Origin of the sequence: Actinacidiphila polyblastidii (genome assembly GCF_036353415.1) — a bacterium.
In the GTDB taxonomy this organism is placed as follows: Bacteria; Actinomycetota; Actinomycetes; order Streptomycetales; family Streptomycetaceae; genus Actinacidiphila; species Actinacidiphila polyblastidii.
Genome location: NZ_JAZEWV010000002.1, coordinates 51,031 through 166,373, shown reverse-complemented (window position 1 = coordinate 166,373; position 115,343 = coordinate 51,031). Strand labels below are relative to the sequence as shown.

Annotated in this window: 97 protein-coding genes, 2 tRNA genes and 1 pseudogene (1 of these 100 running past the window's edge); 55 read left to right on the top strand and 45 right to left on the bottom strand. The window is 71.9% G+C overall.

Annotation, left to right across the window (positions count from 1 at the left end):
• The 7 genes from V2S66_RS03965 to V2S66_RS03935 all read left to right on the top strand — a co-directional run.
• Window positions 1-305, top strand: partial view of an SCO family protein gene (locus V2S66_RS03965; protein ID WP_330793011.1) — the 3' portion only. The gene continues 397 nt to the left of window position 1, outside the view; the window shows 305 of its 702 coding nt (coding positions 398-702); its start codon lies off the left edge, out of view; it ends in the stop codon at window positions 303-305.
• A complete protein-coding gene (locus tag V2S66_RS03960; RefSeq protein ID WP_330793010.1) occupies window positions 302-826 on the top strand; it encodes a copper chaperone PCu(A)C in 525 nt (174 codons plus the stop codon). The genes V2S66_RS03965 and V2S66_RS03960 overlap by 4 nt, the downstream gene beginning before the upstream one ends.
• Before the next feature lie 101 nt (window positions 827-927).
• Window positions 928-3,054: a copper resistance protein CopC gene (locus V2S66_RS03955; protein ID WP_330793009.1), complete on the top strand. Its 2,127-nt coding sequence runs from the start codon at window positions 928-930 to the stop codon at window positions 3,052-3,054.
• Window positions 3,051-4,373, top strand: a complete 1,323-nt coding sequence (gene efeB, locus V2S66_RS03950) for an iron uptake transporter deferrochelatase/peroxidase subunit (protein ID WP_413966278.1) — start codon at window positions 3,051-3,053, stop codon at window positions 4,371-4,373. The genes V2S66_RS03955 and efeB overlap by 4 nt, the downstream gene beginning before the upstream one ends.
• A gap of 66 nt (window positions 4,374-4,439) precedes the next feature.
• Window positions 4,440-5,369: a prephenate dehydratase gene (pheA, locus tag V2S66_RS03945; protein ID WP_330793008.1), complete on the top strand. Its 930-nt coding sequence runs from the start codon at window positions 4,440-4,442 to the stop codon at window positions 5,367-5,369.
• A 547-nt stretch (window positions 5,370-5,916) separates the two neighbouring features.
• Window positions 5,917-7,215, top strand: a complete 1,299-nt coding sequence (serS, locus tag V2S66_RS03940) for a serine--tRNA ligase (RefSeq protein WP_330793007.1) — start codon at window positions 5,917-5,919, stop codon at window positions 7,213-7,215.
• A 26-nt stretch (window positions 7,216-7,241) separates the two neighbouring features.
• Entirely contained in the window at window positions 7,242-8,081 is an 840-nt protein-coding gene (locus V2S66_RS03935; RefSeq protein ID WP_330793006.1) for an HAD family hydrolase, read from the top strand.
• On the opposite strand, the gene V2S66_RS03930 is transcribed toward V2S66_RS03935, so the two are convergent.
• From V2S66_RS03930 to V2S66_RS03910, 5 genes are all read right to left on the bottom strand, one after another.
• The gene (locus V2S66_RS03930; protein ID WP_330793005.1) at window positions 7,966-8,748 is read right to left on the bottom strand and encodes a rhomboid-like protein; all 783 of its coding nucleotides are present in this window, start codon (window positions 8,746-8,748) and stop codon (window positions 7,966-7,968) included. The two genes, V2S66_RS03935 and V2S66_RS03930, sit on opposite strands and share 116 nt — an antisense overlap.
• An 85-nt stretch (window positions 8,749-8,833) precedes the next feature.
• Complete coding sequence (locus tag V2S66_RS03925) at window positions 8,834-9,613, bottom strand: ABC transporter permease subunit (protein ID WP_330793004.1); 780 nt, start codon at window positions 9,611-9,613, stop codon at window positions 8,834-8,836.
• A gap of 15 nt (window positions 9,614-9,628) precedes the next feature.
• Window positions 9,629-10,546 carry an ABC transporter ATP-binding protein gene (locus V2S66_RS03920; protein WP_330793003.1) on the bottom strand — a complete coding sequence of 306 codons (918 nt, stop codon included), beginning with the start codon at window positions 10,544-10,546 and terminating at the stop codon, window positions 9,629-9,631.
• On the bottom strand, window positions 10,543-11,463 hold the full coding sequence (locus tag V2S66_RS03915) for an ABC transporter permease subunit (protein WP_413966291.1): 921 nt from the start codon (window positions 11,461-11,463) through the stop codon (window positions 10,543-10,545). Before V2S66_RS03915 ends, V2S66_RS03920 begins: the two co-directional genes overlap by 4 nt.
• A 1-nt stretch (window position 11,464) precedes the next feature.
• Window positions 11,465-12,439, bottom strand: coding sequence for an ABC transporter ATP-binding protein (locus V2S66_RS03910; RefSeq protein WP_413966277.1), 975 nt, complete (start codon window positions 12,437-12,439; stop codon window positions 11,465-11,467).
• Between the two features lie 245 nt (window positions 12,440-12,684).
• On the opposite strand from V2S66_RS03910, the gene V2S66_RS03905 reads away from it, so the two are divergent.
• Genes V2S66_RS03905 through V2S66_RS03895 form a run of 3 tightly spaced genes read left to right on the top strand, consistent with a single transcriptional unit; the run spans window position 12,685 to window position 16,573 of the window.
• Window positions 12,685-14,568 (top strand): SDR family oxidoreductase, encoded by a 1,884-nt coding sequence (locus tag V2S66_RS03905; RefSeq protein ID WP_330793001.1) that lies wholly within the window; start codon window positions 12,685-12,687, stop codon window positions 14,566-14,568.
• Window positions 14,569-14,616: 48 nt separating this feature from the next.
• Window positions 14,617-15,519, top strand: coding sequence for a metal-dependent hydrolase (locus tag V2S66_RS03900; RefSeq protein WP_330793000.1), 903 nt, complete (start codon window positions 14,617-14,619; stop codon window positions 15,517-15,519).
• A gap of 52 nt (window positions 15,520-15,571) precedes the next feature.
• A complete protein-coding gene (locus V2S66_RS03895; protein ID WP_330792999.1) occupies window positions 15,572-16,573 on the top strand; it encodes a MerR family transcriptional regulator in 1,002 nt (333 codons plus the stop codon).
• Window positions 16,574-16,591: 18 nt separating this feature from the next.
• Here the strand turns inward: V2S66_RS03895 and V2S66_RS03890 are convergent, their stop codons facing one another.
• Window positions 16,592-17,491, bottom strand: coding sequence for an LLM class flavin-dependent oxidoreductase (locus V2S66_RS03890; RefSeq protein ID WP_330792998.1), 900 nt, complete (start codon window positions 17,489-17,491; stop codon window positions 16,592-16,594).
• 72 nt (window positions 17,492-17,563) lie between these two features.
• Here V2S66_RS03890 and darT point away from each other — a divergent pair, with 72 nt between their 5' ends.
• Window positions 17,564-18,190 carry a type II toxin-antitoxin system toxin DNA ADP-ribosyl transferase DarT gene (darT, locus tag V2S66_RS03885; protein ID WP_330793227.1) on the top strand — a complete coding sequence of 209 codons (627 nt, stop codon included), beginning with the start codon at window positions 17,564-17,566 and terminating at the stop codon, window positions 18,188-18,190.
• Window positions 18,191-18,255: 65 nt separating this feature from the next.
• Entirely contained in the window at window positions 18,256-19,317 is a 1,062-nt protein-coding gene (gene darG / locus V2S66_RS03880) for a type II toxin-antitoxin system antitoxin DNA ADP-ribosyl glycohydrolase DarG (protein WP_330792997.1), read from the top strand.
• 68 nt (window positions 19,318-19,385) lie between these two features.
• Here darG and V2S66_RS03875 read toward each other — a convergent pair.
• The 7 genes and pseudogenes from V2S66_RS03875 to V2S66_RS03845 form a co-directional block, all read right to left on the bottom strand.
• A pseudogene (locus V2S66_RS03875) lies at window positions 19,386-19,619 on the bottom strand (LLM class flavin-dependent oxidoreductase); the annotation flags it as partial.
• A gap of 790 nt (window positions 19,620-20,409) precedes the next feature.
• Window positions 20,410-20,682: a hypothetical protein gene (locus V2S66_RS03870; protein ID WP_330792996.1), complete on the bottom strand. Its 273-nt coding sequence runs from the start codon at window positions 20,680-20,682 to the stop codon at window positions 20,410-20,412.
• 363 nt (window positions 20,683-21,045) lie between these two features.
• On the bottom strand, window positions 21,046-21,927 hold the full coding sequence (locus V2S66_RS03865; RefSeq protein ID WP_330792995.1) for a DUF72 domain-containing protein: 882 nt from the start codon (window positions 21,925-21,927) through the stop codon (window positions 21,046-21,048).
• Between the two features lie 46 nt (window positions 21,928-21,973).
• Window positions 21,974-22,633 (bottom strand): hypothetical protein, encoded by a 660-nt coding sequence (locus V2S66_RS03860; protein ID WP_330792994.1) that lies wholly within the window; start codon window positions 22,631-22,633, stop codon window positions 21,974-21,976.
• Entirely contained in the window at window positions 22,630-22,947 is a 318-nt protein-coding gene (locus V2S66_RS03855; protein ID WP_330792993.1) for a hypothetical protein, read from the bottom strand. The genes V2S66_RS03860 and V2S66_RS03855 overlap by 4 nt, the downstream gene beginning before the upstream one ends.
• Window positions 22,947-23,384 carry a hypothetical protein gene (locus V2S66_RS03850; protein ID WP_330792992.1) on the bottom strand — a complete coding sequence of 146 codons (438 nt, stop codon included), beginning with the start codon at window positions 23,382-23,384 and terminating at the stop codon, window positions 22,947-22,949. The genes V2S66_RS03855 and V2S66_RS03850 overlap by 1 nt, the downstream gene beginning before the upstream one ends.
• 4 nt (window positions 23,385-23,388) lie before the next feature.
• The gene (locus V2S66_RS03845; protein WP_330792991.1) at window positions 23,389-24,948 is read right to left on the bottom strand and encodes a putative T7SS-secreted protein; all 1,560 of its coding nucleotides are present in this window, start codon (window positions 24,946-24,948) and stop codon (window positions 23,389-23,391) included.
• A 418-nt stretch (window positions 24,949-25,366) separates the two neighbouring features.
• On the opposite strand from V2S66_RS03845, the gene V2S66_RS03840 reads away from it, so the two are divergent.
• Window positions 25,367-25,954, top strand: a complete 588-nt coding sequence (locus V2S66_RS03840; RefSeq protein ID WP_330792990.1) for a DUF6344 domain-containing protein — start codon at window positions 25,367-25,369, stop codon at window positions 25,952-25,954.
• A 913-nt stretch (window positions 25,955-26,867) separates the two neighbouring features.
• Window positions 26,868-27,746: an HAD family hydrolase gene (locus V2S66_RS03835; RefSeq protein ID WP_413966276.1), complete on the top strand. Its 879-nt coding sequence runs from the start codon at window positions 26,868-26,870 to the stop codon at window positions 27,744-27,746.
• Between the two features lie 11 nt (window positions 27,747-27,757).
• Here V2S66_RS03835 and cydD read toward each other — a convergent pair whose 3' ends face one another.
• The 4 genes from cydD to hisC form a co-directional block, all read right to left on the bottom strand.
• Window positions 27,758-31,564 carry a thiol reductant ABC exporter subunit CydD gene (cydD, locus tag V2S66_RS03830; RefSeq protein ID WP_330792989.1) on the bottom strand — a complete coding sequence of 1,269 codons (3,807 nt, stop codon included), beginning with the start codon at window positions 31,562-31,564 and terminating at the stop codon, window positions 27,758-27,760.
• A 46-nt stretch (window positions 31,565-31,610) separates the two neighbouring features.
• A complete protein-coding gene (gene cydB / locus V2S66_RS03825) occupies window positions 31,611-32,615 on the bottom strand; it encodes a cytochrome d ubiquinol oxidase subunit II (RefSeq protein WP_330792988.1) in 1,005 nt (334 codons plus the stop codon).
• A gap of 18 nt (window positions 32,616-32,633) precedes the next feature.
• Window positions 32,634-34,145 carry a cytochrome ubiquinol oxidase subunit I gene (locus tag V2S66_RS03820; protein WP_330792987.1) on the bottom strand — a complete coding sequence of 504 codons (1,512 nt, stop codon included), beginning with the start codon at window positions 34,143-34,145 and terminating at the stop codon, window positions 32,634-32,636.
• A 195-nt stretch (window positions 34,146-34,340) separates the two neighbouring features.
• On the bottom strand, window positions 34,341-35,432 hold the full coding sequence (gene hisC / locus V2S66_RS03815) for a histidinol-phosphate transaminase (RefSeq protein WP_330792986.1): 1,092 nt from the start codon (window positions 35,430-35,432) through the stop codon (window positions 34,341-34,343).
• A 331-nt stretch (window positions 35,433-35,763) separates the two neighbouring features.
• On the opposite strand from hisC, the gene V2S66_RS03810 reads away from it, so the two are divergent.
• The 4 genes from V2S66_RS03810 (at window position 35,764) to V2S66_RS03795 (ending at window position 39,601) form a co-directional block, all read left to right on the top strand.
• A complete protein-coding gene (locus V2S66_RS03810) occupies window positions 35,764-36,864 on the top strand; it encodes a LacI family DNA-binding transcriptional regulator (protein ID WP_330792985.1) in 1,101 nt (366 codons plus the stop codon).
• 106 nt (window positions 36,865-36,970) lie between these two features.
• Window positions 36,971-38,068, top strand: a complete 1,098-nt coding sequence (locus V2S66_RS03805) for a metallophosphoesterase (protein WP_330792984.1) — start codon at window positions 36,971-36,973, stop codon at window positions 38,066-38,068.
• A 245-nt stretch (window positions 38,069-38,313) separates the two neighbouring features.
• On the top strand, window positions 38,314-39,153 hold the full coding sequence (locus tag V2S66_RS03800; RefSeq protein ID WP_330792983.1) for a hypothetical protein: 840 nt from the start codon (window positions 38,314-38,316) through the stop codon (window positions 39,151-39,153).
• Between the two features lie 88 nt (window positions 39,154-39,241).
• Window positions 39,242-39,601: a hypothetical protein gene (locus tag V2S66_RS03795; RefSeq protein ID WP_330792982.1), complete on the top strand. Its 360-nt coding sequence runs from the start codon at window positions 39,242-39,244 to the stop codon at window positions 39,599-39,601.
• Window positions 39,602-39,659: 58 nt separating this feature from the next.
• Here the strand turns inward: V2S66_RS03795 and thiC are convergent, their stop codons facing one another.
• Window positions 39,660-41,432 carry a phosphomethylpyrimidine synthase ThiC gene (gene thiC, locus V2S66_RS03790; protein ID WP_330792981.1) on the bottom strand — a complete coding sequence of 591 codons (1,773 nt, stop codon included), beginning with the start codon at window positions 41,430-41,432 and terminating at the stop codon, window positions 39,660-39,662.
• Window positions 41,433-41,634: 202 nt separating this feature from the next.
• Here thiC and V2S66_RS03785 point away from each other — a divergent pair, with 202 nt between their 5' ends.
• Window positions 41,635-43,017: a YibE/F family protein gene (locus tag V2S66_RS03785; RefSeq protein WP_330792980.1), complete on the top strand. Its 1,383-nt coding sequence runs from the start codon at window positions 41,635-41,637 to the stop codon at window positions 43,015-43,017.
• Window positions 43,018-43,077: 60 nt separating this feature from the next.
• Here V2S66_RS03785 and V2S66_RS03780 read toward each other — a convergent pair whose 3' ends face one another.
• Window positions 43,078-43,293, bottom strand: coding sequence for a DUF5326 family protein (locus tag V2S66_RS03780; protein WP_330792979.1), 216 nt, complete (start codon window positions 43,291-43,293; stop codon window positions 43,078-43,080).
• Window positions 43,294-43,416: 123 nt separating this feature from the next.
• Entirely contained in the window at window positions 43,417-43,734 is a 318-nt protein-coding gene (locus V2S66_RS03775; protein ID WP_330792978.1) for a cupin domain-containing protein, read from the bottom strand.
• A 78-nt stretch (window positions 43,735-43,812) separates the two neighbouring features.
• Between V2S66_RS03775 and V2S66_RS03770 the strand changes: the two genes are divergently transcribed.
• From V2S66_RS03770 to V2S66_RS03760, 3 genes are all read left to right on the top strand, one after another.
• Window positions 43,813-44,190 (top strand): phage holin family protein, encoded by a 378-nt coding sequence (locus tag V2S66_RS03770; protein WP_330792977.1) that lies wholly within the window; start codon window positions 43,813-43,815, stop codon window positions 44,188-44,190.
• A 95-nt stretch (window positions 44,191-44,285) separates the two neighbouring features.
• Window positions 44,286-45,404, top strand: a complete 1,119-nt coding sequence (locus V2S66_RS03765) for a cystathionine gamma-lyase (protein WP_330792976.1) — start codon at window positions 44,286-44,288, stop codon at window positions 45,402-45,404.
• 100 nt (window positions 45,405-45,504) lie between these two features.
• Window positions 45,505-46,011 carry an NUDIX hydrolase gene (locus V2S66_RS03760; RefSeq protein ID WP_330792975.1) on the top strand — a complete coding sequence of 169 codons (507 nt, stop codon included), beginning with the start codon at window positions 45,505-45,507 and terminating at the stop codon, window positions 46,009-46,011.
• Here V2S66_RS03760 and V2S66_RS03755 read toward each other — a convergent pair.
• Window positions 45,954-47,168, bottom strand: coding sequence for a globin domain-containing protein (locus V2S66_RS03755; RefSeq protein WP_413966275.1), 1,215 nt, complete (start codon window positions 47,166-47,168; stop codon window positions 45,954-45,956). The two genes, V2S66_RS03760 and V2S66_RS03755, sit on opposite strands and share 58 nt — an antisense overlap.
• A 207-nt stretch (window positions 47,169-47,375) precedes the next feature.
• Here V2S66_RS03755 and V2S66_RS03750 point away from each other — a divergent pair, with 207 nt between their 5' ends.
• Together V2S66_RS03750 and V2S66_RS03745 are read left to right on the top strand one after the other, a co-directional pair.
• Entirely contained in the window at window positions 47,376-47,942 is a 567-nt protein-coding gene (locus tag V2S66_RS03750; protein ID WP_330792974.1) for a MarR family winged helix-turn-helix transcriptional regulator, read from the top strand.
• A gap of 115 nt (window positions 47,943-48,057) precedes the next feature.
• A complete protein-coding gene (locus tag V2S66_RS03745) occupies window positions 48,058-49,710 on the top strand; it encodes an MFS transporter (RefSeq protein WP_330792973.1) in 1,653 nt (550 codons plus the stop codon).
• A gap of 62 nt (window positions 49,711-49,772) precedes the next feature.
• On the opposite strand, the gene V2S66_RS03740 is transcribed toward V2S66_RS03745, so the two are convergent.
• Together V2S66_RS03740 and V2S66_RS03735 are read right to left on the bottom strand one after the other, a co-directional pair.
• Complete coding sequence (locus V2S66_RS03740; protein ID WP_330793224.1) at window positions 49,773-51,125, bottom strand: serine hydrolase domain-containing protein; 1,353 nt, start codon at window positions 51,123-51,125, stop codon at window positions 49,773-49,775.
• Window positions 51,126-51,264: 139 nt separating this feature from the next.
• A complete protein-coding gene (locus tag V2S66_RS03735; protein ID WP_330792972.1) occupies window positions 51,265-52,155 on the bottom strand; it encodes a class I SAM-dependent methyltransferase in 891 nt (296 codons plus the stop codon).
• Window positions 52,156-52,373: 218 nt separating this feature from the next.
• Here V2S66_RS03735 and V2S66_RS03730 point away from each other — a divergent pair, with 218 nt between their 5' ends.
• The 4 genes from V2S66_RS03730 (at window position 52,374) to V2S66_RS03715 (ending at window position 57,707) form a co-directional block, all read left to right on the top strand.
• Window positions 52,374-55,604, top strand: a complete 3,231-nt coding sequence (locus V2S66_RS03730) for a discoidin domain-containing protein (RefSeq protein ID WP_330792971.1) — start codon at window positions 52,374-52,376, stop codon at window positions 55,602-55,604.
• Between the two features lie 158 nt (window positions 55,605-55,762).
• The gene (locus V2S66_RS03725) at window positions 55,763-56,521 is read left to right on the top strand and encodes a nucleotidyltransferase (protein ID WP_330792970.1); all 759 of its coding nucleotides are present in this window, start codon (window positions 55,763-55,765) and stop codon (window positions 56,519-56,521) included.
• A 77-nt stretch (window positions 56,522-56,598) separates the two neighbouring features.
• Window positions 56,599-57,117, top strand: a complete 519-nt coding sequence (locus tag V2S66_RS03720; protein WP_330792969.1) for a pyridoxamine 5'-phosphate oxidase family protein — start codon at window positions 56,599-56,601, stop codon at window positions 57,115-57,117.
• Between the two features lie 68 nt (window positions 57,118-57,185).
• Window positions 57,186-57,707 (top strand): AAA family ATPase, encoded by a 522-nt coding sequence (locus V2S66_RS03715; RefSeq protein ID WP_330792968.1) that lies wholly within the window; start codon window positions 57,186-57,188, stop codon window positions 57,705-57,707.
• A gap of 37 nt (window positions 57,708-57,744) precedes the next feature.
• Here V2S66_RS03715 and V2S66_RS03710 read toward each other — a convergent pair whose 3' ends face one another.
• The 4 genes from V2S66_RS03710 to dnaB form a co-directional block, all read right to left on the bottom strand.
• Window positions 57,745-58,179: a VOC family protein gene (locus tag V2S66_RS03710; protein ID WP_330792967.1), complete on the bottom strand. Its 435-nt coding sequence runs from the start codon at window positions 58,177-58,179 to the stop codon at window positions 57,745-57,747.
• A 50-nt stretch (window positions 58,180-58,229) separates the two neighbouring features.
• Window positions 58,230-59,402: an RNA polymerase sigma factor gene (locus V2S66_RS03705; RefSeq protein WP_330792966.1), complete on the bottom strand. Its 1,173-nt coding sequence runs from the start codon at window positions 59,400-59,402 to the stop codon at window positions 58,230-58,232.
• Window positions 59,403-59,409: 7 nt separating this feature from the next.
• Window positions 59,410-59,817, bottom strand: coding sequence for a YciI family protein (locus V2S66_RS03700; protein WP_330792965.1), 408 nt, complete (start codon window positions 59,815-59,817; stop codon window positions 59,410-59,412).
• Window positions 59,818-59,958: 141 nt separating this feature from the next.
• Complete coding sequence (dnaB, locus tag V2S66_RS03695; RefSeq protein ID WP_413966290.1) at window positions 59,959-62,031, bottom strand: replicative DNA helicase; 2,073 nt, start codon at window positions 62,029-62,031, stop codon at window positions 59,959-59,961.
• Window positions 62,032-62,707: 676 nt separating this feature from the next.
• On the opposite strand from dnaB, the gene V2S66_RS03690 reads away from it, so the two are divergent.
• Complete coding sequence (locus V2S66_RS03690) at window positions 62,708-64,066, top strand: MATE family efflux transporter (RefSeq protein WP_330793223.1); 1,359 nt, start codon at window positions 62,708-62,710, stop codon at window positions 64,064-64,066.
• Between the two features lie 123 nt (window positions 64,067-64,189).
• Here V2S66_RS03690 and rplI read toward each other — a convergent pair whose 3' ends face one another.
• Genes rplI through rpsF form a run of 4 tightly spaced genes read right to left on the bottom strand, consistent with a single transcriptional unit; the run spans window position 64,190 to window position 65,882 of the window.
• Window positions 64,190-64,639 carry a 50S ribosomal protein L9 gene (rplI, locus tag V2S66_RS03685; protein ID WP_330792963.1) on the bottom strand — a complete coding sequence of 150 codons (450 nt, stop codon included), beginning with the start codon at window positions 64,637-64,639 and terminating at the stop codon, window positions 64,190-64,192.
• A gap of 17 nt (window positions 64,640-64,656) precedes the next feature.
• Window positions 64,657-64,893 (bottom strand): 30S ribosomal protein S18, encoded by a 237-nt coding sequence (gene rpsR / locus V2S66_RS03680; protein WP_031512678.1) that lies wholly within the window; start codon window positions 64,891-64,893, stop codon window positions 64,657-64,659.
• 43 nt (window positions 64,894-64,936) lie between these two features.
• Window positions 64,937-65,533: a single-stranded DNA-binding protein gene (locus V2S66_RS03675; protein WP_330792962.1), complete on the bottom strand. Its 597-nt coding sequence runs from the start codon at window positions 65,531-65,533 to the stop codon at window positions 64,937-64,939.
• Between the two features lie 58 nt (window positions 65,534-65,591).
• Window positions 65,592-65,882 carry a 30S ribosomal protein S6 gene (gene rpsF / locus V2S66_RS03670; RefSeq protein ID WP_205045254.1) on the bottom strand — a complete coding sequence of 97 codons (291 nt, stop codon included), beginning with the start codon at window positions 65,880-65,882 and terminating at the stop codon, window positions 65,592-65,594.
• A gap of 293 nt (window positions 65,883-66,175) precedes the next feature.
• Here rpsF and V2S66_RS03665 point away from each other — a divergent pair, with 293 nt between their 5' ends.
• From V2S66_RS03665 to V2S66_RS03655, 3 genes are all read left to right on the top strand, one after another.
• Window positions 66,176-66,475, top strand: a complete 300-nt coding sequence (locus V2S66_RS03665; protein ID WP_330792961.1) for a hypothetical protein — start codon at window positions 66,176-66,178, stop codon at window positions 66,473-66,475.
• Between the two features lie 96 nt (window positions 66,476-66,571).
• Window positions 66,572-67,693 (top strand): lipid II:glycine glycyltransferase FemX, encoded by a 1,122-nt coding sequence (locus V2S66_RS03660; RefSeq protein ID WP_330792960.1) that lies wholly within the window; start codon window positions 66,572-66,574, stop codon window positions 67,691-67,693.
• 61 nt (window positions 67,694-67,754) lie between these two features.
• Window positions 67,755-68,795, top strand: coding sequence for an alanine racemase (locus V2S66_RS03655; protein ID WP_330792959.1), 1,041 nt, complete (start codon window positions 67,755-67,757; stop codon window positions 68,793-68,795).
• Window positions 68,796-68,846: 51 nt separating this feature from the next.
• Here V2S66_RS03655 and V2S66_RS03650 read toward each other — a convergent pair whose 3' ends face one another.
• Window positions 68,847-70,310 carry a glycosyltransferase family 87 protein gene (locus tag V2S66_RS03650; protein ID WP_330792958.1) on the bottom strand — a complete coding sequence of 488 codons (1,464 nt, stop codon included), beginning with the start codon at window positions 70,308-70,310 and terminating at the stop codon, window positions 68,847-68,849.
• A 124-nt stretch (window positions 70,311-70,434) separates the two neighbouring features.
• Window positions 70,435-73,041 (bottom strand): transglycosylase domain-containing protein, encoded by a 2,607-nt coding sequence (locus V2S66_RS03645; RefSeq protein ID WP_330792957.1) that lies wholly within the window; start codon window positions 73,039-73,041, stop codon window positions 70,435-70,437.
• 561 nt (window positions 73,042-73,602) lie between these two features.
• On the opposite strand from V2S66_RS03645, the gene V2S66_RS03640 reads away from it, so the two are divergent.
• From V2S66_RS03640 to V2S66_RS03630, 3 genes are all read left to right on the top strand, one after another.
• Window positions 73,603-74,244, top strand: coding sequence for a PadR family transcriptional regulator (locus tag V2S66_RS03640; RefSeq protein ID WP_330792956.1), 642 nt, complete (start codon window positions 73,603-73,605; stop codon window positions 74,242-74,244).
• Between the two features lie 23 nt (window positions 74,245-74,267).
• Window positions 74,268-75,350, top strand: coding sequence for an inositol-3-phosphate synthase (locus V2S66_RS03635; RefSeq protein ID WP_330792955.1), 1,083 nt, complete (start codon window positions 74,268-74,270; stop codon window positions 75,348-75,350).
• A 136-nt stretch (window positions 75,351-75,486) separates the two neighbouring features.
• On the top strand, window positions 75,487-76,782 hold the full coding sequence (locus V2S66_RS03630; protein ID WP_330792954.1) for an MFS transporter: 1,296 nt from the start codon (window positions 75,487-75,489) through the stop codon (window positions 76,780-76,782).
• A gap of 146 nt (window positions 76,783-76,928) precedes the next feature.
• Here V2S66_RS03630 and V2S66_RS03625 read toward each other — a convergent pair whose 3' ends face one another.
• The gene (locus V2S66_RS03625; protein WP_330792953.1) at window positions 76,929-78,344 is read right to left on the bottom strand and encodes a CCA tRNA nucleotidyltransferase; all 1,416 of its coding nucleotides are present in this window, start codon (window positions 78,342-78,344) and stop codon (window positions 76,929-76,931) included.
• A gap of 174 nt (window positions 78,345-78,518) precedes the next feature.
• On the opposite strand from V2S66_RS03625, the gene V2S66_RS03620 reads away from it, so the two are divergent.
• The 7 genes from V2S66_RS03620 (at window position 78,519) to trxA (ending at window position 88,733) form a co-directional block, all read left to right on the top strand.
• A complete protein-coding gene (locus tag V2S66_RS03620) occupies window positions 78,519-80,930 on the top strand; it encodes a DUF6049 family protein (protein ID WP_330792952.1) in 2,412 nt (803 codons plus the stop codon).
• A gap of 26 nt (window positions 80,931-80,956) precedes the next feature.
• Complete coding sequence (gene murJ / locus V2S66_RS03615; RefSeq protein WP_330792951.1) at window positions 80,957-83,452, top strand: murein biosynthesis integral membrane protein MurJ; 2,496 nt, start codon at window positions 80,957-80,959, stop codon at window positions 83,450-83,452.
• A 561-nt stretch (window positions 83,453-84,013) separates the two neighbouring features.
• Entirely contained in the window at window positions 84,014-85,675 is a 1,662-nt protein-coding gene (locus tag V2S66_RS03610; RefSeq protein ID WP_413966289.1) for a protein kinase family protein, read from the top strand.
• Between the two features lie 23 nt (window positions 85,676-85,698).
• The gene (gene sigM, locus V2S66_RS03605; protein ID WP_330792949.1) at window positions 85,699-86,370 is read left to right on the top strand and encodes an RNA polymerase sigma factor SigM; all 672 of its coding nucleotides are present in this window, start codon (window positions 85,699-85,701) and stop codon (window positions 86,368-86,370) included.
• Window positions 86,367-87,275, top strand: coding sequence for an anti-sigma factor family protein (locus tag V2S66_RS03600; protein ID WP_330792948.1), 909 nt, complete (start codon window positions 86,367-86,369; stop codon window positions 87,273-87,275). The genes sigM and V2S66_RS03600 overlap by 4 nt, the downstream gene beginning before the upstream one ends.
• A gap of 128 nt (window positions 87,276-87,403) precedes the next feature.
• Entirely contained in the window at window positions 87,404-88,354 is a 951-nt protein-coding gene (gene trxB, locus V2S66_RS03595) for a thioredoxin-disulfide reductase (RefSeq protein WP_330792947.1), read from the top strand.
• Between the two features lie 49 nt (window positions 88,355-88,403).
• A complete protein-coding gene (gene trxA, locus V2S66_RS03590; RefSeq protein WP_330792946.1) occupies window positions 88,404-88,733 on the top strand; it encodes a thioredoxin in 330 nt (109 codons plus the stop codon).
• 109 nt (window positions 88,734-88,842) lie between these two features.
• Here trxA and V2S66_RS03585 read toward each other — a convergent pair whose 3' ends face one another.
• The 9 genes from V2S66_RS03585 to rpmH all read right to left on the bottom strand — a co-directional run bounded on the left by V2S66_RS03585 (window position 88,843) and on the right by rpmH (window position 95,582).
• Complete coding sequence (locus V2S66_RS03585) at window positions 88,843-89,460, bottom strand: GNAT family N-acetyltransferase (RefSeq protein ID WP_330792945.1); 618 nt, start codon at window positions 89,458-89,460, stop codon at window positions 88,843-88,845.
• 77 nt (window positions 89,461-89,537) lie between these two features.
• On the bottom strand, window positions 89,538-90,641 hold the full coding sequence (locus V2S66_RS03580) for a ParB/RepB/Spo0J family partition protein (RefSeq protein WP_330792944.1): 1,104 nt from the start codon (window positions 90,639-90,641) through the stop codon (window positions 89,538-89,540).
• The gene (locus V2S66_RS03575) at window positions 90,638-91,756 is read right to left on the bottom strand and encodes a ParA family protein (RefSeq protein ID WP_330792943.1); all 1,119 of its coding nucleotides are present in this window, start codon (window positions 91,754-91,756) and stop codon (window positions 90,638-90,640) included. The genes V2S66_RS03580 and V2S66_RS03575 overlap by 4 nt, the downstream gene beginning before the upstream one ends.
• Before the next feature lie 279 nt (window positions 91,757-92,035).
• On the bottom strand, window positions 92,036-92,773 hold the full coding sequence (gene rsmG, locus V2S66_RS03570) for a 16S rRNA (guanine(527)-N(7))-methyltransferase RsmG (RefSeq protein ID WP_330792942.1): 738 nt from the start codon (window positions 92,771-92,773) through the stop codon (window positions 92,036-92,038).
• A 191-nt stretch (window positions 92,774-92,964) separates the two neighbouring features.
• Window positions 92,965-93,483, bottom strand: a complete 519-nt coding sequence (locus tag V2S66_RS03565) for a Jag family protein (RefSeq protein ID WP_330792941.1) — start codon at window positions 93,481-93,483, stop codon at window positions 92,965-92,967.
• A 15-nt stretch (window positions 93,484-93,498) separates the two neighbouring features.
• On the bottom strand, window positions 93,499-94,701 hold the full coding sequence (yidC, locus tag V2S66_RS03560; protein WP_330792940.1) for a membrane protein insertase YidC: 1,203 nt from the start codon (window positions 94,699-94,701) through the stop codon (window positions 93,499-93,501).
• 2 nt (window positions 94,702-94,703) lie between these two features.
• Window positions 94,704-95,021, bottom strand: a complete 318-nt coding sequence (gene yidD, locus V2S66_RS03555; protein WP_075016398.1) for a membrane protein insertion efficiency factor YidD — start codon at window positions 95,019-95,021, stop codon at window positions 94,704-94,706.
• Window positions 95,018-95,416, bottom strand: a complete 399-nt coding sequence (rnpA, locus tag V2S66_RS03550; RefSeq protein ID WP_330792938.1) for a ribonuclease P protein component — start codon at window positions 95,414-95,416, stop codon at window positions 95,018-95,020. The genes yidD and rnpA overlap by 4 nt, the downstream gene beginning before the upstream one ends.
• 28 nt (window positions 95,417-95,444) lie before the next feature.
• A complete protein-coding gene (gene rpmH, locus V2S66_RS03545; protein WP_030354375.1) occupies window positions 95,445-95,582 on the bottom strand; it encodes a 50S ribosomal protein L34 in 138 nt (45 codons plus the stop codon).
• 384 nt (window positions 95,583-95,966) lie between these two features.
• Here rpmH and dnaA point away from each other — a divergent pair, with 384 nt between their 5' ends.
• The 12 genes from dnaA to V2S66_RS03485 all read left to right on the top strand — a co-directional run bounded on the left by dnaA (window position 95,967) and on the right by V2S66_RS03485 (window position 112,811).
• Window positions 95,967-97,958: a chromosomal replication initiator protein DnaA gene (gene dnaA / locus V2S66_RS03540; protein ID WP_330792934.1), complete on the top strand. Its 1,992-nt coding sequence runs from the start codon at window positions 95,967-95,969 to the stop codon at window positions 97,956-97,958.
• Window positions 97,959-98,933: 975 nt separating this feature from the next.
• Entirely contained in the window at window positions 98,934-100,064 is a 1,131-nt protein-coding gene (dnaN, locus tag V2S66_RS03535; protein ID WP_330792933.1) for a DNA polymerase III subunit beta, read from the top strand.
• A 79-nt stretch (window positions 100,065-100,143) separates the two neighbouring features.
• Entirely contained in the window at window positions 100,144-101,022 is an 879-nt protein-coding gene (gene gnd / locus V2S66_RS03530) for a phosphogluconate dehydrogenase (NAD(+)-dependent, decarboxylating) (protein WP_330792932.1), read from the top strand.
• A gap of 81 nt (window positions 101,023-101,103) precedes the next feature.
• The gene (gene recF / locus V2S66_RS03525; RefSeq protein ID WP_330792931.1) at window positions 101,104-102,237 is read left to right on the top strand and encodes a DNA replication/repair protein RecF; all 1,134 of its coding nucleotides are present in this window, start codon (window positions 101,104-101,106) and stop codon (window positions 102,235-102,237) included.
• 176 nt (window positions 102,238-102,413) lie between these two features.
• Window positions 102,414-102,899 carry a DciA family protein gene (locus V2S66_RS03520; protein WP_330793222.1) on the top strand — a complete coding sequence of 162 codons (486 nt, stop codon included), beginning with the start codon at window positions 102,414-102,416 and terminating at the stop codon, window positions 102,897-102,899.
• A 464-nt stretch (window positions 102,900-103,363) separates the two neighbouring features.
• Window positions 103,364-105,364 (top strand): DNA topoisomerase (ATP-hydrolyzing) subunit B, encoded by a 2,001-nt coding sequence (gene gyrB / locus V2S66_RS03515; protein WP_330792930.1) that lies wholly within the window; start codon window positions 103,364-103,366, stop codon window positions 105,362-105,364.
• Window positions 105,365-105,408: 44 nt separating this feature from the next.
• Window positions 105,409-108,066, top strand: a complete 2,658-nt coding sequence (gene gyrA / locus V2S66_RS03510; protein ID WP_330792929.1) for a DNA gyrase subunit A — start codon at window positions 105,409-105,411, stop codon at window positions 108,064-108,066.
• Window positions 108,067-108,069: 3 nt separating this feature from the next.
• On the top strand, window positions 108,070-108,711 hold the full coding sequence (locus tag V2S66_RS03505; protein ID WP_330792928.1) for a DUF3566 domain-containing protein: 642 nt from the start codon (window positions 108,070-108,072) through the stop codon (window positions 108,709-108,711).
• A gap of 61 nt (window positions 108,712-108,772) precedes the next feature.
• Window positions 108,773-108,846, top strand: a tRNA-Ile gene (locus tag V2S66_RS03500).
• 173 nt (window positions 108,847-109,019) lie between these two features.
• Window positions 109,020-109,160 carry a DLW-39 family protein gene (locus V2S66_RS03495; RefSeq protein WP_330792927.1) on the top strand — a complete coding sequence of 47 codons (141 nt, stop codon included), beginning with the start codon at window positions 109,020-109,022 and terminating at the stop codon, window positions 109,158-109,160.
• 190 nt (window positions 109,161-109,350) lie between these two features.
• Window positions 109,351-111,330, top strand: a complete 1,980-nt coding sequence (locus V2S66_RS03490) for a vWA domain-containing protein (RefSeq protein ID WP_330792926.1) — start codon at window positions 109,351-109,353, stop codon at window positions 111,328-111,330.
• 128 nt (window positions 111,331-111,458) lie between these two features.
• Window positions 111,459-112,811, top strand: a complete 1,353-nt coding sequence (locus V2S66_RS03485) for a hypothetical protein (protein ID WP_330792925.1) — start codon at window positions 111,459-111,461, stop codon at window positions 112,809-112,811.
• A 15-nt stretch (window positions 112,812-112,826) separates the two neighbouring features.
• Here V2S66_RS03485 and V2S66_RS03480 read toward each other — a convergent pair whose 3' ends face one another.
• Both V2S66_RS03480 and V2S66_RS03475 read right to left on the bottom strand, forming a co-directional pair.
• Window positions 112,827-114,326, bottom strand: coding sequence for a serine/threonine-protein kinase (locus V2S66_RS03480; protein WP_330792924.1), 1,500 nt, complete (start codon window positions 114,324-114,326; stop codon window positions 112,827-112,829).
• A gap of 41 nt (window positions 114,327-114,367) precedes the next feature.
• On the bottom strand, window positions 114,368-114,937 hold the full coding sequence (locus tag V2S66_RS03475; RefSeq protein ID WP_330792923.1) for a DNA-binding protein: 570 nt from the start codon (window positions 114,935-114,937) through the stop codon (window positions 114,368-114,370).
• Window positions 114,938-115,035: 98 nt separating this feature from the next.
• Between V2S66_RS03475 and V2S66_RS03470 the strand changes: the two genes are divergently transcribed.
• Window positions 115,036-115,108: transfer RNA gene (locus V2S66_RS03470), tRNA-Ala, on the top strand.
• The last annotated feature ends 235 nt before the right edge of the window (window positions 115,109-115,343 follow it).

The following is a 115,343-nucleotide window of genomic DNA, read 5'->3' as shown; positions in this document are numbered from 1 at the left end:
TCGTCAGCTCCGACCCCACCCGCGACACCCCGGCCCGGCTCACCGCGTGGCTCGGCGCGATGGACAAGAGCTTCATCGGCCTGACCGGGAAGTTCAGCGCCATCCAGGCCGCCGCGCGGTCGGTCGGCGTCGGCATCTCCCCGCCGGTCGAGGAGAAGGACGGCAGCGTCACCGTCGAGCACGGCGCCGAGGTGCTGGCCTTCTGGCCGAAGGACGACAAGGCGCACGTGCTGTACATGTCCGGCACCACCGCCGAGCAGTACCAGCACGACCTGCCGCGGATCATCAGGAGTGAGGCCCCGTGAGGCGGCCGAGCGCGGCGGTCGCGCTGACCGGCGGCGCGCTCGGGGCGGTCGCGGTGGCCGCGACCTGCGCCGTCCTGCTGGCAGGCTGCGGCGCCGGGACGTCCGGAGCCTCCGGAGCCTCCGACGCGGCGGCCACCCTGCGCGGTCCTGCCCGGCTGGCGGTCAGCGGCGCGTACATACCCCGGCCGCTGCTCACCGACATGGCCGCCGGGTACTTCACGGTGACCAACTCCGGCGGCACCGCGGCCCGGCTGACCTCGGTGACCACGCCGCTGGCGGCCCACGTCACGCTGCACACCACGGTCGGCACGACGATGCGGCAGGTCGAGTCGTTCACCGTCCCCGCGGGCGGCAGCCTGACACTGGGCAGCGGCGGCGACCACCTCATGCTGGAGAACCTGGTCCGCAGGCCCGCCGTCGGCGACAAGGTCACGCTGACCCTGCACTTCGACCATGCCACGCCCGCCACGATGTCGGTCACCGTCCCGGTGCGCCCGACGACGTACACACCGAAGGGCTGAATCGAGCGATGAACCCACGGCCGTACGTACCCGCGTCCCCACCCCGGTCCGCGCCCGCGCGCGTGTCGCCGGCACCTTCGCCGTCCGCGCCGACGGGGTCGGTGGTCCGGCGGGGCGTCGCGCTCGCGGTGCTGCTGCTGGCGCTGGTGCTGGGGACGGCGGTGCCGGCGTCGGCGCACGCGGCGCTGATCCACACCGACCCGGCCGACGGTTCGGTCGTGGCGACGGCGCCGCAGCGGGTGGTGCTCACCTTCTCCGAAGGGGTGCTGCTCTCCGACGACTCGCTGCGGGTCCTCGACCCGCACGGCACCGACGTCGCCGCGGGCGCACCGGGCCACGCGGACGGCCCCGACTCCGGGTCCACCGCGACCGTCCCGCTGCGGGCCGGGCTGGGCAACGGCACGTACACCGTGGCCTGGCGGGCCATCTCGCAGGACAGCCACCCGGTCGCGGGTGCGTTCACCTTCTCGATCGGCGCGCCCTCCAAGACCAGCGTCGACCCGTCGTCGGTGGCCTCCGGCGGCGGTCCCGCCGCCACCCTCTACGGGGTCGGCCGCTACGTCGCCTACGGCGGGTTCGCGCTGCTGGTGGGCGCTTCGGTCTTCCTCGGCGTGTGCTGGCCGCGCGGCGCGCTGCTGCGGCCGATGCAGCGGATCGCGGCCACCGGCTGGGTCGCGCTGGTGCTGGCCACCATCGCGCTGCTGATGCTCCGCGGGCCCTACGTCACCGGCGGCGGCCCCGGCCAGATCGTCGATCTGAACGTGATCCGCGACCAGCTGGAGACCCGGCCGGGGGCGGCGCTGCTCTCCCGGCTGCTGCTGCTCGCCGCGGCGGCGGTCTTCCTCGCGGTGCTCTTCGGCAGCTACGCCAAGCGCGAGGACCCGGCCGAACGCGCCGATCTCGCCTGGGGCCTGGGCATCGGCGGCACGGTCGTCGCGGTGGGCATCGCCGCCACCTGGGCGATGGCCGAGCACGCCTCGGTGGGGATCCAGCACCAGATCGCGATGCCGATCGACATCGTCCACCTGCTGTCCATGGCGGTCTGGCTGGGCGGCCTGATCGCCCTGCTCACCGCCCTGTGGGCGCCGTCGATGGCGGCCCGCCCGGTGCCGGCCTTCGCGGTACGCCGCTTCTCCGCGATGGCGCTGACCGCGATCACCCTGCTGATCAGCACCGGCATCTACCAGGCGTGGCGCCAGATGGGCAGCTGGCGCGCCTTCACCGGCACCTCGTACGGGCGGCTGCTGCTGATCAAGATCGGCCTGGTGTGCGCGCTGGTGGCGGTGGCGTGGTTCTCGCGCCGCTGGACCGCGTCGCTGGGGCGGGCACGGGCGGCGTCGGCACCGGCGGCGGCGTCAGCGCCGCTGGCCGGCCCGCGCACGGCGAAGGCGGTGCGCACGCCGGCGACGCCGGCCACGTCGGCGGTGGGCGTGACCGCGGGCGCGGCCGCCGAGGCGTCGGCCGCGGTGGACGCCCAGGACACCGACGGCGCGGGCCCGCAGGCCGCGGCGGACGGCGCCGGCACGGACACCGCGCGGCCGGCCCCCGGCGGCGAACCGGCTGACCCCCCGTCACCCGCGGCCTCGGGGCCCTCGGTGCCCGACCCCGCGCGGGCCGCCCAACTGCGCCGCCAGCAGGCCGCCCGGAGCGCCGCGCAGGTCCGCAGGAGCCGCGACGGGGACCCGTCGCGCGGCGCGCTGCGCCGCTCGGTGCTCGCCGAGGCCGCGATCGCCGCGGTGCTGCTCGGGGTGACCACGATCCTGTCCGGCTCGCAGCCGGGCCGCGCCGCCGAGGAGCAGAAGGGCCTCGCGGACGCGCCGCCGTCCTCCTCCACCTCGCCCGGCTCGGCTCCGTCGTCCTCCTCCGGCACCGGAGCGCCCGCGCGGATCGCGCTGGACATCCCGTACGACACCGGCGGTCCCCGGGGCAAGGGCACGGCCGCCTTCACGCTCTCCCCGGCCGCCGCGTCGGCGCCGAACGCGATCCGCCTGCTGCTGACCGGCCCTGACGGCAAGCCGGTGGACGTGCCCGAGGTGCGGATGGCGTTCACGCTGACCGCGCAGCACCTCGGGCCGATCCCGGTCACCGTGCACCGCACCGGCGCCGGCGCCTGGACGGCGAGCGCCGTCCGGCTGCCGCTGGCGGGCACCTGGCAGCTGTCCGTAACCGTCCGCACCTCGGACATCGACGAGGTGACGGAGATCAGGAACGTGAAGGTCACTCCGTGAGCACCAGCAACGACACCACCGACAGCACCGCTTCGGCCGGCACCGCCGCTTCCGCGGGCTCCGCCGCCCCCGCCGCGGCGGGCGTCACCCGGCGGCGGCTGCTCGGCACGGCGGGCGCGGCCGGCGCCGCGGGGCTGGTCGCCGGCGGCGCCGCGGGCAGCGGCATCGCCGTCGCCGCGCAGGACCGGCCGGCGCCGCTGACCGGCATCGGCACCGGGCACATCCCGTTCGAGGGCGCGCACCAGGCCGGCATCGTGGAGCCCACGCAGGCCCGCGGCCACCTGGTCGCCTTCGACCTGGCGGCCGGCGCCGACCGCGCCGCCGCCGCCGCCCTGCTGCGGCGCTGGTCGGACGCGGTACGGGCGATGACCGCGGCCGGACACCCCTCGACCCCGGCCGGCTACGACGACCAGGTGGCCGGCGACGCGGGGCCGTCCTCGCTGACGGTCACCTTCGGCTTCGGCCGCGGCTTCTTCACCCGTACCGGGCTGACCGCGCAGCTGCCGGCGGCGCTCGCGCCGCTGCCGGACTTCCCGTCCGACGCGCTCGATCCGCGGCGCAGCGACGGCGACCTGTGGGTGCAGATCGGCGCCGACGACGCGCTGGTCGCCTTCCACGCGCTGCGGGTGATCCAGAAGGCGGCCCGCGACGCGGCCGGCGTGCGCTGGCAGATGAACGGCTTCAACCGGACGCCGGGCGCCACCCCCGCGCCGATGACCGGCCGCAATCTGATGGGCCAGATCGACGGCACCAACAACCCCCGGCCGTCCCAGCCGGACTTCGCCCGCAAGGTCTTCGTGCCCGCCTCGGGTGCGCCGTCGTCCGGCTCGCCGGCCTGGATGGCGGGCGGGTCGTACGCGGTGGTCCGGCGGATCCGGATGCTGCTGGACTCGTGGGACCACCTGTCGGTGACCGCGCAGGAGAGGGTGATCGGCCGGCGCAAGTCCGACGGGGCGCCGCTGTCCGGCGGGACCGAGACGACCGCGGTGGACCTGGACGCCTTCGTGCACGGCTCCCTCGCGATCGCCGGCGACGCGCACATCCGGGTCGCCGCGCCCGCGTCCAACAGCGGCGCGACCATGCTGCGGCGGGCGTTCTCGTACCACGACGGCATCGGCGAGGACGGCGCGCCGGACGCGGGGCTGCTCTTCGTGGCCTGGCAGGCCGATCCGATGCGCGGCTTCGTGCCGGTGCAGCGCAAGCTCGACGGCGGCGACGGGCTGTCGCGGTTCCTGCGGCACGAGGCGAGCGGGCTGTTCGCGGTGCCGGGCGGCGCGGGGCCGGGGGAGTACGTGGGGCAGCGGCTGCTGGAGGGCTGAGCCCGCGCGGCGGCGGGCTCACGGAACGCGTACGGGCGGGCGCACCGGGGCCGTTAGGCTGACCGTATGTCTCCGGCGAGTCGCTACACGTATCTGGGACCTGAGGGCACCTTCACCGAGGCGGCGCTGCGTTCGCTGCCGGAGGCCGCCACCCGCGAACTGGTCCCGATGGTGTCGGTGCCGGCGGCGCTCGACGCGGTGCGGAGCGGCGAGGCGGGCGGCGCGCTGGTGCCGATCGAGAACTCGGTGGAGGGCGGCATCACCGCCACCCTCGACCAGCTGGCCTTCGGCGGGCCGCTGATGATCTACCGCGAGGTGCTGCTGCCGATCGCCTTCGCGCTGCTGGTCAGGCCCGGTACGGAGCTGTCCGGCGTGAAGACGGTGACGGGTCACCCGGCCGCGCAGGTGCAGGTGCGCAACTGGATGGCCGGCCACCTGCCGGACGCGCAGTGGGAGTCGGCGGCGTCGAACGCGGACGGCGCGCGGCTGGTCCAGGAGGGCCGTTTCGACGGCGCCTTCGCGGGCGAGTTCGCGGCGCCGACGTACGGTCTCGAGGCGCTGGCCACCGATATCCGCGACGCCCAGAACGCCACCACGCGCTTCGTCCTGGCCGGCAAGCCGGCCCGGCTGGCCGCGCCGACCGGCGCGGACAAGACGTCCGCGGTGTTCTGGCTGCGCGACGACCATCCGGGCGCGCTGCTCGACCTGCTCCAGGAGTTCGCGATCCGCGGGGTCAACCTGATGCGGATCGAGTCGCGCCCGACCGGCCAGGGCCTCGGGCAGTACTGCTTCTCGGTCGACTGCGAGGGTCATCTCAGTGAGCGGCGGGTCGGCGAGACGCTGATGGGTCTGCGGCGCCGCTGTCTGAATGTACGATTTCTCGGGTCGTATCCCCGGGCCGACGAGGTGGCGCCGGCGGTGGCCCGCGGCGCGGCGGACGACGAGTTCAGCGAGGCAGTGGACTGGCTGAACCGGACGCTCGACGGGCGCGGCTGACAGGTTATCCACCGGGTTATCCACAGGGTCGCGGCGTGGGCTGTGGGTAACTTGCGGACATGTCGACAAGCGAACCGGACCTAGTCGACAAATGGGCACAGAGGGAGCAGGCAGGACCAGAGCAGCCCAGGCCACCGCGCGTCACCCCAATTCCCCCGATGAATCCTTGCGGGGGAAGACTTCTCACTCCAAAGAGAGTGTGGGGTGGGTTTGGCTGGGGAATCCATAGCCGAACACCGGCCCGGGGAAATGATCACCGCCCTTCTCCACAGATCTTCCCCACACCCTGTGGACAAGGTGCGGAAATCTTTCGCCCGCCTGTGGATAACTCGCGGGGGAACCGCCTCCCAGCGGCGCCGGGAGCGTGATCAACTCCGGTTCTCCACAGGCCGGAAGGGTTCCGGGGAGGGATCGGGCGAATAGCGCCGACGAGTGCTTTTAGGCGGACCTTACGGACGTTTCTCGCCTTTCCAGCGAAGGGGACATAGCCCTTCATTACGCCCTTAAGTTGTCGCGGCGGCCACCCTCACCCCGGTAGCCTGGTCCCGTGATTGACCTTCGCCTGCTCCGTGAGGACCCCGACCGTGTGCGCGCGTCGCAGCGCGCCCGAGGAGAGGACGTCGCCCTCGTCGACTCCCTCCTCTCCGCCGACGAGCGGCGCAGGTCCTCCAGTACCCGCTTCGACGAGCTGCGCGCCGAGCAGAAGCAGCTGGGCAAGCTGATCCCCAAGGCGCAGGGCGACGAGAAGGCGAAGCTCCTCACCCGCACCAAGGAGCTGGCCGAGGCGGTCAAGGCCGCGGACGCCGAGCAGCACGAGGCCGCCGAGCAGGCCCAGCAGCTGCTGCTCCGGCTGGGCAACGTGATCCACCCCGACGTCCCGGTCGGCGGCGAGGAGGACTTCGTCGTCCTCGAACAGCACGGCGACCCGCGCGACTTCGCGGCCGAGGGGTTCACCCCCCGGGACCACCTGGAGCTCGGCGAGCTGCTCGGCGCCATCGACACCGAGCGCGGCGCCAAGGTGTCCGGCTCCCGCTTCTACTTCCTGACCGGCGTCGGCGCCCTGCTGGAGCTGGCCCTGGTCAACGCCGCCATCGCGCAGGCCACCGAGGCCGGCTTCACCCCGGTCCTCACCCCGAACCTGGTCAAGCCCGCCGCCATGGCCGGCACCGGCTACCTCGGCCAGGTCGCCGACGACGTCTACCACCTCGCCGACGACGACCTGTACCTGGTCGGCACCTCCGAGGTGCCGCTCGCCGCCTACCACATGGACGAGATCATCGACGCGGGCAAGCTGCCGCTGCGCTACGCCGGCTACTCGTCCTGCTACCGGCGCGAGGCGGGCTCGTACGGCAAGGACACCCGCGGCATCTTCCGGGTCCACCAGTTCGAGAAGGTGGAGATGTTCGTCTACACCACCCCGGAGGAGTCCGAGGCCGAGCACCAGCGGCTGCTGGCCTGGGAGAAGCAGTGGCTCGGCTCGCTGGGCCTGCCGTTCCAGGTGATCGAGCTGGCCTCCGGCGACCTCGGCTCCTCGGCCTCGCGCAAGTTCGACTGCGAGGCGTGGATCCCGACGCAGGGCAAGTACCGCGAGCTGACGTCGACCTCCAACACCACCGGCTTCCAGGCCCGCCGCCTCAACATCCGGATGCGCGACACCGCCGGCACCCGCCCGCTGCACACCCTCAACGGCACGCTGTGCGCGGTGCCCAGGACCATCGTCGCGATCCTGGAGAACCACCAGCAGGCCGACGGCTCCGTCCGCGTCCCCGAAGTGCTCCGCCCCTACCTCGGCGGCCGCGAGGTGCTGGAGCCGGTCGCCACCCCGACCCGGGCCGCCGCCAAGTGACGGGCGCGGCGCCGCTGCCGTACCGGATGGTCGCGACCGACCTGGACGGCACGCTGCTGCGCAGCGACAACACCGTCTCGCCTGCGTCGCGTGACACGCTCGCCGCCGTGGAGGCGGCGGGCGCCGCGCACATCGTGGTCACCGGACGCTCGGTGCCGTGGACCCGGCACGTCCTGGACGACCTCGGCTACCGCGGGCTCGCCGTCTGCGGGCAGGGCGCGCAGCTGTACGACGCCGGCGCGCACCGGCTGCTCACCTCCGTGACCCTCGACCGGCGGCTCGCCGGGCTGGCGCTGGCGAAGATCGAGGCCGAGGTCGGCCGGGTCGCGGTGGCCGCCAGCCGTGACGGCCTCAGCGGCGAGGTGCTGATCGGCGAGGGGTACGTCTACCACCCCGAGCTGCCGGTGATCCACATGAAGGACACCACCGAGCTGTGGGCCCAGCCGATCAACAAGCTCTACATCCAGCACCCCGGCGGCCTCGGCGACGACGGCCTGGCCGCCGCGGCGCAGGCGGCGGCCGGCGACCTGGTGGGCGTGGTCATGGCGGGCGCGGGCATCGTGGAGCTACTGCCGCTCGGGCTGACCAAGGCGACCGGGCTCGCGCTCGCCGCGCGGCGGCTCGGCGTCACCCCGCAGCAGACCGTCGCCTTCGGCGACATGCCCAACGACGTGCCGATGTTCGCCTGGGCCGGGCACGGCGTGGCGATGGCCAACGCCCACCCGGACCTGAAGGCGGTCGCCGACGAGATCACCGCCTCCAACGACGAGGACGGCATCGCGCTGGTCCTCCGCCGGCTCTTCGCGCTGCCGCCGAACGCGTCGACGCCGAGGCCGGCGCCGCCCGCGTCGGCGTCGGCGGAGTGACCGCGTAGCAGCACAGGCCGATCAGCACCGCGGAGAGGTGGCCGAGGTCGGTGAAGGTGCCGCCGTCGAACACCGGAGAGGCGAAGAAGGCCAGCACCACCGCGAGATAGCCCCAGCGCCAGGGCCGCGGCACCCGGTAGGCCAGGACGCCGACCACGCCGGCCAGACCGTAGCTGACGCCTATGTCGATGGTGTGGGCGAGCGAGCGGGGCAGCCGGTCGTCCCGGATGCCGAAGAACACCGCCTTCTGGCTGACCAGCGTCGCCCCGACGTGCGCGGTGGCCGCGACCAGCAGCCAGCGGGCGGTGCCCAGCCAGCGTTCGGCGGTGGCGTGCACCAGCTCGAACAGCAGCGCGTAGAAGAAGAAGCCGGACGGCGGCTCCGTCCAGAAGGCACTGGCCACCAGTACGCGGATCGGGTGACGGTGCAGCTCGACCAGGTTGGTGCTGATGCTGTGCAGCACGCCGATGCGCAGCCCCGGCGACATGCCCTCCGCTATCACGCTGGTGACCGCGAGTATCAGCAGCCATATGTGGGTGCCCGGCGACAAGCGCACCCGCTCGGCGGCGAGCCGCCCCACGTCCGCCGGCGTGGGACGGCGGCGCACGGCCGGGAAGAGCGCACTGCCCGGCGCGGGCTGGGAGGTCTCCTGGGCGTCTTGGGCCACGGTCCAGTTTTAACCGCGCGCCTGTGAGACCGCTGGGCGAGACCGCCGCGCCGGCCGGGCGGTCCCGTTGGGGCCGTTCGGGTGGCTACTCCTCCCCGGCGAGCTTGAGGGTGCTCAGCTTGCGCACCGCGAACCAGGTGGCGGCGCACGTCGCCACGACCAGCAGCACGACGGAGGTGGGCAGCGAGACGTCCGAGGTGACCGTGGAGTTCTCGCTGACCTTCTGCGCCACCGCCAGCGCCCACTGCTGCACGCTGAGGGTCCGCGCGCCCGGCACCAGATTGCCGACGACGCCCTCCCACACCAGGGCATAGACCAGTCCGACGACGACCGCGTGCCGGGTGATCACCCCGAGCATCAGGAAGATCGCCGCGTAGGCGACGGACGCGACGGCCGCCGCCACCGCGAAGGCGACCGCGAGCCGCTGGCCGTTGCCGTTCAGGATCAGGCCGGCGATCAGCGTCGGGACCGCGCAGAACGCGGCGGTCACCGCTATCGCGACCACCAGCTTGGTCAGGATGATGGTGGAGCGCCTGATCGGCTTGGCGAGCAGATAGACGATCGCGCCGTCGTCGATCTCCGGGCCGATCGCCCCGGTGCCGGCGATGACACCGACCAGCGGCACCATCGCGGCGAGCGCGAAGCTGCGCAGCAGGTCGGCGGTGGTGCCGTCGTCCTGCCCGGCAAGCGCGCGGACCGCGACGACGATGATCAGCAGCAGCATCGGCAGGGCGAGCAGCAGCAGCGCGCGGCGGCGGCCCAGCAGGCCGCGGTAGGTGAGCCGGGCGACGGTCGGGTGGAAGAGCGCAGGGCCCGAGGAGGGCCCGGCGGCCTGCGGGCGTGGCCCGGCGGCGGTGGTGGTCATGGTGGGTGCGCTCCTTTACGCCGTGACCAGGTAGGAGAAGACGCTCTCCAGGGACTCGTCGGACGGCGAGACCGCGTACAGCCGGATGTCATGGTCGCGGGCGATCCGCGGCAGGAACTCGGTGAACCCCGCGAAGTCGATCGCCTGGATCCGCAACGCCTTCTCCGTCCAGTCCAGCTCGATGCCGGCGGTGGAGGCGTGCGCGATGAGCACCGACGCCAGCCTGCGGTCGTCGCTGGACCGCACCAGGTAGCGGTGCGGGCGGTCGGTCATCAGGCGGCGGATCTTGCGGAAGTCGCCGGACGCCGCGTGCCGACCGGCCACCACCACCTCGATGTGGTGGGCGAGCTGCTCCACCTCCTCCAGGATGTGCGAGGAGAACAGCACGGTGCGGCCCTCCGCGCCCATCCGCCGCAGCAGCGCCATCAACTGCAGCCGCTGCCGCGGGTCCATCCCGTTGAACGGCTCGTCGAGCAACAGCACCGACGGCTCGTGGACGAGCGCCGACGCCATCTTGGCGCGCTGCCGCATGCCCTTGCTGTACGTCTCGATCCGCCGGTCCTGCGCGTACTGCATCTCCACGGTGGCCAGCGCGCGCTGGGCGGCGGCGCCCGGCTCGGGCAGGCCGTGCAGCTCGGCGTTGGCCTCGACGAACTCGCGCGCGGTCAGGAAGTCGTACATCGCCTCCCGCTCGGGGACGATGCCGATCTGCCGGTACGCCTGCTCGTTGCGCCAGATGGGGGTGGCGTCGAGGGTGACGGCGCCGCTGGAGGGGGCGAGGAAGCCGGCCATCATGTTGATGAGGGTCGACTTGCCGGCGCCGTTCGGGCCCAGCAGGCCGGTCACGCCCGGTCCGATGGTCATGGTGATGTCGTTGACCGCCACCACGTTCCCGAACCAGCGGGAGACCTTGTCGATGCCGATCGTCGTCACGACAGGCCCACCTTCCGGTAACGGCGCATCAGCAGACCGAAGCTGCCGGCCACGAGCACGAGGATGACGAGCAGGTACGCGAAGCCCGCGGCGGCGTCCGGCGGACCGGCCGCGTCCGGGAAGGCCGAGGTGGCGCCGAGGAACCAGGTCTGGAAGCCGTCGATCAGCGTGATCGGGGAGAAGAGCCCGAGCCAGCCGATGACGTGGTACTTCTCCTGGGCCGACGCCACGCCCTGCACGCTGGAGACCGCGCCGTAGGTGATGACGAACAGCGCGATGACCGCCGCGACGCCGAAGCCCCGGCGGGGTGTGACCGCCGAGATGACCAGGCCGATCCCGGCGAAGAGCAGTGACAGCAGCAGCACGGACAGCAGGCCCTTCGCGAAGCCGGCCGTCTGGTCGGTGAAGTCGAGCTTCGCCAGCAGCGCCCCGACGTAGAGGATCAGCAGCGGGAGCGCGGTCAGCATGAACAGCGCCGTGGCCAGTGCGGCGTACTTCGCGGCCACGTAGTCGACGCGCTCTATCGGCCGGGAGAAGTACAGCGGCGTCGTCTTGAAGCGCAGGTCGCGCGAGACGGACTGCGGCGCCTGCGAGGCCACGAAGAGCGTGATGACCGCCTGCAGCACCACCGGATAGCGGGTGTAGGCGACCGGCAGCTTGTCCATGTGCGTGAAGACCGCGACCGCCACCATGATCAGGGCGGGCGCGCAGATCACGCCCAGCAGGATCATCGGCAGCACCTTGGACTTGGCGCTGCGGCCGAGACCGTACGCACCGCGCAGGCTCTGGCTGAACAGCGAGACCCGGGCGTACCCCCGGCCGAGTCGCGGGCCCTCGTACTTGCGGTAGCCGATGTTGTGGATGACGTCGGTGGGCGCCGGCCGGTCGCCGGGCGGCGGCGGCGCCAGGGGTGCCACGTCAGGCTGCGTCACGGCCTTCTCCTTCCTCGCTCGGGGCGGTCGTGGTGGGGTCGTCGTCCGTGAACAGCTCGGCGATCCGGTGCCTGCGCTGCTCCATCCGGACCAGGCCGACACCGAGCTGGGCCACCGCGTTGCGCACCAGGTCGTACGTCTCGTCCTCCGCTATGTCGACCAGCAGCAAGTGGCCGCTGGGCTGCACGGTCAGGCCGGCGGCGGTCAGGATCGCCAGCAGCTCCTCCTCGCTGTCGGTGACCTCGACCGCGAGGGACGCGGTCGCCGCCGTGAACTCGCTGGTGGTGGAGGCGCGCAGCAGCCGGCCGCCGTCGATGACGACGATGTTGTCGCTGGTCCGCTCCAGCTCGCCGAGCAGGTGCGAGGTGACCAGCACGGAGATGCCGAAGTCGGTGTGGACGCGCCGGATCAGGCCGAGCATCTCGTCCCGTCCGGCCGGGTCGAGCCCGTTGGTCGGCTCGTCGAGGAGCACCAGCTTCGGGTCGTGGACCAGCGCCTGGGCGAGCTTCACCCGCTGCTTCATGCCGGTGGAGTAGCCGCCCATCGGGCGGTACCGCTCCTCGTACAGACCGACATGGCGCAGTGTGTCGGCGGTCCGCTCGCGTGCGGCGGTCGGCGGCAGGCCGGACATCCGGGCCATGTGCACCACGAACTCGGTGGCCGACACGTCCGGCGGCAGGCAGTCGTGCTCGGGCATGTAGCCGACGAGGCCGCGGATCTCGGCGCCGTCGGTGGCCACGTCGAGTCCGAGCACGGCGGCACGGCCCTCGGACGCCGGAGCCAATCCCAGAAGGATCTTGATCAGCGTCGACTTGCCGGCGCCGTTGGCCCCCACCAGCCCGGTCACTCCGGGCGTGATGTCCACGGTCAGCCGGTCCAGAGCGGTCACCCTCGGGTACCGCTTGCTCAGACTCTCGGTAGCGATCACAGTCACGAGCCCGACGGTAGTGGTGCACGCCACATCCCCGCGTCAGCCCCCAGGCGCGTATTCGCGTAATCCTGCGGGCTGACATCCCGTAGGGGTCGGTCACCCGTTCGAGCGAGGGATCTCAGGGTCGGGGGTTTTCCACAGGCCGGACGGGGGTCTTGACCCTCCCATCGGCCAATGTCACATTGATTGGTGTCATCGTTGCTGTCGGGGTCGTCGGTGCGTCGGTGGGTCGGCGGTCGCCGTGGCGGAGAGCGAGTGAGGGGCGGGTGGAAGGTATGGAAGGGACGGGCGTCGAGCCGCCGGACCCGGACCGGGCGGAAGCGGGCCAGGCGGAAGCGGGGGCGCGGGAGCGCTTCGTGGTGGGCGGCGACGGGGTGCGGCTGTGCGTCGCCGAGTACGGGGACGCCACGCTGCCCACGGTGGTGCTGCTGCACGGCTACCCGGACAGCAAGGAGGTGTGGTCCGAGGTCGCCGCGCGGCTGGCCGGCCGCTTCCACGTGGTCCTCTACGACGTGCGCGGCCACGGCAGATCCGGCGTGCCCGCCCCGCTCAGGGGCGGCTTCACCCTGGAGAAGCTCACCGCGGACTTCCTCGCGGTGGCCGAGGCGGTCAGTCCGGACCGCCCGGTGCACCTGGTCGGGCACGACTGGGGCTCGGTGCAGGGGTGGGAGTTCGCCACCGTGCCCGCCACCGAGGGCAGGCTCGCCTCCTTCACCTCGATCTCGGGACCGTGCCTCGACCACTTCGGCCACTGGATCCGCCGCCGCGCACGCCGCCCCACCCCGCGCCGCGCCGCCCAGTTGATCGGCCAGGGCGCCAAGTCCTGGTACGTGTACGCGCTGCACACGCCCGTGCTGCCCGAACTGGCATGGCGCGGCCCGCTGGGCAGGGCCTGGCCCGGGTTGCTGGCCAGGGCCGAGAGGCTCCCCGCGGACGGCTACCCCACCGCGTCCCTGGGCGACGACGCCGCCCACGGCGCCTGGCTCTACCGCGACAACGTGCGCCGCCGACTCGGCCACCCACGTGACGACGCCTACGCCCATGTCCCGGTGCAGCTCGTCACCCCGACCGGCGACGCCTTCCTCTCCGAGCGGCTCTACGACGACCTCGACCGGTGGGCGCCACGGCTCATCCGCCGTACGCTGCCCGCCAAGCACTGGGTGCCGCGCTCACGGCCCGACCAACTCGCCACCTGGATCGCGGACTTCGTGCTCGGCACGGAGGCAGGGGAGACGGGCGGAGGCACCGGCGGGAGCGAGGGCGCCGGTGGGAACGGGGGTGCCACCGCGGCGGGCTCCGCGTCGGGGGTACTCGGCAAGGGGCTCGGCGCCGCCCGCGAGCGGTTCGCCGGGCAGTTGGTCCTGGTCACCGGCGCGGCCAGCGGCATCGGGCAGGCCACGGCTCTCGCCTTCGCCGAGGCCGGCGCCCGGATCGTCGCCGTGGACCGCGACGGCGAAGGAGCTGCCCGCACCGCGGCGTCGGCGCGCGCGCTCGGCGCCCCTGGCGCGTGGCCCGAGACCGTCGACGTGTCCGACGCCGAGGCGATGGAGAAGCTCGCCGCCCGGACCCTCGACGCCCACGGCGTGCCCGACGTCGTGGTGAACAACGCGGGGATCGGCCTGGCCGGCCGTTTCCTCGACACCACGCCCCAGGACTGGAAGCAGGTCCTGGACGTCAATCTGTGGGGCGTCATCCACGGCTGCCGGCTCTTCGGGCAGCAGATGGTCGAGCGCGGTGAGGGCGGCCACCTCGTCAACATCGCCTCCGCCGCCGCCTTCCTGCCCTCTCGCGCCCTGCCCGCCTACAGCACCTCCAAGGCCGCGGTGCTGATGCTCAGCGAGTGCCTGCGCGCCGAGCTGGCCCCGCACTCCATCGGCGTCAGCGCGATATGCCCCGGCCTGGTCAACACCGCGATCACCGGCAGCGCCCGGCACACCGGCGTCGACGAGGACGAGCAGGAGCGCCGCAGGAACAGGAGCGCCAAGCTCTACGCGCGGCGCGACTACCCGCCGGAGAAGGTCGCTCGCGCCATCGTGCGCGCGGTGCGGCAGGACACCGCGGTCGTCCCGGTCACCCCCGAGGCGCGCGGCGCCCGGCTGCTGTCCCGGCTGTCCCCCGGCGCGCTGCGGGCGCTCGCCCGCGTCGACCCGCCCCTCTGACCCGTCCCTCTGACCCGTTCCCAGGACCCTCGGCAAGGAGACCATCCGATGAGTCACGCGATCAGGCCGCGCCGCGTCTCGTTCGACTGGAAGCAGACGCCCCTGCACTGGATTCCGGACGAGCCGACCGCGACCCACGTCATCAACGTGCTGCACCTGCTGCTGCCCGCGGGGGAGCGCTGGTTCGTCAAGGTGTTCAAGGAGGCGCTGCCGCTGGTCAGCGACGAGCGGCTGCTCAAGGACGTCAAGGGGTTCATGGGCCAGGAGGCCACCCACAGCGTCCAGCACGCCTACGTGCTGGAGCACCTCGCCGAGCAGGATCTCGACACCACCGGCTACACCCGGCACGTGGAGTGGATGTTCGACGTCCTGCTCGGCGAGAAGCCGCCGGCCGGCCTGCCGGTGCCGGCCCGCGAGTGGCTGCGCTTCCGGCTGTCGCTGATCGCCGCGATCGAGCACTTCACCGCGGTCCTCGGGGACTGGATCCTGGACGCGGACGCGCTGGACGGCGCGGGCACCGACGAGGTCATGCTCGACCTGCTGCGCTGGCACGGCGCCGAGGAGGTGGAGCACCGGGCGGTCGCCTTCGACATGTACCAGCACGCCGGCGGCAAGGGCGTCCTCCGCTATCTGAGGCGCGTCGAGGGCATGGCGCTGGCCTGGCCCATGCTGGTCTACCTGTGGGTCGCCGGCGCCCGGTTCATGATGCGGCACGACCCGCAGCTCACCGGGGCCCGGTACCGCTTCAAGGACCACGGTGCCGCCGCCCGCCGCGGTCTGCTGCCCAGCTGGTCCTCGCTGAACGCCGCCATGCCGCGATACCTGCGCCGGTCGTACCATCCGTCCCAGGAGGGGTCGATGCGCAAGGCCGTGGAGTACCTGGCGATATCCCCGGCGGCGCGGGCCGTCGCGGACACCGGCAGCGCGGCAGGGCACGCCGCGGCCTCCTGACCGGCCGGCGCCCCGCGGACGCCACAGCACCAACAGCACCGAGGAGTGAGGCGTGACCACCGCCGACGCGCAGCCCGCGTACCGGATCGAGGACCTGTCCCGGCTGAGCGGGACCACCGTCCGCACCATCCGTGCGTACACCGACCGCGGGCTGCTGCCGAAGCCGGACCGCAGCGGCCGGGCCAACGTGTACGACGACACGCACCTGGCCCGGCTGCGGCAGATCGCGGAGCTGCTGGAGCGCGGCTACACCCTGGCCAGCATCAAGGAGCTGCTGGCCGCCTGGGACGCGGGCACCGGTCTCGGCGGCGTCCTCGGACTGGTCGGCGAGGTCGACCGGCCGTGGTCCGACGAGCGACCGGCGCGGATCAGCCTGGACGAGCTGACGCAGGCGTTCGGCGGTGTGACGGACCTGTCGGCGGTCCAGGAGGCGTTGCAGCTCGGCGTGCTGGAGCCGGTGCCCGGCAGCGCCGAGGAGTTCTTGGTGCCCAGTCCGCAGGAGCTGGCGGTCGCCGTCGAACTCCACACCGCCGGGGTGCCGCTGGCGGCGATCACCGGTCACCTGCGGGAGCTGCGCACCCAGGTGGAGCACATCTCCGAGCGGTTCCTGGAGTTCACCACGGAGTACGTCTTCCAGCGGTTCCTCCAGCACCCGCCGACCGACGCGGAGGCCGAGGAGGCCGCCGGGCTGGTCCGCCGGCTGCGCCCGCTGGCCCAGCAGACGGTGGACGCGGAGCTGGCGCGGGCGATGCGCACCCGGGCGACCGCCCACATCCGCAGGCACCTGGCCGAGGCGGCGCTGACCTCCCCGCTCCCCTCGGACGAGGCCGTTCATCCCACCAGCGGCGCACACGAGAACGGTGGCGCGCAGAATGCCGCGCAGGACAGCGTCGCGGCTGTCGCGCTGCCGTCCGCCACGTTCGAGGTGGTGCGCGCGCTGGTGGGCGAGGCGCAGGTGGCGGCATTCGTGGCGGCGGCCGCCGAGCGCGAGGTGGCGGCCCGCCGGATGAACGCGCTGGCCGCCACCGCCCCCGCGGCGCCGGACGGCGACTGAGCCGGGCGCGGTGCGGTCTCAGGCGAGCCGGGCCGCGCCCTCGGTGGCGATCCGCTCGAAGACGTCCTGGTCGTAGGCGAAGTCGGAGTCCGGGATGGGCCAGTGCACCACGATCTCGTCGATGCCGGCCTCGGCGTGCCGTCCGGCGAACTCGGTGAAGGCGTCCACCGAGGCGAACGGCGCCAGCCGGTCCGGTGTGAAGCCGGTGAGCAGGATCTTCGGCACGTCCGCCGGGTCCCGGCCCTCCGCCTCCAGGGCCGCGGAGATCCGCTCCACCTGCCCCCGCACCGCGGCGAGCGACTGCTCCGGCGTACCGGTCTCGTACAGCGCCGGGTCACCGGTGGTCACCCACGCCTGCCCGTGCCGCGCGGCCAGCCGCATGCCGCGCGGCCCGGTCGCGGCGACCGCGAAGGGCAGCCGCGGCCGCTGCACGCACCCCGGGATCGTCCGCGCTTCGACCGCGGAGTAGAAGGTGCCCTTGGCGGTGACGTCCGGCTCGGTCAGCAGCCGGTCGAGCAGCGCGGTGAACTCGGCGAACCGGTCAGCCCGTTCCCGCGGCGACCACTCCTCGCCGCCCAGCACCACCGCGTCGAACCCCGTCCCGCCGGCCCCGATCCCCAGCGTGATCCGCCCGCCGCTCACGTCGTCGAGCGTCATCAGCTCCTTCGCGAGCGTCACCGGATGCCGGAAGTTCGGCGACGTCACGAGCGTCCCCAGCCGCATCCGCTCCGTCACCCCGGCCGCCGCGGTGAGCGTGGGAACCGCCCCGAACCACGTCCCCGCCCGAAACGGCTCCCGCCACGACAGGTGGTCATACGTGTACGCGGTCCCGAACCCCAACTCCTCAGCCCGCCGCCACACCTCCCGCCCCTGCTCGTGCCAGCGGTAGATCGGCAGGATCACAGTGCTCAGTCGCATGGGTCGAGCCTACGAGAGACCGAGGGCCACGGGGCTCCGGCGAGTCTGGGGGCCCTAGAATCACGACCCGTGATGGACACCGCCGACCCTCGCCTCCTGCACTTCACCCATGTGAAGAACTTGGCGGGGATCGCAGCGTCCGGGCTTGTCGCCGACCAGCAGAAACCTGCCGGAACAGTCGAGTGCGCCGACCTTAGTATCAAGGAGCGCCGACGTACTCAGGTTGTGTCGGCGGGGCCGGGTGGTGTCGTTGCCGACTACGCGCCTTTCTACTTCGCACCGCGGTCGCCGATGCTGTACCGCATCCACAAGGGCGGCGTGCAGACGTATTCGGGACGGCAGGATGAGCTGGTTTACCTGGTATCCCGCGTGTCACAGGTGCAGCGGCACGCCCTTGCATGGGCTGCGACCGACCGTAACGCCGCTCTCGCCACGGCCAAATACACGGACCGGGCAGTTGAACTCGCCTCGCACGTCGACTGGGCGGTCATGGAGGCCGTCGTCTGGACGAACACGGAAAGCGACGGTTCACGGCGCGAGCGTCGGATGGCGGAGTTCCTGGTCCACCACGCCCTGCCATGGACCGCTGTCGTCGGCATCGTGGTGCAGACACCGCCGATGGCGGCGGAGGTCAGGTCGATCATCGCCACCGCAGGCCATGTGCCACAGGTCGCTGTCGTACCTCAGTGGTACTTCTAGACATGCCCTGACAGCACCGATCGGCTACCTGCGATCCTGGAAGACAGATGGAGGGAGGTCAAGCAATGATCACTGAGACTCACGGGAACCTGCTCCGTGACGACGCGCAGGCTCTGGTGAACACCGTCAACACCGTGGGGGTCATGGGCAAGGGCATCGCCTTGCAGTTCAAGCGTGCCTTCCCCCAAGTCTTCGACATCTACGTTGCCGCCTGCAAGGCGGGTCAAGTACGGCCAGGCGTGGTTCAGGCGGTCCCCCTACCCGGAGATCGGTGGGTGCTGAACTTCCCCACGAAGAGACATTGGCGTGAGCCGTCACGCATGGAGGACATCCGTGCCGGCTTGGACGACCTGGTTCGTGTCGTCAGTGAGCTGAAGATCACAAGCATCGCCGTGCCTCCGCTCGGCTGCGGCAACGGCGGTCTGCCGTGGCCCGAGGTGCGGGCCCTGATCATCGACAGGCTCCAGTGTCTCGACGCTGATATCCGGCTTTACGGGCTCGGCACTCCGCCTCCTGAGGACATGCCTACCGCGACTCCCGCCCCGGAGCTGAACCAACAGCGGGCCAGGTTTCTCGCAGCGGTACAGCGGTACATCGCCAGCGCCTGGGCCGCGGGCATCACCGAGGTACCCAAAGCGTCACTGCTGGAGTTCCACAAGGTCGCCTATCTTCTGCAGAGTGCCGGGATCAACCTTGGTCTGCAATTCGAAGCCGGGCACTACGGTCCCTACTCACTCGGCCTTGACCGGGCGATGGCAGCGTTGGAAGGTCATCAGGTGATCGGTTTCGGCGATGGCACGGGCGGCGCACGTGCTGACATCGGCTTGCGACCGGACGCCGCCGCGAAGGTCGAAGAGGCCGTGGATGGAGACAGTGAGTTCGAGCGGGCCTGGGCTCAGCTCAGCCAGGCGTTCGCCGGCTATGAGTATCCCGAGGGAATGGAGTTGCTGGCCAGCGTACATTTCCTGGCCACTCGCGATGGCGGTCGCCCCCGCAATGCGGCTGACGTGGCGCATGACCTTGCCGCGTGGAGTGCGCGGAAGCAACGGCTCTTCCCGACCGATGACGCTTTGAGCGCCTGGGCCAGGCTGAACGAGACGCGATTCTTCGCAACAGCAGTTCAGTAATCCACAGCCACACACGTCAGCCGTGATGATGGATCCAGCAAAGCCGCAGGTCAGCCCGCGATGCATGAACGAGGATCGGCCGACGTCGCGAGCCTCCCCAACCGCATCCGCTCCGTCACCCCGGCCGCCGCGGTGAGCGTGGGAACCGCCCCGAACCACGTCCCCGCCCGAAACGGCTCCCGCCACGACAGGTGGTCATACGTGTACGCGGTCCCGAACCCCAACTCCTCAGCCCGCCGCCACACCTCCCGCCCCTGCTCGTGCCAGCGGTAGATCGGCAGGAATACAGTGCTCAGACGCATGAGGACGACGATACGGCCCGGCCCTCCCGCCTCCTCGCGCACCAGAGCCGTGACCGCAACGGTTCGCCGGCTCGCGACGCGCGGCACGGCGCATCCACCCGCGAGCCGTCCCCCTGTGGGATGGGCCGGCCGGCCATCCGCTACGAGTTCCCACTCTTTCTCGCAGTTCGATCATCCGGGCCAGTGGTCACGAGAAGAACTTGACCACCTCGGCAGGGGCCGAACCATTCCTGCGCCACCGACTGAGCAGATGGGCGGCAGCATGGTGAAATTCCCCGACTGCACCGGATTCGCGACCGGATTCTCCACATCCCCAATCCCAGCGCGCAACACCATGTCGCTCACCGGAACACCCCTCGCGTCGCAAACACGCACCTCTCCAGCCGTTTCGTCGAGGCGCAAAAAGGACCGCATGTCCTCGCCGCACCTGGCCTGGTAGACGTGTATCCGCTCGGTGCTCTTCACGAGGAGCAGCTGAAACGAATATGGCATGCGTCATTCCTCCGCGCTGAGGCGTCGTCCGAAACCGTCGCGAGCGGCAGCCGCAGGGGCCCATGTGTGTCCGGCGTCGAGTGTAGCCTGGTGCGGCGCCTTGTAGCTCTGGCTGCCCGTCTCTCTCATGTGCCTGGATTCGTACAGTTCGTGACGGGGCAAATCGATATCGGCAGGATGCGGAGTTCCGTTCCTGAGTCGAACCCACGCCTCGGCTATTCGTGGATTGGCATCGAAACGCGCGACCGCCGCATGCCCGTAACTGTCCAGCAGTGCTCCTCGTTGAACCGATAGTCCTTTACCTGTTGAATTTCGGCGTGCGAAAACCCGTGCTCCGCCTCCCCCGGACACGTCGCAATTCTCCGCCGGTTTGCAGGAGACGATCGACTTCCGTCATCCCCTGGAGGCCGGCACGCAGCGCGGACGGCAATCTCCCGAGGGCTCGGATGGCGGCGGCACTGTTCCTCAGACCCGTGACCGCGCCTCGCACACCTTCGACGCCGATCTTCAGCAGGCCGCCGGCCTTGTACAGCTCCGCGAGCTTGCCCAGCGAGGTCAGGCCCTTGGTCATCGGGAGTCGGACGTCGCAGTCGCCGTATGCACCCAGTCCTGCGCGCCACTCAAACCAGCCTGCGCCGTACCCAGCCGGCTCTGCGCCGCACGCCCGTCCGCCAGCGCCCGGTCCGCCTGGTACTGCGCGTGCTCCAGATCCGGCCCGTACGACTCCAACGCCTCCGCGGCTATCCGATAAGACGGTGCCAATCCGACGGCCGCCCCATCCCACACTCCCCCCCGAAGTGCCCATGGCTTCCCCGCAACGACGCGCCGTACATCGTGGCAGTTCCCCCACGCGGCCCGCCAGGGCAGGCCGTCCCGTACCGGCGCTCGGCGGTGCGGGGTCTGCGACGCGGTGCACCGTGCGTCGCGGGCCCCCTCACGGTTCGAGCAGGACCCGCATCGACTCCGCCGCGCGGACGGCTGCGTCGGCGCAGCAGTTGTTGAAGAGGACGTGGACCTCGCGTGCCTGCGATGCCATCGCGCGGATGCGGGGGGTCCACTCGGAGAGCTCGGCGGGCGTGTAGGTGTGGCGGAACCGTTCCTCCTTGGAGCCGGTGCCCCAGGCGGTGCTGCGGCCGTGGAAGCGCACCACGGCCAGGTGGGGGGAGGTGACGGGGGCGACGGGGGGCACCGAGGCGGGGAGGCCCTGCGCCATGTCGACGGCCACGGCGGCCGCGTCCAGCTCCGTGAGCAGCGCTGATGTCGCGGCGACGCGGTCTGGGTGCCACCAGCCGGGATGCCGGAACTCCATGGCCACCGGCCAGCCCGCGGTGCGCTCGCGGCAGCGGCGCAGGAACTCCGCCGCCGGCCTCCCCGGCGCGAGCCGGCTCGGGAACTGGAAGAGGAGGGTGCCCAGGCGTTCCGCCCGGCGCAGCGGTTCGAGGGCCGCGCTGAACCGTTCCCACACCTCGTCGAGCAGACCGGGGTCGGTGCCGGCGCGTTCCTGTTGCCGGTCCCGCTGCCGGGCGAGCGCCGGACGCAGGTCGACCGGCAGGGCGTCCGGCCGGGTCGGATGGCCGGTCAGCAGGGAGAACGCCTTCACGTTGAAGCGGAAGCCGTCGGGGGTGCGCTCCGCCCACAGCCGGCTGTTGCGGGCGCTGGGCAGGCCGTAGTAGGTGGCGTCCACCTCCACGACCGGGAACTGCGCGGCGTAGTGCCGCAGCCTGCCCTCCGGGTCACGGTGGCCGGACGGGTACCAGCCACTGGACACCAGCGCCTTGTCCGTCCACGAGCACGTCCCGACCCGGATCTCTCCCATGCCGCCCGTCTGCCCCGGCCGCGACCGGATCAGGCCGCCGGGCGCGCTACGGCGTCGCGGCGGGGACGAAGCGGAAGGTGGAGGTCACCGCGTCGAAGATGTCGTGGAACGCGTCGGCCAGGTCCAGCACCGGCGAAGCTCCGGAGATGAGCACGATCTCCTCGGGCCGCCCCGGGATCGGCACGTACGTCTGGGTCAGCGCCATGCGGACGGTCCGCGGATCGCCCTGCTCGACCGGCACGTCCTCGACGCCGTGGGTCCGGGCGCACAGGCCGACCTCGGCGATCTCGACGGTGGTCACCTTGCGCCAGGCGTCGCCGTCCCGGCGCGGGGTGATCGTCCTCAGGCTCTCGGCGACGGCCTGCGGGTCGGTGGACAGCGCCACCCCCTGCGCGTTGGCGGCGCTCAGCACGGTGACCGTCACGGTCGCGGTCAGCGGCACCCCGCCGAGGTTCTCGGCCATGCAGCCCAGGTAGAGAGCGCCCGAGTCGTGGGCGTCCCGCGCCATCCGCCGCAGCAGGGTGCTGAGGTCGTTGCGGTAGGGGGCCAGCTCCGGCACCGCCCGTACCCGTTCGTCGACGATCCGCCGTACGGTCGCCTCGCGCCCCTCGGGCCGGATGTCGAACTCCCACCAGGACGCGGGCACCGCGAGCGACACCCCGACGGGCGCCGCGACCGGCACCGCTTCGCGCTCCGCGGCCGTCACTGCTTCCCGCCCTGCGGTTCCGTGGACTTCGCCAGCTGCTGCGCGAGGTCGGTGTCGACCTTGCGCATCTCCCGGACCACGGTGTTCGCCATCTTCTCCAGACCGTCCAGCTGCTTGTGGATGTCGCCGCGCCCGTCCTTCCAGTTGTGCTCGAAGTGGTCGAGCGCGTCCACGACCGAGCCGTCGCCCATGTCCTCCTCGAACGCCCGGAGCGTCGCCTTCGTGTCGTCCAGCCGCGACACGATCGACCCGAGGCGCTGCGCGAAGTCCTCCAGGAGGTCGATCGGGATGGCCAGCCTGTCGTCGCCCGCCATCACGCGTCCTCTTCCTCTTCGGGGACGTACGGACCGTCGATGACGTAGGCGTCCTCGCTGTCCAGCGCTTCGACGTTCAGCCGTACGAGTTCGCGTGAACCGTCGGGCTTCACCAGCGTCATCCGGTAAGGGTCGGGAGAATCGTCGCTCACCAGCAGGTGTGCCTGAAAACGGCGGGCGAAATCGGCTACCAGCACGTCCCGTTCCGCTGCCTCCGTGCGTGCGCTTCGCGCGAAGAAGGAAAGGTGCGCGGGGAAGTCCCCCGCCAGCTCGCCCGTTTCGACCAGGAGCTCGATGTCGTCGCCGAGCGCCCCGCCGCGGTCGTCCTCCGACTCGACCACGACCGCCGAGTCGGGAATGCCGAATCCGCGGGCCGCCCAGGACGCGAGCTCCTGCGAGGAGGTCGGCTTGTCCGCGAGGATCTCTTCAAGAAACACTGCGCTACCTCTGCGATCGGTGGGAAGAGAAGACCTGTTCGGCGAGGCTGACCTGAGCCGGATCGATCTTCTCACGCTGCAGTTGCAAGGCCACCTCGGGCGTATTGCCGCCGGCTTGGATGAGAAGCTGCAGCGCCCGATAGGAGCCCCGGTCCATCTCCACGATTCCGTCGCCGGAAACGGGATAGGCGTGGCCGCCTTCCACCCGGTAGGTACGGCCGTTGATCTCGTAGTCATTGCCCTTGCGGACGGCCTGGCCGGCATTGATGCCGTCGATGTCCGCTGCCACGTCGACGTGCGGGAGGACGACGGAGTTGGCGTCCTTGCGGGGCATCTTCGGCCGAATGCGATCCAGCATGTGCCGGTCGTTGGGCTGTCCGGCCGGAATCTTCGGGATGTTGCGCGCACCGCCGCCGCCGTCGCCGACCGCGTTCATCAGCGCCTTGAGCGAACCGGCGTCGACGACCGGGAAGCGCATCCCCTCGGGGGTCTCCGCGATCCTGACGATGTCGCGCAGGGCGTCCGGCAGGCCCTTGGCGATGATCCTCGCGCCCTCGCCGAGGGCACGCACCGCCGCGGCCATGTTCCTGAGGCCGGTGACGGCGCCGCGGACGCCTTCGACGCCGATCTTCAGCAGGCCGCCGGCCTTGTACAGCTCCGCGAGCTTGCCCAGCGAGGTCAGGCCCTTGGTCATCGGGATGCAGTCCAGCGCCGCGAAGAACACGTCCCACAGGCTGGCCTTGCCCTGGATGTACTTCATGACGGTGTCCGCCAGGACGACCAGCGCCGCGGCGACCACGAGCCAGGCCAGCGGCCCGCCGATGATCAGCACGACGATGCCGAGGATCGCCACGATCCACTTGCACACCGTCACGATCTCGTCCCAGTGGTCCGCGACCCAGTGCACCGCCTTCTGCCACCAGTGCCGGTTGTGGATGCCCGCGTCCGACGCCTCATGCAGCCGGGCAACCGTCCGCTTGGCCGCGTCCTCCCGCATCCCCCGCGCCTGCTCCGCCAGCCGCTTCGCCGCGTCCAGCGCCGACTGCGCACTGGAAACCGCCTGCTGGGCATGCACCTGCTGCGCCTTGGCCGCCGCCAGATCGCGCGTGGCCCGCCGCACCTGCTCCGAATCCGGCGCCGGCACCGTCGCACCAGGGTGCTTCACCGGATCGTAGGAGTCGGACGTCGCAGTCGCCGTATGCACCCAGTCCTGCGCGCCACTCAAACCAGCCTGCGCCGTACCCAGCCGGCTCTGCGCCGCACGCCCGTCCGCAAGCGCCCGGTCCGCCTGGTACTGCGCGTGCTCCAGATCCGGCCCGTACGACTCCAACGCCTCCGCGGCTATCCGATAAGACGTGTGCAACTTCTCCAGGTTCTTCGGCGTCGACCCGAACTCATCGCGGAACGCATCCGCCGACAACCCCGCCCACGACAGGACCGCCTCCTCCGACTGCATCCCCCTCACCAGCCGAAGCGCCGACTCCACATCATCGGCGAACTCATGCAGCTGCAACGAAAGCGCCTTCACCCGCGACGGATCACCCGGCGTCGGGTCACCATCCATGTCGAGTACGTGCCAATCCGACGGCCGCCCCATCCCACACTCCCCCCGGAGTCATCCCGCCTCATCGGCGACGACATAGACATCAGCCTAGGCACACCTCCCGCCGGGCCGACAGACCATCCCGGCCCCGCGGAGCTACACGGCGCGCTCACGTGCGGGAGTGGAGCACGCGGCCTTTCGGGCCGTCGGGTGGGGTCGCGGGCGGCGTCGCCGGTCCCCGTACTGCTGAGCCGCCGTCATGCCGGGCCGACCGAATTGCGCCGTACGGGTGGCGTTGATGTGTATATCGGCGGACCCGAGGTGCGGCTCCCCGGAATCTGTGCTCGCTTCCGCATGATCGGACTAGTCAGTTCACCGGATCACGGAACAACCGTATCCGCGTCCGTCCGACCAGCAGGAAATGAGAGGTCGAGAAGTCATGGCTGTTGCCGCAGACGTCAAGACGTTCTGGAGCGCGCTGCTCAGCGTGCTGCTCAAGTGCATCGCCGCCCTGGGCTTCGGCCGTACGGCGAACGCCGCCGCCGTCCGCCCGCAGGCTGTTCCCGCCGGGTTCGTCCCGGCGGCCGCGGCGGACCGCGACGAGGCGGCCGGCCGGGCCGGTTCCCGCACCAGGCGCGGCAAGCGCGCGAAGGCGGCTCCCCCCGCGCGCACCGCGCGCCGTACGGCGAAGGGTTCCGGGGCCGGTTCCGGGACGGCTACCGGTACGGGCGCGTGCCGCGTGCCGGCGCCCCGGGGGTGCGAACCCCAACTGGGCGGCCGCGACCGCAAGCGCACCCTGCCGCCCACGATGAAGCAGCGGATCAGCGCCGAGGCCCACGGTTCCTCGCCCAGCGCCCGCAGCCTGCGCGTCGACGACATGCTCGGTGAGGAGTTCGCCGGCGCGGTGAGCGTCCCCACCAGCGCTCCCACCAGCGCCCATGCCGGCGCCGGCGTGGATGCGGGCACGGGCACAGGTACGGGCGCAGGTCATGACGTGGCGCGCGAGCCCGCGCCGCTCGCCGGCTGACCGCAGGTCATGAGACCCGATGATCCGACCCGTTCCTTGGCCGCGGTCATCAGCACGATCAGCAGCCCGATCAGCAGGCAGAGAGCCACCATGGAGCCCAGCGCGGCGAAGAGCGCGGTAGCACCAGCGCGGTCGTCAGGAAGCGCCGGACTCCACCCGCCGGCCAGTTGCCCGGTTCGCGCCGCCCGAGGGTGAGCGACCTGCGCAAGGCAGCGAATGGGCCGGAGCGTTCGGCCATCACCCCAGGAAGTACGAAGAAGGTCAGCAGCGACCAGGAGAAACCGGCCGCGTCGAGCAGGATCGACGGACCGGCGGTGGTTTCCAGGCCGCGGAGCAGCACCCGACGGTGCTGCTGAGCAGGCTCCACCCGACAAACGCCGACAAGCGCCGGCAGACCTCGGCAGACCTCGGCAACCGCCGACCCGCCGACCCGCCACACCCAGAGAGACCCGGAGCACCGCCCGCTCGCCCGCCTCCAGCGCGTGCACAGAGTGCAGCGGAGCACCAGAGCAGCGGTGCAGTACGTGCCCACGCACGACAGCAGCGCCACCATGACGACGGACGCCGCGCCCCTGCGCGCCGGCCGGTGCGTGTCCCGCCCGCACCCGTTGCCATGCGCCGTTCAGCGGCAGCGCCCACGCGGCCGCCGCGACCAGCGCCATCGTGCCCGCGTCAGCGCTCGCGCCCGCGCCCGCGCCCGCGCCCGCGCCCGCGCCGGGAAGACCAGCAGCCGCGCGTCCGGCCCGCACTCGGTCCGACGCCCATGCACCCGCGCCACCGTGCGGACGATTCCCGCCTCATCCCCCGTGCGCCCACGCCCCTCCGCGCTCGCCCCTCGCGCCGCGGAGCAGCCGCGTGCGCCGCCGCCGCGCCGTCCCCACCTCGGTCCGGGGCACGGATGCAGTACGGAAGGATGGGCCACGTGACCCCACCCTCCGCGCCCTCCGGATCGTCCACGCCCTCCAGTCCCCGCCTGCCCGTACCCGCGACGCGGCTGATCGCCACCGACCTGGACGGCACGCTGCTGCGTGACGACAAGACGGTCTCGCAGCGCACCGTCGACGCGCTCGCCGCCGCCGAGGCGGCCGGGATCGACGTGTTCTTCGTCACCGGCCGGCCGGCGCGCTGGATGGGAGTGGTCGCGGCCCACCTGGCCGGGCACGGCCTGGCGATCGTGGCGAACGGCGCGGCGGTGTACGACCTGCGGTCCGGCGTGCTGGTGGAGTCGTTCCCGCTGCCCGAGGCCGACGCCCTCGCGGTGGCCGTGGCGCTGCGCGAGGCCGTCCCGGGCACGAGCTTCGCGGTGGAGCGTCCGGACGGCTTCCGGCACGAGGAGGGCTACCTGCCGGCCGAGCCGGACGGCCGCGGGGACCGCGCGCCGGTGGAGCGGCTGCTGGCCGAGGACCGCGAGCAGCCGGTGCTGAAGCTGCTCGCCAAGCACCCGTCCCTCGACCCCGACGAGTTCCTCGCCGCGGCGCTCGAAGCCGCCGGCCGGCACGGCGAGATCACCCGCTCCAGCGAGTCGGCGCTGCTGGAGGTCAGCGGCGCCGGGGTGAGCAAGGCGACGACGCTCGCCAAGTGCTGCGCCGAGCGCGGCGTGACGGCCGCCGAGGTCGTCGCCTTCGGCGACATGCCGAACGACCTCGCGATGCTCGGCTGGGCGGGCACCTCCTACGCCGTGGCGAACGCCCACCCCGACGTCCTCGCCGCGACCCCGCACCACGCGCGGTCCAACGAGGAGGACGGCGTGGCCCGGGTCATCGAGAGCATCGTCGCCGCCCGGCTGACCTGACGGGCCCCGCGTCAGCCGGCCGCCGGCACCCGCGCCCTGGCCTCCGCACCCTCCCGACGGCGCGCCGCCGGTACCGCGTCCCGCGCCGCGGGCCCGCCGAGCGCCCGGTCCGCGAGCCGCTCGCGCTCCAGGGTCCGGCGGAAGGGGCCGTCCGCGGCGGCCAGTTCGCGGTAGGAGCCGCGCTGCACCACGCGCCCGGCCTCCAGGACCACGATCTCGTCCACCGCTCCGTCCGCGGCGAGTCCGGCGAGCCGGTGCGTGATGAGGAGCGTGGTCACGCCGCGCGTCGCGGCGAGCAGGTCGGCGGTGAGCGCGTCGGCGGTCGCGATGTCCAGGTGCTCGGCGGGCTCGTCCAGGACGAGTACGGGGAAGCGCGCGAGCAGCGCGCGGGCCAGCGCGAGCCGCTGACGCATACCGCCGGACAGCCGCGCCCCGTGCTCGCCGACGGCCATGTCGAGATCGACGTCCAGCCGTGCGGCGGCGAGCGCCTCGCGCAGCTCCGCGTCCGTGGCATCGGTCCTGGCCAGCCGCAGGTTCTCCCGGACCGTGCTGTCGAAGACGTGCGCGTCCTGCGCGCACAGGCCGACCATGCGGCGCACCGCGTCCCCGTCGAGCCCGGCGGCCGGACGGCCCGCCAGCGTGTACGTGCCCGCCTCGGCGTCCAGGAACCGCAGCAGCACCTGCGCGAGCGTGGTCTTGCCCGCACCCGAGGGGCCGACGACGGCGACCCGGCGCCCGGGGGTGAGCGTGAGGTCGACGCCGCGGAGGGCGGGCGCGGCCTGACCGGGATGGCGGGCCGTCAGCCCGTGGAGGACCAGCGGGTACGGCGTCGCGGGCGGCTCCTGCGGCTGCTCGGGCTCGCGCACCGGCAGCGGCGCGTCGAGGACCTCCCGCACCCGGTCGGCGGCCCGGCGGCTGCGGCTGCGCTGCTGAGCGGCGGGCGGCATCCCGGTGACCGCCTCGAACGCGGCGAGCGGGGTCAGCACGACCACGGCGAGCAGCACGCCGTGCATCCGGTGCGCGGCCACCGCCTGCAGGCCCGCCCAGGTGCAGGCGGCCACGGTCAGGCCGCTGATCAGGGCGGTGAGCCCGGCGCCGAGCGCGGTGGCGGCGGCCGAGCGCGCGCCGACCTGCCGGAGGGCGCGGTCCGCTCCGGCGGCCTCCTCCTTGCGGGCCGCGAGGGCTCCGGAGACGGTGAGTTCGGCGGTGCCGGTGAACAGGCCGAGCACGCGGGCGGACAGCTCGCCCCGCGCGGGGGCCAGCCGGCTCTCGGTCCTGCGGGCCAGAGCCGCGGACAGCGCGGGCACGCCCGCGCCCGCCGCGAGGAGCCCGGCGAGCAGGATCAGCCCGGCGGCGGGCAGCAGCCAGCCGGTGAACGCGGCGGCCGCGACGACCGTGGCCCCGGCGGTCACCGCGGGCAGCAGCCAGCGCAGGAAGTGGTCCTGTACGGAGTCGACGTCCGCCACGAGGCGGGAGAGCAGGTCGCCGCGGCCGGTCACGCCGAGTCCGGCCGGCGCGAGCCGCTCCAGCCGGCTGAAGACGCGGACCCGTACCTCGGCGAGCGCACGGAACACGGCGTCATGACCGAGCAGGCGTTCTCCGTAGCGGAAGGCCGCCCGCCCGATGCCGAAGGCGCGCGTCGCGGTGACCGCGACCATCAGGTACAGCACCGGCGGCTGCTGCGACGCGCGGCTGATCAGCCAGCCGGACGTCCCCATCAGCCCGACCGCGCACACCAGCGCGAGCACGCCGAGCAGGCACGCCGTCCCGAACCGCCCCCAGAACCGCGGCATCCCTCCCAGCCGCAGCGGATCTCCACGCCGACGGCCACGCCGCCGGTCCGCCGCCCCCTCGGAGCCCGCGGACCCGACGGCCACGCCGCCCGACACGGCGGCCACCGCCGCCGGCACGACCGGCTCCGGCATGAGGGCTGCTTCCGCCGGAACCGGCCCGGTCGGCCCTGACGCGACCGACTCCGCGGCCGCGACCCGCACGGGCGGCTCGACGGGCACCGACTGCGGCGCTTCAGCCGGCACGGACACCGAGGGGCCGACCAGTTCCGTCGCGGCCGCCGCGACCGCTCGGGCCGGCACGGCCCGTACAGCCGACCCCGGACCCGTGGGCGCGGGCGCGTCCGGCGCGCCCACCCCCACCGGCGCCTGCGAGGCCGAAGGCGCCAAGGGAGCCGGGGGCGCCACGGGCACCAGCGCGTGCACGCGGTCGGCGAGCGGCAGCAGGGCCGGGCGGTGCACCGCCATCACCACCGTGCGGTCCCGCACAAGCTCCCGCAGGGCAGCGATGACCGCGGCCTCGGTGTCGCCGTCGAGGTTGGCGGTGGGCTCGTCCAGCAGGACCAGCGGGCGGTCGGCCAGGAAGGCGCGGGCGAGCGCGATCCGCTGGCGCTGGCCGGCGGACAGCCCCGCGCCGTCCTCGCCGACCGGGTCGTCGGGATGGGCGAAGTCCGCGGCGCCTGCGGCGGTGAGCGCCGCGGCGACCTGCGCGTCGGTCGCGTCCGGCCGGGCCAGCCGGACGTTGTCCGCGATGGTGCCGGCGAAGAGGTGGGGGCGCTGCGGGACCCATGCGATCTGGCGGTGCCAGGACGCCGGGTCGATGGCGGCCAGGTCGATCCCGCCGACCAGGACCCGGCCCTCGGCGGGCGGGGCGAACCCCAGCAGCGCGCTCAGCAGCGTGGACTTGCCGACGCCGCTGGGCCCGGTCACGGCGACGGTCTCCCCTGGCGCGAGCGCCAGCGTCGTCGGGCCGAGCCGGCCGCCCTCGTGGACCTCGACGCCCTCCACCCAGACCACCGCGGTGCGCAGGTCGGGGGCCGGCAGCGTGCCGGGCGCGGCGGCGGGCGCGGTCTCCAGCACCTCGAAGACCTCCTCGGCGGCGGCGAGTCCCTCGGCGGCGGCGTGGTACTGGGCGCCGACCTGCCGCAGCGGCAGATACGCCTCGGGGGCGAGCACCAGGACCAGCAGTCCGGTGCGCAGGCTCAGTTCGCCGTGCACGAGCCGCATGCCGATGCCGACCGCGACGAGCGCGACCGAGATCGTCGCGAGGAGTTCCAGCACGAAGGAGGAGAGGAACGCGATCCGCAGGGTGCGCAGGGTGGCCTTGCGGTAGTCGCCGGTGATCGCGCGGATGTTCTCCGCCTGCGCCTTGGCCCGCCCGAAGACCTTGAGGGTGGGCAGTCCCGCGACGACGTCGAGGAAATGGCCGGAGAGCCGGCCGAGCAGCCGCCACTGGCGGTCCATCCGCTCCCGGGTGGCCCAGCCGACCAGCACCATGAACACGGGGATCAGCGGCAGGGTGAGGACGATGGTCAGCGCCGACACCCAGTCCACCGAGACGATCCTGGCGAGCACGACCGCGGGCACCACGGCGGCCAGCGCGAGTTGCGGCAGGTAGCGGGCGAAGTAGTCGTCGAGGGCGTCGATCCCCCGGGTGGCCAGGGTGGTGAGGCGGCCGCTGCGCTGGCCGGTGAGCCAGCCGGGGCCGAGCGCCGTGGCGTGCTCCAGCAGGCGGGCGCGCAACTGCGACTTGACCGCCGCGCCGGCGCGGTGCGCGCACAGCTCGGTCAGCCAGCCGACGAGCGCGCGGCCGAGCGCCACCGCGGCGAGCCCGAGCAGGTCGCCGCGCAGCGCGCCGGGCCCCTGGCCGTGCTGGAAGCCGCCGACCACCACGTCGGCGATCAGTGCCGCCTGGGCGATGATCAGTCCGGCGCCGAGCAGCCCGAGCAGGACCGAGCCGGCGAGGAAGATCCGGGTGGTGCGGGCGTATCGGAGCAGCCGGGGGTCGACCGGTTTCACGTGGAACATCCCCTTCCGTGTTTCACGTGGAACATTCCTGCCGTCGGCGCGCGCATCAGTGCGCGGCTTCCGCGATGTGCTGGGTGCCGATCCGCTTGCGGAAGACCCAGTAGGTCCAGCCCTGGTAGAGCAGCACCAGCGGGGTTGCGACGCCCGCGCACCAGGTCATGATCCGCAGCGTGTAGGGGGTCGCCGAGGCGTTGCTGACGGTCAGCGACCAGGTGCTGTTCAGGGTGGACGGCATGACGTCGGGGAAGAGCGTGAGGAAGAGCATCGCGACGGCGGCGGCGATGGTGACGCCGGAGAAGGCGAACGACCAGCCCTCGCGGCCGGCGAGGTTCGCGCCGATCGCCGCCGCGAGCGCGGCGACCGCCACGATCAGCGCGGGAAGGCTGCGCTCGTTGCCGCTGTGCGCCTGCGTCCAGATCAGGAAGCAGGAGGCGGCGACGGCCGCGACCAGTCCGGCGCCGGTGGCGAAGGCGCGCGCCCGCTCCCGGATCGGCCCGACCGTCTTCAGCGAGGCGAACACCGCGCCGTGGAAGGTGAAGAGGGTCAGCGTGACCAGGCCGCCGAGCAGCGCGTAGGGGTGCAGCAGGTCCCAGAAGCCGCCGACGTACTCCTTGTTCGCGTCGATCTTCACGCCGCGGGTGATGTTGGCGAAGGCCACGCCCCACAGGAAGGCGGGCAGCAGCGAGGTCCAGAAGATCGCGTGCTCCCAGTTGCGCTGCCAGCGGTCCTCGCCGCGCTTGGCGCGGTACTCGAAGGCGACGCCGCGCACGATCAGGCAGACCAGGATCATCAGCAGCGGCAGGTAGAAGCCGGAGAAGAGGGTGGCGTACCAGTCGGGGAAGGCGGCGAAGGTGGCGCCGCCCGCGGTGAGCAGCCAGACCTCGTTGCCGTCCCAGACCGGGCCGATGGTGTTGATCAGCACGCGCCGCTCGGTGCGGTCGCGGGCGAGCAGTTTGGTCAGGACGCCGATCCCGAAGTCGAACCCTTCGAGGAAGAAGTAGCCGGTCCACAGGACGGCGATGAGGACGAACCAGACGTCGTGCAGGTGCATGTCGTTCTCCTCAGCGGCTCAGTACGAGAAGGCCATCGGCCGGTCGTCGGCGCTGTCGTGGTCGCCGCCGATCCGGGTGGGGGAGCGGCGGTCGTCGTCGGTGAGTTCCGGCGGCCCCGCCGTGACGTACTTCGCCAGCAGCCGCACCTCGATGACCGCGAGCAGCGCGTACAGCAGGGTGAAGACGGTGAGGGAGGTGACCGCCTCGCCGGCCGAGACGCCGGGGGAGACCGCGTCCTTGGTGCGCAGCACGCCGTAGACCACCCAGGGCTGGCGGCCGGTCTCGGTGAAGATCCAGCCCCAGGAGTTGGCGAGCAGCGGGAAGACCATGGTGAGCAGGGCGATCCGCCAGTACCAGCGGGAGAGGCCGTCGTGCAGGGCGACGCCCCTGGTGAGCATCAGCCGCGGCACCTCGTCCTCGCCGGTGCGGTGCTCCGGCGCCACCCAGAACCTGCGCCGGGTCAGCCAGAGCCCGGCCGCGCCGACGCCGATGGACACCACGCCGAAGCCGATCATCCAGCGGAAGCCCCAGTAGGCGACCGGGATGTTGGGGCGGTAGTCGCCGGGTCCGTACTTCTGCTGCTCGGCCTTATTCACGTCGTTGATGCCGCCGACGTAGGAGGTGAAGTCGTCGGTGGCCAGGAAGGACAGCAGGTTGGGGACGTCGATCGCGACCTCGTTGTGGCCCTTGTTGACGTTGCCGACCGCGAAGATCGAGAAGGGCGCGCCCTTCTGGCCGTCCCACAGCGCTTCTGCGGCGGCCATCTTCATCGGCTGCTGCTTGAACATGACCTTGCCGAGGGTGTCGCCGCTGATCGCGGTGAGCGCGCCGGCCACCACGGCGACGACCAGGGCCATCCGCAGCGAGGAGCGCATCACGGCGATGTGCTGCTTGCGGGCCAGGTGGTAGGCGCAGATGCCGATCATGAACGCGGCGCCGGTGAGGAAGGCGGCCGACATGGTGTGGAAGAACTGCGCGAGCGCGGTGTTCTGGGTCAGCACCGCCCAGAAGTCGTCGAGTTCCGCCCGCTTGGTGCGCGGGTTGTAGTGGTAGCCGACCGGGTGCTGCATCCAGGAGTTGGCCGCCAGGATGAAGTACGCGGAGAGGATGGTGCCGATCGAGACCATCCAGATGCAGCCGAGGTGGATCCTCCTGGGCAGCTTGTCCCAGCCGAAGATCCACAGCCCGATGAAGGTGGACTCGAAGAAGAAGGCGATCAGCGCCTCGAACGCCAGTGGGGCGCCGAAGACGTCGCCGACGAAGCGCGAGTAGTCCGACCAGTTCATGCCGAACTGGAACTCCTGCACGATCCCCGTCACCACGCCCATGGCGATGTTGATCAGGAACAGCTTGCCCCAGAACTTGGTGGCCCTGAGGTACTTGTCGTGTCCGGTGCGCACCCAGGCGGTCTGGAGGCCGGCGGTCAGCGCCGACAGCGAGATCGTCAGGGGGACGAAGAGGAAGTGGTAGACGGTCGTGATGCCGAACTGCCACCTGGCGACGTTCAGTGGCTCCAGTGCGAGCTGCACGGTACGTCTCCTTTGCTGCCGGTACGGGCGGTTGCCCGAGGTTCGCCGGACATGCCCTGCCTTATGGGCACGACACGTTCCGCTTGTGAACGTGAATACATTCACAAAGTAGTATCGCGCATACGCGAAAGGCCCCTGACACCGGGGTGGGTCAGAGGGCTTCTCCGCAGGTCAGCCGACCTGTGGGCGGTCCGGTCACAGCTCCTTGCGGAAGGCCTCCGCGGTGCGCAGCATGATGTCGTTCGCCTCGGTCTCGCCGACCGAGATCCGCACGCCTTCGCCGGCGAACGGCCGCACCGAGGCGCCGGCCCGCTCGCAGGCCGCGGCGAAGTCCAGAGTGCGCTCCCCCAGCCGCAGCCACACGAAGTTGGCCTGCGTCTCGGGCACCGTCCAGCCCTGCCCGGCGAGCGCCGCGGCCACCCGGGTGCGCTCGGCGACCAGCCCGGCCACCCGCTCCAGCAGGGCCGGTTCCGCGCGCAGGCTGGCGACCGCCGCGTCCTGCGCGAGCTGCGTCACGCCGAAGGGCACCGCGGTCTTGCGCAGCGCGGCGGCCACCGGCTCGTGGGCGATCGCGAAGCCGATCCGCAGCCCGGCCAGGCCGTACGCCTTGGAGAAGGTGCGCAGCACCGCGACGTTCGGCCGGTCGCGGTAGACGTCGACGCCGTCCGGCACCTCGGGGTCGGTGATGAACTCGCGGTACGCCTCGTCCAGCACGACCAGCACGTCGGAGGGCACGCGGTCGAGGAAGCGCTCCAGCGCGGCCCGGCGGATCACCGTGCCGGTGGGGTTGTTGGGGTTGCAGACGAAGATCAGCCGGGTCCGCTCGGTGACAGCGTCGGCCATCGCGTCCAGGTCGTGCGTCTCGTCCGCCGCCAGCGGCACCTGCACGGGCTCGGCGCCGCTGATCCGGGTGATGATCGGATACGCCTCGAAGGACCGCCAGGCGTAGATCACCTCGTCCCCCGGCCCCGACGTCGACTGCAGCAGCTGCTGGGCGACGCCGACCGAGCCGGTGCCGGTCGCGATGTGCGCGGCGGGCACGCCGAACCGCTGCGCCAGCTCGCCGGTCAGCGCCGAGCAGGCCAGGTCCGGGTAGCGGTTGAACGCGGCCGCGGCGGCGGTGGCCGCCTCCAGCACACCGGGCAGCGGAGGGTACGGGTTCTCGTTCGAGGACAGCTTGTAGGCCGGCCCCGAGGCGCCGTCCTCCGCCGCGGCCGGGGGTCGCCCGGGCTTGTACGTCGGGATGCCGTCCAGTTCCGCGCGCAGCTTGGGGGTGGTCATGGCCACACCCTATGAGGGCGCGCTCCGGCTGGGGAGGTGCCGTACGTCACCCCCCGTACGCACGTCCGGACGGATGGCGGATGGCGTCACTCCGTGGCGTGCGCGGGTGGCGTGCGCGGTGGCGCGCGTCCCCCGTAGGAGTGAGTTGCCGGGATCGCCGCCCGCGTACCAATGGCCGGGCGAGGGGCACTGCCGGGCCGGTATCCCCACCGTGGCGGGGGCTGCCGCCTGCATATTCCACCTTGCATACGGTTTTCGATCTTGCAGAAACCGTTCTTCTGAGGCGCTCCGCTGGTGGAGGCCGGATGGACCAGCCCCGCCCTACTATCGGCACGCCATGACAGCAGCAGGGAAACACCAGGCGAGCCGGCCCCTCGGACGCCGGATGGAGCGGGCGGGGATCAGGGACGTCGCCGCTGCCGCCGGAGTCTCGATCACGACTGTCTCCGACGCGCTCAACGGCAAGGGCCGACTGCCCGACGCCACCCGCCGCCATGTCCGCGAGGTCGCCGACCGGCTGGGCTACCGCCCCTCCGCCGCCGCCCGCACGCTGCGCACCGGCAGATCGGGCCTGATCGGCCTGACGGTGACGACATACGGCGAAGAACCGTTCACCTTCACCGAGTTCGCGTACTTCGCGGAGATGGCCAGAGCCGCCACCTCCGCCGCGCTCGCCCGCGGCTACGCGCTGGTCATCCTGCCCGCGTCCTCCCGCCACGACGTGTGGGGGAACGTCGCGCTCGACGGCACCGTCGTCGTCGACCCCTCCGACCAGGACCCGGTGGTCACCGAACTGGTCCGGCAGGGCGTGCCGGTGGTCAGCGACGGCCGCCCGGCCGGCAGCCTCCCGGTGCACGCCTGGGTCGACAACGACCACGAGGAGGCCGTCCTCGGCATCCTCGACCACCTCGCGGAAGCCGGCGCCCGCCGGATCGGGCTGCTCACCGGCACCACCACCGACACGTACACCCGGCTCTCCACCACCGCCTACCTGGAATGGTGCGAACGCGTCGGCCAGGAGCCGGTCTACGAGGCGTACCCGGCGCACGACCCCTGCGCCGGCGCGGTCGCCGCGGACCGCTTACTCGCCCGGCCGGACCGACCCGACGCGGTCTACGGCCTCTTCGACCCCAACGGGACCGACCTGCTCGCCGCCGCCCGCCGCTACGGCTTACGGGTGCCGGACGACCTGCTGCTGGTCTGCTGCAGCGAGAGCGCCGGGTACGCGGGCACCGACCCGCCGATCACCACCCTGTCCCTGCAGCCGCGGCGGATCGGCACCGCCGTGGTGCAGTTGCTGATCGACGCCATCGAGGGCATCGGACCCGCCCACCCCGTGCAGCAGGTGATGCCCACCGAGCTGATCGTGCGCGCCTCCTCCCAGCGCCGCACGCACCGCACCACGGTGAGCCCGCCACGCGGACCGTCCCACGGATAAGGGGTGGTTTGTCTGGACCTTCGGAAAACCAGGTGCCTGGGTATGTCACAACGCGTCGGCGTCATTCCTATGATGGGCGGATGGCGGCGCGATCGTGGAGGGGTCGATGACTCAGGGGGCATCTCAGGGGTACGAACCCGGTGCCGGATACGAGCCCGCGCCCGGGTACGGGACGGCGCCCGACTTCGAGCCGGCGTACGACCGCGGTTATCCGTCCGCGCCCGCCTACGACGGGGGCCCGGCCGCACCGGTGGCGGTGCCCGCACCGCCCGCGGGCTACGAGGCGAACCGGCCCGACGCCCTGCCGGCGCCGGACGGGTACACGCCCACCGCCCACGACCTGCCGGTCATCACGCCCACCCACGACGGCGGCGACCGGCCGGGGCCGCTCTACGTGGTCGGCGACGTGCACGGATTCCTCGACGAACTGCTGGCCGCCCTGCACGAGAACGGCCTCGTCGACACCGGGGGCCACTGGTCCGCCGGCAGCGCGCGGCTGTGGTTCCTGGGCGACTTCACCGACCGCGGCCCCGACGGCATCGGCGTCATCGAGCTGGTCATGCAGCTGTCCGCGGAGGCCGCGGCCGCCGGCGGCTACTGCAAGGCCCTGATGGGCAACCACGAACTGCTGCTGCTCGGCGCCCACCGCTTCGGCGACACCCCCGTCAACTCCACCGGCGGCACCGCCTCCTTCCTGGCCGCCTGGCGGCTCAACGGCGGCCAGCCCTCCGACATGGAGCGCCTGGAGGACCGCCACCTGACCTGGATCTCCCGGCTGGACGCCGCCCACGTCACCGACGGCCACCTGCTGCTGCACTCCGACACCACCGCCTACCTCGACTACGGCAGCAGCATCGAGGAGATGAACGACGCGGTCACCGGCGTGCTCCAGCGCGGCGACGCCGACGAGTGCTGGGACCTGTTCCGCAAGTTCACCAAGCGCTTCGCCTTCCGCGGTGACGACGGCCCCGAGGCCGCCCGCGAACTCCTCGGCACCTACGGCGGCCGCCGCGTGGTCCACGGGCACAGCCCGATCCCGTACCTGCTCGGCGAGGTCGGCGGCGACGCCGCTCCGGACGCCGAGCAGCGCCCGCACGTCGTGCACGGCCCGATGGTGTACGCGGAGAACCTCGCGGTCGCCATGGACGGCGGCGTCACCATGGAGGGGCGTCTGCTGGTCGCCCAACTCCCCCTGGTGGGATAGAAGCTGACGGCCCGTCGGGCGCGGGTCCGGGCCCCGGGCGCCGCCCGGCGCACGGAACGGCCCGTCCCCCGCGCGATCCGGCAGGCAGCGCCGCCCCCACATTTCCTGGTTGCACCCTGTCACGGCCTGCCGTACCGCCCTACCATCGGCAGTATCCGTAGGCACACCGCTCTCCGGCATCCGGCCGGCCGCTCCGGTTCCATCGGGGACAACCGGTCGCGCACGGAGGGTCGGAGCATCGGGGGATGCACATGAACAGCGCTCCACACCTGCTCAGCGAGGACCGCCCGGACTTCGACCGCGTGCTGGACGAGGCACTGCACATCGTGCTCGGCGACACGCCCGCGGAGTCCGCAAGCCCTCTGAACGCCGAGCAGCTGCGCACCCTGGCGCTCGCCGCGTCCGACGCGATCGGAGCGACGGCCGCCGACGAGTACGACGCGTACCTCAAGATCCGGGCCGACACCCGGGAGGCGGCGCGCGAGTCGGCGCGCCTGCGCGACGGCCGGTCGTTCGGCTACGCCGCCATGGGCGTCGCCGACGGCGCGGGCTCCGGCGCGGGCCTGATCGCGGTCATGGCGGTGCTCACCCCGCTGCTCGCCGGCGCCGCCGCGGTCATCTTCCTGCTCATCGGCTACGCGCTGCGGGCCGTCTCGCCCGAACCCGGCATCGCCTCGCCGCTGCGCACCGCCGGCTGGTTCTTCGCCGCCGTCACCGCCGCCTCGATCCTGCTCGGCGCGATCGGACTGCTGCTCACCGCGCTGCGCGACGGCTCCTCGGCGATCCACGACGCGCCCGACGCGATGCCGCCGGACGTCGCCCAGGCACGCGACGCCTGGCACCGGGCGCTGCTCGACCGCGGCATGCTGCCGTTCCTCGACGACGCCGTGGCCGGCACGCACCCCCTGCCCCCCGCCCCCGTGCCGCCGCCCGCCGCGCCGCCGTCCTCGCGGATGCCGCACCTCGGCTACTCCCGACCCGACTTCTCCTCACCGCAGGACCCGCACGCCACCACCCCGCACTACTCCTCGCCCGACTTCACCAGCCCGGACTTCACCACCGGCTCCGACCGGCTGCCCGACTGACCCGGTTGGCCCGGTTGGAGGCGCACCGGTCGCGGGCCGCGGCCGCCGTTGGTTCACTGCTCGATAGGCGGTCGCAACGGGAGGAATCATGCGCGTAGGTCGTTCGCTCACCGCCCTGGCCGCGGTCGTCCCGCTCGTCTGGGCCGCAGCCGGGTGCTCCAGCAATCCCGGCGGTACGGTGGCGGCGAGCCGCAGGGCCCAGGTCGTCCAGCAGATCGTCAACCCGCAGCCCGGCAAGTGCCACACCTTCGTGCCGCTCGGCGTCGACCGGGTCAACAACGAGACCGGCATGGACATCCGGCTGCACGTCGGCCGCGACTGCAAGGACCCGGCCGGCCGGTCCAGCTTCTACCTGCCCGCCACCCTCTCCACCACCTCGGTCCCCGGCCAGGCGCTCTGGCACAGCTTCTCCACCGTCGGCTGGCTCGCCCCCGTCCCGGCGGCCTGACCGAAGGGGCGGACCCGCGCCGCGCGCGGGCCCGCCCCCGAGAGCGGCGCGTCCGTGCTCAGTCGGCCAGCGGCAGGTACACCCGGTTGCCCGCGGCGGCGAACTCGCGGGACTTCTCGGCCATACCGGCCTCGATCTCCGCGGCGGACCCGTCGGCGCCGGCGTCGGGGTCGCCTCCGCCGTGAGTGCGGCGGATGTCGTGGGAGATCTTCATCGAGCAGAACTTCGGCCCGCACATCGAGCAGAAGTGCGCGGTCTTGGCGGGCTCGGCCGGCAGCGTCTCGTCGTGGAAGGCGCGTGCGGTGTCGGGGTCGAGGGCCAGGTTGAACTGGTCCTCCCAGCGGAACTCGAAGCGCGCGTCGGACAGCGCGTCGTCCCATTCCTGGGCGCCGGGGTGGCCCTTGGCGAGGTCGGCGGCGTGGGCGGCGATCTTGTAGGTGATCACACCGGTCTTGACGTCGTCGCGGTCCGGCAGCCCGAGGTGCTCCTTGGGGGTGACGTAGCAGAGCATCGCGGTCCCCCACCAGGCGATCATCGCGGCGCCGATGCCCGAGGTGATGTGGTCGTAGGCGGGCGCGACGTCGGTGGTGAGCGGGCCGAGGGTGTAGAACGGCGCCTCCTCGCAGATCTCCTGCTGGAGGTCGATGTTCTCCTTGATCTTGTGCATGGGCACGTGGCCCGGGCCCTCGATCATGGTCTGCACGTGGTGCCGCTTGGCGATCGTGTTGAGTTCGCCGAGGGTGCGCAGCTCCGCGAACTGCGCCTCGTCGTTGGCGTCGGCGATCGAGCCGGGCCGCAGTCCGTCGCCGAGCGAGTAGGTGACGTCGTAGGCGGCGAGGATGTCGCAGAGTTCCTCGAAGTTCTCGTGGAGGAAGTTCTCGCGGTGGTGGGCCAGGCACCAGGCGGCCATGATCGAGCCGCCGCGCGAGACGATGCCGGTCCTGCGGCGGGCGGTGAGCGGCACGTACCGCAGCAGCACGCCGGCGTGCACCGTCATGTAGTCGACGCCCTGCTCGGCCTGTTCGACGACGGTGTCCCGGTAGATCTCCCAGCTCAGCTCCTCGGCGCGGCCGTCGACCTTCTCCAGCGCCTGGTAGAGGGGCACCGTGCCGATCGGCACGGGGGAGTTGCGCAGCACCCACTCGCGGGTGGTGTGGATGTTGCGGCCGGTGGACAGGTCCATCACCGTGTCGGCGCCCCAGCGGGTCGCCCAGGTCATCTTCTCCACCTCCTCCTTGATGGAGGAGGTGACCGCGGAGTTGCCGATGTTGGCGTTGACCTTCACCAGGAACCGCTTGCCGATGATCATCGGCTCGATCTCGGGGTGGTTGACGTTGGCCGGCAGCACGGCGCGGCCGGCCGCGATCTCGTCCCGCACGACCCGCGGGTCGACGTTCTCGCGCAGCGCGACGTACTCCATCTCCGGGGTGATCTCGCCGCGCCGGGCGTAGCCCAGCTGGGTGACCGGCGCTCCCTCACGGCCACGTCGCGGCAGCCGCGGCCGGCCGGGGAAGACGGCGTCGAGGTTGCGCAGCCCGCCGCGCGGCGAGGTGTCCTTGAGGCCGTCGTCCTCGGGCCGGACCGGGCGGCCGGGGTACTCCTCGGTGTCGCCCCGCCCGATGATCCAGCTCTCCCGCAGCGGCGCGAGTCCGCGCCGGACGTCGGTGTCCACGGTGGGGTCGGTGTACGGGCCCGACGTGTCGTACAGCGCCACGTCGCGGCCGTTGGTCAGGTGCACTTGACGGACCGGCACCCGCAGGTCCGGTCGGGATCCGGTGAGATACGACTTGTGCCAGCCGATGTCACGCGTGCGCGCGTCCTGCATGGTCATGAGACCTACTCCCTACGCCGGCATTACCCGGTAACAGGTTCGGCGGTCGGCGCAGCCGTTCGTCCCGCGGCCGTGGCACGGCCGTCCTGCGAGTCAGCGCCCTCTCAGCCCGGTGCTCCGAGCTCCCGCGTTGTGCAAAGGTGTCGCCAACGGTAGCGGCCCGACGCGGACAGGCACCAGGGGCCCTTGCGATGATCGGCCGGTGGACAGCACCCCCCGCACTCCCCACCCGGCCGGGAACACGTCAGGACGTGTTCCCGGTCAGACGCACGAACCCGGCCACGGTCACGGCCACGGCCACGAACCCGCCCACGGGCAGGCGCACGGGCACGGGCACGCGCACGGCCCGGTGGAGCCCGCGTCCAACCGGCTGCGGAAGGTGATCGCCGCGGTCCTGGTGCCGTTCGCCGCCGCGGTGGTGGTCGGCCTGGTCGTGCTGTGGCCCGGCGGCGCCCCCGACCACGCGCGCTCCGGGGTCGGCTTCGACCAGCAGACCCGGCAGGGCACGGTGGTGCGGCTGCTGGACGTGTCGTGCAAGGCGGTGGGGGCGCCGCCCGCGGCGAGCGGCGTGGGCGACGCGTGCCAGAAGGCGACGATCGAGGTGGCGTCCGGGCCGGACAAGGGCGCCACCTTCACCGAGATCGTGCAGCCCGACCAGACCCGCCGCTACACCGAGGGCCAGGGCCTGGTGCTCGCCTACGCGCCGAACGCCCCGCAGGGCCAGCGGTACTCGGTGTCGGACGTGGACCGCGGCTTCCCGCTGGCGCTGCTCGCGGGCATCTTCGCGGTGGCGGTGATCGTCGTCGGCCGGATGCGCGGGCTGATGGCGCTGGTCGCGCTCGCGGTGTCGTTCGCGGTGCTGACGCTGTTCATCCTCCCGGCGATCCTGCGCGGCGACGATCCACTGCTGGTCGCGGTGATCGGCGGCAGTGCGATCATGCTCGCCGCCCTGTACATGTGCCACGGCGTCAACGCCCGCACCTCGGTGGCGGTGCTGGGCACGCTCTGCTCGCTGTTCCTGATCGGCGTGCTCGGCTCGGTCTTCGTCGGCCGGGCGTACCTGACCGGCAACACCTCGGACGAGACCGGGGTGATCCACTCGCTCTACCCGCACATCGAGATCAGGGGCGTGCTGCTCGCCGGGATCATCATCGGCTCGCTCGGCGTGCTCGACGACGTGACGGTCACGCAGGTCGCCGCGGTGTGGGAGCTGAAGGACGCCGATCCGGGGGCGAGCCGGCGCAAGCTGTACGCGGCGGGGATGCGGATCGGCCGCGACCACATCGCCTCGGTGGTCAACACGCTGGTGATGGCGTACGCGGGCGCCGCGCTGCCGCTGCTGCTGCTCTTCTCGATCGCGCGCAGCGGGGTGCTGAGGGTCGCGAGCAGCGAGCTGGTGGCCGAGGAGATCGTCCGCACGCTGGTGGGGAGCATCGGCCTGGTGGCGTCGGTGCCGCTGACGACCGCGCTCGCGGCGCTGGTGGTCAGCGCGGACCGGCGGCCTGCGGCGGCTCTCGCCGCGGCGGCGAGCGGCGGCGCTAGGTCCACGCGGTCGGCCGGCGGCGGCCACCGCCGCCGGAAATGACGGCGGCGGGGGTCCGGGCGGCCGGGGGGCGGCCGGCCGGAGGTTCCGGGGGCGCGCCCGTCAGCGGTCCCGCTTGGACCCGGAACCGCCGGACGTGACGCGCTTCACGATGAAGACCAGCGCGCCGACCAGGATCACGAAGACGAGCACCTTGAAGAGCAGACCCACGACGAAGCTGATCAGGCTGGCCACGAGGCCGCCGAAGACGACCAGCGCGATGACGGGGATGCCGATCCACTTGACCCACCAGGGCAGGCTCTTCAGCAGTTTCTCCATGACGCTCGTACGCTCCTATGTCGCTGCGCGGACTGGCGCTCCCAGTGCCCGTACTCACGACTGTAGAGCCATCGGGCACGCCGGCGGAGAGCCCGCGGACCGGATACGACCCTGATCCCGCCCCTAGGGTTCCGGGGGCGAGAAGACCACCATCACCCTGAGGTCCTCGGTGATGTGGTGGAAGCGGTGCGGGGTGCCGGCCGAGACGTGGATCACACTGCCGCGCGCCACGGTCGTGGTCTCCTCACCCACCGTGATCGCCGCCCGGCCGCTGACCACCAGGTAGATCTCGTCCTGGGCGTGCGGCTGCTGCGGGTCGCTCTCGCCCGCCTTGAGCGCGTACAGGCCCGCTGACATGGTGCGTTCCTTCAGGAAGCGGAGATAAGCGCCCTGGTTCGCGGCCCGCTCCGCGTCCAGGTCGTCCAGCCGGAACACCTTCATCGCCCCTCCTCGGTACCGGATCTGCTACGTCTTGGTCCGGCATCTTGCCCTGGTACTCGGTTCTGCGACGATCACACCATGAAGAATTTCCTCGTCAAGACCCTGGCGAACGCCGGGGCACTCGCGGTGGCGATATGGCTGCTCAAGAACATCACGCTGACCGGTGACTCCTTCGCCCGCGAGGCCCTCGCGCTGATCCTCGTCGCCCTGGTCTTCGGCGTGGTCAACTGGCTCGTCAAGCCGGTCGTCAAAGTGCTCTCCTTCCCGCTGTTCATCCTCACCCTGGGCCTGATCACCCTGGTGGTGAACGCGCTGATGCTGCTGCTGACGTCGTGGCTCGCGGGCAAGCTCAGCATCGAGTTCCACGTGCACGGCTTCTGGACCGCGGTGCTCGGCGGCCTGATCATCAGCATCGTCTCGTGGGTGCTGCACGTCGTGCTCCCGGACGACGAGTGACCGGCGGGGTCGGGGGGACACAGCACGGCGCCACGGGTTCGGCCGAGGCGGCCGGCGCGGGGGACGCGGTGAGGGCAGGGGACGCGGGGGACACGGTGGGCGACAGCACGAGGAGCGTGCACGCGGGGCGGCCGCCGGCCACCGCGTACGAGCCGTCGCTGCCAGGCCCGGTCTTCGTCTCGCACTACCACCTGCCGGGCGAGCCCACCGGCCCGTACACCTACGGCCGGGACGAGAACCCGACCTGGGAGCGGCTCGAAGCGGCGATCGCGGGGCTGGAGGCGCCGGGCGACCCGGCGGCCACCACGCTGGCCTTCGCCTCCGGGATGGCCGCGGTCAGCGCGGTGCTGCTCTCCCAGGTGCGCTCGGGCCAGACGGTCGTGCTCCCCTCGGACAGCTACCAGACCACCCGCGCGCTCCAGGACCGCCTGGAGTCCTACGGCGTCGAGGTCCGGCTCGCGCCGACCGCGGGCGACGGGCAGCTCGCCGCGCTGGACGGCGCGGCGCTGCTGTGGGTGGAGACGCCCTCCAACCCGGAGCTGGACGTCTGCGACATCCGGCGGCTGGCCGACGCCGCGCACGCGGCGGGCGCGCTGGTCGCCGTGGACAACACCCTGGCCACACCGCTCGGCCAGCGCCCGCTCGCGCTCGGCGCCGACTTCTCCGTGTCCAGCGGCACCAAGGCGCTCAGCGGCCACGGCGACCTGCTGCTCGGCTACGTCACCACGCGCGACCCGGCGCTGACCGCGGGCGTCCGCACGTGGCGCAAGACGGTCGGCGCGATCCCCGGCCCGATGGAGGCGTGGCTGGCCCACCGCTCGCTGGCGACGCTCGCCCTGCGGGTGGACCGGCAGGCGTCCAACGCGCTGGCGCTCGCGCAGGCGCTGCTGGAGCGCCCGGAGGTCTCCGGGGTACGGCACCCGGGCCTGCCGTCCGACCCCTCGCACGCGGTGGCGTCGGCGCAGATGCGCCGGTTCGGCAGCGTGGTGTCCTTCACACTGCCCGACCAGGCGCACGCCGAGCGCTTCCTGGGCGCGCTGCGGCTGACCGCGGAGGCGACGAGCTTCGGCAGCGTGCAGTCGACGGCCGAGCGCCGGGCCCGCTGGGGCGGCGACGCGGTGGCGCCGGGATTCGTACGGTTCTCGGTCGGCGTGGAGGACCCGGACGACATCGTGGCCGACGTGCTGCAGGCGCTGGCCGCGGCGGCGGGCTGACCTGCGGCGGGGGCACGTCGCCGGGGCGACCGGAAGAGGGGGCTCCGATTCGCCGCCGCAGGCACGTTTGCCCCCGCTCCCGGCGCGGCAGATCTCAGGCATGCCTCCGGACCCGCACCCCAGTCCCACCACCCGCCCGGTGGTCAAACGGACGGCCCGCGCCATCATCCTCGACGGTGCGGACCGGCTCGTCCTGATCAAGCGCACCAAGCCCGGCATCGCCCCCTACTGGCTGACCCCCGGCGGCGGGGTCGAGGCGGACGACGCGAACATCCTGGCCGCGCTGCACCGGGAGATCGACGAGGAGCTGGGCGGCAAGATCACCGACCCGGTGCCCGCCTTCGTCGACACCACCGAGCACATCGCGGAGGACGGCTCGCACGGCGTCAAGGTGCAGTACTTCTTCGTCTGCCGGCTCGGGTCGATGGACCTGGCGCGACGCCACGGCCCGGAGATCGACGAACCCTGCGGGGAGTACGAGGTGGTCCGGGTGCCCTTCACCCGGATCGGCCTCGCGTCGGTGGACATCGTCCCGTTGACGCTGCGGCACTACCTGGACGGGAACATCGAAGGGGTGCTCGGGCTGCTCGGCTCCGACCTGCTCTGAGCGGCGGGTCCGGGGCCGGTGGCGGCCTCCTCGTGGGCCGCCGCCAGGTCGTGGCGTATGCGGTGCGCGGGCATCCCGCCGCGCACCAGCGTGTCCACGCTGCTGCGGACGAGCCCCGGCGGCCCGGACAGGTAGGCGTCGTAGGAGTCCCACGGCCCGGCCGCCAGGACCGCGTCCGGGAGCGGGCCGGTCAGTGCGTCCGGCGGCGTGTCGGCGACGACCGCGCGCACCGAGAGCCACGGGTGTGCGCGCTGCAAGTCCAGCATGGTGTCCAGGTCGTAGAGGTGCTCGGTGTGCCGGGCGCCGTAGAAGACCTGGACGGTGCGCCGTCCGCCGTGCTCCACGACGTCCTCGACCAGGGCTTTGATCGGCGCGATGCCGGTGCCGCCGCCGAGGCAGAGCAGGTTGCTGTCGGTGCTGTGGTCGACGGTCATCGTCCCGGCGGGCGGTCCGAGCCGGATCACGTCGCCCGGGGCGGCCCGGTGGACCAGTGCGCGGCTGACCCAGCCGGCCGGCACCGCCTTGACGTGGAAGACGAGCAGCCCGTCGGGGCGCGGCGCGCAGGCGAAGGAGTACGGCCGCCAGACCCGCGGCCACCAGGGCGTCTGCACCGCGGCGTACTGCCCGGCCAGGAAGGGGTACGCCGTCGCCGGACGTACGGTCAGCACCGCCACGTCGTCGGCGCGGTGCTCGTGGCCGACGATCTCGGCGTCCCACCAGGCCGGGGCGGTGCGCTCGTCGGCGGCCGCGGCGTCGATCATGATCTGCGAGACCGCGGTGTACGCCCTGACCCACGCCGCCTCGGTCTGCGGGGTCCACACCGCGGCGGCATAGCGAGCGAGCGCGCCGATCAGCGCCTCGCCCACCGCCGGATAGTGCTCGGGCCGGGTGCCGTACCTGCGGTGGCCACGGCCGAGCGAGGTCAGATACGAGCTGAGCGTCGCGCTGTCGTCGAAGTGCTCGGCCGCGGTGAGCAGCGCCGTGAAGAGCCGCTCGCGCTGGACGTCCATCGCCACCGGGAACATGTCCCGCAGCTCAGGATGGCGCACGAACAACAACGCGTAGAAGTACGAGACCGCCCGGTCCGCGACCGGGGTGATCTCGTCCATCGTGCGCCGGATCAGGAAGACGTCCGGCGACGGCGGCTTGGCGTCCATGATGCAGCGAGCGTGGCAGCGCGCCCGGTCCGGCGGACGAATTGCCGAAAGGACCCGGATCGGGGCAGGGCGGACGCGTAGGATCGACGGCTTGGCTCCACGCGATGTTCCACGTGGAACACTCAGCGTGAGCGGTTGGGACGCCGCGGAGAATAGGTCCGCTACCGAACAATCCCGTAGCCGACCTATCTTGTTACCCTCGTCGGCATGACCGCGCCGACATCGCCCCCGCCTTCGACCGCTTCGCCTTCCACCACCCCGCCCTCCGCCGCCTCGCCGGCCGCTCCCACGCCCGCCGGGCCTGTCGCGGACGTCTCCTTCCTGCTCCAGCACACCGCGCATGTGCTCGCCACGCAGATGACGGCCGCCCTCGCGGAGATCGGGATGTCGCCACGGGCGCACTGCGTGCTCGCCCACGCGCAGGAGGCCGAGCGGACGCAGGCACAGCTCGCCGAGCTGTCCGACCTGGACAAGACGACCATGGTCGTCACCGTGGACATGCTGGAGCGGGCCGGCCTCGCCGAGCGGGTGCCGTCCGCGACCGACCGCAGGGCGCGGATCATCCGGCCGACCGCGAAGGGCGAGGAGGTCGCCGCGGCAGGCCAGCGGATCGTGGACCGGGTGCACGGCGACGTGCTCGGCGCCCTGCCGCAGGAGGAGCGCAGCACGTTCGTGGCCGCCCTGAACCGCCTGGCCACCGGCCATCTCGGCATCCCGGCAGACTCCCCCGACGGCGCTCAGGGCGTCCGCCGACCGCGCCAGGCCCGCACCTGAGCAGGCCCAGACCCGAGAGTGCGGCGACCGAAAGTCCACCCGTAAGAGATAGTCTCTAACGAAACCATCTGCTACGGTCGTTCCTGGCATTCCCTTCGCCAGGAGGCGACCTCCCATGTCAGCGGTTTCGCCGGCGTCATCCGCCGCTCCCCTCCGCGCCCGCTCCCGCGGCGCCGCCCTCGCCGTCCTCAGCGCGGGCACTCTGATGATCATCCTGGACGGCACCATCGTGAACGTGGCGCTGCCGTCCATCCAGCACGACCTCGGCTTCTCCCAGGCCGGCCTGGCCTGGGTGATCAACGCCTACCTCATCGCCTTCGGCGGTCTGCTGCTTCTCACCGGACGCCTCGGCGATCTGCTCGGCCGGCGGCGCGTCCTGGTCGCGGGGCTCGCGGCGTTCACCGCCGCCTCGCTGCTGTGCGGCCTCGCCGACTCCGCGGGACTGCTGGTCGCGGCCCGTTTCGTCCAGGGCGCGGCAGGCGCGATGGTCTCCGCCGTCGCCCTCGGCATGGTGATCACCCTCTACCCCGACGCCCGCGGCCGGGCCCGCGCGATGGGCGTCTACAGCTTCACCCAGTCCGCGGGCGGCGTCCTCGGCCTGCTGGCCGGCGGAGTGCTCACCCAAGCCGTCAACTGGCACTGGATCTTCTTCGTCAACCTGCCGATCGGTGCCGCCGCCGCCCTGCTCAGTCTGCGGCTGCTGCCCGACGACCGCCCGGGCGAGCGCTCCGGCGCGACCCTCGCCGCGCCGCCGCACGGCCTGCGCGCGCTGCGCGGCGCCGACGTCCCCGGCGCCCTGCTGGCCACCGGCGCGCTGATGCTCGGCGTCTTCACCATCGTCAGGACCGGCGACCACGGCTGGACCTCCGCGGGCACCGCCTGGTCCGGCGCGCTGTCGGTGCTGCTGCTCGCCGCGTTCCTGCGGCGGGAGTCCGGGGCGGCACGACCGCTGATGCCGCTGCGGATCTTCCGCTCCCGCATCGTCAGCGGCGCCAACCTGGTGCAGATGCTCATGGTCGCGGGCGGCTTCGGCTTCCAGTTCCTCACCGCGCTCTACCTCCAGCGGGTGCTCGGCTACGACCCGTTGCGGATCGGCCTGGCCATCGCGCCCACCGGCGTGGTCATCGGGGTGATGTCGCTCGGCCTGTCCGCGCGGCTCGGCGGACGCTTCGGGCAGCGCGCGGTCCTGCTGCCCAGCCTCGCGCTCTTCGGCGCCGGCTTCCTGCTGCTCGCCAGGGCGCCGTCCGCGCACGCCTCGTACGCCGTGGACATCCTGCCGCCGATCCTGCTGTTCGGCGTGGGCTTCGGGCTGGCGATGCCCTCGCTGATGACGCTCGGCATGTCGGACGCGACCCCGGCCGACTCCGGGCTGATCTCCGGTGTCTTCAACACCGCCCAGCAGATCGGCGGCGCACTGGGCCTGGCCGTGCTCGCGTCCCTCGCCGCCGCGCGCACCGACCGCCGTGTCAGCGCGGGCGACGCGCTGCCGCAGGCGCTGACCAGCGGCTACCACCTCGCCTTCACGACCGCCGCCGGGCTGCTGGCCGCCGCCACCGTGCTGGCCGCGGCGCTGCTCCGCACCCCCGCGCCCACCCGGAGCGGACACGACGACGACGCGACTGACGGCGACGCGGCCAGCGGCGACGCAGCCGGCAGCGCCCTGCCCATCGCGGAGGCGGAGGCGGACTCGGGCGCTCCCACGCGAGCCGCCGGCTCCGGGCACGCCGGCGCCGCCACGCCCGCACGCGCCGAGAGCGTCACGCGTTGAACCGCACGCTGCGGGCGGCCCGGTGGGCGCCCGCAGCGTCGGCGGTGCGGCGCACGGACGCGCTACGCGTTCCAGCCGGGGAAGCCGCCCGGGATCGGCGCCGCCGAATCGTAGGGCTCGCGCGTGAAGACGAAGGAGCCCAGGTCGAGATGGCTGACCGAGCCGTCCTCGCGGCGCACCGCGCGCAGCGTCTCGCCCGCGTAGTAGCCCTCGCGGCCGGTCCAGGTGCCGTCATGTTCCACGTGGAACCTTGATCCGCGGCCAGGACCGGTCAGCGGCCCGAGGTGCAGCTCGCGGCCGGAGCGCACCCGGAGCGCGAACCCGGCCGTACCCCAGTACCAGGGGCCCGCGAGGTCCAGCAGGTCCTGGTCGATGTCCTCGGCGGGCCGCCACGCGGTGGGGAAGCGGGGCTCGGCCTCCGCGGTGATCGCCAGCAGGTCCGCGGCGAGCGCGCTGACGGCGGGGCCCGCGGTGCAGTTCGTCAGCGCCAGCGCGCCCAGGCCGTCCGCCGGGCTCACCCACACCGCGGCGAGGAAGCCGGGCATCGAACCGGTGTGCCCGGCCAGGTCGCGGTCGTCGCGGCGCAGCAGTTGCAGGCCGAGGCCGTAGCCGCCCTCGGGGTCGGTGGCCTCGGGTGGCGCGGCGGGCAACCGCATCTGCTCGACCACCGCGGCCTTCAGCACCGCGTCGTGCCCCGACGCGAGGAACGCCGCCCAGCGGGCCAGATCGGCCGCGGTCGACCAGAGTTGGCCGGCCGGCGCCATCCGCCCGGTCTCCTCGACGGTCTCCGGCACCATCACGTCCGCCCACGGATGGACGGCGAAGCCTCCGGCGGCCGGAGCCTGCGGCAGCAGCGTGGTGCGGTGCATGCCCAGCGGGTCGAGGACCTCGGCGCGCAGCGCGTCACCCCACGGCGCGCCGCGCAGCCGCTCCACCAGCGCGCCCAGCAGGGCATACCCGGGGTTGGAGTAGTGGTGGCGGCGGCCAGGGCCGTGCTTGGCCGGCGCCGCACCCAGCACGTCGGCCAGCTCGGGCCGCAGCGCGCCGGGCGTGCGCTCCCACCACGGCGACGGCGTCTCGGAGGCCAGCCCCGAGGTGTGCGCGAGCAGTTGACCGACGGTCACCTCGCCCACCAGCTCGGCTGTCTCCGGCAGGTGCCGTGTCACCGGGTCGGCCAGGTCGAGCCGTCCTTCCTCGCGCAGCCGCATCACCAGCACCGCCACGAAGGTCTTCGTGATCGAACCGATCCGGTACTGCGTGTCCGCGTCCGGCGCGTGCCCCTCGATCATGCTCGCCGAACCGGTCCACACCGTCTGCCCGTCCCGCACCACCGCTGCCACCAGGGACGGTGTCCGCCCCTGCGCCTGTGCCGCGGCGACGCGGTGCGTCAGCCGCCTGCGGGTGGCCGGCAGCAGTTCGCCGGTGTCGTACGCCTGCGCGGAATCGGGACGGGGGAAGCCGGACTGCTGGTCTGTCACTCGTCGTTCGCCTCTCTGCCTGCACGGGTGGTTCGGTCTGCACGGGTGGTTCGGTCTGCTGGTTCCTGCCGGCCGTTCACGCGCCGCCCGCGTGGTCCTGCGCCTCGCGGAAGCGGACCGAGACGATCGGCATCCTCAGGGACCGTACTCCGGGAAGCAGGTGCGACACGGGGGCGAGCGCGTACAGCCCCCGGCCGCGCCGGTAGCGCAGGCTGTGCACGGACGCGATGCGCGACGAGGCGGCGGCCACCTTGCGGTACTCCGCGGTGTTCATGCCCCACTGCCAGCGCGGCGCGCGATACCGCCCGTCCGGCGCGTCGAGGGCGCCGGCCTGGTTCCGCGCGACCAAGGCCCGCGGCATGGCGTCGAAGAGGAAGCGGCCGCCCGGGAAGCGCTCGGCGCACGCGGCGATCAGGTCCTTGACGTCCTGCTCCGGCAGGTACATCAACAGGCCCTGGGCGGTGACCAGGACGTCCCGCCCCGGCAGTCCCGCCAGCTCGTCGGTCCAGCGCAGGTCGAGCGCCGAGCAGGCGAGGCTGCGGCGGCGCGGCGGATCGTCTGGCAGCAGCGCGCGGCGCACCTCGACCGTCTCCGGCAGGTCCACCGTCAGCCAGCGGACCCGTCCGTCGTCCACCCGCCAGAACTGCGTCTCCAGCCCCTCGCCGAGCGCGACGACCGTGCCGCCGGGACGCTCGGCGAGGAACCGGCGCACCTCGTCGTCCAGGCAGCGCACCCGCAGCGCGTGCCACTGCGCCATGGGGGTGCCGCCGAACCGCTCGAAGGGGTAGTCGATCCGGTCGACCAGCTCCACCGCGCGCGGGTCGTCGAGCAGCCGGGAGCCCTCCCGCCGGGCCTCGCCGGCCCGGTTGTACAGATTCCACAGCAGCGTCTCGGGGACGCCCTCCAGCTCGACCTTGATCCGGTCGTCCCCGCCGTCCCCGCCGTCCATGCCGTCCATGTCGTCCATGCCTCCAGGCTGTCAGAAGTGTTGACACCCTCCGAGGGCCGGGCGTAGACATCTCGTCGGTCAGAGAGCGCTCTCATGCAGTCGAGCGCATCGGTTCATCCCCCACGCACGAGCCGTCATCCGACACGTAGGAGCAACATATGAGGGTCACCCCACGCGGGCTCTCCAGTGTCCGTAAACGTTTCCGACGATCACCGCAGGGCATTCTGCTGCTGGCCATGGGGCTCCTCGCCGCAGCCTTCCTGTCGCTGGTGCCCACCGCCTCCCACGCCGCGACGCCCACCCTGCTCTCGCAGGGCAAGCCCGCGACGGCCTCGTCCGTCCAGGACCCCTTCACCGCGAGCGCGGCGGTGGACGGCGATCCGGGCACCCGCTGGTCCAGCGCCGCGTCCGATCCGCAGTGGCTCCAGGTCGACCTCGGCTCCTCGCAGCCGATCACCCAGGTCGTCCTCACCTGGGAGACCGCCTACGGCAAGGCGTTCCAGATCCAGGTCTCGGACAACGGTTCCACGTGGAACACGATCTACTCCACGACCACCGGCACCGGCGGCACCCAGACGCTCGCCGTCACCGGCACCGGCCGCTACGTGCGGATGTACGGCACCGCACGCGGAAGCCAGTGGGGCTACTCGCTCTGGGAGTTCCAGGTCTACGGCGGTTCCGGCGGCACCACGCCGCCCGCCACCTGCGCCACCACCACCGCGGCCCTCGGCAAGCCGGCCACCGCGTCCTCCACGGAGAACGCCGGCACCCCGGCCTCCGCGGCCTTCGACGGCAACGCCGGCACCCGCTGGTCCAGCGCGGCGTCCGACCCGCAGTGGCTCCAGGTCGACCTCGGCTCCTCGCAGGCCGTCTGCGGCGCCCAGCTGACCTGGGAGACGGCGTACGCGAAGGCGTACCAGATCCAGGTCTCGGACAACGGTTCCACGTGGAACACCGTCTACTCGACCGCCACCGGCCCCGGCGGCGTGGAGAACCTCTCCTTCAACGCCACCGGCCGCTACGTGCGGATGTACGGCACCGTCCGCGCCACCCAGTACGGCTACTCCCTCTGGGAGTTCACCCTGCTGACGCCCGGCGGCACCGGCACCACCACCCCGCCGCCCGGCGGTGGCAACGGCGACTGCCCCTGGGTGGGGTCCACCGCACCGGTGGCCACCCGCGTGCAGCAGGTCATGGCGCAGATGACCACCGCCCAGAAGGTGTCCATCCTGCACGGAAACAACAACGCGACCCCGTACATCGGCAACATCACCGGCATCCCGTCGCTGTGCATCCCGAACATCGGGCTGCAGGACGGTCCGCACGGCGTCGGCGACGGACTCGGCGGCGTCACCCAGATGCCGTCCGCCAACGCGTCCGCGGCGACCTGGGACAACGCCCTGGAGCAGCAGTACGGCGCCGCGATCGGCGCGGAGTTCGCCGGCAAGGGGGTGCAGGTCGCACTCGGCCCGACGCTGAACATCGTGCGCGACCCGCGCTGGGGACGCGCCTTCGAGACCTTCGGCGAGGACCCGTACCTGAACGGGCAGATGGCCTCCGCGGACATCCGCGGCATCCAGAGCCAGGGCGTGATGGCCGAGATGAAGCACGTGGCCGTCTACAACATCGAGAACCCGGCGGGCTCCGTCGTCGTGGACAAGCGCACCATGCAGGAGCTGTACCTGCCGGCCTTCCAGGCAGCCGTCCAGCAGGGCTCGCCGGCCGCGGCGATGTGCGCGTACAGCGTCGTCAACAGCGTGCCGGCCTGCCAGAACCCGGATCTGATGAACACCGGGCTCTACCAGCAGGCGAACTTCGGCGGCTTCATCACCAGCGACTGGGGCGGCACCCACTCGACGGTGGAGTCCGCGAACGCGGGCCTGACCGTGGAGATGCCCAACGGGTACTTCTTCGCGGACTTCCTCGCCCAGGCGGTGGCCAACGGCACCGTCAGCCAGACCACGCTCAACACCATGGTCAGCAGGCTGCTCACCCAGTTCTTCGCCTTCGGCCTCTTCGACAAGGCGCCGAGCGGCTCGCGCGACGCGACCGTCACCACCCCGGCGCACGTGCAGGTCGCCCTCCAGGGCGCCGAGGAGGGCGCGGTGCTGCTGAAGAACAACGGCGTGCTGCCGCTGTCCACCTCCACCACCCACTCGATCGCGGTGATCGGCTGGGACGGCGGCGCGGGCGTGCAGTCCATCGGCGGCGGCAGCGCCACCACGACCAGCTCCGGCACCGTCTGGCCGATCACCGGCATCCAGAACCGGGTCGCGGGCACCGGCACCACCGTCCAGTACAACGACGCGAACAACCTCGCCTCGGCGGTCACCCTGGCCCGCTCCTCCGACGTGGCGATCGTCTACGCGTCGGACAACTACGGCAACGAGGAGCACGACAGCACCACCCTCGACCTGCCGAACAACGGCGGCGGCAGCGTCAGCCAGAACGACATGATCGCCCAGGTGGCGGCGGCCAACCCGCACACCATCGTGGTGCTGAACAACAACTCGGCGATCAACATGCCGTGGCTGAACTCGGTCGCCGGCGTCTTCGAGGCGTTCTACCCCGGCCAGCAGATCGGCACCGCGATGGCTGCGCTGATCTTCGGCGACGTCAACCCGTCGGGCAAGCTGCCCGTGACCTTCCCCAAGTCACTGGCGGACGTGCCCGCGAACACCCCGGCGCAGTGGCCGGGCACCAACGGGCAGGTCCAGTACAGCGAAGGGCTGAACGTCGGCTACCGCTGGTACGACGCGAAGAACATCGCACCGCTCTTCCCGTTCGGCTTCGGCCTGTCGTACACCACCTTCGGGTTCAGCAACCTCCAGGTGGGGGCGCTGTCCGGAGGGAACGCGACCGTCCATGTGACCGTCACCAACACCGGCACGCGGGCCGGCACCGACGTGGCGCAGCTCTACGTCGGCGATCCGGCGTCCACCGGTGAGCCCGTGCACCAGCTGCGCGGCTACCAGCGGGTGACGCTCAACCCCGGCCAGTCGCAGACGCTGACCTTCACCGTCAGCACCCACGACCTGGCTTACTGGAACACCGGCAGCAACAACTGGACCACCGCCGCCGGCACCTACCAGGTCCTGCTCGGCGACTCCTCGCGGAACCTGCCGGTCAGCGGCACCCTCTCGGTGCCGACCACCGTCAACGGGGCGGTGGCCGCCGCCCTCAGCAAGGCGGAGACGGCGCCCGCCGCCACCGCCGCACCGCTCGCCCTGCCCAACCCGCACGGCATGAGCAGCCCGGTCGGCAAGCGGGTCGGCTGGACCTACGACCCGAACGCGGCCGCCGGCACCGCCTGGACGGCGACCGGCCTCCCGCCGGGCGTCTCCCTGGACGCCGCCGGCCGCTTCACCGGCGCGGCCGCCGCACGCGGCACGTATACCGTGACGGTCACCGCGAAGAACACCGCCGGAGCCACCGGCGCGGCCACCTTCGTCTGGACCGCCACCTGATCCCGGCGTGATCCCCGACCCGATCCCCACCTGATCCCCTCCTGACCAGCGGGTGAACCGCACCGGCGCGACCCCGGCCACCCCCGTGCCCGCCAGGCACGGGGGCGGCCCCTTTCCGCACCTGGCACCAGGGCTCCCCGCCGTGGAACAGTCGTGCCATGAGCGATGCGGTACACGCACTTCTGAACCGTTTCCTCGGCGGCCTGCGCGAGGCGGTGCCGCTGACCGCCCTGTGGGCGCACGGCTCGCTCGCCCTGGGCGACTTCCAGCCCGGCCGCAGCGACCTCGACATGATCGCCGTCGTCGCCGCCCCCGTCACCGGCCCGCAGCGCACCGCGCTCGGCGCGCTGCACGCCCGGCTGGACGCCGAGGAGCCGCTGGCCGCGAAGCTGCACTGCTCGTACGTCGTGGTTGAGGCGATCGGCGATCCAGCCGTCAGCCATCTCACCTGGGCGCACCGGGAGCTGACGGCGCGTCCGGTCACCGAGGTGAGCCGGCGTGAGCTGCACACCGGCGACCACACGCTCTTCGGCCCGCCGCCCCGCGCGCTCCTCCCGGAGGTCTCCGACGCCGAGCTGGCCGCGTTCGTCCGCACCGACCTGCGCACCTTCTGGCTGCCCGCCACCGCCATGCCCGTCCGCTGGCTCCAGGACGTGTGGGTCGACCTCGGCCTGCTGACGGTGGCGCGCGCCACCGTCACCCTCGACGACGGCCGGCTGATCACCAAGGGCGAGGCCCTCGACGTCCTCGCCCGGCTCGGCGCACCGCCCGCGGTGGTCGCCGACATCCGCGCCCGCCGCTACGGCCGGCCGCTCCCGCTGCCCGCCCACCGGCGGCTGCGCCGGGCGCAGGCGGCCCGCGCGTTCGCCCGCGCGCGCATCAAGGCGACGCTGACCGGCGCGTCCGGAGCGTCCTGACGCCGCTGTCAGTGGCGTCCGGCAGGCTGGAACCGCCGGCCCGGACGGAGCCGGCACCTGCGACGGAGGTGCACGCCATGAGCGAACCGGCCATGCCCGAGGGCACGCTCGACGCCCGCTACAGCGATCCCAGGGCGGAGCCCAGCCGGTGGGAGGAGGTCCGCGAGGCGCTCGACACCGCGCAGACGTACTGGCTGACGACCGTGCGGGCCGACGGCCGCCCGCACGTCACCCCGCTGATCGCGATCTGGGACGCGTCCGCCCTGCACTTCTCCACCGGCGAGCGGGAGCAGAAGTCCCGCAACCTCGCCGCGCACCGCCACGTCGCCCTGACCACCGGCGCCAACGCTCTCGACGAGGGCCTGGACGTCGTCCTCGAAGGTGAGGCGACCCGCGTCACCGACACCGCCCGCCTGGAGCACCTCGCCGCGGCCTGGCTGCGCAAATACGGCGAGGTCTGGCGGTACGAGGTCCGCGACGACTCCTTCTGGCACCCCGGCGGCGGCCTCGCCACCGTCTACGCCGTCCGACCCGCCGCCGTCCACGCCTTCCGCAAGGGCCCCACCTACGCCCAGACCCGCTGGACCCTCGACTGACGCGGCGGCTTCCCGCCACTCCGGACGCCGCCGGACGCCCGCCTGACGCATCGCACTAACCTCGGGCCATGATTGTGTGGCTCAACGGGACCCACGGCGCGGGCAAGACGACGACCAGCGCGCTCGTACAGCAACTGATCCCGGACTCACGGGTGCTCGACGCCGAGAAGGTCGGCGAGACGCTCATGGACATCAGCCCGGGACTGCCCGGCACCGACAACTTCCAGCACTGGCCGCCGTGGCGGCAGCTCGTCGTCGAGACCGCCCACCGGGTACTCGCCTACACCGGCGGTGTTCTGGTGATGCCCATGACCGTCCTGGTCGAGCCGTACTGGCGCGAGATCAGCGCGGGCCTCGCCCAGTACGCCATCCCGGTGCGGCACTTCGTCCTGCACGCCGACCAGGCGACGCTGCGCGGGCGCATCGAGGGGGACGCCCTCCTGGGGCCCTCCACCTTCCGCCTCAAGTACCTCGAGCCCTACGCCGAGGCGGCGCGCACCTGGCTGCACAGCGAGGCGGAGGTCGTCGACACCACCCACCTCACCCCTGCGCAGGCCGCGCGGCGGGTGGCGGAGGCCGTCACGGGGTGAGGGGGCGTGGGCGGGCTCGGCGGGTGGTCGCGGGGCGTCAGTCGAGGCAGAACTCGTTGCCCTCGATGTCCTGCATCGCGATGCACGACTCGTTGAAGCCGTCGGCACGCAGCACCTGCACGAGGCTCGCGCCGAGCGCCAGCAGCCGGTCGCATTCGGCCTGCAGCGCGGCGAGCCGCTCGTCCCCCGCCAGCCCGGTGCCGACGCGCACGTCGAGGTGCACCCGGTTCTTGACGACCCTGCCCTCGGGAACCCGCTGGAAGAACAGCCGCGGCCCCTCACCCGAGGGGTCGACGCAGGCGAACGCGGAGCCCTGGCGCTCCGCGGGCAGCGAGCGATCGAACGCGTCCCATGAGGCGAACCCCTCCGGCGGGGGCGGCACCACGTACCCCAGCACCTCGCACCAGAAACGAGCGACGCGCTCCGGCTCCGCGCAGTCGAAGGTGACCTGGAACTTCTTGATCGACGCCATCGGGCCACCATAGTGGCGCCGGCGGCTCTCCGCGCGATCCGTCAGCGGGATCAGCGGTCGCCGCGGCGGTCTTCGGCACGGTCTTCGAGGCGGGCGTTGAGGCGGGCGGCCTGGCGGGTCAGGTGGTCGCGCTCGGCGAGGTTCGGCGCCAGGTGGGCCGCCTCGGCGTACAGCCGTGCCGCCGCCGCCAGGTCGCCGTCGCGCTCGTGGAGGTACGCCGCCACCGCGGTGCGGCGGGGCAGGGAGGCGTCCAGTGCGGCGAGCGCCGCCAGGCCGGCGCGCGGTCCGTCGGCCTCCCCGACGGCGACCGCGCGGTTGAGCCGGACGACCGGACTGGCGGTCAGGCGGGTCAGTTCGTCGTACCACTCGACGATCTGCACCCAGTCGGTCTCCTCGGCGGTGGGCGCGTCGGCGTGGAGGGCCGCGATGGCCGCCTGGGCCTGGAACTCGCCCAGCCGGTCGCGGGCGAGGGCCGCCTGCAGGATCTCGACGCCCTCGGCGATCGACGCGGTGTCCCACCGGCCGCGGTCCTGCGCGGCGAGCGGCACCAGGCTGCCGTCCTGCGCCGTCCGGCCCGCGCGCCGGGCGTGGTGGAGCAGCATCAGGGCGAGCAGCCCCGCCACCTCGGGGTGGTCGATCACCGCCGCGAGCTGCCGGGTGAGCCGGATCGCCTCGGCCGCGAGGTCGACGTCGCCGGAGTAGCCCTCGTTGAAGACCAGGTAGAGGACGCGCAGCACGGTGGCGACGTCGCCGGGCTGGTCGAGCCGCACCTCGGAGACGGTGCGTTTGGCCCGGCTGATGCGCTGCGCCATCGTCGCCTCGGGCACCAGGTAGGCGCGGGCGATCTGCCGGGTGGTCAGGCCGCCCACCGCGCGCAGCGTGAGCGCGACGGCCGAAGCCGGCGTCAGCGAGGGGTGCGCGCACAGAAAGTAGAGCTGGAGCGTGTCGTCCACCGCGGTCGCGGACCCCGGCGCCGGCTCCTCACCGACGCGGGTCTCCCGCCGGCGGCGGGCCGCGTCCGCGCGGGTGGCGTCGAGGAACTTGCGCCAGGCCACCGTGACCAGCCAGCCCTTCGGGTCCCGCGGCGGGTCGGCGGGCCAGCCGCGGACCGCTTCGACCAGGGCGTCCTGGACGGCGTCCTCGGCCGCCGCGAAGTCGGCTCCGCGGCGGACGAGGACGGCGAGCACGCCCGGCGTGAGGCTCCGGACCAGCGCCTCGTTCATCGACGCGTCACTCCGTGATGGTGGGGTGCTCGCCCAGGAACGGCCGGAGCTCCAGCCACTCGTGGATCGGCCGCCCGCCCGCCCCGGGAGCGGCCGACAGCTCCCCGGCCAGCTCGACGGCGCGCGCGTAGCTGTCGACGTCGATCACCATCCAGCCGGCGATGAGGTCCTTGGTCTCGGCGAACGGGCCGTCGGTGACCGGCGGCCGCCCCTCGCCGTCGTACCGGACGAAGGTCCCCTCCGGGGAGAGCGCCTGGCTGTCGACGAACTCCCCGGTCCCCTCGAGCCGCGCCGCGAAGTCGTTCATGTACCCCACGTGGGCCGAGATCTCCTCCGGCGTCCACTTCGCCATCGGCACATCGTTGACCGAAGCCGGGGCGCCGCGGTAGTGCTTGAGCAGCAGGTACTTGGCCATCGTCGCTCTCCTCGCTCGTGCGACCCTCGTGGTCGCGTTCACCGCGGGGACGGAGCCGGCCACGGGTTCTCGACACCGCCGCCGAGTCTTCCCCATGCTCCCCGGCCCCGGCCGGCGCCGCGCGAGCCACACACCGCGACCTCAGGTCTGGGCCATGTCCACGAAGCGGGAGTAGTGGCCCTGGAAGGCGACCGTGATGGTCGCGGTGGGGCCGTTGCGGTGCTTGGCGACGATGAGGTCGGCCTCGCCGGCGCGGGGGGACTCCTTCTCGTAGGCGTCCTCGCGGTGCAGCAGGATCACCATGTCGGCGTCCTGCTCGATGGAACCGGACTCGCGCAGGTCGGAGACCATCGGGCGTTTGTCGGTGCGCTGTTCGGGGCCACGGTTGAGCTGGGAGAGCGCGATGACCGGCACTTCGAGCTCCTTGGCCAGGAGCTTGAGGTTCCGGGACATGTCGGAGACCTCCTGCTGGCGGCTCTCCGCGCGGCGCGAGCCGCCCGACTGCATCAGCTGGAGGTAGTCGATGACGACGAGCCGCAGGTCGTTGCGCTGCTTGAGGCGGCGGCACTTGGCCCGGATCTCCATCATCGACAGGTTCGGCGAGTCGTCGATGTACAGCGGTGCCTCGGTGACGTCCGACATCCGGCGCGCGACCTTCGTCCAGTCGTCGTCGGTCATCGTGCCGGAGCGCATGTGGTGCAGCGCCACCCGCGCCTCGGCGGACAGCAGGCGCATCGCGATCTCGTTGCGGCCCATCTCCAGGGAGAAGATGACGCTCGGCATCTTGTGGGCGATGGAGCAGGTGCGCGCGAAGTCCAGCGCGAGGGTGCTGTTGTGGGTGGGCACCATCGAGCGTGTCGCCAGGTAGAGGTGGCGCGGGTTGTCCACCTCGACGCAGCGCACCGGGACGCTCTCGATCTCGCGCACCTCGGTGATGAACCGGCGGGTGCGCCCGGCCGTGGTGAAGGCGACGGTGTGGACGGTGGCGGGCTCGCCGGTACGGCCCCGCACCCGCCTGGCCGTGGTCCGGCACCGGTGGCCGAGGCTCGTGAGCAGTTCACTGACGCTCTCGGCCAGCGCGCGGCCGCTCACCGCGAGCCGCGCCGAGCCGGTCGCGGTGACCGTGCCGGCGGAGTCGAGCAGGCCGCGCAGCAGTTCCGTGCGCTGGGCGGCCGACGCCCGCAGGTATGCCGCGGGGATCGCCCCCTCCCCGTCCGCCGCGCCCGCCTCGGCCCCCAGCCGGACGCCGAGGGTGTGCGGGGAGACGGGCAGCTCCCGATCGGGGAGCTCCAGGGGGGTGGCGTTGACGACCGAGTGGTTGAGCCGCCGGTCCGCCGGACCGGTGCACCGCAGGGTCGCGGCGATCTCCTTGGTGGTCCTGACGGCGCCGCCGTCCTGCCGGGCCGACCGCCGCGAGGCGCGTGTCTCGGTGAGCCACTGGTGATCCGCGTCCGCGACGACCTTGGTGCCGTCGTCGAAGGTGACCTCGTAGCAGGGGCGGCCGGTCATCACCTCGGTGGTGGCGACGATCCGGGTCGGCTGTCCCTCGGCCGACAGCAGCAGGTCGCCGACCTGGACCTCGCCCATGGTGGTCCAGCCGCCGGGGGTGGGGAGCGGGGTGTCCAGGGCCAGCGCCTTGCCCATCGCGGGGCGGGCGGCGATGACGATCATCTGGCCGGGGTGCAGGCCGTTGGTGAGGGAGTCGAGGTCGGTGAAGCCGGTGGGGACGCCGGACATCTGGCCGCTGCGGGAGCCGATCGCCTCGATCTCGTCGAGCGCGCCCTCCATGATGTCGCCGAGCGGGAGGTAGTCCTCCGAGGTGCGCTGCTCGGTGACCGCGTAGATCTCGGCCTGCGCGTTGTTGACGATCTCGTCGACGTCGCCGTCGGCGGCGTACCCCATCTGCGTGATCCGGGTGCCGGCCTCGACGAGGCGGCGCAGCACCGCCCGTTCGTGGACGATCTCGGCGTAGTACTCGGCGTTGGCCGCGGTGGGCACGGCGTTGACGAGCGTGTGCAGGTACGGGGTGCCGCCGACGCGGGCGATCTCGCCGCGCTTGGTCAGCTCGGCCGCGGTGGTGATGGGGTCGGCGGGCTCGCCGCGGGCGTAGAGGTCGAGGATCGCGCTGTAGATGGTCTCGTGGGCGGGGCGGTAGAAGTCCGCGCCCTTGAGCACCTCGACGACGTCGGCGATGGCGTCCTTGGACAGCAGCATGCCGCCGAGCACGGACTGCTCCGCGTCGAGGTCCTGCGGGGGGACGCGCTCGAAGCCGCCGCCGTCGGAGAAACGGCCTGCCGAATCGTCCTGGTTGTTCTTCTTGCGGAAGGGACTGACGGCGGGGCGGCCGTCGGACGCCATCTCCGCCCAGTGGTCGTCCGCGGGTTCGGGTTGGGTCATGCCGCCACCTCCCTCCCGTCCGACCGGTCCGGCCGGACCCCGCGTGCGGGTGCCACTCTTTCACGTCCCAGCCGGAGACTTATTGCCCCACCCGAGCTTCGCGCGCGGCGGGTCGGGGAGCGTCCACGGTAGGCCCCCGGAGCACCTGCACCAACCCGGTTATCCACAGGGCATGTGGACAGCCACCGCATACCTGTGGAGAACTGCCCCCAACCTGTGTACAGCCCTTGGGACAGCGCTGTGGACAAGCAGTTGATCGCCCCGGCCGACCGCCTCCGACCTGCATGTTCTTCATCCATAGGCTGTGCAGGAGAAAAACTTTTTGCCTCGGATCAAGATCGCCACAAACGACGCGGAGGAGATCACTCTACGCAGTCATCTGTAATGACCAGACTCACACTTCACCTCTTACTTGTGGACGACTACGCTGTCTCCCGTGAACCCGGTCACGCAACCCCCCGCACCCTCGCGGCAACAGGGCCCCACCGGCCCCCTGCGCACCGTCCGGCGACGGCACGACCGCGAGATCCTGGCACTGGCCGTGCCCGCGTTCGGCGCTCTCGTCGCCGAGCCGCTCTTCGTCATGGCGGACAGTGCCGTCGTCGGCCACCTCGGCACCGCGCAGCTGGCCGGCCTGGGCGTCGCCGCCGCGCTGCTGACCACCGCCGTCAACATCTTCGTCTTCCTCGCCTACGCCACCACCGCCGCGGTCGCCCGCCGGGTCGGCGCAGGCGACCTGCCGGCCGCGCTGCGCCAGGGCATCGACGGCATCTGGCTGGCGCTGCTGCTCGGCGCCCTCACGATCGCCGTGGTGCTGCCCGCCGCACCCGCCGTCGTCGACCTCTGTGGCGCCTCGCCCACCGCGGCCCCGTACGCCGTCACCTACCTGCGGATCAGCACGCTCGGCATCCCCGCGATGCTGGTGGTCCTCGCCTCCACCGGCGTCCTGCGCGGCCTCCAGGACACCAGGACGCCGCTCTACGTGGCCGTCGCCGGCTTCACCGCCAACGCCGGGCTCAACGCCGTCCTGGTCTACGGCGCCGGCCTCGGCATCGCGGGCTCGGCCTGGGGCACGGTCATCGCCCAGAACGGCATGGCCGCGGTCTACCTGTGGGTGGTCGTCCGCGGCGCCGCCCGCCAGGCCCGGGACACACCGGGCGAGGGCGCCGGCCGCGCGGAGGTGTGGGCGCTGCTGCGCCCCGACGCGGCCGGGATCAGGGCCTGCGCCCGCGCGGGCGTGCCCCTGCTGGTCCGCACCGTCAGCCTGCGGGCGGTCCTGGTGATCGCCACCGCGGTGGCCGCGGGGCTCGGCGACACCGAGATCGCCGCCCACCAGATCACCCTCACCGTCTGGTCGCTGCTGGCCTTCGCCCTGGACGCGATCGCCATCGCCGGCCAGGCGATCATCGGCCGCTACCTCGGCGCGCAGGACGCCGAGGGCGCGCGGGCCGTCTGCCGCCGCATGATCCAGTGGGGGGTGGCGTGCGGAGTCGTGCTGGGCCTGCTGGTCGCACTCGCCCGCCCGCTGATCGGGCCGATGTTCAGCTCCGATCCGGCGGTGCGGGACGCGCTGTCGGCCGCGCTGCTCGTGGTCGCCCTGGCGCAGCCCGTCTGCGGGGTGGTGTTCATCCTCGACGGCGTGCTGATGGGCGCGGGCGACGGTCCGTACCTGGCCTGGTCGATGCTGCTGACGCTGGCGGTCTTCGTGCCCGCCGCGCTGGCGGTGCCGGCGCTCGGCGCGGGACTCACGGCGCTCTGGTGGGCGATGGCGCTGATGATGCTGACCCGGCTGGTGGCGCTGTCGCTGCGCGCCCGCTCCGGCCGCTGGCTGGTCACCGGCGCCGCTCGCTAGGCCGCCCCGCGGACACGGCCCGGACACGGCGGAGGGCCGGCCACCCCGTGCGGGGTGACCGGCCCTCGATGTTCCACGTGGAACAAACAGACCAAGCGGAACGAGCCGAACAAACGGCGTGCCTTACGCGGCGACGACCTCGATGTCGAGGACGGCCTCGACCTCGGCGTGCAGTCGCACCGACACCTTGTGGGCGCCGAGCGTCTTGATCGGCGCGGCGACCTCGACCCGGCGCTTGTCCACTGCCGGGCCGCCCGCGGACTTGATCGCCGAGGCGATGTCGGCCGGGGTGATGGACCCGAAGAGACGGCCGGTGTCACCGGCGCGGGTGCTCAGCTTGACCTTGACGGACTGCAGCTGCGCCTTGACGGCGTTCGCGTCGTCGAGCGAGTGGATCTCGCGGATACGACGCGCACGGCGGATCTGCTCGACGTCCTTCTCGCCACCCTTGGTCCACGCGATGGCGAAGCCACGCGGGATCAGGTAGTTGCGGGCGTAGCCCGGCTTGACGTCGACGATGTCGCCTGCGGCGCCCAGGCCGCTGACCTCGTTGGTAAGGATGATCTTCGACATGCTTCGGTCACCCTTCCTTATCGAGCGGTCGAGGTGTACGGCAGCAGTGCCATCTCACGGCTGTTCTTCACTGCCGTGGCGACGTCACGCTGGTGCTGGGTGCAGTTGCCGGTCACGCGGCGGGCACGGATCTTGCCGCGGTCGGAAATGAACTTCCGCAGCATGTTGGTGTCCTTGTAGTCCACGTACACGGTCTTGTCCTTGCAGAAGGCGCAGACCTTCTTCTTCGGCTTGCGCGGGGGCGGCTTCGCCATGGTGACTTTCTCCTATGCGATCAAGAAGTGGGGTGGATCCGCCCTAGAAGGGCGGCTCGTCCGAGTAGCCGCCGCCTGAGGAGGAGGAACCGGAGCCGCCGCCCCAGTTGCCTCCGCCGCCCTGCCCGCCGGCCGGCGCGCTGGTGGCCCAGGGGTCGTCGGCGGGAGCACCGCCGCCGCCCTGCTGACCGGAGCCGCCGCTCCAGCCGCCGCCACCCTGGCCCTGGCCGCCGCCACCGCCGTAGCCACCCGGCTGACCGCCGCGGCTCGCGCCGCCGCTGGTCTTGGTGACCTTGGCCGTGGCGCTCCGGAGGCTGGCGCCGACCTCGTCGACATCCAGCTCGTAGACCGTCCGCTTGACGCCGTCGCGGTCGTCGTAGGACCGCTGCTTCAGGCGGCCCTGGACGATGACGCGCATACCGCGCTGAAGCGACTCAGCGACGTTCTCCGCCGCCTGCCGCCAGACCGAGCAGGTGAGGAAGAGGCTCTCGCCGTCCTTCCACTCGTTGGTCTGACGGTCGAAGGTGCGGGGAGTGGACGCGACGCGGAACTTCGCGACCGCCGCACCGGACGGGGTGAATCGCAGCTCGGGGTCGTCGACGAGATTGCCGACGACCGTGATGACGGTCTCGCCTGCCATTGGGATGACCTCTCGACTGGCTGTGGGCTGTGCTGGTGACTGCTACTCGGAGTCCGGACTAGTGCAGTTCCGGACGGAGGACCTTGGTCCGCAGCACCGACTCGTTCAGGTTGAGCTGACGGTCCAGCTCCTTGACGACCTCAGGCGTGGCCTTCAGGTCGACGACCGAGTAGATGCCCTCGGGCTTCTTGTTGATCTCATAGGCGAGACGACGACGGCCCCAGGTGTCGACCTTCTCCACACTGCCGCCGCCGTTGCGGACGACGGACAGGAAGGACTCGATCAGGGGGGAGACAGCGCGCTCCTCAAGATCGGGGTCGAGAATGAGCATGAGCTCGTAGTGACGCATAGGGAACCCACCTCCTTTGGACTCAGGCGGCCACGGCATTTCCGTGGCAGGAGGGTTTGTGCTTTGCGTCGCAACGGTAGCGCGGGGCACTGACAACGCCGCCCGGCTTCCCCACCCGAAAGAAGAGGAGGTGACCGGACCACGGCGACACGCCCGGCAGACACCGGTGCAGACCGTACAGGCTACCCGCAACCGCCCCCCGGGTTGAAATCCGCCCCCGGATGCCCGCAATCTGTACACATCGGGTGTGTAAGGCGCTACCGGGCGCCACGACTCCGTCACGGAGGTGCCCCATGGCACAGCAGCACGCTGCACGGACTCACCACTTCACCTTCAACACCGACGGCCGGCCGCATCCCCTGGAGAACACCCTGGTCGCCGTGACCGCGGTGCTCGGGATCATCGCGGTCAGCACGGCGGCCTTCCACAGCCTGCACGTCCTCACCTCGTGGACGGGCCTCGTGGGCATCCTGACCGGCGCCTACGGCCAGTTCATCTCGGCGACCACCGCGGAACGATTCGTGCTGATCATCAGCCTGGGGATGTCCGGATTCGGCTTCTATCTCGCGATGGCCCACGGCGGCCTCTGGTAGCGGTGACACCCGCTCGGGCAGTAGCGGCCAGGCTCCCCGTGCACAGTAGGCTTCGGGCCAGTAAGCCCGCAGTCGTGAGCATGGGGAGCGCCCCGCATGAGCCTGACCCTGAGGACCATCAGCCGCGAGCAGCATCTGGCGTACATCCAGAGCCTGCCCGCAGCGAGCCACTGCCAGGTCCCGGCATGGGCTGATGTCAAGAACGAGTGGCGCTCGGAGAGCCTCGGCTGGTTCGACAAGAAGAGCGGCCACATGGTCGGTGCGGGGCTGGTCCTGTACCGCCAGCTCCCCAAGGTCAAGCGCTACCTCGCGTACCTGCCCGAGGGCCCGGTCATCAACTGGTACGCGCCGAACCTCGACGAGTGGCTGCAGCCGATGCTCGCCCACCTGAAGTCGCAGGGCGCGTTCACCGTCAAGATGGGCCCGCCGGTCATCATCCGCCGCTGGGACGCCACCGCCGTCAAGGCCGGCATCGCCGACCCGGACGTGAAGCGGCTGCGCGACGTCGAGGCCACCTTCATCGAGCCGCGCGCCTTCGAGGTCGCCGACCGGCTGCGCCGGATGGGCTGGCAGCAGGGCGAGGACGGCGGCGCCGGCTTCGGCGACGTCCAGCCGCGCTACGTCTACCAGGTCCCGCTGGAGAACCGGTCGCTGGACGACATCCAGAAGAACTTCAACCAGCTGTGGCGCCGCAACATCAAGAAGGCCGAGAAGGCCGGCGTCCAGGTGGTGCAGGGCGGCTACGACGACCTGCCCGAGTGGCAGCGGCTGTACGAGATCACCGCGGAGCGCGACCACTTCCGGCCGCGGCCGCTGGCGTACTTCCAGCGTATGTGGAAGGCGCTGAACACCGAGGACCCCAACCGGATGCGGCTGTACCTGGCGGTGCACGACGGCGAGGCGGTGGCCGCGGCCACCATGCTGACCGTCGGCCGGCACGTCTGGTACTCGTACGGCGCCTCGGCCAACCACAAGCGCGAGGTGCGCCCGTCCAACGCGATGCAGTGGCGGATGCTCCGCGACGCGTACGCCATGGGCGCGAGCGTCTACGACCTGCGCGGCATCAGCGACTCCCTGGACGAGACCGACCACCTCTTCGGTCTGATCCAGTTCAAGGTGGGCACCGGCGGCCAGGCTGCCGAATACTTGGGCGAGTGGGACTTCCCGCTGAACAAGCTGCTGCACAAGGCACTCGACATCTACATGTCGCGCCGCTGACCGGCCGACTCTCCTGGACTGAAGTCCGGTGGCACCCCGAAAGGAAGGGTCTGACCAGGCCATGGCGCTCACCCTGTACGTCGACACCGCGCGCTGGCGCGCCCACCAGCAGTCCGTGGTGGACCAGTTCCCGGGCATCGTGCCCGTGTGCAAGGGGAACGGCTACGGCTTCGGCCACGAGCGGCTCACCGGCGAGGCGACACGGCTGCGCGCCGACATGCTCGCCGTCGGCACGACGTACGAGGCCGCCAGGATCAAGGACTTCTTCAGCGGCGACCTGCTGGTGCTGACGCCGTACCGGCTCGGCGAGGAGCCGGTGCCGCTGCCCGACCGGGCGATCCGCTCGGTCTCCTCGGTGGAGGGCGTGCGCGGCCTGGTCGGCGCCCGGGTGGTCATCGAGGTGATGAGCAGCATGCGGCGCCACGGCGTCGCCGAGGACGACCTGGTGAAGCTGCACACCGCGATCGACGACGTCCGCCTTGAGGGCTTCGCCATCCACCTGCCGCTGGACCGCACCGACGGCAGCGACGCGGTGGAGGAGGTCTTCGCGTGGATGGAGCGGCTGCGGGCGGCCCGGCTGCCGCTGCACACCATGTTCGTCAGCCACCTGAAGGCCGCCGAGCAGGCCACGCTCCAGCAGCAGTTCCCGCAGACGCGCTTCCGGGCGCGGATAGGGACACGGCTGTGGCTGGGCGACCACGACGCGACGGAGTACCGCGGCGCGGTGCTGGACGTCACCCGGATCGCCAAGGGGGAGCGGTACGGCTACCGGCAGGAGAAGGCCGCGGCGGACGGCCACCTGGTGGTGGTGGCAGGCGGCACCTCGCACGGCGTCGGGCTGGAGGCGCCCAAGGCGCTGCACGGGCTGATGCCGCGGGCCAAGGGCGTCGCGCGGGCCGGCCTCGCCACCGTCAACCGCAACCTGTCCCCGTTCGTGTGGGCGGGCAAGCAGCGCTGGTTCGCCGAGCCGCCGCACATGCAGGTGTCGATCCTCTTCCTGCCGGGCGACGTGGCGCCGCCCGCGGTCGGGGACGAGCTGGTGGCGCATCTGCGGCACACCACCACGCAGTTCGACCGCGTGGTGGACCGCCACCCCGCCTAGGGTCCGCCACCCCCGGCACGGTCACCGGCCGCGTAGCCGCCTGAAGAGGCGCTACGCGGCCGCCGCGTGCTTGGGCTCGTGCGGCTCGGGGCCGAGGACGAAGACGTCGTCCGCGCCGTCCAGCGGGCCGCCGGCCGGGTCGTCCTCGCCGCCCTGCCGCAGCACGTCGTACTCGGGCAGCAGGATGTCGCGCACCACGATCGCGCTCAGGTAGAGCACGCCCAGCAGGTGCACGCCGATGGCCAGGTGGTAGGCGTCTGCGGTGAGGCCGTGGTGCTTGGCGCCGGTGACGTACGCGAGCCGGTACCAGATGCCCAGGAAGTAGATCACCTCGGCGCCCTGCCAGATGAGCAGGTCCCGCCAGCGCGGCCGGGCCATCACGGCCAGCGGCAGCAGCCACAGCACGTACTGCGGCGAGTAGACCTTGTTGCTCAGCACCAGCGCGGCCACCGCCAGGAAGGCCAGCTGCCCGAGCCGCGGCCGGCGCGGGGCGCACAGGGCGAGCCCGGCGACCGCCGCGCAGAGCAGCAGCATCAGCGCGGTGCCGAAGGCGTTGACGGAGTCGATGGTGAAGACGTGGCCGGAGCGCTCGCTGATGATCAGCCAGAGCGAGCCGTAGTCGGTCGGCCGGGACCGGCTGAAGGAGTAGAACTGCGCCCAGCCGGACCTGGCCCAGACGATCACCGGCAGGTTCACCACCAGCCAGGCGCCGACGGCGCCGCCCAGCGCGACGGCGAACTGCCGCAGCCGTCCGGCCCGCAGGCACAGGAAGAACAGCACGCCGATCAGCAGCACGGGGTAGAGCTTGGCCGCGGTGGCCAGGCCGATCAGCACACCGGCCCAGCCGGGCCGGCCGCGCGACCAGAGCATCAGCCCGGCCGCGGCGAGCGCCACCGCGAACAGGTCCCAGTTGACGGTCGCGGTCAGCGCGAGCGCGGGGGACAGCGCCACGAAGAGCCCGTCCCACGGCCGGCGCCGGGTGGTGCGCGCCACGCACACCACCAGCACGACCGCGCAGACCATCAGCATCCCGGCGTTGACCGCCCAGTACGTCTGCGCGCTGTGCTGCGCGGAGCCGTGCGGGGTGAGCCAGGACGCGACCTCCATGAAGAGCCCGGTGAGCACCGGGTACTCCAGGTAGTGCAGGTCGGCGGAGCCGCTCATGCCCGTCGGGATCCTGTCGAAGTACGGCACCAGGTCGGTGGAGAAGCCGCGCTGGGCGTACAGGTGCGGGATGTCGGAGTAGCACGCGTGGATGTACTGCGGGTCGCCGGGCTGGAACCAGGCGCCGGAGTAGCAGGACGCCTTCTGGACCATGCCGAGCGCGAACATCCCGATCACGACCAGGACCATCACCCGCAGCGGGTTCCACCAGTGGTGGCCGGCCGCCCTGGCCCACCGCCCGGCGGGGCCGCCGATCAGTTCGCTGCCGGACACGGCCAGCGGGTCCTCGTCCGTGGGGCGGACGGAGAGCTCTCGCTGGTCGTCCTCTTCGCGGTCGCGCACGCTCGTCATGGCGCCATCCTGCCGTACGCGACTGTGCGCGCGAGAGCCCCTGTGGCCTCGATTCGTCACAGGGGCTCTGAACGGCGCTGTCCGGTCCGCGGCCGGACTGCGGGCCCCGTGCGGGGCCCGCGGATCAGCCTCCGCCGCCGTTGGGGTGGTTCGGGTTGTTGGGGTTCCTGCCCGTCGGCTGGCCGGTGGGTGTCGTCGTGTCGGTGGGCGTCGGCGTGGTGCCGCAGTTCTTGTCCCACGGGAAGCACGGCGTGGTCGGCGTGTCCGTCGGGGTGGTCGGCGGCGTGTCCGTCGGGGTGGTCGGCGGCGTGGTGGGCGGCGTGGTCATCGTCGGCGGCGGCGTGGTCGGCGTCGGCGTCGTCTCGGTCGGGGAGGGCGTCGGGCTCGGCACGTTGCCGTAGATGAGCTTGCCGACCGTGGTGGAGGGCTTCTGGAACGGCGTCTTCGGCACGTTTCTGGTGAGGACGGAGTTCATGTAGTCCTTCCAGATCTGCGCCGGGAAGGAGTTACCGTGAATCGTCGGCGCGCCACCGGTCCCGTACATCTTCAGGAACGGGTTGTTGAGCGCCTTGCCGGTCTTCGGGTCGACGTGCGTCTGGTCGTCGCGCCGGAACATCACCACGGTGGTGGACAGCTGCGGAGTGAAGCCGTCGAACCAGGCCGACTTGTTGTCGTCGGTGGTACCGGTCTTGCCGGCCGCGGGACGGCCGCCGTCGAGCTGCGCGGTGGTACCGGTGCCCTTCTTGATCACGTCGGCGAGCATCCCGGTGATGGTGTCGGCGACGTTGGCGTCGAACGCGACCTTGGGCTTGGCCCTCTTGTCGGTGTCGTGCTGCCAGATCGGTTCGCCCCCGTGCTTCACGAGCTGCACCGAGAAGGGCTCGTTCTGCTCACCGTGGTTGTCGATCGTGGCGTAGGCGTCGGCCATCCGGATCGCGCTGGGCGAGGAGGTGCCGATCGAGTACGTGACACTGTTCTTGTAGTCGTCCAGCGCGTTGTGGCTGGTCGGCACGAGGCCGGCGGCGAGCGCCGCGTTGTGCACGAGGTCGGTGCCGACGTCCTCGCCGAGCTGGACGAACGGCGCGTTCAGCGAGCGGTCGAGCGCGTCGCGCAGGGTGACCCGCGGGAAGTTGTCGCCGTCGTCGTTGGGCTGGTACCAGGGCTGGCCGTCGTTATTGTACCAGGGTTTGCCCTGGTACGTCATGATCTGCTGCTTGTTCTTGCCGCTGAACACGCTGTCCGGCGAGACCGGGGTGCGCTGGTCGTCGGTCTGGCTCTCCCCCAGGTCGGGGTTGCGCACGCCGTGGGTCATCGCGGCCGCGAGCACGAACGGCTTGAAGGTCGATCCGACCTGGGCGCCGGTCTCGTCGGCGTTGTTGGTGAAGTGCTTGGTGTAGTCGGTGCCGCCGTACAGCGCCAGGATCGCGCCGCTCTGCGGGTTCAGTGACGCCCCGCCGAACTGCACGAACTTGTCCTTGTCCGGGTCCGCCTTGTCGCTCTTGTCGACATGGGTGCCACCGGGCTTGATGTGCGCCGCCTGGACCTTCTTCACCGCGGCCTCGAGCGCGTTCACCTTCGGCTTCTCGAAGGTGGTGTGGATCTCGTAGCCGCCCTGGGTGAGCTGGTCCGGGGTGAGGATCTTGTTGTTGATCAGGTAGTTCTTGGCGGTCTCGACGAGGTAGCCGACCTGGCCTGCCAGCTGCGCGTTCTTGGTCGGCGTCTTCGGCATCGGGTATGCGGCGTACTTCGCGCGGTCGGCGGCCGACAGCCTGCCGTCCTGGACCTCCTGGTCCAGGATCCAGCCCCAGCGCTCCTTGGAGTTCTTCAGGTTGTTCGCCGCGGTGGCGTCCGGGTCGATGTCGGTGTTGCCGGCCGGGTCGTAGTACGTCGGGCCCTTGAGCAGCGCGGCCAGGAACGCGGACTGGCTCGGGTTCAGCTTGGAGGCGTCGATGCCGTAGTACGTGCGGGCCGCGGCCTGGATGCCGTAGGCGTTGCGGCCGAAGTAGGAGGTGTTGAGGTAGCCCGCCATGATGTCGGTCTTCTTCAAGGTCGCGCCGACCTTTATGGAGATGAAGAGTTCCTTGAACTTCCGGCTGAAGGTCTGCTGCTGGGTGAGCCGGGTGTTCTTCACGTACTGCTGGGTGATGGTCGAGCCGCCCTGGGTCTCGCCGCCGCGCGCCATGTTGTAGACGGCGCGGGTGATGCCCATCGGGTCGACGCCCTTGTCGGTCCAGAACGTCTTGTTCTCCGCGGAGACCACGGCGTTCTGCATGCTCTTCGGGATGGCGTCGATGTCGAGGATCTGGCGGTTGACCTCACCGCCGGTGGCGACCATCTGCGTGTTGTCGGCCCAGTAGTAGACGTTGTTCTGCGCGGTCGCGGCGAGGTTCTCGTCCGGCACGCTGACCATCGCGTAGGCGATGCCGACCAGGCCAACGAGGGCGCCGAAGAAGCCGATGCACACCGCGGTCACCTGGCGCCAGGACGGCATCCAGTGGCGCCAGCCGTCCTTGCCGAAGCGCGGGTAGTCGATGAACCGCTTCTTGGCCGGGCGTCGTCCCGCGCCCCGGCCGGCCCGCCCTGGGCCGGTGGCCCCGGGACCGGCGGGTCCCGCGGCGCGGCGCCTGCCCGCGCCGGCGCCGGGGCGTCCCTGGGCCGCGCGGCGTGCGGCCGCGCGCCCCTGGTAGGGCTGGTCGTCGGCGGCGGGGCCGCTCGGCGAGCCCGTCGGCATGCCGCTAGGCGATCCGGATCCGGCCGGGGGACCGCCGGCGGCCCGACGGCCGCCGGACGGAGGGGGTGTCGGCTGCTGCCCCGCTCGCCGTGCGGCAGCGCGGCCGCCGGGCGGCGGCGACTGCGGCGGCGGCTTGCGACGGTGCTCGCTCATGAACAGCTACTCCTCGACAGGCGGGATCGCCTGCAGGTCCTCGATGACGTTCGGGTCGGGTCCCCCTGCGCGCGACCAGGTCAAGTCGCACCGCACCGAGGATCAAGACGCACGCCGGCGTCGCAGGGTTCCCGGTGCTTCGCATGGCGAACAGAGTACGCAGGATCAAAAGACGCAGGATCCGCAGGTTCGTCGCAAAAGGGATACATGGGTGCTCACAGGTTCGGCGATGTGATGCCGGTCACCGCGCCGCGCCTTGCATGATGTGTCGAGCCGTTCTATCGTCCAGATGTATCGACTCGATACATCGGGCCGAGACAGTCTGGAACGAACATGCTGGACACGGTAGCCACACGGCCGGGACCCCCGGCGGTGGACCGCTCGACACGCGGACGAGGGGACGAGGGATTGAGCAAGCGCTCCGGAATCCTCGAATTCGCGATTCTCGGTCTGCTGCGTGAGTCCCCGATGCACGGCTACGAGCTGCGCAAGCGGCTCAACACCTCACTCGGGGTGTTCCGTGCCTTCAGCTACGGGACGCTCTATCCCTGCCTGAAGACGCTGGTCATCCAGGGGTGGCTGGTCGAGGAGACGGCACCGGACGGCGACACGCCGGCCGCGCCGCTCGCCGGCCGGCGAGCGAAGATCGTCTACCGGCTGACGGCCGCGGGCAAGGAGCACTTCGAGGAGCTGCTCGCCGCCTCCGGCCCGGACGCCTGGGAGGACGAGCACTTCGCGGCTCGTTTCGCCTTCTTCGGCCAGACGTCGAAGGACGTCAGGATGCGAGTCCTCGAAGGGCGGCGCAGCCGCCTGGAGGAACGCCTGGAGAAGATGCGCGCCTCGCTCGCGCGCACCCGTGAACGGCTCGACGACTACACGCTCGAGCTGCAGCGGCACGGCATGGAATCGGTGGAACGCGAGGTCCGGTGGCTCAATGAGCTGATCGAGACCGAGCGGGCCGGACGCGTGGTGCGCCCGACCGCCGAGCGGGACGACAACGACAACCATCAAGAGAACGGCGGCCGACCCGGAGACCGGGGAACCGCGTGACGATTTCACAAGGAGCAACCGGTATGGGTTCGGTTCGCGTAGCCATCGTTGGCGTAGGCAACTGCGCCACGTCGCTGGTGCAGGGTGTCGAGTACTACAAGGACGCCGACCCGGACAGCAGGGTGCCTGGTCTCATGCACGTGCAGTTCGGCGAATACCACGTGCGTGACGTTGAGTTCGTGGCCGCCTTCGATGTCGACGCGAAGAAGGTCGGACTCGACCTCGCGGACGCCATCGGGGCCAGCGAGAACAACACCATCAAGATCGCCGACGTGCCGCAGACCGGTGTGACCGTGCAGCGCGGCCACACCCTCGACGGCCTCGGCAAGTACTACCGCGAGACCATCGAGGAGTCCGACGAGGCCCCGGTCGACATCGTCGAGATCCTCAAGGACCGCAAGGTCGACGTCCTGGTCTGCTACCTGCCGGTCGGTTCCGAGGCCGCTGCGAAGTTCTACGCGCAGTGCGCCATCGACGCCAAGGTCGCGTTCGTCAACGCCCTCCCGGTCTTCATCGCCGGCACCAAGGAGTGGGCGGACAAGTTCACCGAGGCCGGCGTGCCGATCGTCGGCGACGACATCAAGTCCCAGGTGGGCGCGACCATCACGCACCGCGTGCTGGCCAAGCTCTTCGAGGACCGCGGCGTCGTCCTCGAGCGCACCATGCAGCTGAACGTCGGCGGCAACATGGACTTCAAGAACATGCTCGAGCGTGAGCGCCTGGAGTCCAAGAAGATCTCCAAGACGCAGGCCGTCACCTCGCAGATCCCCGACCGCGAGCTGGGCGCCAAGAACGTCCACATCGGTCCCTCGGACTACGTGCAGTGGCTGGACGACCGCAAGTGGGCGTACGTCCGCCTCGAGGGCCGCGCGTTCGGCGACGTCCCGCTGAACCTGGAGTACAAGCTGGAGGTCTGGGACTCCCCGAACTCCGCCGGTGTCATCATCGACGCCGTGCGTGCCGCGAAGATCGCCAAGGACCGCGGCATCGGCGGCCCGATCCTCTCCGCGTCCTCGTACTTCATGAAGTCCCCGCCGGTGCAGTACTACGACGACGAGGCCCGCGACAACGTGGAGAAGTTCATCCGCGGCGAGGTCGAGCGCTGAACCGCCGTACCGCCTGTACTGCTGGTATCGCTGAACCGCTGAACCGCTGACGTCGCCGCTGCGACGACGGCTCTGATCGGTGTCGAGGCCCCGGGTCGTGTGCCCGGGGCCTCGTGCGTCGTGTGAGGGTGTGTCCATGGCTGTCGTCCGCGATCTGCGCGTGCTGCTGCGGTTGCCGGACTTCCGGCGCCTGCTGGCGGTGCGTCTGCTGTCCCAGCTCTCCGACGGCGTCTTCCAGGTCGCACTGGCCGCCTACGTGGTGTTCTCCCCGGAGAAGCAGACCTCGCCCGGCGCGGTCGCCTCCGCGATGGCCGTACTGCTGCTGCCCTACTCGCTGCTCGGCCCGTTCAGCGGTGTGCTGCTGGACCGCTGGCGCCGGCGCCAGGTGCTGCTCTACTGCAACGCCCTGCGCGCGGTCCTGTCCTGCGCCACGGCCGCGCTGATCCTGCTGCACGTGCCGGACTGGCTGTTCTACCTCTCGGCCCTCTCGGTGACCGGCGTGAACCGCTTCGTGCTGGCCGGGCTGTCCGCCGCGCTGCCCCGGGTGGTGGCCGGGGACCAGCTGGTGACGGCGAACTCCCTGTCGCCCACCGCGGGAACCCTCGCCGCGACCGCGGGCGGCGGTGCCGCCTTCGTCGTCCATCTCTTCCTGTCCACGGGCGCGGCCGCCGACGCCGCCACCGTCCTCCTCGGCGCCGTGCTGTACGGCTGCGCGGGTCTGTCCGCCCTCACCCTCGGACGCGATCTGCTCGGCCCGGACCTGCGGGGCGCCGGGCCGCGGTTCGCCTCGGCTCTCGCCTCCACCGCCCGCGGCCTGGGCGAGGGGCTGAACCACCTTCGGGAGCGCCCGGCCGCCCGGCAGGCCATGGCCGCGGTGACCGCGATGCGGTTCTGCTACGGCGCCCTGACCGTCACCGTGCTGATGCTCTGCCGCTACGCCTGGTCCTCGCCGACCGACGACGACCGGGGGCTCGCCCTGCTCGGGCTGGCCGTCGGCCTGTCGGCGGCCGGGTTCTTCGTGGCGGCGCTCGTCACGCCCTGGGCCGGCGCCCGGTTCGGCCCCTCGGGCTGGATCGCCGGGTGCGCGGCGGGATCGGCTGTCCTGCTCCCGCTGCTGGCCGTGGGCTTCGACATGACTCCCCTGATGCTGGCCGCCTTCGCACTCGGCTTCACGATGCAGGGCGCCAAGATCGCCACCGACACCATCGTGCAGTCGACTGTCGACGACGGCTTCCGCGGCCGGGTCTTCTCCCTCTACGACGTCGCCTTCAACGTGGCGTTTGTCGGAGCGGCGGCGGTCTCCGCACTGGTGCTGCCGGCGGACGGCCGCTCCGCCACCCTGATCGCCGGCCTCACGCTGATCTACGCCGCGGTGGCGGTCGCCGTACTGCGGGTCGGACACCGGACGCGAGCCGCCGAGGCACGCCCGTAGGCCGATGTTCCACGTGGAACATCGCACGGCGCGATGGGCGCGATGAGTGCGGAGGGGTGGCGGGGCCGGCTCCGCGGTCGCGGGAGCCGACGCGAGGGATGGCGATGTTCCACGTGGAACATCGGGCGGCTCGGCGGCGACCGGCCTCAGTTCTGCGCCGCCCACCAGTCCCTGAGCGCGGCGATGGCCGCCTCCTCGGCGAGGGGCCCGTGCTCCAGCCGCAGCTCCAGCAGGAACTGGTACGCCTTGCCGACCACGGGGCCCGGCTTGACGTCCAGGACCTCCATGATCCGGTTGCCGTCCAGGTCCGGGCGGATCGCGTCCAGCTCCTCGCGCTCCTGCAGCTCGGCGATCCGTGCCTCCAAGCCGTCGTACGTCTGGGAGAGCGCGGCGGCCTTGCGCTTGTTGCGGGTCGTGCAGTCGGAGCGGGTGAGCTTGTGCAGCCGTTCCAGCAGCGGGCCACCGTCCCGGACGTAGCGCCGCACCGCGGAGTCGGTCCACTCCCCGCTGCCGTAGCCGTGGAAGCGCAGGTGCAGCTCCACCAGCCGGGAGACGTCCTTCACCTGCTCGTTGGGGTACTTCAGCTGGGTCATCCGGGCCTTGGTCATCTTCGCCCCCACCACCTCGTGGTGATGGAAGGAGACCCGGCCGTCGGACTCGAAACGGCGGGTGCGCGGCTTCCCGATGTCATGGAGCAGCGCGGCCAGCCGCAGCACCAGGTCGGGACCGTCGGTCTCCAGGTCGATGGCCTGCTCCAGCACGGTCAGGGTGTGCTCGTAGACGTCCTTGTGCCGGAAGTGCTCGTCACGCTCCAGGCGCAGCGCGGACAGCTCCGGCAGCACCCGGTCGGCCAGGCCGGTCTCGACGAGCAGCCGGAGCCCCTTGCGGGGGTGGTCGGAGAGGACCAGCTTGTTCAGCTCGTCCCTGACCCGCTCGGCGGAGACGATCTCGATGCGGTCGGCCATGGCGGTCATCGCCGCCACCACCTCCGGCGCCACCTCGAAGTCCAGCTGTGCGGCGAAGCGGGCCGCGCGCATCATCCGCAGCGGATCGTCGGAGAAGGACGACTCCGGGGTGCCGGGCGTCCGCAGCACCCGCGCCGCCAGGTCGTCCAGACCGCCGTAGGGGTCGATGAAGTCGGCGTCGGGCAGGGCGACGGCCATCGCGTTGACCGTGAAGTCGCGGCGGACCAGGTCCTCCTCGATGGTGTCGCCGTACGACACCTCGGGCTTGCGCGAGGTACGGTCGTACGCCTCGGACCGGTAGGTGGTGACCTCGATCTGGTAGCCGTCCTTCATGCCCCCCACCGTCCCGAAGGCGATGCCGACCTCCCAGACGGCGTCGGCCCAGGGCCGCAGGAGCTTCAGGACCTGCTCGGGCCGAGCGTCGGTGGTGAAGTCCAGGTCGTTGCCGAGTCTGCCGAGCAGGGTGTCCCTGACCGAGCCGCCGACGAGCGCGAGCTGGAACCCCGCGTCGCGGAAACGGCGGCCGAGGTCCTCGGCCACCGGCTCGATGCGGTGGCGGGCCTGCGGATTCTGGGCGGCATTGCTGGCATTCGGCACAACGTCAAAGGGTACGGGTCGCCGGGCACCGGTGGCGCCCTGGTTCTCACTGCCCCGACTACTGCCACTACGGGACTCCGCAGCACTTCGGCACAGCGCGGCTCGTTAACATGCCAGCACGCACTTCCGAGGGACGACCGACAAGCGATGACGACGAGGGACGGGCGAACGCGCGTGGGCGAGGCGGCACAGGCACCCGGGACACCTCCGTCGGTCAGCCGCCGGAGGCTGCGGGTCACGGCGCTCCTGACGGGCGCCACGCTGCTCGCTGGGCTCCTCCAGGGCCTCCAGGCCACCGGCTCACAGGCACAGGTGCCGACCAGGGCGCCGGCGAAGGCAGCGGCGGCCACCGGCTCCCACACCGCCACGCTCGCCCTGAACGGCCTGACCCCGCGGGTGCCCACCAAGGACGACTCGGTCACGGTCACCGGGACGATCGTGAACCACGCCAAGGTGAGGATCACCCAGGCCCACGTGGGACTGCGGGTCGGCCCCGGCGGACCGCTGGCCTCCCGCAGCGCCATGAAGAGCGCCGCGGCCCGCAGCGGCTACGTCAGCGCCCAGGACGGCGACGACATCCCGGACCACACCGCGGACCTGGCGGACATCCCGGCCGGCGGCATCGCCTCCTTCAGCCTGAAGGTGCCCGTCAGCGCCCTCTCGCTGGGCTCCACGGGCGTCTACCAGCTGAGCGTCGCCCTGGAGGGCTGGACCTCGGTCGAGCCCTGGGAGCACGTGCTCGGCATCAAGCGGACCTTCCTGCCCTGGTACGCCGACGGCGAGAGCGCCAAGCCCACCCAGCTGACCTACCTGTGGCCGCTCACCGACCGGCCGCACATCGCCGCGCGCGGCGACACCGACTCCCAGCAGAATCCGATCTTCCTCGACGACGACCTCGCCCCCGAGCTGGCGCCCGGCGGCCGGCTGCAGGTGATGGTCGACCTCGCCAAGGACCTCCCGGTCACCTGGGTCATCGACCCGGACCTGCTCGCCACGGTCGAGGCGATGACCAAGGGGTACCGGGTCGCCGGTCCCGGCGGCGACGTGACCAGGAGCACCCCGGGCACCGGCGCGGCCCTGGCCACGCAGTGGCTGAACTCGCTGAAGACGGCGGTCGTCGGCGACCAGGTGGTGGCGCTGCCGTTCGGCGACCCGGACCTGGCCTCGCTCGCCCACCGCGGTGCGCACGTGAGCGGCAGCGCGGCCCAGCTGAAGACCGCCGGCGAACTGGGCCGGATCACCGTCGACACCATCGCGGGAGTCCACTCCAGCGGCGACGTGGCCTGGCCGGTGAACGGCGCACTCGATCCGTCCATCGTGGCCACGGCGCGCGGCGGCGGGGCGAAGCGGATCATCGCCCGCAGCGACACCTTCCCCGAGAACAGCCTGTCGCACACGCCGACCGCGGCGCGGCCCATCGGCGGCGGCACCACCGCGGTGGTCTCCGACGTGTCCCTGTCCACCGCCTTCGCCGGCGACATGCTCTACGCGCAGAACGCCGACCTGGCGATCCAGAGCTTCATCGCGCAGACGCTGATGATCACCATGCAGGCGCCGCAGGAGCAGCGCACCCTCGCGGTGGTCCCGCAACGCCGCCCCACCGTCGCGCAGGCCCAGGCGATGGCCGAGGCGATCCACGACGTGGACGGCAGCCCGTGGGCGCAGACCGTCGACTTCGACACCGCTGCCAAGGCCAAGCCGGACGCGCGCGCCTCGCACCGGGTGGCGCCCACATCCGCATACCCGAAGACGCTGCGCAAGCAGGAGCTGCCCACCGAGACGTTCAAGCAGCTGGCCGCCGACATGGGCACCCTCAACAACTTCGTGGTGATTCTCACCATCAAGGACCGCGTGACGGTGCCCTTCCGCAACGCGATGCTGCGGGCGACCTCCACAGGCTGGCGGCCCGATCCGCAGAACGCCGCGGCCGCCGCGAGCCCTCCGGACGCCAAGAGCTACCTGGACTCGATCGGCGTGTACCTCAGCGAACTCGTCGACGCGGTGCACATCCTGGACAAGCCGACTGTCCTGACGCTCTCGGGCCGCAGCGGCACCATCCCGGTCACCGTCAAGAACGAGCTGAGCCAGCCGGTCACCGGACTGGTGCTCCGGCTCACCTCCAACCAGGACATCCGGCTGGAGATCAAGAACAACCAGCAGTCGATCACCATCGACGGCGGCCACACCCGTACCCTGAAGTTCCAGACGACGGCGAGTGCCAACGGCAAGGTCGGGATCAGCGCCGCCCTGTACACGCAGGACGACAAGGTCTACGGCTCGAGCGTGATGACGTTCGCCGTCAAGATCACCAAGGTGACCGACCTGGTGATGCTCATCATCGCGGCAGGACTCCTCCTGCTGGTGCTGGCGGGCGTACGGATCTACCGTCAACGTAAGCGCCAGGCCGCTGCGGACGGCGGCGGCGACGGAACAGAGGACGACGGCGACACCGGTGGGAACGACGGCGGCGGAGGCGACGGCAGCCAGGCCGACGGCAAGGATCCCGGGCAGCCGGGTGACCCTGCCGCTGACACCCGGCAGGAAAGCCCGAAGCCGTCCCCGGCAGGTGAGAAAGTGGACGGATAGCCGGCGGACAATAAGGTGGGGCACTGATGAACGCGCCGTATGACGGTGATCGCGACTCTGCGGGCCAGATGCCTCCCTCGCCCGAGCAGCGTCCCACGCCACCTGACCCGTATCTGCAGAACACCTATGCCTACGATCCGTACCAGGAGCAGGACCCGACGGCGCAGGACCCGGTGGACGACGCGCTGTACGACCGGGCGGCGCATCCGCCGCCCCCGCCGTCGCCCGACGGCGGCCAGCACTGGCAGCAGGCGTCCTACCCGCAGATGCCTTACGGCGACGTGCCGTCGACGCAGTACACCGGCGTGGACGGGCTGGTCGGCCAGGCGCGCCCGGAGGAGCAGCAGTACGACGCCTACGACCACCTCTTCCGCGACCAGCGGCAGGACGGCTACGCGGAGCCGCAGCAGAACCCCCAGCAGCCGAATCCCCCGCAGCAGGACCTCCAGCAGCAGGGCGACCCGCAGCAGCAGTACCAGCAGCCCTACCAGCAGCCGGCGTACGACCCCCGCCAGGCGTACTACCAGCAGCCGCAGCAGGGGTACTACCAGCAGCCCGGCTACGGCCAGACCTACCACCAGCCGGCGGACAACACCGGCACGGGCTTCTCCGAGCCGGTCTACGGCGAGCCCGCCTACGGGCCCGCGGTGTACTACCAGGGCAGCCAGTACCTCGGCCCCGACTACGGCGACCCCCAGTACGCCGCCCAGCAGCAGTACGCCCAGCCGGGCTACGCCGACCCGCGCACCGGTCAGCCGTACCAGCAGCAGGGTGTGCCGCAGGCACCGCCGGACGTCGACCCGGGTCCACCCACCGGGCCGGTGCCGGTCGTCCCGCAGGACGGCACCGGGCAGATCCCCGCGGTCGCGCCCGCCGCCTCGCCCGGCCGGGCCGGCGGCATCCTGAAGTCCAGCGCCCTGATGGCCGCGGGCACCCTGGTCTCCCGTGTGACCGGCTTCATCCGCACGCTGGTGATCGCCGCCGCGATCGGCGTCGCCACCCTCGGCGACTCCTACGCCGTCGCGAACACGCTGCCCACGATGATCTACATCCTCACCATCGGCGGCGGCCTGAACTCGGTCTTCGTCCCGCAGCTGGTGCGCGCGATGAAGGACGACGACGACGGCGGCGCCGCGTACGCCAACCGGCTGCTGACCGTCGTCATGGTGATCCTCGGCGGCATCGTCGCGATCACCGTGGTCGGCGCGCCGCTGCTGATCAGGCTGATGTCCGCGAAGATCGCCGACAACCCCGACACCTACAGCGTCGCCATCACCTTCGCCCGCTACTGCCTGCCGACCATCTTCTTCATGGGCGTGCACGTGGTGATGGGCCAGGTGCTCAACGCCCGCGGCCGCTTCGGCGCGATGATGTGGACGCCGGTGCTGAACAACGTGGTGGTGATCTTCACCTTCCTGATGTTCATCTGGGTCTACGGCTCCTACAGCACCACCCGCATGGACGCCACCACGATCACCCCCGAGGGCACCCGGCTGCTGGGCATCGGCACGCTGCTCGGCCTCGTCGTCCAGTCGCTGGCGATGCTGCCCTACCTGCGGGACGCGGGCTTCAAGTTCCGGCCGCGGTTCGACTGGCGCGGCCACGGGCTGGGCAAGGCCGCCAAGCTCGCCAAGTGGACGTTCTTCTTCGTGCTCGCCAACCAGGCCGGACTGATCGTCGTCACGCAGCTGGCCACCTGGGCCGGCGCCGACGCCGACAAGAGCGGCTACCAGGGCACCGGCATCACCGCCTACAACAACGCCCTGCTGATCTGGCAGATGCCGCAGGCCATCATCACCGTCTCGGTGATGGCGGCCGTGCTGCCGCGGATCTCCCGGGCCGCCGCCGACGGCGACATCACCGCGGTCCGCGACGACATCTCCTACGGGCTCCGCACCTCGGCGGTGGCGATCGTGCCCGCCGCCTTCGCCTTCCTGGCCCTCGGCGTGCCGATGTGCGCGCTGCTCTACGCCAGCACCGGCGCCGAGTCCGCCCGCAACATCGGCTTCATCCTGATGGCGTTCGGCGTCGGGCTGATCCCCTTCTCGGCCCAGTACGTCATCCTGCGCGGCTTCTACGCCTTCGAGGACACCCGGACGCCCTTCTACAACACGGTGGTCGTCGCGGCCGTCAACGCGGCCGCCTCGGCTCTCTGCTTCCTCGTGCTGTCCCCCCGCTGGGCCGTGGTCGGCATGGCGTTCTCGTACGGCCTGGCCTACTCGGTCGGCGTCAGGGTGGCCGCCAAGCGGCTGCGCGAGCGGCTGCGCGGCGACCTGGACGGCCGCCGGGTGCTGCGCACCTACGCGCGGCTGACAGGTGCCTGCGTCCCCGCGGCGGCCGTCGCCGGGATCGCCGTGTGGTTCACCAGCAGGGCGCTGGGCAGTGGAGCCGTAGGAGCGCTCGCCTCCCTCGTCGTCGGCGGCGTGCTCCTGATCGGGCTGTTCCTCGCGGCCGCCAAGCGGATGCGGATCGAGGAGATGACGGCGATGCTCGGCATGGTGCGAGGCCGTCTCGGCCGCTGATCCCGAGCCCGAGCGGCCCGCGAGCGTGTCGCGCACCCTTCACGCCCCACCGCGTGTCGTGCAGAGAGCAGGAGTGCGGGCACAATTGTCTTCGGCTTGATGTGGGATCGCGCAACGGATGGGGAGGCAGGAACGACGGTGGCGGATCGGAGCACGGCCGCCGTCGGTGTGGCCAACGAGGGCGGCGAGGCATCGCCCTCCGTCCGGCAGGGCGGGGCCACATCCGACGGCGCGACGACGGACGACCAGACCAGCAGCAACGCCACGGCCGACAGGACACCCGAGGAGCAGCCGGCACCTGCCTCTCCAGCAGCAGCCGAAGTGCCCACGGGCGAGGGGGAAGCGATCCCGGAGGACGCGGCGGCCCCCGACGCCGGGAGCGAGGGCGCGGACCCCGATGAGACGTCAGCAGCCGATGCCGCGACCGGTGCTGACGCCGACGGCCCGGCGGAGGAAGGGGAGCACGGCACGTCCGACGGATCTCCCGAGGACCCGGCTGAGGCCACCGCTGAGCACAAACCTGAGGACAAGCCTGGGGACGGTGCCGACCCGACACTCCACGTGTCGCGCCACGACGCCGCCGAGGACACGACCGCCGTCGTCCAGACCGTCGACCCCCCCGAACCTGAGCTCTCGGCGGCCACCGTCGAGCTGACACCCGCCCGGGAGCCTGCCGCCGAGCCGGCGGTCGAGCCCGCGGTGAAGCCGGTCGTGCGGAAGCCCCCGCGGGAGCTCCACAGCGGTCACAAGCTCGCCCGCCGCTACCAGTTGGAGGAGTGCGTCACCCGCGTCGACGGCTTCAGCAGCTGGCGCGCGGTGGACGAGAAGCTCCGCAGGGCCGTCGGCATCCACCTGCTGCCGGCCGACCATCCGCGCGCCCGCGGTGTGCTGGCCGCCGCCCGCTCCGCGGCGCTGCTCGGCGACCCCCGCTTCGTGCAGGTCCTCGACGCCGTCGAGGAGGACGACCTCGTCTACGTCATCCACGAGTGGCTGCCCGACGCGACCTCGCTGGCCGACCTGCTCGCCGCAGGCGCGCTGGAGCCGCACGAGGCGTACCAGATGGTCAGCCAGGTCTCCCAGGGCATGTCCGCCGCCCACCGGGAGGGCCTGGCCCATCTGCGGCTCGACCCGGGGGCCGTGCTGCGCACGGTCTCCGGTCAGTACCGCATCCGTGGCCTCGCGGTCACGGCCGCGCTGCGCGGCCTCACCTCCGACCGGCCGCAGCGCCAGGACACCGAGTCGATCGGCGCGCTGCTCTACGCCTGCCTCACCCAGCGCTGGCCCTACGAGGACGACGCACACGGCATGGCGGGCCTGCCCAAGGGCGTCGGCCTGGTCGCTCCCGACCAGGTGCGGGCGGGTGTCCACCGGGGGCTGTCCGAGGTCGCCATGCGCGCCCTGGTGAACGACGGGGCGACCGCCTCCCGCGAGGAGTCCCCCTGCACGACGCCGGAGGAGCTGGCCAAGGCGGTGGCGGGGGTTCCCCGCATCCGGCCGCCCGAGCAGCCGCCGGCCTACCAGCAGGCCGTCTTCCAGGCGCCGGCCCCGCCGTCCCGCGGTGCGGGTCGCGCGCCGATGGCCGCCCAGGCACCGCCGCCCACCCTGCCCGGCCGCACCGGACGCGCCCTGAAGTGGGCCGTGTCCGCGCTGGTGATCGTCGCCATCGGCCTCGGCAGCTGGCAGCTGGCCGACACCCTGAAGTCGCGCGAGGACCAGTCCACCCGGACTCCGCCCACCGGGCAGAAGGCCGGTCAGGACCCGACGCACGCCGCTCCCCAGCGGTTCAGGATCGCCGGCGTCAAGGACTTCGACCCGCTGGGCGACAGCAGCGAGAACCCCACCATGGTCGACAGGGTCGACGACCAGGACATGACGACGTACTGGCAGACGAGCTGGTACACCACCGCGGACTTCGGCGGCCTCAAGGACGGCGTGGGCGTGATCCTCGACCTGGGGAGCGTCAAGAAGGTCAGCGCGGTGAAGGTCTCCCTCCTGGGGACAGGCACCTCGGTGGACCTGATGGCGGCGGCCGACGGCACCTCGGGCGAGCCCACCGCGCTCGACAGCTTCCACAAGGTCGCGAACGGATCCGGCACCAGTGTGACGCTGAAGCCGGGCTCCAAGGTGAGCACGCGGTACCTCCTCGTCTGGCTCACCCACCTCCCGCCGGACTCAGACGGCCATTTCCGTGGCAGGATCGCTGAGATCAACGTCACGGGCTGACGGAGCGGAGGGAGAGCCTGGCCGTGGAGGGAAACCCGCTGGGCGAGGTCGCTGACGCCGATCTGCTCTCCCGACACGTCGCGGGGGACCCCGAGGCGTTCGGGGAGATCGTCCGGCGTCACCGCGACCGGCTCTGGGCGGTGGCGCTGCGGACCCTGGGGGACCGCGAGGAGGCCGCCGACGCCGTCCAGGACGCCCTGGTGTCGGCCTTCCGGGCCGCCCATACCTTCCGTGGCCAGTCGGCCGTCACGACCTGGCTCCACCGGATCACCGTGAACGCCTGCCTGGACCGGGCCCGCCGGGCCGCCTCTCGCCGCACCGCTCCGGTCGCCGACGAGGAGAACTTCGAGACGCTCCTGGAGCCGCACGAGTCCGCCGAGGCTCCCGCGGAGCGTGGCGAACTCCATCGCGAACTGGTGGCCGCTCTGGCCACTCTGCCGCTGGAGCAGCGGGCCGCGTTGGTGCTGGTCGACATGCAGGGCTACCCGGTGGCCGAGGCGGCCGAGGTGCTGAACGTCCCCACCGGCACGGTGAAGAGCAGATGCGCCCGCGGTCGCGCCCGGCTGCTGCCCCTTCTCACCCATCTGCGCCTCGACCCCGCGGGTAACGGTGATCACGGCGGGGGAAGGAACCGGACGGAGGGGACATCCGTCACAGAGACGGGATCGGAGCAGAGCGGAGGTGGCCACCGATGACGTCGACGACGGGCGAGGACCCGCACCCCGAGGTCGAGGAGATCTCCGACTACTCAGAGCGGCTGCTGCCGCCTGAGCGCAGCGCGGAGGTCCGTGCGCACCTCGACGGCTGCCCGCTCTGCGCGGAGACGCTGGAGTCCCTCAAGGAGATCCACGATCTGCTGGGCACGCTGCCCGAGGAGCGGATGCCGGCCGACGTGGCCGGGCGCATCGACGCCGCTCTGGCCGCCGAGGCGCTGCTCGACTCGCTCCTGCCGCATGTTCCACGTGGAACATCGCACGATGAGCCCGGGTCCGGACCGGATCGGCTGCGCGATGTTCCACGTGAAACATCGCTCGCTCCCGGCGGTCGTCCACCTGCGCCCACCGGGCCGGGCCGTACCGGCTCCACCCGTGTCCCGCGGGGTGCCCGCCGCCGCAGGGGGCTGATGGTCACCGCATACGCCGCCGGCGTCCTGGCACTGGGCGCAGCGGTCTACGGGATCGCCAGCACGGGCAGCGCCTCCCATGCGTCCCTGGACAGCGCCAAGCGGGACAGCGGTGTGGGGACGCCCGACGTCGCGGCGTCGGTCCACGATCTGCTGGCGCAGCAGACCCCGGCGGCCGGCGGGGAGAGCGCCGCCTCCGGCAGCGACCGCGGCAACACCCCCATGCTGGAGAAGACGCCGCACCCCGACATCGCGCCGGCCCAGCCCGCCGCAGTGCCGTCCTGTGTCCTGCTGGCCACCCATCGCTCGCAGGCCCCCCTCGCCACGCAGCGCGAGATGTTCCGGGGCGCCGACGCCTACCTCGTCGTGCTGCCGCATCCCGCGGACAGCTCACAGGTCGACGCCTTCGTGGTGAACGCCTCCTGCACCGCGTCCAGCCCCGGCACGGTGCTGTTCCAGGCCAGTTATCCCCGTTAGGTCTTTCGAGGTTCTGGTACGTGAGCGGCGCGCCGCTCCGGGGAATGCGGGACCCGTAGGATCCGTTAGGCAGGACGAGAGTCCAGCCAGGGCCCCCGAAGCAGTTCGCAGAGACGAGGAAGACTTCCGTGAGCGACGTCCGTAACGTGATCATCATCGGCTCGGGGCCCGCGGGGTACACCGCGGCGCTCTACACGGCGCGCGCCTCTCTCAACCCGCTGGTCTTCGAAGGTTCGGTGACCGCCGGCGGCGCGCTGATGAACACCACTGAGGTGGAGAACTTCCCGGGCTTCCGCGACGGCATCATGGGTCCCGACCTCATGGACAACATGAGGGCGCAGGCCGAGCGCTTCGGCGCCGAGCTGATTCCCGACGACATCGTGGCCGTAGACCTGTCCGGCGACGTGAAGTCCGTCACGGACTCGGCGGGCACGGTGCACCGGGCGAAGGCCGTGATCGTCACCACCGGCTCCCAGCACCGCAAGCTGAACCTGCCGAACGAGGACCAGCTGTCCGGCCGTGGCGTCTCCTGGTGTGCCACCTGTGACGGCTTCTTCTTCCGCGAGCACGACATCGCCGTGATCGGCGGTGGCGACACCGCGATGGAGGAGGCCACCTTCCTCTCCCGGTTCGCCAAGTCGGTGAAGATCGTGCACCGCCGGGACAGCCTCCGCGCCTCCAAGGCGATGCAGGAGCGGGCGTTCGCCGACCCGAAGATCTCCTTCGTCTGGGACAGTGAGGTCGCCGAGATCCACGGAGACGGCAAGCTCTCGGGGCTGACCCTGCGCAACACCACGACCGGTGAGACGTCGGAGCTGCCCGTCACGGGACTGTTCATCGCGATCGGTCACGACCCGCGGACCGAGCTCTTCAAGGGCGTACTCGACCTCGACGCCGAGGGCTACCTCGTCGTGCAGGCGCCGAGCACCCGCACCAACATCCCCGGTGTCTTCGCCGCGGGCGACGTGGTGGACCACACCTACCGCCAGGCGATCACCGCGGCCGGCACCGGCTGTTCCGCCGCCCTGGACGCCGAGCGCTTCCTGGCGGCACTCGCCGACGCCGAGGCGACCGCCTGACCATCGAACCTCACTCACTCCCGCCCGTTCCCACATCTAGGAGACTGCCGTGGCCGGCAACACCAAGCCCGTGACCGACGCCACTTTCGCCGAGGAGGTGCTCGCCAGCGACAAGCCCGTGCTGGTGGACTTCTGGGCCGAATGGTGCGGCCCGTGCCGCCAGATCGCCCCGTCCCTCGAGGCCATCGCGGCGGAGCACCCCGAAGAGATCACCATCGTCAAGCTGAACATCGACGAGAACCCGGTCACCGCCGCCAAGTACGGCGTGATGTCCATCCCCACGATGAACGTCTACAAGGGCGGCGAGGTCGTGAAGACCATCGTCGGCGCCAAGCCGAAGTCCGCCCTGGAGCGTGACCTCGCCGACTTCATCGGCTGAGGCACCGTCACGCAGCTGTGGCCGGTGGATGTTCCACGTGGAACATCCACCGGCCACCGTCATGTCCGGGCCCGGCGGTCGCGTGCCGAGTGCCGAGTGCCGAGTGCCGCTACAGCGGACGCAGAGCCGGCTCCTTCTGGACCGCTCCGAGCAGACGGTCGATCGCCATCTCGACGTCCTCCTTCCAGGAGATCGTCGAGCGCAGCTCCAGCCGCAGTCGCGGATAGCGCGGATGCTGCCGGACCGTCTTGAAGCCGACCGCGGTCAGATGGTCTGCCGGCAGGACACATGAGGGCGACGCCCACTTGGCGTCGCCGAACGCCTCGATGGCCTTGAAGCCTCGGCGGACGAGATCCTTGGCGACGGTCTGCACCAGCACTCGGCCGAGTCCCTGGCCCTGGTATCCGGGCAGCACCCGGGAGGTCATCAGCTGGACGGCGTCCGCGGCGACCGGGCTCGTCGGAAAGGCCGTCGCGCGGGGCACGTAGGCCGCCGGCGCGTAGAGCACAAACCCTGCGGGGACCTCGTCGACGTAGACGACCCGGCCGCAGGAGCCCCATTCCAGCAGCGCCGCGGAGATCCAGGCTTCCTTCTCCAGCTCGGGCTTGCCGGTCTGGACGGCTGCCTCCCCGCTCACCGGATCAAGCTCCCAGAACACGCAGCGGCGGCAGGGCTTGGGCAGGTCCGGCAGATTGTCGAGGGTGAGCGGTACGAGCCGACGTCCCATGTGGCCGAGACCCCATCTCTGTCGTGATCCGAACAGCCCTCGGGCACCCCGGCGGTCGGCGCCGGGGTGCCCCTGCGTCACTCGGCGTCGTCCTCGGACTCGTCGTCGTCGAGTTTGCTCTCCAGGACGCGTCCCTCGCCGGGGGCCATCGTTCCCAGGATGCGCTCCAGATCCTCTATCGAGGCGAACTCCACGACGATCTTTCCCCGCTTTTGGCCGAGGTCGACCTTCACCCGGGTCTCGAACCGGTCGGACAGCCGCGTCGCGAGATGGGTGAGCGCCGGAGCGACCCGTCGGCCGGCCCGCGGGGCGGCCGCCTTCTTGGTCGCCTTCGGCTCGCCGTTCATCAGCGTCACGATCTCTTCGACCACGCGCACCGACAGGCCCTCCGCCACGATGCGGTGGGCCAGCTTGTCCTGCTCCTCGGCATCGTCGAGGGCGAGCAGCGCCCGCGCGTGTCCGAAGGAGAGCACACCGGCCGCGACCCGCCGCTGCACAGGAGCGGAGAGCTTCAGCAGCCGCAGCGTGTTGGACACCTGGGAACGCGAACGGCCGATGCGGTCCGCGAGCTGCTCGTGGGTGCAGGCGAAGTCCCGCAGCAACTGGTCGTAGGCGGCGGCCTCCTCCAGCGGGTTCAGCTGGGCCCGGTGCAGGTTCTCCAAAAGCGCGTCCAGGAGGAGCTTCTCGTCGTCCGTGGCACGGACGATCGCCGGAATCTGCTCCAGCCCCGCCTCGCGGCAGGCCCGCCAGCGGCGCTCACCCATGATCAGCTCATAGCGGTCGGTGCCGATCTGCCGCACCACGACCGGCTGCAGCAGACCCACCTCCTTGATGGAGGTGATGAGCTCGTTGAGCGCGTCCTCGTCGAAGACCTCACGCGGCTGGCGCGGGTTCGGCGTGATGAAGTCGAGCGGCAGCTCGGCGAAGTAGGCGCCGGCGGCCGGGACATCCGCCGGGCCGGCGGACAGATCCGGCTCTGTTTCACGTGAAACAGGGATCTCCACGACCGGCGAGGCCGGTTCGGGGGTCCTGCGCTCCGTCAGGCCGGCCACCTTCGCCGCCGCGACGCCGCGCTCCGACGGCAGTACGGGTGCGTTCGCCGTCGATGTGCCCGCCGACGGCGGCCCGGCAGGGATCAGCGCGCCGAGACCACGGCCGAGCCCTCTGCGTCGATCACTCACTGGATACCCTCCGACATGCTGTGCGGGTTGTGCTGGTCGTGCTGCTGGCCCTGTGGGTCGTACTCGACCGCCACCTGGCTGGGCAGGCCGCGTAGCGCCATCTCCCGTGCCGCTTCCAGATACGACAGGGCGCCACTGGATCCGGGGTCATAGGTCAGCACGGTCTGGCCGTAGCTCGGGGCCTCCGAGATGCGGACCGACCGCGGGATGCTGGTCCGCAGCACCTCCTTGCCGAAGTGGGTGCGGACCTCCTCGGCGACCTGCGACGCGAGCCGGGTGCGGCCGTCGTACATGGTCAGCAGGATCGTCGAGACGTGGAGCTTGGGGTTGAGGTGGGCGCGGACCAGGTCCACGTTCTTCAGGAGCTGTCCCAGTCCCTCCAGCGCGTAGTACTCGCACTGGATCGGGATGACCACCTCGGCGCCCGCCACCAGGGCGTTGACGGTGAGGAGGCCCAGCGAGGGCGGGCAGTCGATCAGGACGTAGTCCAGCGGCTGCTCGTAGGCCTCGATGGCCCTCTGCAGCCGGCTCTCCCGGGCCACCAGCGAGACCAGTTCGATCTCGGCGCCGGCCAGGTCGATCGTCGCGGGGGCGCAGAACAGCCCCTCCACGTCCGCCACCGGCTGGACGACGTCCGAGAGCGGCTTGCTCTCCACCAGGACGTCGTAGATGGACGGGACTTCGGCGTGGTGGTCGATCCCCAGCGCCGTGGAGGCGTTGCCCTGCGGGTCGAGGTCGACGACCAGCACCCGCCCGCCGTGCAGAGCGAGGGAGGCGGCCAGGTTGACGGTGGTGGTGGTCTTGCCGACGCCGCCCTTCTGGTTGGCGACGACCATCACGCGGGTCTGAGCGGGTCGAGGGAGTCCTTCACCCGCGCGGCCCAGCGCCTCGACCGCCAACTGGGCGGCGCGGCCGATGGGGGTGTCGTCCATGGGGGGCAATGTTTCACGTGAAACACCGCTCCCGAATCCCGGGGGCACGGACAGAGGCCCCCCGGCTGAATCTGCTGAGCGGGGACCGGGGACCGGATCGGCCATCGGCCCCGCGATGTTGGCGTCGGACCGCAAGGACTCACCCTCCTCGACTGCAGGCTCGCTATGAGGAGAGCCTGCCATGTCCGGGGGGTGCTGAACCAGCGAGGCCCGACTGCCTGTGGATAAATCCCGAGAACCATCCACAGATCCAGTCCTCTTAACGGACTTATTAGCGCGTGCCTCAGCTGCGGCGCGGCCACGGCTGAGGACTCCGGGAAGCAGCGAGCGACGTTTCACGTGGAACACGATGCACAGCGCCACAGCGGTATGTCCGTAGACACTCCGGATAATGTGGATTTGGCCGCTTGTACGGCGTAGAACTCGGGCAGTTCCGGGACGCGCGGTCAGCGCCGCCTGCGGTCAGCGGCGCCTGCGGCCGGCGGTGTTGCGCGAGGCGCGGCTGGCCCGCGCGGCCTTCGCCCGGCGGGTCGCCGCCCGGACACCGCCGGGGCTCTCGCCGACGAGCACCCGCACCACGGTCGACAGCGGCTCCACGACACCATCGCCGACCTGGACCACGGTCGCGTCCACCGCGCCGAGGCGGCCCAGTGCGGCACGCGCCGACTTCAGCTCCTCCTCGGCCGTGTCGCCCTTGAGCACGGCCATCTCGCCGTGCGGCCGCAGCAGCGGAAGGCCCCAGCCGGCCAGCCGCTCCAGCGGGGCCACCGCGCGGGCGGTCACCACGTCCACCGGCGGCAGCTTGCCGAGCACCTCCTCGGCGCGGCCGCGCACCACCGTCACGTTGGACAGGCCCAGCAGCCGTACCACCTCCTCCAGGAAGGTGGTGCGGCGCAGCAGGGGTTCCAGGAGGGTGATCCGCAGATCCGGGCGGGCCAGCGCCAGCGGAATGCCGGGCAGCCCGGCGCCGGAGCCGACGTCGCAGACGGACACCTCGCGGTCGATCACCTCGGAGAGCACCGCGCAGTTCAGCAGGTGCCGCTCCCACAGGCGCGGCACCTCACGCGGACCGATCAGTCCGCGGCGCACGCCCGCGTCGGAGAGCAGCTCGGCATAGCGCACCGCGTCGGCGAACCGGTCGCCGAAGACGGCGGCGGCCTGCTGGGGCGGCGCGGGAAGCTCCGCTGCTGCCTCGGTCACGGGGGCGTCCTTTCCTCGGCCTGGCGATCCAGGCTTCCTGGCCTGGCATCCAGGCGCGGCGTGGGGCTCGGGGGTCCGGGCTCGGTGTGCCGGACTTCACTTCCAGGCTTACAAAGGCTCGGCCCCGTCTGCGAGCAGACGGGGCCGACGGAGCACGGGCAACCCGGGCCGGGAGGACCGGTCAGGCAGGCTCAGGCCGGGAGGACGACCACGCGGCGCTGGGGCTCCTCGCCCTCGGACTCACTGCTCAGTCCGGCCGCGGCCACCGCGTCGTGGACGACCTTGCGCTCGAACGGCGTCATCGGGTCGAGCTTGACCGGCTGACCGGTCTCCTTCGCCTCGGCGGCCGCCTCCGCGCCCAGCTTGGCCAGCTCGGCGCGCTTGCGGGCCCGGAACCCGGCGATGTCCAGCATCAGCCGGCTGCGCTCACCGGTCTCCCGGTGCACCGCGAGGCGGGTCAGCTCCTGGAGCGCCTCCAGCACCTCGCCGTCCCGTCCGACCAGCTTGTTCAGGTCACGGCTCGACGTGTCGCCGACGATCGACACCGAGGCCCGCTCGCCCTCGACGTCCATGTCGATGTCACCGTCGAGATCGGCGATGTCGAGCAGACCCTCCAGGTAGTCCGCGGCGATCTCGCCCTCCTGCTCCAGCCGGCTCAGCGTCGCGGCCGAGCCGCCGTCGGGTGCCGTGCTGGTGTTGACGTCGCTCACGCCAGGACTCTCCTCTTACTTCTTCTTCGACAGGTTGGTCGGCTTGGACTTGCCGCCGGCCTTGGGAGCGCCCGACTTGCCCGATCCCGCGCGGGGCGAACCGGCACGGGGAGCGCCCGGGGACTTCGCCCCGCCACCCGACCCGGACCCCTTCGGTCCACCGGACCCGGCGGCCTTGCTGCTGCCGGAGGGCTGCTGCGGCTGCTTGGGCTCCTGCTGAGGCTCCTGCTGGTCACCGGAGGCCGTACCGCCCGCAGCGCCGCCGCCCGCCGCGCCGCCGGGAGCGGCGCTGCCGGAGGAGCGCTGGGACTTGCTCTGGCGCTTGGGCTGGGTGCGGTTCGCCCGCGCGGCCTCGACCGCTTCCTTGGCCTTGACCTCTTCCGGCGCCTCCACCAGCTTGCCCTGGGCCCGCAGCCGCTCCTGCCGCTGCTTGAAGGCCAGGCTGCCCGGGGTGGGGTTCCGCCGGATGACGACCATCTGCTGGGCCATCGTCCACACGTTGGTGGTCAGCCAGTAGACGAGCACGCCCACCGGGGCGAGGATGCCGAAGACCGCGAAGATCAGCGGGAACACGTACATCAGCATCTTCTGCTGCTGCATGAACGGCGTGTTCACGGACATGTCCACGTTCTTCGTCATCAGCTGGCGCTGCGTGTAGAACTGCGAGGCGGACATCAGGACGATCATGAGGATCGTGGTGATGCGGACCTCGGTGACGGTCGCCCCGAGCTTGGCCAGCGTGGCCGAGCTGTCCAGGAACTTCGCCGGCAGCGGTGCGCCGAAGATGTGTGCGCTCTGGGCGCTGGTCACCAGATTGTGGTGGATGACCCCGACCTCGTTGCCCTTCGCCACGTTGCTCAGCACGTGGTACAGCGCGAAGAAGAACGGGGACTGCACCAGAATCGGAAGGCACGAGGAGAGCGGGTTGGTGCCCGTCTCCTTGTACAGCTTCATCATCTCTTCGGACTGCTTCTGGCGGTCGTTCTTGTAGCGCTCCTGGATCGCCTTCATCTTCGGCTGGAGCGCCTGCATGTTCCGCGTGGACTTGATCTGCTTGACGAACAGCGGGATCAGGGCCGTGCGGATCAGTACCACCAGCGAGACGATGGACAGGCCCCACGCCCAGCCGCTGTCCTTGTCGAAGATCAGGCTGTAGAAGGAGTGGAACTGGACGATGATCCACGAGACGGCGTCATAGAGGGGGTTCAGGATCCCCACGGTCAGGCTCCTTGTGCGTGAGAGGGTCCGGTGGGCTCGGGCGTGACGGGCCCGTCGGAGCCGCCCCGCAGGTAGCGGCGCAGCCGATCGTGCCAGGGAGGTCGCTTACGCGGGGGGACATGGTCCACACCGCCGGGCGACCAGGGGTTGCACCGCAGGATGCGCCACGCGGTCAGGGCGGTGCCCTTGATCGCGCCGTGCCGGTCGATGGCCGTGTAGCCGTAGTGCGAGCACGAGGGGTAGTACCGGCAGACCGGGCCGAGCAGCGGACTGATCGTCCACTGGTACAGCTTGATCAGTGCCAGCAGCGGGTATTTCATCGAGCCACCCTCCCCTCGGCTTCGCCACGGGTGTCGCGACCCAGCAGCCGCTGGAGTGCGGCATCCAGGTCGAGGGCCAGCTGTGCATGGTCCGCACCGCCTGCTCCGGGCAGTGCCCGTACTACCACCAGGCTACCGGGGGGCAGCAGTGACAGTCGGTCCCGGACGAGATGACGCAGTCGGCGCTTGACCAGGTTGCGCTGGACCGAGCCGCCGACCGCCTTGCTCACGACGAAACCCGCACGTGCCGGGGGAGGGCTCCCCCCCGGCACGTGCGGGTCCATGGCGTCGCGGCGCAGATGGACGACCAGTAGCGGGCGACCCGCCCGGCGTCCACGGCGAACCGCTTCTCCGAAGTCCTGTCGCCGCCTCAGCCGATTCTCGGTGGGCAGCACGGCATGATCCGGTATCCGTCGGCCGCGCTCAGGCGGACAGGCGGGCGCGGCCCTTGCCGCGGCGGGTCGCCAGGATGGCGCGACCGGCGCGGGTGCGCATCCGCAGACGGAAGCCGTGGGTCTTCGCGCGACGGCGGTTGTTCGGCTGGAAGGTGCGCTTGCTCACTCGGGGGCTCCAGGAGAGATCGTGTCCGGCGGGGCGTCGCCTGGCTGTCACCGTGCGCCCACGAAAAGCTCGCGGACCATTCGGGTGCACCGCTTTGATGATCACCCGAACGTTCCGGAGGATCTTCGCCCATCGGTAGGCAGGCGGCAGCAGCCATCGACAACTCGACCTCGATACGGTACGTGGGGCTGGGCCATCCGGTCAAACCCGGCCGCCGCAGCCGCCGCGCGCTCCGCCATTTGTACACACCCTGTGGACAACGACTTGAACCGTGCAGCTCGCCCTGACTACCGTGGCTGAACTCCGTACTCTTCCCGCCCGCTCCCAGGACCACACTTTCGCGGGAGTTCTCAGCACCACCAGACGACCGAGAGAGCGTGCACTGTGGCCGACGTGACTGCCGATCTTGCCGCAGTATGGCCGCGGGTGCTGCAGAAACTGCTGGTGGAGAGCGAGGACCTGAAACCCAAGGACGCGGAGTGGCTCAAGCGCACCCAGCCGCTCGCGCTGGTGGCCGGGACCGCGGTGCTCTCCGCGCCCAACGAGTTCGCCAAGAGCGTCCTCGAAGGCCGGCTGCTGCCGCTGATCACCGACGTGCTCAGCCGTGAGTTCGGTCACTCCGTCGGGATCGCGATCGCCGTCGCCTCCGGCGGCGACCAGGACCAGTCCCCGCCGCCGCAGCAGGACAGGCCGGAGCCGCAGGACCCCGGCGACCACCGCGACCAGGACCACCGGGACCACCGCGACCGCGACCTGGAGGACGGCGAAGGCGACCACGGCGACCGCCGTCAGGAGCGCAGGGACCCGCGCGACCTCGGCGACCGCGGCGAGCGCCGCGACCTGGGGGACCGCCGTGACCTGGGGGACCGCCGTGACCTGGGCGATCGGCGCGAGCCGGACGGCTACGACGCCGGCCCGCGGATGCGCCCCGCCTACCCCGACCACCAGGACTGGCAGCAGCCCCGGCTGGGCAGCTGGGGCGCACCGCCGCCCGGCGCCTTCCCCGGCCGCGACCAGTACGGCGGCGGCGACGGGGACCGCGACTCCTACGACGGCCGGCGCGAGCTGCGCTACCGCCCGGAGCAGGGCGACGGCGGCTATCCCTCGGTGCCTCACCAGGGCCACCCGGGCCACCAGGGCCAGGGCGGCTATCCGCCGCCCGCCTCCTACCAGCAGATGCCGCAGGTTCCCGCCGCGCGCCCCGAGCAGTCACCGGGTTCGCCGGGCGGCGGCCACGCGGGGCCGGGAGGCCACTCCGGGCATCCGAGCCACGCGCCCGGCACCGGCCGCCCCGGCTCCGGCGGCGGCTCCGGGTCGGGATCGGGCTCGAACGGCGCGGTGGAACCGACCGCGCGGCTGAACCCCAAGTACCTTTTCGACACCTTCGTCATCGGCGCGTCCAACCGCTTCGCCCATGCGGCGGCGGTCGCCGTCGCCGAGGCGCCGGCCAAGGCGTACAACCCGCTCTTCATCTACGGCGAGTCCGGCCTCGGCAAGACGCACCTGCTGCACGCGATCGGGCACTACGCGCGCAGCCTCTACCCCGGCACCCGGGTGCGGTACGTCAGCTCGGAGGAGTTCACCAACGAGTTCATCAACTCCATCCGGGACGGCAAGGCGGACGCCTTCCGCAAGCGGTACCGGGACATGGACATCCTGCTCGTCGACGACATCCAGTTCCTGGCGCAGAAGGAGTCGACGCAGGAGGAGTTCTTCCACACCTTCAACACGCTGCACAACGCCAACAAGCAGATCGTGCTCTCCTCGGACCGGCCGCCCAAGCAGCTGGTCACCCTGGAGGACCGGCTGCGCAACCGCTTCGAGTGGGGCCTGATCACCGACGTCCAGCCGCCCGAGCTGGAGACCCGGATCGCGATCCTGCGCAAGAAGGCGGTGCAGGAGCAGCTCAACGCCCCGCCGGAGGTGCTGGAGTTCATCGCCTCGCGGATCTCGCGCAACATCCGCGAGCTGGAGGGCGCGCTGATCCGGGTCACCGCGTTCGCGAGCCTCAACCGGCAGCCGGTGGACCTGCAGCTCACCGAGATCGTGCTGAAGGACCTGATCCCCGGCGGCGACGACTCGGTGCCGGAGATCAGCGGCACCGCGATCATGGCGGAGACCGCCGCGTACTTCGGGCTGGCGGTGGACGACCTGTCGGGCTCCTCGCGCAGCCGCGTGCTGGTCACCGCCCGGCAGATCGCGATGTACCTGTGCCGCGAGCTGACCGACCTCTCGCTGCCCAAGATCGGCGCGCTCTTCGGCGGCCGCGACCACACCACGGTCATGCACGCGGACCGCAAGATCCGCTCGCTGATGGCCGAGCGGCGGTCCATCTACAACCAGGTCACCGAGCTGACCAACCGCATCAAGAGCTGAACCAGGGGGCCTTCGGCCCCGCTCTCAGCACCACTGTCGGCACCTCCCCGCGCCCTCGCCGCGCTTCCCCCCGCGCCTCGCCGCGCCCTTCCGGGCTTCGCCCTGCGCTCTTCCGCGCCCGCGCGCCTGCCGGTGCTGCGCCCTGCCTGCCCACGCTCGGGGCCACGATGCGCCCACGCCCGGGCTTCCAAGGGCCCGCTCCGGCCGCGTCCGACCGCCTCCGGCCCCCTCCCGATTCACCCCTGCGCGCTCCCGCTGTTCGATTAGTGACCACTGCGGCCCGGTTCTCCACAGGATCAGGACGATTCGTCTGTCCACACCCTGGGGACACCGGAGTTGTCCCGATTCTCTCCACAGGCCGACCGCCGCCGAGGACACTCGCCCAGCTCAGCGGGGTGTGGATATGTGGGCAACCCGAATCCACAGACTGTGGACGGATCGGACACCGCGCCGCGGCGGTCCTCGGTTGTCCACCGCTCGCCCACAGGATGAGGGCAGTTGTGCACAGCGCAGGCCTGCTTCTCCACATCCTTGTCCACTGTTCGGCAACGAAATGCGCCCTGTCCCTCGGACGAGTGAAAGCGGTCACACCAACGTGGGGGGTTGGCCTGGGGAGAACCTGGGTATTTCTGGGGACAGCCCTGGGGAGAACCCCGGTCGCCCTGTGAATCGGGTGTGCACAACTTCCGCCCGTCCACAGCGGCCCCTGGTTATCCACCCCCGCCACCCACAGGCCCGGTGGATAAAAAACCCGGCCTGACCTGCGGTGGAACCGGTTATCCACGGTATCCACAACCCCTACTACTACTGCTACACGTAGATACCGGGGAACATGCTTCGAAGCGGGGGCTGTGCACAACTCGGCCCGGAGCCGCCCCGGCCGCGTGTCGCCGCTTGACGCCAACCCGCACCGACTGTCGGTCCGGTACGTCAGACTGTTCCCCGACAGCCAGCAACAAGCAGGAGGCGGTTCCGGTGAAGATCCGGGTGGAGCGCGACGTACTCGCCGAGGCAGTGGCTTGGGCCGCCCGCAGCCTTCCGGCCCGCCCCCCGGTGCCCGTGCTCGCCGGACTGCTGCTGAAGGCGGAGGAGGGCAAGCTCAGCCTCTCCGGCTTCGACTACGAGGTCTCGGCCCGCGTCTCGGTCGAGGCCGAGGTCGAGGAGGAGGGCACCGTCCTGGTGTCCGGCCGGCTGCTCGCCGACATCTCGCGGGCGCTGCCCAACCGCCCGGTGGAGATCTCCACCGACGGCGTGCGCGTCACGGTGGTCTGCGGCAGCTCGCGATTCACACTCCACACCCTGCCTGTGGACGAGTACCCGGCGCTGCCCGCGATGCCCGACGCCTCGGGCACCGTGCCGGGCGAGGTCTTCGCCGCGGCGGCCGCCCAGGTCGCCATCGCCGCCGGACGCGACGACACCCTGCCGGTGCTGACCGGTGTGCGGATCGAGATCGAGGGCGACACCGTCACGCTGGCCGCCACCGACCGCTACCGCTTCGCGGTCCGCGAGTTCCTGTGGAAGCCGGAGCAGGCCGACATCTCCGCTGTCGCGCTGGTCCCCGCGAAGACGCTCCTGGACACGGCCAAGTCGCTGACCAGCGGCGACACCGTGTCGATCGCACTGGCCGGCTCCGGCGCCGGCGAGGGCCTGATCGGCTTCGAGGGCGCCGGCCGCCGCACCACGACCCGGCTGCTCGAAGGCGACCTGCCCAAGTACCGCACGCTCTTCCCGACCGAGTTCGCCACCATCGCGGTGATCGAGACCGCGCCCTTCGTGGAGGCCGTCAAGCGCGTCGCGCTGGTCGCCGAGCGCAACACCCCGGTGCGCCTGAGCTTCGAGCAGGGCGTGCTGACGCTGGAGGCCGGCTCCAGCGACGACGCACAGGCTGTGGAGAGGGTCGACGCCAAGCTGGAGGGCGACGACATCTCGATCGCCTTCAACCCGACCTTCCTGCTGGACGGCCTGAGCGCGATCGACTCCCCCGCCGCCCAGCTGTCCTTCACCACGTCGACCAAGCCCGCGCTGCTCAGCGGCCGGCCCGCGGTCGACGCCGAGGCCGATGACGCGTACAAGTACCTGATCATGCCGGTCCGCCTGTCCGGCTGAGGTCCGCCGCCCTGCCCGACGTAGGCTCATGGTCAGGTCAGGCAGGTACGCGTAGCACGCTTCGAACGAAGGGTCTGTGATGGAGCTCGGTCTCATCGGTCTCGGCAAAATGGGCGGCAACATGCGCGAGCGCATCCGCCGCGCCGGCCACACCGTCATCGGGTACGACCGGAACGCGGACGTCGCCGATGTCCACAGCCTCAAGGAGCTTGTGGACTCCTTGCAGGCGCCGCGTGTGGTGTGGGTGATGGTGCCGGCCGGCGCCGCCACCCAGTCGACCATCGACGAGCTGGGCGAACTGCTCTCCCCCGGCGACCTCGTGGTGGACGGCGGCAACTCGCGCTGGACGGACGACGAGCAGCACGCGGAGCAGTTGGCCGCCAAGAGCATCGGGTTCGTCGACTGCGGCGTCTCCGGCGGCGTCTGGGGCCTCGCCAACGGCTACGCCCTGATGTACGGCGGCACCGCGGAGCACGTCGCCCAGGCCCAGCCGATCTTCGACGCGCTCAAGCCCGAGGGCGACTCCGGCGCGGTGCACGCCGGCCGGGTCGGCGCCGGGCACTTCGCGAAGATGGTCCACAACGGCATCGAGTACGCGATGATGCAGGCGTACGCCGAGGGCTGGGAGCTGCTGGAGGCGGTGGACTCGGTCACCGACGTCCGCGAGGTCTTCCGGTCCTGGAAGTCCGGCACGGTCATCCGCTCCTGGCTGCTCGACCTGGCGGTGGACGCGCTCGACAAGAGCGAGCACCTGGAGAACCTGCGGGGGTACGCGGACGACTCCGGCGAGGGCCGCTGGACGGTGGACGCCGCGATCGAGAACGCGGTGCCGCTGCCCGCGATCACCGCGTCGCTGTTCGCCCGCTTCTCCTCCCGCCAGGAGGACTCGCCGCAGATGAAGATGATCGCCGCGCTCCGCAACGAGTTCGGCGGCCACGCGGTCACCGCCGCGGAGTAGCAAGGGCCCAGCCCGCGTGGCGCGGCGCCGCAGGAGCAGCAGGACGCAAGGGAGGTCGGCGCGCGAGCGCCACAGCACGCGATGCACGTAGCGCACCTGTCGCTCGCCGACTTCCGCTCCTACGCCCGGGCCGAGGTCCCACTCGACCCGGGCGTCACCGCCTTCGTCGGGCCCAACGGCCAGGGCAAGACCAATCTCGTCGAGGCCGTCGGCTATCTGGCCACGCTGGGCAGCCACCGGGTCGCGGCGGACGCCCCGCTGGTGCGGCTCGGCGCCGAGCGCGCGGTGGTCCGCGCCCAGGTCGTGCAGGGCGACCGGCAGCAGCTGGTGGAGCTGGAGATCAACCCGGGCCGGGCCAACCGCGCCCGGATCAACCGCTCTTCGCAGGTCCGGCCGCGCGACGTGCTGGGCATCGTGCGCAGCGTGCTCTTCGCCCCCGAGGACCTGGCCCTGGTCAAGGGCGACCCCGGGGAGCGCCGCCGCTTCCTCGACGAGCTGCTCACCGCCCGCACCCCGCGCCTCGCCGGGGTGCGCAGCGACTACGACCGGGTGCTCAAGCAGCGCAACACCCTGCTGAAGACGGCCGCGCTGGCCCGCAGGCACGGCGGCAAGGGCGCGGACCTCTCCACCCTGGACGTCTGGGACCAGCACCTGGCCCGCGTCGGAGCCGAACTGCTCGCCCAGCGGCTGGACCTGGTGGCCGCGCTGCAGCCGCTGACCGACAAGGCGTACGACCAGCTGGCGCCCGGCGGCGGCCCGGTCGGCCTGGACTACCGCGGCTCGATCGGCGAGGAGCTGATGGCGGGCGCGGGTGGGCGCGAGGACCTGTTCGGGCGGCTGCTGGAGGCGCTGGGCGCCTCGCGCAAGCAGGAGATCGAGCGCGGTGTGACGCTTGTGGGTCCGCATCGTGACGATCTGGTGCTGAGGCTCGGTTCGATGCCCGCGAAGGGCTATGCCAGTCATGGCGAGTCGTGGTCCTGCGCGCTGGCGCTGCGCCTGGCGTCGTACGACCTGCTGTGCGCGGACGGGAGCGAGCCGGTGCTGGTGCTGGACGACGTCTTCGCCGAGCTGGACGCGCGCCGCCGCGAGCGGCTGGCCGAACTGGTGGCGCCGGGCGAACAGGTCCTGGTCACCGCGGCGGTGGACGACGACGTGCCGGGCGTGCTGACCGGCGCGCGGTTCTCGGTGCAGGACGGGACGGTGGACCGGCTGTGAACGAGCAGGGACGTATTCCGGGCCCCGGCGGGCCGGCCGCGGCAGGCGGTCGCGGCACGCCGGGCTCCGCGTCACCCCGGGTCCCGGGCAAGGCGTCGGGCAGGACGTCAGGCCCCGCCCCCGCCGCGGCGTCGGACGCGGGCCCCGGCGCCCCCACCGCCGCCGAGCCGGCCGGCGTGGACCTGGCCAGGGTCGCGCTGCGCGCGGCGAAGGAGCAGGCCAGGGCCAGGGGCGCGGCCGCGGTGCAGAAGAAGCAGGCCAGGCGCGGCGGCCTGCGCAGCGGCGCGCGCGCCGACGGCCGCGACCCGCTGCCGCTGGGCGCGGCCATCAGCCGGCTGATCACGGAGCGCGGCTGGGAGGCGCCGGCCGCGGTGGGCGGTGTGATGGGCCGCTGGCCGCAGCTCGTCGGCCCGGAGGTCGCGCTGCACTGCTCGCCCGACCGCTACGACGAGGACGAGCGGGTGCTCACCGTCCAGTGCGACTCCACCGCCTGGGCCACCCAGCTGCGGCTGCTGGCCCCGACGCTGGTCGCCCGGCTCAACGCGGACCTGGGCCACGGCACCGTCAAGGTGATCAAGGTGCTCGCACCCGCCGCCCCCCACCGCAGCTACGGCCGGCTGCGCGCGCCCGGCAGCCGGGGTCCCGGGGACACCTACGGGTGAGCCGCCGCTCCCGCTGGCGCCCCGCTCCCGTCCGCCCGTTCCCCGCTTTCCGAACGCCCAGGAGTCCTCGCCGAGTCCTCGCCGAGTGCTCCCCGAGCGCCCGCCCGGAGCCCCCCGGACACCCCCCGTACCGCCGTCTCCGGCGGCCTTCCGCGCATCCATGCGCACAGGTGAGCGGATTGTGACGGACGGGACAGGTGTGCCCCTGCTGAGCGTAGCCGGAGGTTGACAGCCGGAAGCCCTGGATGCCCGCGTGAGGGGTTCGGCCCCGGGGGCCGCGTGTAGGGAGTCGCGCGACGGCGGGTTTGGGCGGCACATGGGAACTGAGGTACCGGCAAAGCCCCATTCATGTCGCCGCTACCGGTAGAATGAAAGACAGACCGCCCTCCCCTGGCAGAACGCAGGGGTACCCCCGCGGAACATGTCGAACGACGTAGCCGATCCCGCTCGCCGGGAGACGGCTCGTGCTGTGCCAGAAAGGGCGCTTCGTGGCCGATTCCGGCAACCCCAACGAGAACTCCAAGAAGTCCTACGACGCCAGTGCGATCACCGTGCTGGAGGGCCTCGACGCGGTGCGCAAGCGCCCCGGCATGTACATCGGCTCGACCGGTGAGCGGGGACTGCACCACCTCGTGCAAGAGGTCGTCGACAACTCCGTGGACGAGGCGATGGCCGGTCACGCGGACACCATCGACGTGACGATCCTGCCCGACGGCGGGGTCCGCGTGGTGGACAACGGGCGCGGCATCCCGGTGGGCGTCGTCCCCTCGGAGGGCAAGCCGGCCGTCGAGGTCGTCCTCACCGTGCTGCACGCGGGCGGCAAGTTCGGCGGCGGCGGCTACGCGGTCTCCGGCGGTCTGCACGGCGTCGGCGTCTCGGTGGTCAACGCGCTGTCCTCCCGCGTCGCGGTCGAGGTCCGCACCGACGGCTTCCGCTGGACGCAGGACTACAAGCTGGGCGTCCCCACCGCGCCGCTGGCCAAGAACGAGGCGACAGAGGAGACCGGCACCACGGTCACCTTCTGGGCCGACCCCGACGTCTTCGAGACCACGGACTACTCCTTCGAGACGCTCTCCCGGCGCTTCCAGGAGATGGCGTTCCTCAACAAGGGCCTGCGGATCTCGCTCGTCGACGAGCGCGCGGACCACGTCGACGAGGAGGGCAAGCCGCTCACCGCGACGTACCACTACGAGGGCGGCATCGTCGACTTCGTGAAGTACCTCAACGCGCGCAAGGGCGAGCTGATCCACCCCACCGTCATCGACATCGAGGCGGAGGACAAGGAGCGGCTGCTGTCGGTCGAGGTCGCGATGCAGTGGAACACCCAGTACAGCGAGGGTGTCTACAGCTTCGCGAACACGATCCACACGCACGAGGGCGGCACCCACGAGGAGGGCTTCCGCGCGGCGCTGACCGGTCTGGTCAACCGCTACGCGCGGGACAAGAAGCTGCTCCGCGAGAAGGACGACAACCTCACCGGCGAGGACATCCGCGAGGGTCTGACCGCGATCATCTCGGTCAAGCTGGGCGAGCCGCAGTTCGAGGGCCAGACGAAGACCAAGCTCGGCAACACCGAGGCGAAGACCTTCGTGCAGAAGGTGGTGCACGAGCACCTGACCGACTGGCTGGACCGCAATCCGAACGAGGCGGCGGACATCATCCGCAAGTCGATCCAGGCGGCCACCGCCCGGGTCGCGGCCCGCAAGGCGCGTGACCTCACCCGCCGCAAGGGCCTGCTGGAGTCCGCGTCGCTGCCCGGCAAGCTGAGCGACTGCCAGTCCAACGACCCGACGAAGTGCGAGATCTTCATCGTCGAGGGCGACTCGGCCGGCGGCTCCGCGAAGTCCGGCCGCAACCCGCAGTACCAGGCGATCCTCCCGATCCGCGGCAAGATCCTCAACGTGGAGAAGGCCAGGATCGACAAGATCCTGCAGAACCAGGAGATCCAGGCGCTGATCTCCGCCTTCGGCACCGGTGTGCACGAGGACTTCGACATCTCGAAGCTGCGCTATCACAAGATCATCCTCATGGCGGACGCCGACGTCGACGGCCAGCACATCAACACCCTGCTGCTGACCTTCCTCTTCCGCTTCATGCGGCCGCTGGTCGAGGCCGGCCACGTCTTCCTGTCCCGCCCGCCGCTGTACAAGATCAAGTGGGGCCGGGACGACTGGGAGTACGCCTACTCCGACCGGGAGCGCGACGCGCTGACCGCGCTGGGCAAGCAGGGCGGCAAGCGCATCCGCGAGGACTCCATCCAGCGCTTCAAGGGTCTCGGCGAGATGAACGCCGAGGAGCTGCGGGTGACCACCATGGACATCGACCACCGGGTGCTCGGCCAGGTCACGCTGGACGACGCGGCCCAGGCCGACGACCTGTTCTCCGTGCTCATGGGCGAGGACGTCGAGGCACGCCGCTCGTTCATCCAGCGCAACGCCAAGGATGTCCGCTTCCTCGACATCTGAGTCGGCCCCGCCCCATGGCCGCGTGAAAGGACTTTCAGACAGCGATGGCCGACGAGAACCCCAACCTTCCTCCTGTGCCCGACATCCCGGACTCCGAGAAGGACCTGCGCAACGAGTCCGGCGGGCTGCGGATCGAGCCCGTCGGGCTCGAGACGGAGATGCAGCGCAGCTACCTCGACTACGCGATGTCCGTCATCGTCTCGCGTGCGCTGCCCGACGTCCGCGACGGCCTCAAGCCGGTGCACCGCCGGGTGCTGTACGCGATGTACGACGGCGGCTACCGGCCGGAGAAGGGTTTCTACAAGTGCGCGCGCGTCGTCGGCGACGTGATGGGCACCTACCACCCGCACGGCGACTCCTCGATCTACGACGCGCTGGTCCGCCTCGCGCAGCCGTGGTCGATGCGGATGCCGCTGGTCGACTCCAACGGCAACTTCGGCTCGCCGGGCAACGACCCGGCCGCCGCCATGCGGTACACCGAGTGCAAGATGGCGCCGCTGGCCATGGAGATGGTCCGTGACATCGACGAGGAGACCGTCGACTTCACGGACAACTACGACGGCCGCAACAAGGAGCCGACGGTCCTGCCGGCCCGCTTCCCGAACCTGCTGATCAACGGTTCGGCCGGCATCGCGGTCGGCATGGCCACCAACATCCCGCCGCACAACCTGCGCGAGGTGGCGGACGGCGCCCAGTGGTTCCTGGCCAACCCCGAGGCCGAGGCCGAGGAGCTGCTGGAGGCCCTGATCGAGCGGATCAAGGGCCCGGACTTCCCGACCGGCGCGCTGGTCGTCGGCCGCCGCGGCATCGAGGACGCCTACCGCACCGGCCGCGGCTCGATCACCATGCGCGCCGTTGTCGCGGTCGAGGAGATCCAGAACCGGCAGTGCCTGGTCGTCACCGAGCTGCCGTACCAGGTCAACCCGGACAACCTCGCGCAGAAGATCGCCGACCTGGTGAAGGACGGCCGGGTCGGCGGCATCGCCGACGTGCGCGACGAGACCTCCTCGCGCACCGGTCAGCGGCTGGTCATCGTGCTCAAGCGCGACGCCGTCGCCAAGGTGGTGCTGAACAACCTCTACAAGCACACCGACCTGCAGACCAACTTCGGCGCGAACATGCTGGCGCTGGTCGACGGCGTGCCGCGCACGCTCTCGCTGGACGCGTTCATCCGCAACTGGGTGAACCACCAGGTCGAGGTCGTCGTACGGCGGACCCGCTTCCGGCTGCGCAAGGCCGAGGAGCGCGCCCACATCCTGCGCGGCCTGCTCAAGGCGCTCGACGCGATCGACGAGGTCATCGCGCTGATCCGGCGCAGCGACACGGTGGAGATCGCGCGCGAGGGCCTGATGGGCCTGCTGGAGATCGACGAGATCCAGGCGAACGCGATCCTGGAGATGCAGCTGCGCCGGCTGGCCGCCCTGGAGCGGCAGAAGATCATCGCCGAGCACGACGAGCTGCAGTCGAAGATCAACGAGTACAACGCGATCCTCGCCTCCCCGGAGAAGCAGCGGCAGATCATCAGCGAGGAGCTGCAGGCCATCGTCGACAAGTTCGGCGACGACCGGCGCAGCAAGCTGGTGCCCTTCGACGGCGACATGTCCATCGAGGACCTGATCGCCGAAGAGGACATCGTCGTCACCATCAGCCGCGGCGGCTACGTCAAGCGCACCAAGACCGAGGACTACCGGTCGCAGAAGCGCGGCGGCAAGGGCGTCCGCGGCACCAAGCTGAAGCAGGACGACATCGTCGACCACTTCTTCGTGACGACCACCCACCAGTGGCTGCTGTTCTTCACCAACAAGGGCCGGGTCTACCGCGCCAAGGCGTACGAGCTGCCCGACGCCGGCCGGGACGCGCGCGGCCAGCACGTGGCGAACCTGCTCGCCTTCCAGCCCGACGAGCAGATCGCCCAGATCCTGGCCATCAAGGACTACGAGGCGGCGCCGTACCTGGTGCTCGCCACCAAGTCCGGCCTGGTGAAGAAGACCGCGCTCAAGGACTACGACTCCCCGCGCGCCGGCGGCGTGATCGCGATCAACCTGCGCGAGGCCGAGGGCGAGGCGGGCGGCGCCGGAGGATCGGACGAGCTGATCGGCGCCGAACTGGTCTCCGCGGACGACGACCTGCTGCTGGTCAGCCGCAAGGCGCAGTGCATCCGGTTCACCGCGACGGACGAGTCGCTGCGGCCGATGGGCCGCGCCACCTCGGGTGTGAAGGGCATGAGTTTCCGCGAAGGTGACGAACTGCTCTCCATGAACGTCATCCGGGCGGGTACGTTCGTCTTCACCGCCACCGACGGCGGCTACGCCAAGCGCACCAGGGTCGAGGAGTACCGGGTGCAGGGGCGTGGCGGTCTCGGCATCAAGGCGGCGAAGATCGTGGAGGACCGGGGCTCGCTCGTCGGGGCGCTGGTGGTCGAGGAGACGGATGAGATCCTGGCCATCTCGCTCAGTGGCGGGGTGATCCGGACTCGGGTCAACGAGGTCCGGGAGACCGGCCGTGACACCATGGGTGTCCAGCTGATCAACCTGGGGAAGCGGGATGCCGTCGTCGGCATCGCCCGCAACGCCGAGGCGGAGGATGCTCCGGAGGTGGCCGCCGTGGTCGCAGCCGGGGAGCAGGACGCGCAGGATGAGCAGGACCAGCACGACACTTCGGCCGAGGGCGCTGCGCCCGCGGCCGGTGAACCGGAGGAGTAAGCCGTGAGTGGAGCCACGGGTGCCGCGGGTGGGACCGGGAGGACCGGGGGTTCCCATGGCTCTGCCCCATCCAGCGGCCCTCAAGAGGGGGGATACACCGTGACGGACACCCGTCAGCCGCCGCAGCCTCACCAGCCGCCGTCGGCATACGCGCCCCCGCCCCCGGGCGGGGCGCCCGGGGGCGCCCCGGCGGGGGCCGGCGGACCGCAGTCCGCCAACCCGGCCGCCGCCGGCGTGCGCAGGCCGCGCCCGGCCGCCCGCAGCGTGCCGCGCACCCGCAAGGCGCGGCTGCGGGTGTCCAAGGCCGACCCCTGGTCGGTGATGAAGGTCAGCTTCCTGCTGTCCATCGCGCTGGGCATCTGCACGATCATCGCGGTGGCGGTGCTGTGGATGGTGCTGGACACCATCGGCGTCTTCAGCACCGTGGGCTCGACGATCAGCGACGCCACGAACTCGGAGAACGGCAAGGGCGGCTTCGACCTGGTGTCCTTCCTGTCGCTGAGCCGCGTCATGATGTTCACCACGGTGATCGCGGTCATCGACGTGGTGCTGGCGACCGCGCTGGCCACGCTCGGCGCCTTCATCTACAACCTCTCCGCGGGCTTCGTGGGCGGCGTCGAGCTGACCCTCGCCGAGGACGAGTAGCCCGCCGGGGGAACCGATTTTGGGCGACGGCCCGCTGTGCGCTAATCTTTCGTTGCAGCGAGGGGCTATAGCTCAGACGGTTAGAGCGCTTCCCTGATAAGGAAGAGGCCCCAGGTTCAAGTCCTGGTAGCCCCACTTGCGACACGAAGGGCGTCCACCCACCGGGTGGGCGCCCTTCGTGCGTCCCGGGTGCGGAGGGCTCGGCAGTGCGTGAACGGCACGGGCGGCAGGTCACTGTTGGGTCTCGGCCGCTGTGTATAGTCGGGCGCGTCAGAAGCTGTCCCCACGTAGATGGAGGAGGTCACGTCATGAAGAAGTTTCTCCTGGTCGCGCTGGCCGCGGTCGCCGGGCTGTTCGTATACCGACAGATTCAGGCGGACCGCGCCGAGCAGGACCTGTGGACGGAAGCCACTGACACGGTCCCGGCGGGTTCCGGCGCGAACGTGTGAGACGCGGCTGAGACGCCCGCAGGGCGGACAAGCGCATCCGGGCCCCGACCGCGAGCACGCGGTCGGGGCCTTCGCTGTTGCCGGACCGTGACAGCGCCCTCTTGTCTTTGCCCGAGCAAACGGAATAGGTTGCTTGGGCAAAGCTCGATGGGGCTGCGAGGGGGAGAGCGACGCCATGGATCGACGACCGGTGCGACGTCGGGGGGCCGGCGAACCGCACCCGAGCGGGCTGTTCGGCAGCGCGCTGCTCCTCGCCGCGACCTGCGCGGTCGTCTGCGCCGTCCTGGCCGCCGCCCCCGGTGCTTCGGCGGCACCCGCGCTGCCGGGGTCGTCGTCCGCCGCCGCGGCCGACGGCAGCCTGATCATGGTGCTCGACTCCTCCGGCTCGATGGCCGGCCCCGACGGCTCGGGCCACACCCGGATCGCCGCCGCCCGCACCGCCATAGGCTCCGTCGTGGACGCGCTGCCCGACGGCTACCCGACCGGGCTGCGGGTCTACGGCGCCGGACGCACCCACGGCTGCGACGACACCAGCCTGGCCCAGCCCGTCACCGCCCTGGACCGTGCCGCCGTGAAGAGCGCGGTGGCCGCAGTGCGCCCCGAGGGCGACACCCCGACCGCGCTCGCGCTCACCAGGGCCGCCGCCGACCTGCCGGCCGCCGGCCGGCGCACCCTCCTGCTGGTCTCCGACGGCGCGTCCGACTGCGGTACGCCGAAGCCGTGCCAGGTGGCCGCGCGGCTCGCGGACGACGACCGCTCACCGACCGGGCTGCGCATCGACACCGTCGGCTTCCAGGTCGCGGGCGACGCCCGCAGCGAGCTGGAGTGCGTCGCCCGCGCGGGGCACGGCGCCTACTACGACGCCCCGGACGCCGCCGCGCTCACCCGCGAGCTGGTGCGCGCCGCCCAGCTCAGCGCTGAGGCGTACCGGCTGGAGGGCGCCCGGACCACCGGCGGCGCGAGCCCCGGAAAGGCCGCGCCGATCGCCCCCGGCCAGTACCTCGACACGATCGGGCCGGGCGAGACCCGCTGGTACGCCGCCACGCTCGACGCCCTCGCCACCGACGACCTGTCGGCGACGGCCGTGCCGCAGCCCGGCGTCCCGGTCGACTACGGCGACGGCATCGAGCTGCGGCTGTCCGCCGCCGGCGGCTACGGCGCCACCTGCGACACCCAGTCCCGGCACTTCGGCCAGGACGAGGGCGCGATGACGCTGACCGGCGCGGTCAGCCGGATCCCCGACCGCGACCACGGGGGCGGTTGCGGCAGGGCCGGGCGCTATCTCCTCTCCGTGCACCGCACCAGCGCGGCCGCCTCCGACCCGAGCCGCTGGCCGATCGAGCTGCGCTTCGAGCGCGAGGCCCCGCTGCCCGCCGGGACCGTGCCGGCCGCCGCCCGCACCGACTACGGTCCGCCTCCCGCGCCGCTGACCGGCGCCCCCAGGGACCGCGCGGGCGGCACCGGGTTCAACGACGCGACGCCGCTGACCACCGGGGTGTGGCGGGACCGGCTGCTGCCGGCCCAGCTCCGGTACTACAAGGTGCACGTCGGATGGGGCCAGCAGCTCAGCTACACCGCCGAGTTCGCCAACGCGCCGGTGCTCGACGGCAGCGCGGCCGGCGCCTCGACCTTCGTGGTCACCCGGGCGTACGCGCCGGACCGGCTGCCGGTCACCGGCGCCTCCGACGCCCACGACGACCGGATGTACGACGGCTCGCCGGCCTCGGTGGGCGTCGGCACGGTACCGGTCTCCTGGACCAACCGCTGGGTGGACGGCGGCCCGGCCCAGGCGGTCCACCGCGCGGGCGACTACTGGATCGCGGTGGGCCTCGGGCCGGACGCCGCCCAGCTCGCGCGCGACACCGCGGTCGGCGTCGTCCTGCGGGTGCAGGTCACCGGCGAGGAGCTGACCGGGCCGCAGTACCGCGCACCGGCGCTGGCCGGGGCCGCCCGCACCGGCGGCGGCAGCGCCGGCAGCACCGGCAGGAGCGGCGACCGACCCGCGGGCGGTACGGCCACCGTGGACAGGGCCGCGGGCTCCGGCCCCGGCGGCATCACCGGAACGGACATGATCGCGGCGGGCACCGGCGGCGCGGCCGCCCTCGCCGGCGTCAGCGTGGCGGCGCTCGTCCAGCGCACCCGGAACCGTACGGACAGGGGCGGGATATGAAGGCAGGCCAGGACAGCGAGCGAGGGGAACGGACGGCAGGCGGCGCACGGGGGCCCGGCCTGCCGCCGGGCAGGGGCCGCGGCGCGAAACCGGCTCGGGTTCGGCGTGCGGCGGTCCCGGCGGTCGCGGTGGGCGTTCTGCTGGCGCTGGTCGCGCTGCCGGGCCGCGCCGCGGCCGACGGCACCACCGCTCCCGGCCCTTCCGGCAGCGCCGCGCCCGCGCTCTGGCAGCCGCGGGGCACGCCCCTCGCGGGCGCCGCCACCACCGCTGACGCCCCCGCGATGCGGCCCGCGGTGACCTACCAGGACTCCATCAAGGTCGGCGAGAGCCGGTTCTACGGGGTCACGCTGGACGACAGGGCGTCCGCCGCCGTCTCGGTCTTCGCGGTGCCGCCGGCCGGCACCCGCGTGTCGTACGGCGACGGCCTCGAACTGACCCTGCAGAGCCCCGACGGCGACCAATGCGACAGCGCGGAGGCGCACTTCGGCGACGACGGCGATCCGCGGCCGGTCGGCACCGCCGTCTCCCGGCTGATCACCGGCGACTCCTCGGACGCCTGCCAGGACGCGAACGAGTACACGCTGGAGGTCCACAGGACCAGCGCCGGCACCTCGGACCCGGGCCCGTGGCCGCTGGAGCTGCGGTACGTCGCCGAGCCGGGGCTGACCGAGGGAGCGCCCGCGCCCTCCGCCCCGGCGACCTCCGCCGACGGCGGCGCGACCGGCACCGCCTCGCCCACCCCGCTGCTGGTCGGCACCCCGCACCAGGCGGCCGGCGGCCCGTCGTTCGAGACCGCGGCCGCGGTGAGGACGGGCATCTGGAAGGACCGGGTGCTCCCCGGCGAGACCCGCTTCTACAAGGTGCCCGTCGACTGGGGCCAGCAGGCCACCGTCTTCGCGGACTTCTCCAACGCGCAGGTCGTGGACGCCTCCGCCTACGTCCCCGGCGGCGTCCGGCTGAGCGCCTACAGCCCGGTCCGCGAGCTGATCGACGGCGAGGACAAGTCGTACCAGGGCGCACCCGCCTCGCTCGGCGAGCAACTGGCCCCGGTGGCCTACGGCAACCGCGCCGCGGACGACGACGACGTGGCCGCGGCGCGCTACGCCGGCTGGTACTACTTCGCGGTGACCGTCCACCCCGGCGTGGCGCAGGCGGTCAGCGGCGCGGTGCCGGTGACCCTGCGGGTCCAGGTGACCGGCACGGCCCAGCCGCCACCCGCCTACGACGGCGACCCCTCGGCCGCCGGGATCGGCGTCGACGCCCACGACCTGGCCTCGGCCGACGGCACGGCCGACGGCGGATCGGGCACGGACTCGGGCGCGCTGCGCTTCCTGGCGTTCGCCGCGCTCGGCGCGGGCACCGTGCTGCTGCTCACCCTCGCGGTGTGGTTCGCCCTCGCACGCCGCCGCCCGGCCGCGTCGGCGGACACCGTCACGGCCCCGCCGCAGCAGCCCGGATACGGGCCGCCCGGCGGCTGGTAGCCGGTCGCACCGCGCTCAGGAGGCGGCGAGCGCCAGGAGGCCGACCGCGAAGCAGATCACGGCCAGCACCAGCATCGGGATCACGATCCTGGCGGGCGGTCCGCCCCGCCCGGCGCGGGCGGGCAGCCGCGCGGAGGCGGTGTCCGCGCCGGCGGCCGGGGAGCGAGCGGCGTGTGGGTCGGGGTGGGCGGGCGCGGGTGCCGCGGCGGGTGCGGTCCGCGCCGCGTGCTGCGGCAGTGGGAGCGGCAGAGGCCGGGCGCCGGCCTCGGGCCCGTCGGCGCGGGTCCTGGTGTGCGTGATCGGCTCGTGGGCCGGAAGGGGCGCGGCGTGCCGGCCCTGCGGGCGGCGGCCGGGCGGCGCGGGCGGTCCTGGCGGCTGCGGGGCGGCGTCCGGCCGCGCGAGGGAGGGCTCGGGCAGCGGCTCCGCCGCGGGCGGGGGTGCGGGCGCCGGCTCCTGGACCGGCTCCTGCGCGGGTGCTGCTGCGGGTGCGGGTGCGGCGGCTCCGGGCTGCCCGGCGCCTTCGGGCCGAAGCGCGGCCACCGGCTGCGGCGCGGGCACCGGGGTGGGCACAGGCACAGGCGTGGGCAGGGGCACGGGCACGGGCCGCGGGACTGCCGGCGCGGTCTGCGCCGCGGCGAGCGGCCCCTGCGGGCCGAAGCCCTCGGGCAGCGGCCCGATCTGGTCGAAGATCTCCACCGGCTCCTCGCCGGGCGCCGGCTCCGGCAGCAGCTCCACCGCGGCGGCGAGCGCCTTGCGCGCACCCGTGGCGGTACGGAACCGCGCGTGCGGGTCGGGCTGCAGCAGCGCGGCGATCACCTGCCACAGCGGCTCCGGCACGCCCTGCGGCGCGGACGGCGTGCCCGTGGCCTGGTAGCGCTCGACGATGGCCTGCGCGTCGGGTTTGCGGCCGCTGAGCAGGTAGAGCGCGACCAGGCCCACCGCGTACAGGTCGGCGGGGAAGTCCGGCTCGGCGCCGAGGAGCTGTTCGGGGGCGAAGTAACCGGGCGTGCCGACCACGTAGTTCGTCTCGGTCAGCCGCGCCTCGCCCTTGCGCATGGCGATGCCGAAGTCCGAGAGCCGCACGTGCGGGGTGCCGGTGCCGGTCGCCTCCAGCAGGATGTTCGCGGGCTTGATGTCACGGTGCACGACCCCCTCGGCGTGGACCGCGCTCAGCCCGGCGAGGAGCTGGTCGAGCAGCACGCCCACGTAGCGCGGCGGCAGCGGCCCGTAGTCCCCGATCAGGTGGGAGAGCGACCCGCCGTGCACCAGGCCCATGGTGAACAGCACCTTGTCGTCGTCGGCCGCCCAGCTCGCGGGGGCCAGCACATGGGGGTGGTCGATGCGCATCGCCTGCTCGCGGACGAAGCGCAGCAGCGCGTGCGCGTCGACCTGCTGGAGCACCTTGGCGGCGACGTAGCGGCGCCTGCGGTGGTCCCAGGAGCGCCACACCGCGCCGACCCCGCCGCGCCCGATCGGGTCCACCAGCTCGTACCGGCCCGCGAAGACCTCACCCATCGTGTGCCGCCCGCCCCCTCGTGGTCCGCTGTCCCGGCGCCTCAGTCCTGGTGAGCCTTGAAGTGGTCGAGGGCGTCGCCGGTCCGCCCGGTGCCGTAGACACGGAGAAACTCTGCCAGGTGCGGGTGGGCGGGCGCGAGGGTGCGGGCGGCCTCGGCGATCTCGTCGGCGGCGGCCACCGAGCGCAGCACCGTCTGGATGCCGTGCACGACCTCGCGGGGGGTCGCGGCGGCGGTCCGCTGCGTCCCGGAGTGGGTGGTGCTGAGCACCGACGTGCCCGCCGCGTTCTTGATCCGGTCCATCCGGGCGGCGGCCTCCATGCCCTCCGTGGTGCCCTCGGCGACCTCCCAGGCCAGCTCCTGGAGCATCTGGAGGCGCTGCACCACGACCGGGTTGCCGATCTTCGCGCGTTGCCCGCTCATCAGCTGCGACAGCATCGGCGCGGACAGGCCGAGGATGTTGGCCAGCCGCACCTGGTTGTTCAGCCCCAGGTCCGCGATGAGCCGGCGGAAGAGATCGCCGAGCGGCTCCCCGTACCAGCCGCGCTGCAGTTCGACGGCCTCCTGCGCACGGGTGGCGGGCTCGGCTGCCGGCGTGTCCGGCGTGTCCATACGCAATCCCCTTTGCGGCCGCGAAATCGCAAACCATCCTACGGACCCCGATACCCGGTCGGTTCCACGGCCGCGAACCGGTACGCTGTCTGCGACGAGGGGCCTTAGCTCAGCTGGTAGAGCGCTGCCTTTGCAAGGCAGATGTCAGGAGTTCGAATCTCCTAGGCTCCACAGCAGATCAGGGCCCTCCCGGCGTTGAAGCGGGAGGGCCCTTTGATCTTGGGATTCCGCATAGATTCCACATCCCCGAAGACGCACCGCATGCGTCACCCGTTCGAGGGATGAAATCTCGCCAATCTCACGCGTACAGTGCGCAGATACGGAGGGGGCTGGCGTGCTCCCCGCACGCGCCAGATCTGCGCCCTCCGAACGCCTGCGCGTGTTGGTGGGGAGACCAACCGTGCGG

Bases quoted from the DNA above. Each gene is read 5' to 3' on its own strand.
- V2S66_RS03845 (WP_330792991.1), bottom strand. From the start codon at position 24,948: ATGGATGGTGACCCGACGCCGGGTGATCCGTCGCGGGTGAAGGCGCTT.
- V2S66_RS03720 (WP_330792969.1), top strand. From the start codon at position 56,599: ATGAGCGAACCGGCCATGCCCGAGGGCACGCTCGACGCCCGCTACAGC.
- V2S66_RS03840 (WP_330792990.1), top strand. From the start codon at position 25,367: ATGGCTGTTGCCGCAGACGTCAAGACGTTCTGGAGCGCGCTGCTCAGC.
- V2S66_RS03480 (WP_330792924.1), bottom strand. From the start codon at position 114,326: ATGGGTGAGGTCTTCGCGGGCCGGTACGAGCTGGTGGACCCGATCGGG.
- V2S66_RS03585 (WP_330792945.1), bottom strand. From the start codon at position 89,460: ATGGGACGTCGGCTCGTACCGCTCACCCTCGACAATCTGCCGGACCTG.
- rplI (WP_330792963.1), bottom strand. From the start codon at position 64,639: ATGTCGAAGATCATCCTTACCAACGAGGTCAGCGGCCTGGGCGCCGCA.
- V2S66_RS03800 (WP_330792983.1), top strand. From the start codon at position 38,314: ATGCACATGAACAGCGCTCCACACCTGCTCAGCGAGGACCGCCCGGAC.
- V2S66_RS03855 (WP_330792993.1), bottom strand. From the start codon at position 22,947: ATGGCGGGCGACGACAGGCTGGCCATCCCGATCGACCTCCTGGAGGAC.
- rpsF (WP_205045254.1), bottom strand. From the start codon at position 65,882: ATGCGTCACTACGAGCTCATGCTCATTCTCGACCCCGATCTTGAGGAG.
- V2S66_RS03700 (WP_330792965.1), bottom strand. From the start codon at position 59,817: ATGGCCAAGTACCTGCTGCTCAAGCACTACCGCGGCGCCCCGGCTTCG.
- V2S66_RS03575 (WP_330792943.1), bottom strand. From the start codon at position 91,756: ATGGCAGGCTCTCCTCATAGCGAGCCTGCAGTCGAGGAGGGTGAGTCC.
- V2S66_RS03755 (WP_413966275.1), bottom strand. From the start codon at position 47,168: ATGGACGCCAAGCCGCCGTCGCCGGACGTCTTCCTGATCCGGCGCACG.
- V2S66_RS03890 (WP_330792998.1), bottom strand. From the start codon at position 17,491: ATGCGACTGAGCACTGTGATCCTGCCGATCTACCGCTGGCACGAGCAG.
- V2S66_RS03665 (WP_330792961.1), top strand. From the start codon at position 66,176: ATGGCACAGCAGCACGCTGCACGGACTCACCACTTCACCTTCAACACC.
- V2S66_RS03750 (WP_330792974.1), top strand. From the start codon at position 47,376: ATGACCGCGCCGACATCGCCCCCGCCTTCGACCGCTTCGCCTTCCACC.
- gnd (WP_330792932.1), top strand. From the start codon at position 100,144: ATGGAGCTCGGTCTCATCGGTCTCGGCAAAATGGGCGGCAACATGCGC.
- gyrA (WP_330792929.1), top strand. From the start codon at position 105,409: ATGGCCGACGAGAACCCCAACCTTCCTCCTGTGCCCGACATCCCGGAC.
- V2S66_RS03600 (WP_330792948.1), top strand. From the start codon at position 86,367: ATGACGTCGACGACGGGCGAGGACCCGCACCCCGAGGTCGAGGAGATC.
- V2S66_RS03870 (WP_330792996.1), bottom strand. From the start codon at position 20,682: ATGACCAAGGGCCTGACCTCGCTGGGCAAGCTCGCGGAGCTGTACAAG.
- V2S66_RS03745 (WP_330792973.1), top strand. From the start codon at position 48,058: ATGTCAGCGGTTTCGCCGGCGTCATCCGCCGCTCCCCTCCGCGCCCGC.
- V2S66_RS03760 (WP_330792975.1), top strand. From the start codon at position 45,505: ATGCCTCCGGACCCGCACCCCAGTCCCACCACCCGCCCGGTGGTCAAA.
- V2S66_RS03835 (WP_413966276.1), top strand. From the start codon at position 26,868: ATGGGCCACGTGACCCCACCCTCCGCGCCCTCCGGATCGTCCACGCCC.
- yidD (WP_075016398.1), bottom strand. From the start codon at position 95,021: ATGAAATACCCGCTGCTGGCACTGATCAAGCTGTACCAGTGGACGATC.
- V2S66_RS03630 (WP_330792954.1), top strand. From the start codon at position 75,487: ATGGCTGTCGTCCGCGATCTGCGCGTGCTGCTGCGGTTGCCGGACTTC.
- V2S66_RS03900 (WP_330793000.1), top strand. From the start codon at position 14,617: ATGAGTCACGCGATCAGGCCGCGCCGCGTCTCGTTCGACTGGAAGCAG.
- V2S66_RS03735 (WP_330792972.1), bottom strand. From the start codon at position 52,155: ATGGACGACATGGACGGCATGGACGGCGGGGACGGCGGGGACGACCGG.
- V2S66_RS03655 (WP_330792959.1), top strand. From the start codon at position 67,755: ATGGCGCTCACCCTGTACGTCGACACCGCGCGCTGGCGCGCCCACCAG.
- V2S66_RS03495 (WP_330792927.1), top strand. From the start codon at position 109,020: ATGAAGAAGTTTCTCCTGGTCGCGCTGGCCGCGGTCGCCGGGCTGTTC.
- V2S66_RS03710 (WP_330792967.1), bottom strand. From the start codon at position 58,179: ATGGCGTCGATCAAGAAGTTCCAGGTCACCTTCGACTGCGCGGAGCCG.
- V2S66_RS03660 (WP_330792960.1), top strand. From the start codon at position 66,572: ATGAGCCTGACCCTGAGGACCATCAGCCGCGAGCAGCATCTGGCGTAC.
- V2S66_RS03475 (WP_330792923.1), bottom strand. From the start codon at position 114,937: ATGGACACGCCGGACACGCCGGCAGCCGAGCCCGCCACCCGTGCGCAG.
- murJ (WP_330792951.1), top strand. From the start codon at position 80,957: ATGAACGCGCCGTATGACGGTGATCGCGACTCTGCGGGCCAGATGCCT.
- V2S66_RS03725 (WP_330792970.1), top strand. From the start codon at position 55,763: ATGAGCGATGCGGTACACGCACTTCTGAACCGTTTCCTCGGCGGCCTG.
- V2S66_RS03795 (WP_330792982.1), top strand. From the start codon at position 39,242: ATGCGCGTAGGTCGTTCGCTCACCGCCCTGGCCGCGGTCGTCCCGCTC.
- V2S66_RS03770 (WP_330792977.1), top strand. From the start codon at position 43,813: ATGAAGAATTTCCTCGTCAAGACCCTGGCGAACGCCGGGGCACTCGCG.
- dnaB (WP_413966290.1), bottom strand. From the start codon at position 62,031: ATGCTGCTGTCCAAGGACGCCATCGCCGACGTCGTCGAGGTGCTCAAG.
- V2S66_RS03935 (WP_330793006.1), top strand. From the start codon at position 7,242: ATGGTCGCGACCGACCTGGACGGCACGCTGCTGCGCAGCGACAACACC.
- V2S66_RS03635 (WP_330792955.1), top strand. From the start codon at position 74,268: ATGGGTTCGGTTCGCGTAGCCATCGTTGGCGTAGGCAACTGCGCCACG.
- V2S66_RS03925 (WP_330793004.1), bottom strand. From the start codon at position 9,613: ATGACCACCACCGCCGCCGGGCCACGCCCGCAGGCCGCCGGGCCCTCC.
- cydB (WP_330792988.1), bottom strand. From the start codon at position 32,615: ATGCACCTGCACGACGTCTGGTTCGTCCTCATCGCCGTCCTGTGGACC.
- V2S66_RS03805 (WP_330792984.1), top strand. From the start codon at position 36,971: ATGACTCAGGGGGCATCTCAGGGGTACGAACCCGGTGCCGGATACGAG.
- V2S66_RS03865 (WP_330792995.1), bottom strand. From the start codon at position 21,927: ATGGGAGAGATCCGGGTCGGGACGTGCTCGTGGACGGACAAGGCGCTG.
- V2S66_RS03810 (WP_330792985.1), top strand. From the start codon at position 35,764: ATGACAGCAGCAGGGAAACACCAGGCGAGCCGGCCCCTCGGACGCCGG.
- V2S66_RS03715 (WP_330792968.1), top strand. From the start codon at position 57,186: ATGATTGTGTGGCTCAACGGGACCCACGGCGCGGGCAAGACGACGACC.
- pheA (WP_330793008.1), top strand. From the start codon at position 4,440: ATGTCTCCGGCGAGTCGCTACACGTATCTGGGACCTGAGGGCACCTTC.
- recF (WP_330792931.1), top strand. From the start codon at position 101,104: ATGCACGTAGCGCACCTGTCGCTCGCCGACTTCCGCTCCTACGCCCGG.
- V2S66_RS03730 (WP_330792971.1), top strand. From the start codon at position 52,374: ATGGGGCTCCTCGCCGCAGCCTTCCTGTCGCTGGTGCCCACCGCCTCC.
- darG (WP_330792997.1), top strand. From the start codon at position 18,256: ATGATCACTGAGACTCACGGGAACCTGCTCCGTGACGACGCGCAGGCT.
- darT (WP_330793227.1), top strand. From the start codon at position 17,564: ATGGACACCGCCGACCCTCGCCTCCTGCACTTCACCCATGTGAAGAAC.
- thiC (WP_330792981.1), bottom strand. From the start codon at position 41,432: ATGACCATGCAGGACGCGCGCACGCGTGACATCGGCTGGCACAAGTCG.
- V2S66_RS03645 (WP_330792957.1), bottom strand. From the start codon at position 73,041: ATGCCGACGGGCTCGCCGAGCGGCCCCGCCGCCGACGACCAGCCCTAC.
- V2S66_RS03675 (WP_330792962.1), bottom strand. From the start codon at position 65,533: ATGGCAGGCGAGACCGTCATCACGGTCGTCGGCAATCTCGTCGACGAC.
- V2S66_RS03705 (WP_330792966.1), bottom strand. From the start codon at position 59,402: ATGAACGAGGCGCTGGTCCGGAGCCTCACGCCGGGCGTGCTCGCCGTC.
- cydD (WP_330792989.1), bottom strand. From the start codon at position 31,564: ATGTTCCACGTGAAACCGGTCGACCCCCGGCTGCTCCGATACGCCCGC.
- V2S66_RS03780 (WP_330792979.1), bottom strand. From the start codon at position 43,293: ATGGAGAAACTGCTGAAGAGCCTGCCCTGGTGGGTCAAGTGGATCGGC.
- rpsR (WP_031512678.1), bottom strand. From the start codon at position 64,893: ATGGCGAAGCCGCCCCCGCGCAAGCCGAAGAAGAAGGTCTGCGCCTTC.
- V2S66_RS03650 (WP_330792958.1), bottom strand. From the start codon at position 70,310: ATGACGAGCGTGCGCGACCGCGAAGAGGACGACCAGCGAGAGCTCTCC.
- V2S66_RS03905 (WP_330793001.1), top strand. From the start codon at position 12,685: ATGGAAGGGACGGGCGTCGAGCCGCCGGACCCGGACCGGGCGGAAGCG.
- V2S66_RS03775 (WP_330792978.1), bottom strand. From the start codon at position 43,734: ATGAAGGTGTTCCGGCTGGACGACCTGGACGCGGAGCGGGCCGCGAAC.